The 110856-nt window shown below is 58.8% G+C and carries 121 protein-coding genes, 1 tRNA gene and 2 pseudogenes; 68 read left to right on the forward strand and 56 right to left on the reverse strand.

Annotated elements, in window-relative coordinates; genetic code table 11:
• The first annotated feature begins 307 nt into the window (after window positions 1–307).
• On the forward strand, window positions 308–1723 hold the full coding sequence (locus QD336_RS06070; protein ID WP_333898016.1) for a hypothetical protein: 1416 nt from the start codon (window positions 308–310) through the stop codon (window positions 1721–1723).
• A gap of 197 nt (window positions 1724–1920) precedes the next feature.
• Here QD336_RS06070 and QD336_RS06075 read toward each other — a convergent pair whose 3' ends face one another.
• Window positions 1921–3372, reverse strand: coding sequence for a hypothetical protein (locus QD336_RS06075; RefSeq protein WP_499169825.1), 1452 nt, complete (start codon window positions 3370–3372; stop codon window positions 1921–1923).
• A 709-nt stretch (window positions 3373–4081) separates the two neighbouring features.
• On the opposite strand from QD336_RS06075, the gene QD336_RS06080 reads away from it, so the two are divergent.
• From QD336_RS06080 to QD336_RS06110, 7 genes are all read left to right on the forward strand, one after another.
• Window positions 4082–4321, forward strand: coding sequence for a hypothetical protein (locus QD336_RS06080; protein ID WP_333898018.1), 240 nt, complete (start codon window positions 4082–4084; stop codon window positions 4319–4321).
• 29 nt (window positions 4322–4350) lie between these two features.
• The gene (locus QD336_RS06085) at window positions 4351–4515 is read left to right on the forward strand and encodes a hypothetical protein (RefSeq protein ID WP_499169826.1); all 165 of its coding nucleotides are present in this window, start codon (window positions 4351–4353) and stop codon (window positions 4513–4515) included.
• Window positions 4512–4817, forward strand: coding sequence for a hypothetical protein (locus QD336_RS06090; RefSeq protein WP_499169827.1), 306 nt, complete (start codon window positions 4512–4514; stop codon window positions 4815–4817). Before QD336_RS06085 ends, QD336_RS06090 begins: the two co-directional genes overlap by 4 nt.
• A gap of 62 nt (window positions 4818–4879) precedes the next feature.
• Window positions 4880–5278 (forward strand): hypothetical protein, encoded by a 399-nt coding sequence (locus tag QD336_RS06095; RefSeq protein WP_499169828.1) that lies wholly within the window; start codon window positions 4880–4882, stop codon window positions 5276–5278.
• A 160-nt stretch (window positions 5279–5438) separates the two neighbouring features.
• Window positions 5439–5777 (forward strand): hypothetical protein, encoded by a 339-nt coding sequence (locus tag QD336_RS06100; protein ID WP_499169829.1) that lies wholly within the window; start codon window positions 5439–5441, stop codon window positions 5775–5777.
• 13 nt (window positions 5778–5790) lie between these two features.
• Window positions 5791–6012, forward strand: coding sequence for a hypothetical protein (locus QD336_RS06105; protein ID WP_499169830.1), 222 nt, complete (start codon window positions 5791–5793; stop codon window positions 6010–6012).
• A gap of 168 nt (window positions 6013–6180) precedes the next feature.
• Window positions 6181–7551, forward strand: coding sequence for a DNA cytosine methyltransferase (locus QD336_RS06110; RefSeq protein WP_499169831.1), 1371 nt, complete (start codon window positions 6181–6183; stop codon window positions 7549–7551).
• Between the two features lie 70 nt (window positions 7552–7621).
• Here QD336_RS06110 and QD336_RS06115 read toward each other — a convergent pair whose 3' ends face one another.
• Genes QD336_RS06115 through QD336_RS06155 form a run of 9 tightly spaced genes read right to left on the reverse strand, consistent with a single transcriptional unit; the run spans window position 7622 to window position 13259 of the window.
• Window positions 7622–7981: a putative Ig domain-containing protein gene (locus QD336_RS06115; RefSeq protein WP_499169833.1), complete on the reverse strand. Its 360-nt coding sequence runs from the start codon at window positions 7979–7981 to the stop codon at window positions 7622–7624.
• A 9-nt stretch (window positions 7982–7990) separates the two neighbouring features.
• The gene (locus QD336_RS06120) at window positions 7991–8335 is read right to left on the reverse strand and encodes a hypothetical protein (RefSeq protein WP_499169835.1); all 345 of its coding nucleotides are present in this window, start codon (window positions 8333–8335) and stop codon (window positions 7991–7993) included.
• Window positions 8332–8565 carry a hypothetical protein gene (locus QD336_RS06125; RefSeq protein ID WP_499169837.1) on the reverse strand — a complete coding sequence of 78 codons (234 nt, stop codon included), beginning with the start codon at window positions 8563–8565 and terminating at the stop codon, window positions 8332–8334. The genes QD336_RS06120 and QD336_RS06125 overlap by 4 nt, the downstream gene beginning before the upstream one ends.
• The gene (locus QD336_RS06130) at window positions 8562–10529 is read right to left on the reverse strand and encodes a DotA/TraY family protein (protein ID WP_499169838.1); all 1968 of its coding nucleotides are present in this window, start codon (window positions 10527–10529) and stop codon (window positions 8562–8564) included. The genes QD336_RS06125 and QD336_RS06130 overlap by 4 nt, the downstream gene beginning before the upstream one ends.
• Window positions 10526–11221 carry a hypothetical protein gene (locus QD336_RS06135; protein WP_499169839.1) on the reverse strand — a complete coding sequence of 232 codons (696 nt, stop codon included), beginning with the start codon at window positions 11219–11221 and terminating at the stop codon, window positions 10526–10528. Before QD336_RS06135 ends, QD336_RS06130 begins: the two co-directional genes overlap by 4 nt.
• Window positions 11218–12369 carry a plasmid recombination protein gene (locus tag QD336_RS06140; protein ID WP_499169841.1) on the reverse strand — a complete coding sequence of 384 codons (1152 nt, stop codon included), beginning with the start codon at window positions 12367–12369 and terminating at the stop codon, window positions 11218–11220. Before QD336_RS06140 ends, QD336_RS06135 begins: the two co-directional genes overlap by 4 nt.
• Before the next feature lie 9 nt (window positions 12370–12378).
• Window positions 12379–12735, reverse strand: coding sequence for a hypothetical protein (locus QD336_RS06145; protein ID WP_333898031.1), 357 nt, complete (start codon window positions 12733–12735; stop codon window positions 12379–12381).
• Complete coding sequence (locus QD336_RS06150) at window positions 12728–12991, reverse strand: hypothetical protein (RefSeq protein WP_499169842.1); 264 nt, start codon at window positions 12989–12991, stop codon at window positions 12728–12730. Before QD336_RS06150 ends, QD336_RS06145 begins: the two co-directional genes overlap by 8 nt.
• Window positions 12978–13259 carry a hypothetical protein gene (locus tag QD336_RS06155; RefSeq protein ID WP_333898033.1) on the reverse strand — a complete coding sequence of 94 codons (282 nt, stop codon included), beginning with the start codon at window positions 13257–13259 and terminating at the stop codon, window positions 12978–12980. The genes QD336_RS06150 and QD336_RS06155 overlap by 14 nt, the downstream gene beginning before the upstream one ends.
• A gap of 393 nt (window positions 13260–13652) precedes the next feature.
• Between QD336_RS06155 and QD336_RS06160 the strand changes: the two genes are divergently transcribed.
• The gene (locus tag QD336_RS06160; protein WP_333898034.1) at window positions 13653–14495 is read left to right on the forward strand and encodes a ParA family protein; all 843 of its coding nucleotides are present in this window, start codon (window positions 13653–13655) and stop codon (window positions 14493–14495) included.
• Window positions 14492–15016: a hypothetical protein gene (locus QD336_RS06165; RefSeq protein WP_499169843.1), complete on the forward strand. Its 525-nt coding sequence runs from the start codon at window positions 14492–14494 to the stop codon at window positions 15014–15016. Before QD336_RS06160 ends, QD336_RS06165 begins: the two co-directional genes overlap by 4 nt.
• Before the next feature lie 195 nt (window positions 15017–15211).
• On the opposite strand, the gene QD336_RS06170 is transcribed toward QD336_RS06165, so the two are convergent.
• The 14 genes and pseudogenes from QD336_RS06170 to rsmI all read right to left on the reverse strand — a co-directional run bounded on the left by QD336_RS06170 (window position 15212) and on the right by rsmI (window position 29682).
• Window positions 15212–16705, reverse strand: a complete 1494-nt coding sequence (locus QD336_RS06170; protein ID WP_499169844.1) for a gamma-glutamylcyclotransferase family protein — start codon at window positions 16703–16705, stop codon at window positions 15212–15214.
• Window positions 16706–16758: 53 nt separating this feature from the next.
• On the reverse strand, window positions 16759–18282 hold the full coding sequence (locus QD336_RS06175) for a DUF8370 family protein (RefSeq protein ID WP_499169845.1): 1524 nt from the start codon (window positions 18280–18282) through the stop codon (window positions 16759–16761).
• A gap of 115 nt (window positions 18283–18397) precedes the next feature.
• Window positions 18398–19351, reverse strand: a complete 954-nt coding sequence (locus QD336_RS06180) for a restriction endonuclease (protein WP_333898039.1) — start codon at window positions 19349–19351, stop codon at window positions 18398–18400.
• A 32-nt stretch (window positions 19352–19383) separates the two neighbouring features.
• Complete coding sequence (locus QD336_RS06185; protein WP_333898040.1) at window positions 19384–20568, reverse strand: RelA/SpoT domain-containing protein; 1185 nt, start codon at window positions 20566–20568, stop codon at window positions 19384–19386.
• Between the two features lie 137 nt (window positions 20569–20705).
• Window positions 20706–21348 (reverse strand): annotated as a pseudogene (locus QD336_RS06190) (magnesium chelatase domain-containing protein); the annotation flags it as partial.
• 183 nt (window positions 21349–21531) lie between these two features.
• Window positions 21532–22491, reverse strand: coding sequence for a glutathione synthase (gshB, locus tag QD336_RS06195; RefSeq protein WP_269341652.1), 960 nt, complete (start codon window positions 22489–22491; stop codon window positions 21532–21534).
• A gap of 245 nt (window positions 22492–22736) precedes the next feature.
• Window positions 22737–23249, reverse strand: coding sequence for a cupin domain-containing protein (locus QD336_RS06200; RefSeq protein WP_269341651.1), 513 nt, complete (start codon window positions 23247–23249; stop codon window positions 22737–22739).
• A gap of 109 nt (window positions 23250–23358) precedes the next feature.
• Entirely contained in the window at window positions 23359–24459 is a 1101-nt protein-coding gene (locus tag QD336_RS06205) for a sn-glycerol-3-phosphate import ATP-binding protein UgpC (RefSeq protein WP_269341649.1), read from the reverse strand.
• Window positions 24460–24469: 10 nt separating this feature from the next.
• The gene (gene ugpE, locus QD336_RS06210) at window positions 24470–25312 is read right to left on the reverse strand and encodes a sn-glycerol-3-phosphate ABC transporter permease UgpE (RefSeq protein ID WP_499169847.1); all 843 of its coding nucleotides are present in this window, start codon (window positions 25310–25312) and stop codon (window positions 24470–24472) included.
• 11 nt (window positions 25313–25323) lie between these two features.
• Entirely contained in the window at window positions 25324–26292 is a 969-nt protein-coding gene (locus QD336_RS06215; RefSeq protein WP_499169848.1) for an ABC transporter permease subunit, read from the reverse strand.
• An 84-nt stretch (window positions 26293–26376) separates the two neighbouring features.
• Window positions 26377–27675 (reverse strand): extracellular solute-binding protein, encoded by a 1299-nt coding sequence (locus QD336_RS06220; RefSeq protein WP_499169850.1) that lies wholly within the window; start codon window positions 27673–27675, stop codon window positions 26377–26379.
• Between the two features lie 132 nt (window positions 27676–27807).
• A complete protein-coding gene (locus QD336_RS06225) occupies window positions 27808–28368 on the reverse strand; it encodes a sugar O-acetyltransferase (protein WP_499169852.1) in 561 nt (186 codons plus the stop codon).
• 14 nt (window positions 28369–28382) lie between these two features.
• On the reverse strand, window positions 28383–28751 hold the full coding sequence (locus tag QD336_RS06230; RefSeq protein WP_269341640.1) for a YraN family protein: 369 nt from the start codon (window positions 28749–28751) through the stop codon (window positions 28383–28385).
• Entirely contained in the window at window positions 28741–29682 is a 942-nt protein-coding gene (rsmI, locus tag QD336_RS06235) for a 16S rRNA (cytidine(1402)-2'-O)-methyltransferase (RefSeq protein ID WP_499169854.1), read from the reverse strand. The genes QD336_RS06230 and rsmI overlap by 11 nt, the downstream gene beginning before the upstream one ends.
• Window positions 29683–29947: 265 nt before the next feature.
• Between rsmI and dnaN the strand changes: the two genes are divergently transcribed.
• The 7 genes from dnaN (at window position 29948) to QD336_RS06270 (ending at window position 35173) form a co-directional block, all read left to right on the forward strand.
• On the forward strand, window positions 29948–31066 hold the full coding sequence (dnaN, locus tag QD336_RS06240; protein ID WP_269341636.1) for a DNA polymerase III subunit beta: 1119 nt from the start codon (window positions 29948–29950) through the stop codon (window positions 31064–31066).
• Window positions 31067–31260: 194 nt separating this feature from the next.
• Window positions 31261–31854, forward strand: a complete 594-nt coding sequence (gene pmtA / locus QD336_RS06245; RefSeq protein ID WP_003503844.1) for a phospholipid N-methyltransferase PmtA — start codon at window positions 31261–31263, stop codon at window positions 31852–31854.
• 95 nt (window positions 31855–31949) lie between these two features.
• On the forward strand, window positions 31950–32546 hold the full coding sequence (locus tag QD336_RS06250) for a histidine phosphatase family protein (RefSeq protein WP_499169855.1): 597 nt from the start codon (window positions 31950–31952) through the stop codon (window positions 32544–32546).
• A 4-nt stretch (window positions 32547–32550) separates the two neighbouring features.
• The gene (gene pyrF / locus QD336_RS06255) at window positions 32551–33258 is read left to right on the forward strand and encodes an orotidine-5'-phosphate decarboxylase (RefSeq protein ID WP_010970804.1); all 708 of its coding nucleotides are present in this window, start codon (window positions 32551–32553) and stop codon (window positions 33256–33258) included.
• Between the two features lie 20 nt (window positions 33259–33278).
• Window positions 33279–33566 (forward strand): DUF1330 domain-containing protein, encoded by a 288-nt coding sequence (locus QD336_RS06260; protein ID WP_499169857.1) that lies wholly within the window; start codon window positions 33279–33281, stop codon window positions 33564–33566.
• A gap of 121 nt (window positions 33567–33687) precedes the next feature.
• The gene (locus tag QD336_RS06265) at window positions 33688–34668 is read left to right on the forward strand and encodes a complex I NDUFA9 subunit family protein (protein WP_269341627.1); all 981 of its coding nucleotides are present in this window, start codon (window positions 33688–33690) and stop codon (window positions 34666–34668) included.
• A 349-nt stretch (window positions 34669–35017) separates the two neighbouring features.
• A complete protein-coding gene (locus QD336_RS06270) occupies window positions 35018–35173 on the forward strand; it encodes a hypothetical protein (RefSeq protein WP_006310141.1) in 156 nt (51 codons plus the stop codon).
• Window positions 35174–35254: 81 nt separating this feature from the next.
• Here the strand turns inward: QD336_RS06270 and QD336_RS06275 are convergent, their stop codons facing one another.
• Window positions 35255–36061, reverse strand: coding sequence for an undecaprenyl-diphosphate phosphatase (locus QD336_RS06275; protein WP_499169859.1), 807 nt, complete (start codon window positions 36059–36061; stop codon window positions 35255–35257).
• Between the two features lie 159 nt (window positions 36062–36220).
• Here QD336_RS06275 and QD336_RS06280 point away from each other — a divergent pair, with 159 nt between their 5' ends.
• From QD336_RS06280 to QD336_RS06350, 15 genes and pseudogenes are all read left to right on the forward strand, one after another.
• A complete protein-coding gene (locus QD336_RS06280; protein ID WP_003520121.1) occupies window positions 36221–36913 on the forward strand; it encodes a glutathione S-transferase family protein in 693 nt (230 codons plus the stop codon).
• Window positions 36914–36992: 79 nt separating this feature from the next.
• Complete coding sequence (queG, locus tag QD336_RS06285; protein ID WP_499170026.1) at window positions 36993–38144, forward strand: tRNA epoxyqueuosine(34) reductase QueG; 1152 nt, start codon at window positions 36993–36995, stop codon at window positions 38142–38144.
• 3 nt (window positions 38145–38147) lie between these two features.
• Complete coding sequence (locus QD336_RS06290; protein ID WP_499169861.1) at window positions 38148–39020, forward strand: SDR family oxidoreductase; 873 nt, start codon at window positions 38148–38150, stop codon at window positions 39018–39020.
• Between the two features lie 428 nt (window positions 39021–39448).
• Entirely contained in the window at window positions 39449–39817 is a 369-nt protein-coding gene (locus tag QD336_RS06295; protein WP_269341622.1) for a septal ring lytic transglycosylase RlpA family protein, read from the forward strand.
• 61 nt (window positions 39818–39878) lie between these two features.
• On the forward strand, window positions 39879–41168 hold the full coding sequence (locus QD336_RS06300) for an RsmB/NOP family class I SAM-dependent RNA methyltransferase (RefSeq protein WP_499169863.1): 1290 nt from the start codon (window positions 39879–39881) through the stop codon (window positions 41166–41168).
• Between the two features lie 155 nt (window positions 41169–41323).
• The gene (locus tag QD336_RS06305; RefSeq protein WP_499169864.1) at window positions 41324–42601 is read left to right on the forward strand and encodes an imelysin family protein; all 1278 of its coding nucleotides are present in this window, start codon (window positions 41324–41326) and stop codon (window positions 42599–42601) included.
• A 41-nt stretch (window positions 42602–42642) separates the two neighbouring features.
• On the forward strand, window positions 42643–44166 hold the full coding sequence (locus tag QD336_RS06310) for a di-heme oxidoreductase family protein (RefSeq protein WP_499169865.1): 1524 nt from the start codon (window positions 42643–42645) through the stop codon (window positions 44164–44166).
• Complete coding sequence (locus QD336_RS06315; RefSeq protein ID WP_499169867.1) at window positions 44166–45287, forward strand: imelysin family protein; 1122 nt, start codon at window positions 44166–44168, stop codon at window positions 45285–45287. The genes QD336_RS06310 and QD336_RS06315 overlap by 1 nt, the downstream gene beginning before the upstream one ends.
• 3 nt (window positions 45288–45290) lie before the next feature.
• Window positions 45291–46385: a DUF1513 domain-containing protein gene (locus QD336_RS06320; RefSeq protein WP_499169868.1), complete on the forward strand. Its 1095-nt coding sequence runs from the start codon at window positions 45291–45293 to the stop codon at window positions 46383–46385.
• Between the two features lie 51 nt (window positions 46386–46436).
• Window positions 46437–46888: pseudogene (locus QD336_RS06325) on the forward strand (TspO/MBR family protein).
• A 77-nt stretch (window positions 46889–46965) separates the two neighbouring features.
• A complete protein-coding gene (locus tag QD336_RS06330) occupies window positions 46966–47415 on the forward strand; it encodes a PaaI family thioesterase (RefSeq protein ID WP_003520131.1) in 450 nt (149 codons plus the stop codon).
• Window positions 47412–48050 carry a 5'-methylthioadenosine/S-adenosylhomocysteine nucleosidase gene (locus QD336_RS06335; protein ID WP_499169869.1) on the forward strand — a complete coding sequence of 213 codons (639 nt, stop codon included), beginning with the start codon at window positions 47412–47414 and terminating at the stop codon, window positions 48048–48050. The genes QD336_RS06330 and QD336_RS06335 overlap by 4 nt, the downstream gene beginning before the upstream one ends.
• Window positions 48051–48133: 83 nt before the next feature.
• A complete protein-coding gene (gene guaA, locus QD336_RS06340; protein ID WP_499169870.1) occupies window positions 48134–49711 on the forward strand; it encodes a glutamine-hydrolyzing GMP synthase in 1578 nt (525 codons plus the stop codon).
• A 203-nt stretch (window positions 49712–49914) separates the two neighbouring features.
• Window positions 49915–50616, forward strand: coding sequence for a methyltransferase family protein (locus tag QD336_RS06345; protein WP_499169871.1), 702 nt, complete (start codon window positions 49915–49917; stop codon window positions 50614–50616).
• A 90-nt stretch (window positions 50617–50706) separates the two neighbouring features.
• Window positions 50707–51423, forward strand: a complete 717-nt coding sequence (locus QD336_RS06350; protein WP_499169872.1) for a 2'-5' RNA ligase family protein — start codon at window positions 50707–50709, stop codon at window positions 51421–51423.
• A gap of 183 nt (window positions 51424–51606) precedes the next feature.
• Here the strand turns inward: QD336_RS06350 and QD336_RS06355 are convergent, their stop codons facing one another.
• Complete coding sequence (locus QD336_RS06355; protein ID WP_003503889.1) at window positions 51607–51774, reverse strand: hypothetical protein; 168 nt, start codon at window positions 51772–51774, stop codon at window positions 51607–51609.
• Between the two features lie 233 nt (window positions 51775–52007).
• On the opposite strand from QD336_RS06355, the gene QD336_RS06360 reads away from it, so the two are divergent.
• From QD336_RS06360 to QD336_RS06370, 3 genes are all read left to right on the forward strand, one after another.
• Complete coding sequence (locus tag QD336_RS06360) at window positions 52008–52355, forward strand: ArsC family reductase (RefSeq protein WP_499169873.1); 348 nt, start codon at window positions 52008–52010, stop codon at window positions 52353–52355.
• Between the two features lie 12 nt (window positions 52356–52367).
• The gene (gene ybaK / locus QD336_RS06365; RefSeq protein WP_269341600.1) at window positions 52368–52844 is read left to right on the forward strand and encodes a Cys-tRNA(Pro) deacylase; all 477 of its coding nucleotides are present in this window, start codon (window positions 52368–52370) and stop codon (window positions 52842–52844) included.
• Between the two features lie 88 nt (window positions 52845–52932).
• The gene (locus QD336_RS06370; RefSeq protein ID WP_499169874.1) at window positions 52933–54171 is read left to right on the forward strand and encodes an aminopeptidase; all 1239 of its coding nucleotides are present in this window, start codon (window positions 52933–52935) and stop codon (window positions 54169–54171) included.
• 4 nt (window positions 54172–54175) lie between these two features.
• Here QD336_RS06370 and pecM read toward each other — a convergent pair whose 3' ends face one another.
• Window positions 54176–55039 carry a 4-hydroxybenzaldehyde efflux transporter PecM gene (gene pecM / locus QD336_RS06375; protein WP_499169876.1) on the reverse strand — a complete coding sequence of 288 codons (864 nt, stop codon included), beginning with the start codon at window positions 55037–55039 and terminating at the stop codon, window positions 54176–54178.
• Window positions 55040–55120: 81 nt separating this feature from the next.
• Between pecM and QD336_RS06380 the strand changes: the two genes are divergently transcribed.
• From QD336_RS06380 to QD336_RS06390, 3 genes are all read left to right on the forward strand, one after another.
• Window positions 55121–55621, forward strand: coding sequence for a MarR family winged helix-turn-helix transcriptional regulator (locus QD336_RS06380; protein ID WP_269341596.1), 501 nt, complete (start codon window positions 55121–55123; stop codon window positions 55619–55621).
• A gap of 108 nt (window positions 55622–55729) precedes the next feature.
• The gene (locus QD336_RS06385) at window positions 55730–56437 is read left to right on the forward strand and encodes a FadR/GntR family transcriptional regulator (RefSeq protein ID WP_269341594.1); all 708 of its coding nucleotides are present in this window, start codon (window positions 55730–55732) and stop codon (window positions 56435–56437) included.
• A gap of 52 nt (window positions 56438–56489) precedes the next feature.
• Window positions 56490–57692, forward strand: a complete 1203-nt coding sequence (locus QD336_RS06390) for a mandelate racemase/muconate lactonizing enzyme family protein (protein ID WP_499169877.1) — start codon at window positions 56490–56492, stop codon at window positions 57690–57692.
• On the opposite strand, the gene xseA is transcribed toward QD336_RS06390, so the two are convergent.
• The gene (gene xseA, locus QD336_RS06395) at window positions 57693–59291 is read right to left on the reverse strand and encodes an exodeoxyribonuclease VII large subunit (RefSeq protein WP_499169878.1); all 1599 of its coding nucleotides are present in this window, start codon (window positions 59289–59291) and stop codon (window positions 57693–57695) included.
• 188 nt (window positions 59292–59479) lie between these two features.
• Between xseA and QD336_RS06400 the strand changes: the two genes are divergently transcribed.
• Window positions 59480–59722, forward strand: a complete 243-nt coding sequence (locus QD336_RS06400) for a hypothetical protein (protein ID WP_010970778.1) — start codon at window positions 59480–59482, stop codon at window positions 59720–59722.
• Window positions 59723–59734: 12 nt separating this feature from the next.
• The gene (locus tag QD336_RS06405) at window positions 59735–60106 is read left to right on the forward strand and encodes a GtrA domain-containing protein (RefSeq protein ID WP_269341587.1); all 372 of its coding nucleotides are present in this window, start codon (window positions 59735–59737) and stop codon (window positions 60104–60106) included.
• Here QD336_RS06405 and QD336_RS06410 read toward each other — a convergent pair.
• Window positions 60103–61086, reverse strand: coding sequence for a Gfo/Idh/MocA family protein (locus QD336_RS06410; protein WP_499169879.1), 984 nt, complete (start codon window positions 61084–61086; stop codon window positions 60103–60105). The genes QD336_RS06405 and QD336_RS06410 overlap by 4 nt on opposite strands.
• Before the next feature lie 179 nt (window positions 61087–61265).
• Between QD336_RS06410 and QD336_RS06415 the strand changes: the two genes are divergently transcribed.
• From QD336_RS06415 to QD336_RS06430, 4 genes are all read left to right on the forward strand, one after another.
• On the forward strand, window positions 61266–61826 hold the full coding sequence (locus QD336_RS06415; RefSeq protein ID WP_499170028.1) for an isochorismatase family protein: 561 nt from the start codon (window positions 61266–61268) through the stop codon (window positions 61824–61826).
• Window positions 61826–62809 (forward strand): GlxA family transcriptional regulator, encoded by a 984-nt coding sequence (locus QD336_RS06420; protein ID WP_499169880.1) that lies wholly within the window; start codon window positions 61826–61828, stop codon window positions 62807–62809. Before QD336_RS06415 ends, QD336_RS06420 begins: the two co-directional genes overlap by 1 nt.
• Before the next feature lie 108 nt (window positions 62810–62917).
• Complete coding sequence (locus tag QD336_RS06425) at window positions 62918–63868, forward strand: aldo/keto reductase (protein WP_269341582.1); 951 nt, start codon at window positions 62918–62920, stop codon at window positions 63866–63868.
• Between the two features lies 1 nt (window position 63869).
• The gene (locus QD336_RS06430) at window positions 63870–64313 is read left to right on the forward strand and encodes a GNAT family N-acetyltransferase (RefSeq protein WP_269341580.1); all 444 of its coding nucleotides are present in this window, start codon (window positions 63870–63872) and stop codon (window positions 64311–64313) included.
• Here the strand turns inward: QD336_RS06430 and QD336_RS06435 are convergent, their stop codons facing one another.
• A complete protein-coding gene (locus QD336_RS06435) occupies window positions 64314–65204 on the reverse strand; it encodes a LysR family transcriptional regulator (protein ID WP_499169881.1) in 891 nt (296 codons plus the stop codon).
• Between the two features lie 172 nt (window positions 65205–65376).
• Between QD336_RS06435 and QD336_RS06440 the strand changes: the two genes are divergently transcribed.
• Complete coding sequence (locus tag QD336_RS06440; protein ID WP_269341576.1) at window positions 65377–66378, forward strand: aldo/keto reductase; 1002 nt, start codon at window positions 65377–65379, stop codon at window positions 66376–66378.
• A gap of 54 nt (window positions 66379–66432) precedes the next feature.
• On the opposite strand, the gene pheT is transcribed toward QD336_RS06440, so the two are convergent.
• The 6 genes from pheT to infC all read right to left on the reverse strand — a co-directional run bounded on the left by pheT (window position 66433) and on the right by infC (window position 72380).
• Entirely contained in the window at window positions 66433–68856 is a 2424-nt protein-coding gene (pheT, locus tag QD336_RS06445; protein ID WP_499169883.1) for a phenylalanine--tRNA ligase subunit beta, read from the reverse strand.
• 24 nt (window positions 68857–68880) lie between these two features.
• Window positions 68881–69963, reverse strand: a complete 1083-nt coding sequence (gene pheS / locus QD336_RS06450) for a phenylalanine--tRNA ligase subunit alpha (RefSeq protein ID WP_499169885.1) — start codon at window positions 69961–69963, stop codon at window positions 68881–68883.
• On the reverse strand, window positions 69956–70834 hold the full coding sequence (locus tag QD336_RS06455) for a phosphotransferase (RefSeq protein WP_499169887.1): 879 nt from the start codon (window positions 70832–70834) through the stop codon (window positions 69956–69958). The genes pheS and QD336_RS06455 overlap by 8 nt, the downstream gene beginning before the upstream one ends.
• 173 nt (window positions 70835–71007) lie before the next feature.
• Window positions 71008–71412, reverse strand: a complete 405-nt coding sequence (rplT, locus tag QD336_RS06460) for a 50S ribosomal protein L20 (RefSeq protein ID WP_003493358.1) — start codon at window positions 71410–71412, stop codon at window positions 71008–71010.
• A 40-nt stretch (window positions 71413–71452) separates the two neighbouring features.
• The gene (gene rpmI / locus QD336_RS06465) at window positions 71453–71656 is read right to left on the reverse strand and encodes a 50S ribosomal protein L35 (protein ID WP_003493355.1); all 204 of its coding nucleotides are present in this window, start codon (window positions 71654–71656) and stop codon (window positions 71453–71455) included.
• A 187-nt stretch (window positions 71657–71843) separates the two neighbouring features.
• Window positions 71844–72380, reverse strand: coding sequence for a translation initiation factor IF-3 (infC, locus tag QD336_RS06470; protein WP_078051391.1), 537 nt, complete (start codon window positions 72378–72380; stop codon window positions 71844–71846).
• Window positions 72381–72567: 187 nt separating this feature from the next.
• On the opposite strand from infC, the gene QD336_RS06475 reads away from it, so the two are divergent.
• On the forward strand, window positions 72568–73356 hold the full coding sequence (locus QD336_RS06475; RefSeq protein WP_499169888.1) for an alpha/beta hydrolase: 789 nt from the start codon (window positions 72568–72570) through the stop codon (window positions 73354–73356).
• A 118-nt stretch (window positions 73357–73474) separates the two neighbouring features.
• Window positions 73475–74089, forward strand: coding sequence for a transglutaminase-like cysteine peptidase (locus tag QD336_RS06480; protein WP_269341568.1), 615 nt, complete (start codon window positions 73475–73477; stop codon window positions 74087–74089).
• 60 nt (window positions 74090–74149) lie between these two features.
• Here the strand turns inward: QD336_RS06480 and mbfA are convergent, their stop codons facing one another.
• Complete coding sequence (mbfA, locus tag QD336_RS06485; RefSeq protein ID WP_269341567.1) at window positions 74150–75133, reverse strand: iron exporter MbfA; 984 nt, start codon at window positions 75131–75133, stop codon at window positions 74150–74152.
• A gap of 140 nt (window positions 75134–75273) precedes the next feature.
• Between mbfA and QD336_RS06490 the strand changes: the two genes are divergently transcribed.
• Both QD336_RS06490 and QD336_RS06495 read left to right on the forward strand, forming a co-directional pair.
• Window positions 75274–75747 (forward strand): group III truncated hemoglobin, encoded by a 474-nt coding sequence (locus QD336_RS06490; protein ID WP_499169890.1) that lies wholly within the window; start codon window positions 75274–75276, stop codon window positions 75745–75747.
• A 173-nt stretch (window positions 75748–75920) separates the two neighbouring features.
• Window positions 75921–77024: a TRAP transporter substrate-binding protein gene (locus QD336_RS06495; protein ID WP_269341565.1), complete on the forward strand. Its 1104-nt coding sequence runs from the start codon at window positions 75921–75923 to the stop codon at window positions 77022–77024.
• A gap of 7 nt (window positions 77025–77031) precedes the next feature.
• Here QD336_RS06495 and QD336_RS06500 read toward each other — a convergent pair whose 3' ends face one another.
• The gene (locus QD336_RS06500; RefSeq protein ID WP_499170029.1) at window positions 77032–78144 is read right to left on the reverse strand and encodes a helix-turn-helix domain-containing protein; all 1113 of its coding nucleotides are present in this window, start codon (window positions 78142–78144) and stop codon (window positions 77032–77034) included.
• A gap of 142 nt (window positions 78145–78286) precedes the next feature.
• Here QD336_RS06500 and QD336_RS06505 point away from each other — a divergent pair, with 142 nt between their 5' ends.
• Window positions 78287–79360: an alpha/beta hydrolase family protein gene (locus tag QD336_RS06505; protein WP_499169891.1), complete on the forward strand. Its 1074-nt coding sequence runs from the start codon at window positions 78287–78289 to the stop codon at window positions 79358–79360.
• 13 nt (window positions 79361–79373) lie between these two features.
• Here the strand turns inward: QD336_RS06505 and QD336_RS06510 are convergent, their stop codons facing one another.
• The 3 genes from QD336_RS06510 to QD336_RS06520 all read right to left on the reverse strand — a co-directional run bounded on the left by QD336_RS06510 (window position 79374) and on the right by QD336_RS06520 (window position 80989).
• Window positions 79374–79892 carry a GNAT family N-acetyltransferase gene (locus tag QD336_RS06510; RefSeq protein ID WP_499169893.1) on the reverse strand — a complete coding sequence of 173 codons (519 nt, stop codon included), beginning with the start codon at window positions 79890–79892 and terminating at the stop codon, window positions 79374–79376.
• A 19-nt stretch (window positions 79893–79911) separates the two neighbouring features.
• On the reverse strand, window positions 79912–80493 hold the full coding sequence (locus tag QD336_RS06515) for a helix-turn-helix domain-containing protein (RefSeq protein WP_499169894.1): 582 nt from the start codon (window positions 80491–80493) through the stop codon (window positions 79912–79914).
• A gap of 94 nt (window positions 80494–80587) precedes the next feature.
• Window positions 80588–80989 carry a ketosteroid isomerase-related protein gene (locus tag QD336_RS06520; protein ID WP_499169896.1) on the reverse strand — a complete coding sequence of 134 codons (402 nt, stop codon included), beginning with the start codon at window positions 80987–80989 and terminating at the stop codon, window positions 80588–80590.
• A 72-nt stretch (window positions 80990–81061) separates the two neighbouring features.
• Here QD336_RS06520 and QD336_RS06525 point away from each other — a divergent pair, with 72 nt between their 5' ends.
• From QD336_RS06525 to lepA, 3 genes are all read left to right on the forward strand, one after another.
• Entirely contained in the window at window positions 81062–81667 is a 606-nt protein-coding gene (locus QD336_RS06525) for a GNAT family N-acetyltransferase (protein WP_499169897.1), read from the forward strand.
• A complete protein-coding gene (locus QD336_RS06530) occupies window positions 81664–82533 on the forward strand; it encodes a carbon-nitrogen hydrolase family protein (RefSeq protein WP_499169898.1) in 870 nt (289 codons plus the stop codon). Before QD336_RS06525 ends, QD336_RS06530 begins: the two co-directional genes overlap by 4 nt.
• A gap of 72 nt (window positions 82534–82605) precedes the next feature.
• Entirely contained in the window at window positions 82606–84432 is a 1827-nt protein-coding gene (lepA, locus tag QD336_RS06535) for a translation elongation factor 4 (protein WP_442864875.1), read from the forward strand.
• Between the two features lie 69 nt (window positions 84433–84501).
• Here lepA and QD336_RS06540 read toward each other — a convergent pair whose 3' ends face one another.
• The gene (locus QD336_RS06540; protein WP_269341555.1) at window positions 84502–84909 is read right to left on the reverse strand and encodes a DUF2000 family protein; all 408 of its coding nucleotides are present in this window, start codon (window positions 84907–84909) and stop codon (window positions 84502–84504) included.
• 94 nt (window positions 84910–85003) lie between these two features.
• Here QD336_RS06540 and QD336_RS06545 point away from each other — a divergent pair, with 94 nt between their 5' ends.
• A complete protein-coding gene (locus QD336_RS06545; RefSeq protein ID WP_269341554.1) occupies window positions 85004–85780 on the forward strand; it encodes an AraC family transcriptional regulator in 777 nt (258 codons plus the stop codon).
• On the opposite strand, the gene QD336_RS06550 is transcribed toward QD336_RS06545, so the two are convergent.
• Window positions 85781–86668 carry an NAD(P)/FAD-dependent oxidoreductase gene (locus QD336_RS06550; protein WP_499169899.1) on the reverse strand — a complete coding sequence of 296 codons (888 nt, stop codon included), beginning with the start codon at window positions 86666–86668 and terminating at the stop codon, window positions 85781–85783. It abuts the gene before it with no gap.
• A 152-nt stretch (window positions 86669–86820) separates the two neighbouring features.
• Between QD336_RS06550 and QD336_RS06555 the strand changes: the two genes are divergently transcribed.
• Window positions 86821–87279, forward strand: a complete 459-nt coding sequence (locus QD336_RS06555) for an Rrf2 family transcriptional regulator (protein ID WP_269341550.1) — start codon at window positions 86821–86823, stop codon at window positions 87277–87279.
• 75 nt (window positions 87280–87354) lie between these two features.
• Here QD336_RS06555 and QD336_RS06560 read toward each other — a convergent pair whose 3' ends face one another.
• Window positions 87355–87672 (reverse strand): hypothetical protein, encoded by a 318-nt coding sequence (locus QD336_RS06560; RefSeq protein WP_269341548.1) that lies wholly within the window; start codon window positions 87670–87672, stop codon window positions 87355–87357.
• Window positions 87673–87743: 71 nt separating this feature from the next.
• A complete protein-coding gene (locus QD336_RS06565) occupies window positions 87744–89156 on the reverse strand; it encodes an aminotransferase-like domain-containing protein (RefSeq protein WP_499169901.1) in 1413 nt (470 codons plus the stop codon).
• 116 nt (window positions 89157–89272) lie between these two features.
• Here QD336_RS06565 and QD336_RS06570 point away from each other — a divergent pair, with 116 nt between their 5' ends.
• Window positions 89273–90148 (forward strand): DMT family transporter, encoded by an 876-nt coding sequence (locus QD336_RS06570; RefSeq protein ID WP_499169903.1) that lies wholly within the window; start codon window positions 89273–89275, stop codon window positions 90146–90148.
• A 13-nt stretch (window positions 90149–90161) separates the two neighbouring features.
• Here the strand turns inward: QD336_RS06570 and QD336_RS06575 are convergent, their stop codons facing one another.
• From QD336_RS06575 to QD336_RS06590, 4 genes are all read right to left on the reverse strand, one after another.
• Window positions 90162–91268 (reverse strand): glycoside hydrolase family 25 protein, encoded by a 1107-nt coding sequence (locus tag QD336_RS06575; RefSeq protein ID WP_499169905.1) that lies wholly within the window; start codon window positions 91266–91268, stop codon window positions 90162–90164.
• Between the two features lie 178 nt (window positions 91269–91446).
• Window positions 91447–91635, reverse strand: a complete 189-nt coding sequence (locus QD336_RS06580; protein ID WP_269341543.1) for a YegP family protein — start codon at window positions 91633–91635, stop codon at window positions 91447–91449.
• An 87-nt stretch (window positions 91636–91722) separates the two neighbouring features.
• Window positions 91723–92421, reverse strand: coding sequence for a type 1 glutamine amidotransferase (locus tag QD336_RS06585; protein WP_499169906.1), 699 nt, complete (start codon window positions 92419–92421; stop codon window positions 91723–91725).
• 126 nt (window positions 92422–92547) lie between these two features.
• Window positions 92548–92997 carry a DoxX family protein gene (locus QD336_RS06590; protein ID WP_499169907.1) on the reverse strand — a complete coding sequence of 150 codons (450 nt, stop codon included), beginning with the start codon at window positions 92995–92997 and terminating at the stop codon, window positions 92548–92550.
• Window positions 92998–93142: 145 nt separating this feature from the next.
• Between QD336_RS06590 and QD336_RS06595 the strand changes: the two genes are divergently transcribed.
• Together QD336_RS06595 and QD336_RS06600 are read left to right on the forward strand one after the other, a co-directional pair.
• On the forward strand, window positions 93143–93448 hold the full coding sequence (locus QD336_RS06595) for an Rdx family protein (protein ID WP_269341540.1): 306 nt from the start codon (window positions 93143–93145) through the stop codon (window positions 93446–93448).
• A gap of 119 nt (window positions 93449–93567) precedes the next feature.
• Window positions 93568–93654 (forward strand) — tRNA-Leu (locus QD336_RS06600).
• A gap of 231 nt (window positions 93655–93885) precedes the next feature.
• On the opposite strand, the gene QD336_RS06605 is transcribed toward QD336_RS06600, so the two are convergent.
• Complete coding sequence (locus QD336_RS06605; RefSeq protein ID WP_269342402.1) at window positions 93886–94269, reverse strand: pilus assembly protein N-terminal domain-containing protein; 384 nt, start codon at window positions 94267–94269, stop codon at window positions 93886–93888.
• Between the two features lie 441 nt (window positions 94270–94710).
• Between QD336_RS06605 and QD336_RS06610 the strand changes: the two genes are divergently transcribed.
• The 9 genes from QD336_RS06610 (at window position 94711) to QD336_RS06650 (ending at window position 103611) form a co-directional block, all read left to right on the forward strand.
• The gene (locus tag QD336_RS06610) at window positions 94711–94902 is read left to right on the forward strand and encodes a Flp family type IVb pilin (RefSeq protein ID WP_269341538.1); all 192 of its coding nucleotides are present in this window, start codon (window positions 94711–94713) and stop codon (window positions 94900–94902) included.
• A gap of 97 nt (window positions 94903–94999) precedes the next feature.
• Window positions 95000–95512, forward strand: coding sequence for an A24 family peptidase (locus QD336_RS06615; protein ID WP_269341537.1), 513 nt, complete (start codon window positions 95000–95002; stop codon window positions 95510–95512).
• Window positions 95513–95638: 126 nt separating this feature from the next.
• Window positions 95639–96445 carry a Flp pilus assembly protein CpaB gene (cpaB, locus tag QD336_RS06620; protein ID WP_499169909.1) on the forward strand — a complete coding sequence of 269 codons (807 nt, stop codon included), beginning with the start codon at window positions 95639–95641 and terminating at the stop codon, window positions 96443–96445.
• Window positions 96442–98025 (forward strand): type II and III secretion system protein family protein, encoded by a 1584-nt coding sequence (locus QD336_RS06625; RefSeq protein ID WP_499169910.1) that lies wholly within the window; start codon window positions 96442–96444, stop codon window positions 98023–98025. The genes cpaB and QD336_RS06625 overlap by 4 nt, the downstream gene beginning before the upstream one ends.
• Before the next feature lie 56 nt (window positions 98026–98081).
• Window positions 98082–98774, forward strand: a complete 693-nt coding sequence (locus QD336_RS06630) for a CpaD family pilus assembly protein (RefSeq protein WP_269341534.1) — start codon at window positions 98082–98084, stop codon at window positions 98772–98774.
• A gap of 34 nt (window positions 98775–98808) precedes the next feature.
• Window positions 98809–100092, forward strand: coding sequence for a CpaE/TadZ family protein (locus QD336_RS06635; protein ID WP_499169912.1), 1284 nt, complete (start codon window positions 98809–98811; stop codon window positions 100090–100092).
• 33 nt (window positions 100093–100125) lie between these two features.
• Complete coding sequence (locus QD336_RS06640; protein WP_269341532.1) at window positions 100126–101595, forward strand: TadA family conjugal transfer-associated ATPase; 1470 nt, start codon at window positions 100126–100128, stop codon at window positions 101593–101595.
• 14 nt (window positions 101596–101609) lie between these two features.
• Complete coding sequence (locus QD336_RS06645) at window positions 101610–102614, forward strand: type II secretion system F family protein (protein WP_499169913.1); 1005 nt, start codon at window positions 101610–101612, stop codon at window positions 102612–102614.
• A gap of 10 nt (window positions 102615–102624) precedes the next feature.
• On the forward strand, window positions 102625–103611 hold the full coding sequence (locus tag QD336_RS06650) for a type II secretion system F family protein (protein ID WP_499169914.1): 987 nt from the start codon (window positions 102625–102627) through the stop codon (window positions 103609–103611).
• 85 nt (window positions 103612–103696) lie between these two features.
• Here the strand turns inward: QD336_RS06650 and QD336_RS06655 are convergent, their stop codons facing one another.
• Window positions 103697–104407 carry a tetratricopeptide repeat protein gene (locus QD336_RS06655; RefSeq protein ID WP_499169915.1) on the reverse strand — a complete coding sequence of 237 codons (711 nt, stop codon included), beginning with the start codon at window positions 104405–104407 and terminating at the stop codon, window positions 103697–103699.
• A 256-nt stretch (window positions 104408–104663) separates the two neighbouring features.
• On the opposite strand from QD336_RS06655, the gene QD336_RS06660 reads away from it, so the two are divergent.
• On the forward strand, window positions 104664–106058 hold the full coding sequence (locus tag QD336_RS06660; protein ID WP_269341528.1) for a leucyl aminopeptidase family protein: 1395 nt from the start codon (window positions 104664–104666) through the stop codon (window positions 106056–106058).
• A 53-nt stretch (window positions 106059–106111) separates the two neighbouring features.
• On the opposite strand, the gene pncB is transcribed toward QD336_RS06660, so the two are convergent.
• From pncB to QD336_RS06685, 5 genes are all read right to left on the reverse strand, one after another.
• Complete coding sequence (pncB, locus tag QD336_RS06665; protein ID WP_003507389.1) at window positions 106112–107416, reverse strand: nicotinate phosphoribosyltransferase; 1305 nt, start codon at window positions 107414–107416, stop codon at window positions 106112–106114.
• A gap of 213 nt (window positions 107417–107629) precedes the next feature.
• A complete protein-coding gene (locus QD336_RS06670; protein WP_269341527.1) occupies window positions 107630–107989 on the reverse strand; it encodes a hypothetical protein in 360 nt (119 codons plus the stop codon).
• A gap of 95 nt (window positions 107990–108084) precedes the next feature.
• Window positions 108085–108936: a C40 family peptidase gene (locus QD336_RS06675; protein WP_499169917.1), complete on the reverse strand. Its 852-nt coding sequence runs from the start codon at window positions 108934–108936 to the stop codon at window positions 108085–108087.
• A gap of 18 nt (window positions 108937–108954) precedes the next feature.
• A complete protein-coding gene (locus QD336_RS06680; RefSeq protein ID WP_010970731.1) occupies window positions 108955–109299 on the reverse strand; it encodes a MarR family transcriptional regulator in 345 nt (114 codons plus the stop codon).
• Window positions 109300–109663: 364 nt separating this feature from the next.
• Window positions 109664–110770 carry a DUF475 domain-containing protein gene (locus QD336_RS06685; RefSeq protein WP_499169919.1) on the reverse strand — a complete coding sequence of 369 codons (1107 nt, stop codon included), beginning with the start codon at window positions 110768–110770 and terminating at the stop codon, window positions 109664–109666.
• Window positions 110771–110856: the final 86 nt, after the last annotated feature.

Here is a 110856-nt window from a genome sequence, read left to right on the forward strand (position 1 = left end):
AGCACCGCCCTCGGGCGGGGTGGGGCATGAAAAGCATCACGCATTTGTACATGATAGCACCGCGAAATCGTTACGGTTGCGAAAGGTATTTTCGGCGCTTGACCTGTGCGCCATCGCACATGACCATAAAAAACACCGCATCAACGGGCTGGAACCCTCCGCGGTGTTTTTTCAAGGACAGGTTCATGATTGCCAACGGCGCGATTCTTGTAAAGCCCCCCATTTTTGAAGGTTGAGCCCGAGGCTGGGACATATCCCAGCCGATCCGGAGCCCCATCATAAAATTTTCAGTGTTGACAATTCGGACGTGCGCCTAAGTTCGGACGGTCCCGCAAAATTCCAGTACGATATTTTCGGCCCCGGCCAACATCTCAGGGTTCTTCACCCAGAAAACCAGAACCGCAACGGTGTTCGTAAAGGCGTCGTATCCTTCGCCCAGCGCGTGGCTGACGGCGGCAAGAACTGGAAAGAATGGACCGTCCCGATCGGCGGAGACGCGGTTCTCCATGCGGAAGACGTTCTACGCCGCACCGGCGGCGAGGATGTCTATGTCAGTCAGCAAGCTTTCGGGCGCTGGCGCGGCATCGCCGACCTAACCGCCATCGGTTCAAACTACGTCGATCTGGATTATCATAACCGGAAGCGCTGGGCAGGACGTCCCGCAACGGATGTCGCCGCTGCCGCACTCTACGAGCTTGAACAGGAGGGCTTGCCGCTACCATCCTACATTCTGTCAACCGGCCGCGGGCTGGTATGCGTCTGGTTGACCGAACTGTTGCCATTCGCCGTACTCCCGCGCTGGAACCTCGTGCAGAAAACCTTGGCCATCGCGTTGACGAAGTTCGGCGCGGACAAACGCGCCTTAGACGCCGCCCGGGTATTCAGGCTCTCTGGAAGCACTAACTCCCGGGCAGAGTGGGATCGCCGACACGTGGGAATGGTTTGGTGTCAAGGATCGCCTGAAGCACCGACACGCCATCAGTTTGGGACGCTGGCCGACGAAGTACTGCCCTTCACACAAGCCGAACTCATATCGCTTCGCGCCGCCCGTGCCACCCGGAAAGCCGAGGGGCTCGACCGTGACGTCAAGCCTGCCCAGCGTCTTTCTCGGGCCAGCCTATGGGGAACGGTGTTTGAAGACCTTCAGCGCCTCCGTAAGCATCGGAGTCCAGAGACCGGTGCACTTCCGCCAGGACAACGCGACGTCTGGATATTCCTCGCCGCTAACGCCCTCTCCTGGACGGACGTTCCCGACGTCATGGGTCGCGAGATCACGATCCTGGCGAGGCAGGCAACCAACTGGACACAAGCAGAGACTGATGCCCGTTTGAGCGCAGTCATCAAGCGAGCGAAACAAGCCGCCAGCGGCCTCAAGGTCCCGTACTCCGGGCGTGAAATCGATCCCCGGTACAAGTTTAGAGCCTCAACAATGATTGAATGGCTCGGCATCGAGCCGGCCGAGCAGCGTGCGGCTGGACTTCGCGCGCTCGTGGACGAGGATCGCCGTAGGGAGCTTAACACAGAAAGAACCCGCCAGAGCCGGCACCGTCGCGGCGCTGGCGATCGATCCGCCCAACAGACTGCCCGCCTCGAACTCGGACAAAAGTGCGTGTATCTGGCCGCAAAGAACGGCATGAACCGCGCCGAACTCGCCGCGCACTTCGGCGTGTCGACAGGCCATATTTCGAACGCGATGAGGGAAGCCAAGGCATCCGCAGAGTAAACAGAACCCCTTGGAAATCAGCACCCGTCACGATTCGTCGCGGTGTATGGTGTTTACCAACGCCTGGGGGAGGCCGAAGGCCTGGGGGTGCTTGCACCCCCGCCCGTTCATATTATTAATCCTGATCTGGTTGATCTCTACGAGCCCAGTTTCCACGGAACCCGAAAGCTGACCATGGCAAATGTGGTCGCGTGTCATCAGGCAACAGCGGCTTGCTCGTCATTTTCAAACCGAAATACTGCCGTAAAGGACGCGATCACGGCTCGATCTGGCGTAATCGTATGGAGGTCGCCGTCCTTGAAGAAATACTGCGTGATCCCTCCGAACGTATCCGGGGAAATCGGATTGCGGGCGTTCGGATTATGAAACACCTGCAACTCATCAGACCAGTATTCTTCATACTCTGGAGATAGGACGTCCTCTTGGAACGGTATCCCGACGTAGGCTTCTGGCGATGGATCGTAGCGGAAGCCTTGACGTATATACATGTGGTTCTCTGGCACGAAACCAGCACGTAGTCCCATTCGGTTAAACTTCGGCAAAGTGCCAGCATTGGAAAAGAGTACAGCCGAGACGTTCTCAGCGCCTGGAAGATCGAAGAAGCCCGTCGGAATCTTCTTTCCACCGTAGATGTGCTCGTCTCCCTTCACCATTCGCCAATAGCCGCCGCCTTCCTTGGCCTCAAACACGACGCGCTTCCCATAGAGATACGGCCATAGAGCCGAATGGCTGTACGTCATTGAACCCAGGTTCTCCAAGTCCGCTGGTTTGTGGAAGTCAGCCACCGCAAGAATGAACGGTTTTCCCTTGGTTTCCGCGCGGTCCCAGTATGGTTCCCCAGCGGCATTTTTCTTGTTTAATTTACTGGTCAGGCTGGAACCGAACTTCATCGGCATATAGTGCTTCAGGAATTCGGCTTGCTCCTCTGGGGTTTTGGGCTCGGGATGAATAGCGAGAGGCCCCGCAGTGGAAGGAGAAACCGTTGTGGCCTCGACAGTGAACGCGATGCCCGGTGCACGGCATGAAAAGTCTGGTGCCTCGGGCTGGGTAACGTCGAACCCGAGTTCTCTGAACGCTGCCCATAAGTAAAGCTCCCAAATTCTCTGATCGAATGCCGTCGTTTGGAACTCTTTGACAAAGTGAGGGTCCGACGGAGCGAGCCATGGACCAATCTCTTTCAACGCGGCCCGGGCTGGCATATGTCCAGCATCATTAAGTACCTCGAAGTATGGGTGCAGCTTCTCATTATGGGTAATGCTGAGTAGATCGAACGGCGCATTTGGCTCATCACCTTGCCAGCCGAAGTCCCCTGGAATTCCATTCCTAACTAGCTTGGCCATTTCGCCAAGCAGGATTTCCGTGGCCAGTGGTTCACTCTTGATACTGGCATCGACCTGACAGCACCGGAAACGTCCAATTCGGTCCCGCGCGAGGATCATCCAGGCAAAATCCTCATCAGTAAAGTCGAAGCTGATCAGGCCGAGAATGCGCTCCTCATTGTCCGCCCAGTATGATACTTCACCCGAGATCAAGCGACTGACAGCCATCCGAACGCCGATGGAAAGCAAGTGGAAACGGGCTGGATTAAGTTGCTTTACTAGCTTCTCATTTTCCGCCCGTGCGATCGCCCGTCTTTTTGCTTCGCCCATACCAACCTCCCATTCGCCAAATGCGGGAGTAGTATCACCTTGTTACAATCACCAACAAGGTGGTCTCAACCGCAAACAGGGAATGTGACGTCGGGGACAGTCGATCCGGTTCCCGCCAAGTCGGCGGCGCAAGTGCTGAATCTCCCGCGGCTACCCCGAGATCGTCACATACGCGAATTCCCCCGCCATCTCCGTTGCCGGGACCGCTATGCTTGGCGCTCCGATGCGCTCTTCTTCGTCGCAGACGCGGTTCCCGCGCCCAAATGGTCCACGGGACCATTTTGTAGTCAAACGCGTTCTATGGGCGCGTATAGAGCCCGTACAACACGTTTGTACGTTCGGATGGGCCAAGAACCCTTGAATCCATTTCCCCACCCTCACCGCCGTGCCTGCCAGCATGCTCGCTATGTCAACGGCGCTGCCGTCCTCCGCGGTGCTGCGTCCCTCCGGGTGACTGCCGCTGTGCGTGCCGGCCGTCCTGGATGCATCGGGACGGGGAGCATCAAAAGACCGCGCTGCGCGCGGGTTCGACCCGCCTCCGGCAGGATCGAACAGGGAGCACAGGTTTCAAACAAGAATCCTTAGAATTCTACCGATCCCGTTAACTTCGCCTCCGGCACAACTCAACCATGCCGCGTTAATCCCTGGGCTCGATTCTCATGACATGTTATAAATAGGCCAATGAAAACAGCCGCTTTCGAGGTGCATAATGGCCGTAAAGACCACACTCATTCCGGGTCTGACCTTCAATCTCATGATCGAGGAGGTTAACGAGCGGGCACCGTGCGGGGGTCTCCTCTGCTACGTGGCATCCATCTACGCGGTAGAGAAGGCGACATCCGTGCGCCGCCTCGTCGGGAAGTCACGTCTGCCCGGTGCCGCTGACGAGATGAAACGGGAAATCCAGCGTGACGGCATCCAAGCATTTCGACGCTTTTCGCGCACCTGAACCCACATTCCCACATGAAGGAACACGACATGCTTGTTTTACGAGTCCTCTGCCTGCCGATCGCCATGGCAGCCTTTGCAATCCTGTACACCGCCGCCATCAAAGCGCCGGAAGTGATCGAGGCGGGCAGCCTCGCTCTTTGGATCGTGTTACCGTTGCTGATCGTCGGTAAGCTCATCAGGAGGTGCGTATGACGGCAATCGCGATAGACTGGTACAATGCCGAACACGAATTCGCGGTTCATGACGCCGCCGAAGTCGATCACCCTTCATATCCGTACCCGCTGTGCGCTTGGATGGAAGAACTCCGGAAATGCCCCAATGCTCGATGGGCTTATTCCGTCGACATTCCAGACATGCAGTCTCGCGATGAGAACGGATTTCCGAAACGCCTCCGCTCCCTTGCCAACGGCATCGTCCATACCCGGGAAGAAGCCGTCGCGGCTGTCGAGGAAGCTATCCACCGCATCGTCAGCGGCCCTGTTCTGGTGTCGTAAAAAACTTCACCGTCGGCGCATTTTCCATCTTGCACAGCGATTCGAATGGACGAACACTGTGTATGTGGACAGTCACAAACGCACTTCTCCACACCACATGTACTCCTGAAAATGGAAACAAATCAACGAATAACGTGCCTTTGCGCGGCGGCGAAGCTTTGCCCGAAGGCCAAAGAAAAGGGAATGGAATGAACAAGGCCAGACGGAAAAGTCTTCGGAAACTGCTGGATCAAATTCGGCCGATCGAAGCTGTTATCGAAGAACTGAAATACGACATCGAGGTGCTGAGGGACGAAGAGGAAGAATACCTCGCTGCGATGCCGTCCAGCATTGGCGAAAGTGCACGAGGTGAGGCGGCTAATGCGGCGATCGGAGCCTTGGAGGACGCAATCGGTCTCCTTGAGGCAATCCAATCGGATGTCGTTGAGGCAGTAGAGAAAGTCGAGGAGGCAATGGCGTGACCAAAAACCGGAAGAATAGACATCCGCGAGAGCGGCTAAGCGTGGACCTTCCCTCCGGAACGCTGACAGCGCTGAAGGTTCACGCCGCGCAACATGAAATGACGATCCGGGAGGTTGTCACCATCCTCGTTCAAAAGGCCATCCAACAAGGACAACGTGCATGAACACGAAATTCAAATTCGACGACTTCGGCTTCGGCGGCAAACTGGCGATTGTCGATCCGTTGGGCAACTATGAATGGGTCGAGCCCATCGTCGTGGACATCCCAAGCGAAGGGTGCGTCCGGTTCGATCTCGTTGGGAGCGATGGTGAAGGCGATGAGCACGCCCGTCACGTGCTGCGCCAGCATCTTGGAAGCTATACGATAGAGTTTGATTGCGACTTCCGCGACATGGAAGAAGTCATCCGGGCGTGGGAGGCAGCCGAGGCGGCACGGGATCGCTTTCTGGTGGCGGTGCTCGGGCCGGCCCATGAAGAACCCCTTAAAACAGAAGCGTGATGGGGAGAATTATATGATGGCGAAAATCTCCGACTTTCCAATCGCCAAATTCGCCATGAACCACGATACGTACTGTCGTCTCCGCAACGAGATCGGTTCTATCGCAGCCCGCTTTTCCGATTTCGGAACACGTGACGGGGCGGCGGTCGCGAAACGGATGGAGAAAGTCCACGCCGCCCTTGGCGATGCATGGGAACTGATCCGCGAGATCGAACAACGTGAAGACACACATTGAAATGCGGAAATCATCCGCCTCACCATCATGTAGAAATACGTGATGGTTGTTTAGTTTTCATATCTGAAAATTTACACCTTCGCTAAACCTTTAACGGTTTTTTCGGGCTTCCATTAACGCGCCACCACTACACAGCGGGTGACACGGGCGTCGTGAAAGGAAGATCGAATGAAGGTTGTTGAACTTTTCTGTGGCGCGGGCGGTATGTCGCTTGGTCTCAAGCGCGCTGGCTTTGATGTCGTCGCTGCTTATGACAGCATGCCGGACGCGGTCGAGACCTACCGCACGAACATCGGCGACCACGTTCATCAGCGTGACCTGTCCGATCTTCTCAGCATTATCCCGGATATCGTGGACCTGAAACCCGACCTGATCGCGGGTGGCCCTCCATGTCAGGACTTCTCCGTGGCAGGCAAGCGTGCTGAGGGCAAGAATGCCCGACTGACCCTGGCATACGCGATCACCATCGCGGCGGTGCGTCCTGAATGGTTCATCATGGAAAACGTCGTTCAGGCCGCACGCTCTCAATCGTGGGCCGAGGCACGAGCCATGCTCAAGAAAGCTGGCTACGGCATCTCAGAGTGCCGGGTCGATTTCTCCTACTACAATACGCCAGAGGCGCGACGTCGTCTGATCGTGGTCGGACGTCTCGGCGAACGTGATGGGTTCATTGAAGGCGCGATCGCGGATGCCGCCACCGACGTACCGAAATCCGTGCGGCGGGAATTCACCAAAGCGATGGGAGAAATGCCGACTGCGGAGAACCAGTGGCGACCGGAATACAATCTCGATATCGTCGTGAAAGGACACATCTACACGCGACCTCTGCGCGCCGGCCGTGCCGTCCGTAGCGTTAATGAGCCCTATGCGACGATTACCAGAACCTCKGGCGAGCCTCCGTCGGCAGCGCTGAAGGCAAAGTACGAGGCACACCCAAACGACAGCGCTCCGCTGGAGGAGGCAGCTATTGGCCACCAGAAATTCCTGTCCCGTATCCAGGGGTTTCCCGAGGGCTGGACATGGTGTTCGAAGAACAAGCGCCGCATCATGGTGATGATCGCAAACGCAGTCCCGCCCACAGCCGCCGAAATCATCGGAAAGGTCATCCTCGACCGTCAGACGGGAAAGATTTCCCCGAAGACCGAGGAACGCTTCATGCAGTGGCTTGTTCGTGGCAACCAGCGCTCACGCGCAACCGCCCGCAACATCAAGTCGAGCCTTGGGCGTGCCCGCTATATGCTCTTTGGCCGCACCTTCGAGAATGAGGCCTTGGAGCTCGCGGCCTTGGAAAGCGCGTCCGGTTTCGAAGCCCTGTCCAATGGCACCAAGTCCGAGCTTCGTCAGGCATTGCGCCATTACCGGGCCTTTGAGAACGCCCGCAACGGCAATAACCCAGAACCCTTGCAGGGTGGAGTAGAGCGCCGCCGTCCGCGCCCTATCGATCTCAAGGAGTTGATGCAGGGGGTCACTTCAAGTTGGAACCAGCCGGAACAGGGCGATGCATCCGATGACGTCATGGATTTTCACATGACGCGTTGAACGTTGATGAGTTATGATCCACAAGGCAAAAGGGGTGGCTAAAGCGCCACCCCTTTTTGCATTCGCTTACTCACCTCGACTCGACATTGAAGGACAGGATGCCCGTTGCCGTCTGCCCCGTTTCAGCGTCTGTCACGCGGACTGCGAGTTCATACTCACCCTCGACGGGAACCCCCGAAAACTGACGGTTGGCGGCATTGTAGGTCATCCAGTCCGGTGTTGCCGTTGGCACGATCTGGACAGCCCCCGTCGACCTCGTGACGACGACACCCACAGTCAGGGGCTGACCCGCCTTGAGGCGTTCGGTCGGCGACGTGTCGGGACTTGTGAACTCCACGCGCAGCGCGTCGGCGGGCGGCTGCAGGAGCGATCCTGCGTTAGCCGAGAGGGTCGCCAGAGCGATGAAAATGGTGGTCAGGGTCGTTTTCACAGGGTCTCCTTAATAGACAACAACTTTGTGCCAGGTCGTGCGCGGCGGATCGACGTAATCGGAATCTCGCGACGGACAGGCATCTGTTTTTATGGCGACGTCATACGAACCCTTGCCAGGGTTGCCGTAGAGGTTCCCCCCATTCGGTCCCCCACGTCGAAACGCGAAGCCTGCCGGGTATTCGACGGACCAGCGGCCCGCACAATCAGGGTGCATGTACACGGACATGGCAATGTCCACCTGCGGGACGCCATAAGCCGCCCGTGCCGCAACGGGAAACCGGAAGGTTTCGGCGCTCACGTTTCCCGTCGAGATTGCCGCAACGATGACGGTAGCGATCACCAGAAACTTCATTTCTCGCACTCCCGATTTCCGCCGATTGTAATTGAGCTAGGAAGTTCTGCCCATGCCTCGATACGATCAGGCAGAGACCACACAAAACCAAAGAACCAGACAGCGAGGACCTGTAATGCGCAAAACACTGTCAGTGTGAAGACCGTGGCCGACAGGTGCGGCAACCCCACCAAGCCGCAGGCCAGCGCCAGACCAAATCCTGCAGACGCCCAGATCAAGAGTTTCTTCATTTTAGTTTTCCTCTCTTTTTCGAAAGCCCTGGAAGAATATTCTTGGGCATCATCCCGCGTCCGGCAACCGCCATCATTCCGCCGAACGCACCAGAAACGAGTCCGGATTCGCCGTAGGACGTGCTTTGGCCGGACCAGGCCAGAACGCGGTCAGGAAGAGCCCATATCTGCCCGTAGGTCTTGAGAACGACGTACCAGATCATGTAAGTCTGCCCGAAGGTCATCACGATGTAACCGGGAAGGCCGACAATGTGCCCGCCCGATTGCGCGAGGAAAGCGGTTGCCCACAGACGGTCCAGCATTCCGAGGACAGGATTAAAAACCCCATAGGCAGCGAAGACCGCGAGCATGGCCAATGCCGGCCGTAGGAAGATATTGACGAGAAACAGAAGACCGAGCTTGACGCTGTCTCCCGCGAAATCATCGTTGCCGTCCATCTTGAGCCAGCGAAGGCACCAGATCGTTAGGGCAACCATCGCCTCCATCACCGAAACGAGCAGGGCAACGCCGGACACGATCATGAAAACATGCGGCATAATGGGGATTACGTAGGCCCTGAGCGCACCCATGATCCACACGGGAATGATGGCAAACCTCGACCAGTCAAGGAAGTAGTCAATTGCCGCCGCTCCGAAGAACTCAGCGACCTTGTTGCCTGCAACTCCCGCAATTATACCACCCGCGGCGATGGCGGCCGAGACACCCGCCATCATTGCATGACCCGATGAAACCAAGATGCCCATTTCATCACGAGGTTGCCCGTCGTCAGCAGACGTCGCGGCCCACTCAATGATCGAGCGCGATATCGGCGCGAGGATTTTCGTAGCTGGATCAGCAGTTTCGTCGCCAGCCGCCGCGAAATCGTTGGCGCTCAATGCTTGCCGTTCCGCTTCGCCCGACACCTGCAAGCGAAGCGCGTCGAACGCTTTCTGGATCGCTTCACCGAAGTCTCCATCGATACGGGGCGGGGTATCTTCGGGCCGCTCATTTGTCATCGCAGTCGTGATTTCCGAAACCTGCGCCAGAGTGCTCCAATACATACCCGTCGTCAGGAATCCCTGTTCACGGGCATCCCTTACAAGAGCGTCACGGGATGCGGTCGCGACTGTCTTGGCCTCTTCTTTTGCGGCTGCCGTCGTCGCGCGATCATAGGCGGCTCCCATTAATCGGATGCGCTGGACGAGATCGGGCGACAGTACATTGGACGTTACCGCCTTCGCCGCCGCATCTGCGGACGATAGCCCGGAGGTTTCGGCGGCAAGCTGGGCATATCTGCCGGACTCCGCCCGGAAGGCGTTTACGAACGCCTTTATGGCTTCCCGCCTCGCATTCGAGAATGTGGCGCGATCCTCGAGCGCGCTGACGGAGAAATGTCCACAGGTCGGACCATATGCCCAGGTGATCCGCTTGTCGTATCCCAGAATGCCAAGACCGGATACGTTTCCGTCGGGATCGGGCAGTCGCGCATTCCAACCCCAAAGATTGCCCGCCTGGTTGTAGACCGCCGCACATACTTCGTGCCGCAGCACCATCATCGCGATGCTCGATCCGTTCGAGGACGCGGGCGTGATGGTGACGCCCTCCTTCACGACGGTGGTGATGCCCGTATTCGACAGGGCATTGCCGAGATTGATACCGGGACGGGCAACAAAATCTCGAAGGAGGTAATGAACAGAGGAAAAGCCAGTCTGCGGCGTTGGGATGAGCAGGCCGAGGCCAACGACAACGCGCAGCGGTGTCCATATGATATGCCACCGTTCGCCGAGCGCCTGTCCGGTGCGGGCCGAGGCGACGATGCCCTGTGTAGATTGGTAAGCGACGAAGAGGCCGCCGAGGAAAAACAGGACCGACGTGAAGACCTGAAGGACGCGACCGTACATCGTCGTCGCCTCGCTCGGCAGCACCGCGTTGACAATCTGCCATGCGATATCGGTGGACGGCGGTTCAGCCAGCAGATCAATCATTTGAAACCTCCCGGCATCTTTGGACCCGATAGGCGGTTCGTCCCGTCTGGATCGTCAGGCGTGAGTTCCTCCCTGGCGTCGGCGTCCGAGGCGGGCTTGTCGAGGCCGAGCACCTTCTTTTCGGCTTCGGTCAGGATAATCGGAACGACCGGCAGAGCCAGCCGTGACGACGGTTTCGGTTTCGCCGTCGTTCCAGCCGATCCAGCTGATCCGGTTTTCCCCGAGCTGCCTTTCTCGTCTCCACCGTTCCCCGACGCCGAGTCTGTATCCGCCGGCCCAGGCGTGACTTCGAAATCGGCCACACTCTTGGGGGTTGATGGCTTGCCGAGTATCGACTGACCTATCGCAGCCAACTCGGGGAGCGTCTGCCAGATTGCCGCCAGCCATGGCCGACGACATGGCTGCATGTCGCTATCTCGAAGAGTATCAGCGTGGACCTGAATACGATCCCGAAGCGTCCGCCACCCGACGCTATCGCCCGACGACGCCAGCTTTTCGAGGTACGCCAGAAGGGCTGGAGATTCTGCCTCCAGCAACGCCTGTTGATGGTAGGTCGGACGATGCCTTGTGTTCAAACACTGCCGCACGATGTTCACGGCGGCACCGTGCGCCCAATCAAGGTGTGGCATGCCAATGTCGCGCAGGATCGCGCGGGCGTTTGTCCGGGAGATTTCTTCGCCTGTCGTCATCATGGTGCTGGCACTCCCGGTGTTGGCTGCGGTTCGTCCAGCGCGGCAGCGAGCGCGGTGGACAGGTTCCGGATTTCCTGCTGCGCGGCCACAAGCCGTTCCCGCTGTTGCCGGAATGCGTGACGCTGCTCGGCAGCCTGCTTCTCGGCATTGCGCTGGGACGTTTTTGCTTTCGTTGCCTCCGCTTGCGCTTTTTCCACCGCAGCCTTTGCGGCGGCAAGGTCGCGGGTAAACTCCTTGCGGATTTGGTCGCGGATTCGGGATTCCTGAATACCGTCCACGACGGCACGGACAGCGCCGCCGATCCCGGTCAGACGGTCGGTTGATGCTTTGACCTGGGCGGCATCCGCCTTGATTGCCGCCGCGTCCGCTCTTGTCTGGTCGATGTAGGCTTGCCCCTGCCGCTTCACGGCTTTCGCCCTGTCAACGGCGTTCTGGAGCGCCCGTGCCTGGGCTTGCTCGGCTTTCCATTCTTCCCGTGTAAGACGGCGGCGGGCCGGACCGAGGCGCGTCAGGCCACAAGGAACGGCAACGGTCTCATGGTAGGAATCTTGCCAGTCCCGCATCGCAGCCTTGTAAGCGACGTCGGCGCGCTTGTTGAGCGCCTTGCCATCCTCGCCGTCTCGTCTGCCGGCAGCCTTCACCGCTTTCTTGGCGATAGCGCCGGGATGATAGACGCCCGCCCGCATCTGTGGATCATTCGTCGGCAACACGTAGGCATGGACATGCCATTGCTTCTCGTCCGTATGGCGGATGACGCATTTGAGCGCAGGCCCATATTGCTGCTTGAGCCATGCAACCGTCCTCCGCTCCCAGTCCCTTACTTCCGCCGCCTTTTTTTTATCGGCGCGGACTTCCTCGACGGTATATGGATGCGAGGCGACGACCGTGTGCAGGGTCTTCTGTTTGGAATCGAGTTTCCGAAGCTTGCCCCGAGCGCCAGGTGTCATTGCCGCCGCAGCCGCCTTGTCGTGCATCTGGCGCACTTCATCGACGCCAAGGCCGTAAATAACGGTTGGGGGCTTGGGGTCGGCGACGTGGACGGACGCGATGGGTTTGCGGGATGCCTCGTCGAAGATAAAATCCGTAGACCTGCCCTTGGCGTCAGGCTTCCGAGACCACGATTCCAGGTGGATGAACTGATAGGCCATGACCGTACCTCATCGCTTCACAGGCACGATCATGCAGTGAGAGATTTCGCCGTCGCGCTCTATGAGCCCGAAGCGCGGATCGTGGGCCTTCTCCTCCATCGCATCCAGCCAGTCGGCGCGGCTCATCCCGTCGGGAATGATGTAGGTGAACGGCCGATCCCGGGAGACGCTGAAGACATACGCCACAGTGTCCAGAAATGCGCCCGTTGACATTTCCGCCAGTGCCGGAGACGACGCGCCCGAGTGTTCCGTGAATCCATAGGAGCGCAATTGCGCGAAGAACTGCGTCGGTTCGCGAATGATGGTCAATGACGCCAGATCGCCATCATCAAGGCGAACAAGCATGAAGTAGATGGGACTACGCATCCAGGGCCTCCTCGAAATCGAAGTCGATCCCTTGGTTGAAGCTGGCGACAAGCTGGACACGATCGAGGAAATTGCGGTCGGACATGTGCTCGAAACCGCCGTTTCGCGGCGATGCGTTCTGGCTGAAGCTCGCGTAACGCTCCGGGTTTTCCCAGATTACTGCGTACCAGCTTTCGGGGAGCCTGATGACTTTGAGGGTCGCGGAAGTCGGCTCCCCCTGATTGGTGATGACGATCTGGCGCTCATACTCCTTCATGGTGGCCTCCCTTGCGACGAATGTTCTCCGCCGCAAACAGCGCGTCCACATCATCAGGGTCGGCGTCCAGCATGGCCGCATAGGCATCCTGGCGGCACTGGCGCTCATGCTTCATCGCATGAAGTATTGCCCACCCAGCAGGAAGAAGAGGATCATCAGGGCGGGTCTGCTCGGCATGGAGAAGACCTGCTTCCATGCTCTGTATGTGGTCATCGAGGATGAGGTCTTGGATTATCGGCGGTAGGGACTGATCATCAGTCTGGGGCATCGGATGCACTCGGAGGAATAACCCAAGCGTGCCCCCAAAACTCGCCGGCTAAAAGGGAAAAATTGACTGTAGTGACCGACTACAGTCATTCGCAAGCTCATGACATCAGCTCTCCGAGGGCCGCACTGCGGAGCCATTTCATGGAGACCTGGCAGGGGCCATGTCGTCGCCACAGACGACAAGAAAACCTCGTGGACGCCATCGGTGACGTCGCCTTTCAGGGAGGCTAAGGTTGTTGGCCTCATTCGATGGCTTTCACGAGCTCCAGCTTTAAAAAGAACACCGCGGAGCCGCTACTTGACAAGCAATCTTGTTGAAGTTTCAACGATTGGTTGACGCCGCTGGATATGTCGAACGAACCAGCGTAGAAGTGACTCGGCAAAGGGGAGACACATGGCGAAAAAGATTTCAGTAATCAACATGAAGGGCGGCGTCGGCAAGAGCACCTTGTGTACAAATCTGGCATGGCATTTCTCAGCTATGACACGATGGAAAAAACGAGTTCTCTTGATTGATCTCGATCCACAATTCAACGCCAGCCAGTACATGCTTGGAGTTGATCGATACCAGAAAGAGGTCATCGAGGACAATGCTCCGACAGTGTGGGACATCTTCGAGCAACAATCCCGAGCACCCGGATTGAGAGCTGCCAATAGAAGTTTGAGAGACTCTATACGAACTATCGCTAGGTTTCAGGGAGGACAGTATATTCATCTCGTTCCCTCGCAGCTTGAACTTAGCTTTACACTAAAGAACCCGAGCCAAAAGGAACATCTTCTGGCGAATTTCGTTGCCGACGTTGAAGATGACTATGACCTGATCATAATAGACTGCGCCCCAACGGAGTCTGTTCTCACCACTGCGGCATATCTGTCAACCGATGAGATTCTTGTGCCTGTGAAGCCCGAATTTCTTTCCACCATTGGTTTGCCGCTTATAAGGCAGTCTCTATCCGACTTCGAGCGCTCCTATCGAAAGAGTGTCAAAGTGGCTGGAGTAATATTTAACATGTGCTCCGACTACTCACCCGAGGAGAACAAGTCAAAGACCGAAGTTAGAGAGTTGTCAGATTCGTTCGATTGGCATGTTTTCGACAAAGAGGTGCCTTATTCGCGGTCATTTCCGAAGGGCGCGCGCGAGGGAAGGCCCATTTTTCAAACGTCTTACGCAAGGTCGAATGTGGCATCTGAAGTTGCAGAGTTCTGCAATGCATTTGCTGGACGGGTAAGTATATGATGAAGAAGTCAGAGAAGCTCGCGAGAGAGCTAGTTGCACTCACAGAGACGTATTCTGAGAAGGATTTTGCGGAAGCAATCGCACTTCTGAGGAGTGGAAAGCTCTTTCGTCAGGCGACATCTGGCGCGGCGACCGCTATCAACCTAAAGAAACGTGCGGAGAAGCGAACGCAAGCTCGCACAACGAAAAATGATGATTCCAATGATGGAATGGAGGCGTTGCTAGGCCATTTCCCCGAGGGCGAAAGAAACGAGATTCGTAGTTTCTCAGATAAGCTGCAGCGAGGGGATTTATTTCCATCGAACGTCCATCTCAGGGCATTTGCCGAGGAAATTGGTGTCAATATTCCTCAAAAGACCCCTAACCGCCGCGACCTTGTAGCAAGGATATTGTCGCGGTTTCTGATACTGGGTGAAGTTGATAGAGAGCAGATCGTTAACGAGGCTTCTAAGCGTTCGACTACCGAATCGTCTTTAAAACGGTGGAGCAGTCTGATCGTAAAGAAAGACGGTTCAAACTAAGTCCGCGCATGCGGTTACCCTTGGTGACGTCGCCCTCGGTAAAGGCGCGGGTCGTTGGCCTCACGGGGTCAAGCAACCGCCACTCAATCGTGCCTACGGTGACACCATTTAATTGCGATCCCCAGCGTCGGAACTACCACGACCAACGTTTCCGCCACGACAGCTCGACTGAGAATTCACGCCGACACTGTTGTCTTACCGCCCAGGGCCTCCCAGTGTAGCCCGCTGCTTCTTGTCACGTGCCTCATTGGGATCGTCGATTGCCTCTACCGACTCGATGTATTCGGCCATGTAACCTCGCGGCAGGTCGTGCTCCCTACCACCTGCTAGGACAAAGTCCTTGTACCAAGCATAAGGTTTGAGGTTGTCGTCGATGTAGTTGGGAGTAGCGAGATAGGTGAGGACCTTCCGCCTACGACCTTTGTCGTTGATGACCGTTACCGTCGCGTGCTCGTAGCCGCTGCCGACGCCTTCAGCCTTATCTAGCTTTGCGCGTTCGGCGGGATCGAAGCTGAATAGAACTCCGATCACGCTATTCTCGTCCCCAGTGGCAACTGCATTGCATTTCCCGGACCCATCCGTACTGCGCTTATGAAAACGAAGCGCATGACCCGGTAAGGTCGCGATGCCGAGCGGCTTGCAACTCGGCATTCGTTCGCGCAGCCGGGGGGTCGACATGTTCGACCCATAGGCAAAATATACAACATGCTCTAGGGGGCCGGTCTCTGTATTCTTCAACGGCTCGATTGTCTGGTCTCCCGGCTTCAGGATCGCGCGTAGCGGTACTGTCATTATGCTGCACTCGTCAGTCTCTACGCCTTCGCGAGTAATGATCGGCTGTCCGTCCTCAAGGTCGAAGATAGGTATGGGCCTGCCGGACCATCCGCAGTCGGCACAGCGTGGTCGCTCCCAAAGCACGCCAGGCGCGGCGGTATTTTCGCCATGCTCAGGTTCGAGATGCGGCGACCCGCAAATCGGGCATTCCTCAGGCACACCACGCAACTCGCGAAGGATCAATGAGGTCGCCATCCCGATGGCATGCTGAGTTAGCGAGTGCGCCATGTCGGCATCAATCCAGGTCGCCGACTTTGAATGCGTCAGCCAGTTGGAGAATGTCCATGCGGAGTCGAGCACGCCCTTGAGGGCTCCACGACGCTCCTTGTTGGTGTCACTCGGCAGGAGATCGTTGCAGATGATTTCTGTCCATGCGCGGAAGTTGGCGCGCTGTGGCGGAGCGTCGGTCTTCCACACTGCTGCGTCCTGCGCTACGGCGATCAGTTCAAGCAGCACTTCACGACAGCGGACGCCGACGGCTTGATAGTCAGAAAGCTTGTGCGCCTGCGTCACGGCTGTCCCAGCGTCTTCCATCCTTTCGAATACGGGTCCGAATGGGAGGAGGCGAAGATCACCCTCTTGTTGTTTCTCCGTTCGCGGGATGCGGAGCATCAGACCGATATGGAATGTCAGAGCAAGGTCCATATTTGGGAACTGCTCCTGGGAATAGAGGTTTGTACCGCCCGTGATGACCCACCAACGATCCTTATTGGTGTGGATGTCCCACACGTCGTGACGGGTGTTCAGGACGGTCTCCGAGTAGACCTTCTGCATGAAGGTCACTTCGAGGTCGGGGGCCTGCCATTCAAAGTATTCCCGGACTTCCTCGATTTCTGCTTCAGTAGATTTCAACATGATCTGGACAAGCCCGGACGTCAGTTTCTAGCAAATGTTGGGTATGGCATTCGTCACGCGGCCTTGGAAGCCGACGGCTTATTGTCACGCCGTGCGTCGATCAAGATCACGTCCTTGTTGTTTTCCAAGTGGAGCCTTTTCAGGATGGCCTTCACCCGCACTAGCTCCGACGCGGTGAAGTAGATGATAGCCTTGATCGCATGCTTCGCATCGCTCGCCGCTTGGTAAATCTCCGCCTGTTTAGCGAGGTTCTGCTCAAGCTTGGTATTTTTGGCGAGCTTCATTTCGACCAAGGTCTTATCCCGCCCACGGCTGATCTTGAAGTCAACCGGTCCGCGTCCATCATTAGCCTCAGCGCCAGCGTCGGAAGGCGTACCAAACCACACCAAGCGATAGAGGACGTGCAAGTCCTTTTCGCGCTCGATCGGTTCGCCCTTGTCGTCGTAAAAAAACCGATGGCCGCCCTTATTTTCAATTACATCCTTTAGGTACGCGAGGCGGGCGTGTGCTTCGTCATAGGTAGTCTTGCCGACCTTATAAAAATCTGTTTCCGCCAACAGGACCGACTGAAGAGCTTGCAATTGCTCGATGAACAAATACTCGATCGCGAGGACCTTTTCCTCACTGAAGTCTTTCGCCTCGTCGCCGCGCATCTCTTTTAAGCGGATGTAGTAGTCAATGATCTCAGGGAATTTCTGCATGGTTGCGACAACCGCGGCCGACCGCTCTTTCCGCGTGGGTTTTTTCCCCTTTTCGCGTCTTCGCCGCTTCCCTTTTACAGCGCCTGGAGATTCGGCTTCTGTCCTACGATGCAACTCCAGTTCAAAGTAGTTGAATACCGAGGCCCTAAGCTGAGCGTCAGGTATCGCCTCCGGTATATCTTCGAACCCGCTAATCAGGTCGCCGCGATTGATCCAATTCTCGTCACGGGTCAACATGTCCTTCGGCGTGAGGATTACATAGTCGCCATTGACCCAAGGTAGCTTGTAGCGGCCCCTCGACCAACTCTGCGTCTCGTAACTGAATTTCGCGCGATCTACCCATACTTCTCGCACGGCTCCGACTGGCAAATGGTCTGCGGCAAATTTCTCGGTGTAACGGCATAGAAAATCTTTGATCAGATTAGTGGTGAAGTCGCTAATGTTGTCGCGGCCAACTCCGTCTGACACCAAGCAGACCTTTTCGAGATGGCTGCTTTCGGTGATTCTCTCTGCTCCGAAATCGGAAAAGATGACATGCAGATTGGCATGCAGGTTTCTAGCGAAATCGATGCCCAGGCCAGCACCATCATTGCCCGTCTCCGAGAAGCCCAACCAATTCTGCTTTACCTCCGGAAAGCAGTACCAATTCCGCAACTGTCCCTCGTTCACACGCCCTTCGGCAGCACGGTCCCGCAGGAATACGAGATATTCGATAATCTTCTCGTGAAGAGCTACGTACTCAGGCTTTTCGCTATGGAAGAGTAAGAATGGATCAATAAACAACGGAAGGTCATTAACCACCGATATGTTCACCGCGCCATAATCCTCGAACACAGCCTGATCAATAGCAAAATAGTCGCTGATAAATGTCGCCACGTTGCCCCCCGTCGATGCAAGCAAAGATTACAGAAGGCCTGCAGCTTCTCAACTGGATATTTGCATCTTTGTTGAAGACAATACGTGAGCAAACAGATGGTTTCGCCCATGAGCGTCAGCTCCAGGGAAGCATGTCCTCGGGAATCATTGCGGCACCGTCAAACACGCAGACCTCCTCGTGAAGTTTTTGAAGGTTTGCGGGCTTCCAACGGTCTTCAAGCTTGGCATTCGAGATTGCCAGCATGTCTAGGATTCGATGATAGTCATATAGTTCTAGCTTGAGTTGGCCGAAACCATCAACAGTCCTACTCGACACCAGGCTTGCCTCCTGCTTCGCGTCTGTCGAGAACCTCTCACGCGTCGAAACGATGATCCCGCTGGGAACGCCGCGAGCGAGCAGGGTTCCGGCGACTTCGCGAACCGTGCGTACGCTTTCAGCTCCCTTTTTAGTCTCTCGCCACTTAATTTGAACAATTGTACGAATCTGATCATTGGCCAGCACAAACGCGTCGACCCCACCGTCCTTTCGACCACCGAGCGCGTGGACCTCGCAATCCAAATAGTCTTTGAGCAAGTCGGCTACGAACTTCTCCGCGCGGAACGGCGTCACCTGAGTCATGGCCTCGGGAAAGCGGCGAAGATGGCTGACCAAATATGAGGTAGATGCATCGTCGAGATTGGCGATGGCCTTGTATCGACCGATCACTCCCCGCAGAGGCACGTTATGCAGGTGACTATTCCAGTCCCGGAAGCCCCGTCCACCCCAATACCCACACTCCGTGCAAAGGAGCAAGACCTCGTCTTCGACCCATGATACTTGCGTCATGGACTTTCGACAGATTGCGCATGTTTGGAATTGCGTGAGACGATGCACCTCTCGGTTGGCGCGATCGTCCGAGATGCGGAAATACCGTTCTCCCTGAGAATCCCATTGAAGCTCAAAGGCGGGGTTGCCGAGTTGGGTTGCCCAGGCGTCGGGCTCGTCTCTATCTAGGGTGAGCTTCTCAGCACCGATATGAATGGGCCACCATTTGTCGAAAATTGCGATCCTTGCGCTGACGCTATTCATGCGTTGTCAACTCCGCCCTTCGCGTACGAATTTTAGCTTGGGTACCAGCGCGTATAGCGCCGGTTCAGATTGCGAATATCCCCCAGCGGCTGTGGTTTCGGCACTTTCACCCGGGCCTGCTGAATCAGAGTGAATTCTAGGGCGTCTTTGCCTTGAACAATCCTTCGAAGATTATTCAAAAAGACCCCGACGTCGCCAAAGTAGTTTGGGTATGTCCGGACCAGATTTTCGACACGTGAGACTTCGACAGTCACGACCTTCGAGCGCGTAAGGCCCTCCTCGATTTGCCGCTCGATGGTTGCGAGGCGAGCCTGAAGCTGCAAAATTTCTGAATACCTCTCGACTGCGACGGTGTGATCATCGTTGTTGTAGACGATCAAGAAGAACTTCCCATCCCGATAGAGATACGTCTCGGCATAGGTGGTCGCTGTCCGAATATTTTCTAACGTAGAGATCGCGTCAAGCTTCGCTTCCAGTGCTTTGATCTCTGCAATTCTCAGTGGCCGATTGGGCACGCCGGGGCCAATCGGGCAACCCTCGACATGGGCGAATTCTCCCGACATAAGTTTGAAGAGACGAAGCCAGTCGGCATTACCGTGGTGATGTTTCAAATCCTCGCCGTTGAACAAGCTTACTGCTTCGATTGCAGTCGCCCAAGAGTGTTGGAGGCGGGTGCGGATTTGGAACTCTATCCGACGCCCCTCGTAGACTGACTGTTCCTTAATTCGAGGGCAAAACTCGAACGAGATATGATGGCTACGATATCCATCCTCTTTGGGCTCATCAATATAGGGCCACTGCCTCCGGTCTCGATGAGGAAACCCCTCATTGATTTCACCAATCAAGGATCGAACTCCTGCGATGTCGTCAAGAATGGCGCGACAGCCTCCGATATCCTGCATACGGTCGAGGTGAATGTCAGATTCGCGCAGCTTCCGCCGAATGCTGGCCATGCGCTTGGGCCGAGCCGCCATGTCGCCCTTGATGCCTATTTTACGCATGCGGTACGCGGCCGACAGATAGACTGAACGCATTGGGAAATAATGGCTGTCGCGCCAAGAATTTGCGACAGCGAAAACATGATGCGTATCCCGCCAGTTAACCTCTGAATCTAGGCTAAGGTCGTCTTTAAGCCTTTTGCCTGCGGCTCGTACTTCTTGCAGGCTGAATTGAAGCTCGGGGTAATGCGGCATCGCGAATCGGGTCCAATTGTCCACTCAGGCATTTTCTAACATTTCTTAATGGGGCTATCATCAAAACTGAAACCGCAAATAGGCGGGTTTTCTCCCCAGAATGTCGTCCAAATTTGATGGAGCCAATGGCAGCACCGCTTCGAATTAATGTATCACAACGTCAGCAGATTATGACCGCCGGCAGCCGCCACCTCCAGAGCACGCCTGGCGCTTTCCTGTCCCTTGATATCCGCCAGATCCGGCAGATTGACCGGATTGGCGCGGATGGCGGGCGTGGGGCGCGACAGAAGCTGGGTGCCGCGAAAATGATTGGCGAGCGCGATGAGGCTGCGCGGGGCGAGAATATCGATACCAGCGCCGGCCCAGGCCGCTTCCGGCCCGCTTTCAGCCGGGCAGATCAGCCCTCTGCCCAGCGCATTGGCGCCGATGGCCGCCGGCAACGCACCCGAAACCATGCCTATCGTGCCATCGAGATTGAGTTCACCGAGAACCACATATTGGCTGAGCGCTTCCGCCGGTATGGCGCCCAGAGCGGCCATGAGACCGAGAGCGATGGGAAGATCGAAATGCGAGCCTTCCTTGGGCAGATCGGCAGGCGCGAGATTGACGGTGACTTTTTTTTGCCGGCAAGGCCAGACCCGAGGCATGCAGGGCGGCCTGCACCCGCTCCCGGCTTTCGGCCACCGCCTTGTCCGGCAGGCCGACAATCTGGATGCCGACCTTTCCGGGTGCGACCATGACCTGCACCTCGACGGGCACGCCCTCTATGCCCTGAAATGCAACCGTATTGACCCGTGCCACCATGGCCTGCCCCCGCAAACCGGCCGCGTCATCGGAACTTCATGTTCCATGGCAGCCACCCGCAAGCAACGTGCCACAGAGCAAAGAATAAAACAAGAACACCTAGAGAACAATTTCTCGCTGGCGATGTATTTTAGTTGTATCGAGTTGTACGCACGGAACAAACCGGGAGCGATTAAAACCGCTTCAGAAATCCTGAGCGTCGCGCTTTTTCTCGATCGCATCCCACAGCAGGCTTGCCACATCGGCGCCGCCGAATTTGCGCACTTCGCGAATACCGGTCGGCGAGGTGACGTTGATTTCCGTGAGGTAATCGCCGATCACATCGATACCGACGAAAAGAAAACCGCGCTCGCGCAGGGCAGGACCGATGCGGCGGCAGATTTCCTTCTCCCGCGCCGTCAGTTCCGTCGGCTCCGGTCGGCCACCGGCGTGCATGTTGGAGCGGGCATCGTTTTCCGCCGGCACGCGGTTGATCGCACCCACCGGCTCGCCATCCACCAAGAGGATACGCTTATCGCCCTTGCGGACATCCGGCAGGTATTCCTGGGCGATATAGGGTTCGCGGAACATCTGGCCGAACATTTCCAGCAGGGAGGAGAAATTGCGGTCGTCACGCGCCGAATGGAAGACGCCCGCGCCGCCATTGCCGTAAAGCGGCTTGAGGATGATATCGCCCATCTCATTGCGGAAGCGGGCGATCTCGGCCACATCCTTGGTGATCAGCGTCTTCGGCATCAGATCGGCGAATTCCGTGACGAAAATCTTCTCCGGCGAATTGCGCACCCAGGCGGGATCATTGACCACCAGCGTCTTGGGATGAATACGCTCCAGCAGGTGTGTGGAGGTAATATAGGCCATGTCGAAGGGCGGGTCCTGGCGCAGATGGATGACATCCATGGTCGATAGATCGACCCGCTCCGGTTCCGACAGGGAGAAATGGTCGCCCTTGATGTCACGCAGTTCCATTTGCTCGACGGTGGCGTAAATCTTGCCATCGCGCATGGAAAGGCGCTCGGGCGTATAGTGGAACAGCCGATATCCGCGCGCCTGCGCCTCGAGGCTCATGGCGAAGGTGGAATCACCGGCGATGTTGATGCCGGAGACATGATCCATCTGGATCGCGACGTTCTTGATCTTCGCCATGCGCATGTTCCTCTTGCAGCATGCGGACGCTTCGCCGGCCCGCCGTGCCCATTGCCTCGTCTTTTCACAGTTCCCGGCAGGACCGGGAGAGACCCCGGAAATGCTTCAGAAAACCCGAAAGATGTAGGGCAGCGACCATTCTAACGCAACTGCTGCAAGCGGTGGTTCGTGTGAGTTTTATTGAACCTTCACAATTCCGCCGGCGGAGCAGCACAGGCCCGCCGGCCGGGAGGTGAAAACAGGGTTCAGGCCGCGAGCTTGTAGGAGCGACCGGCAAACAGCTTATTCTTGACGCGATAGGCAAAAGCCAGCGCGGTGGGGAACGGACGGCGCATGAAGGCGACCTTGCGGACATAGTCATCCACCCGCCAGGTGGCCCATGTTCCCGCAGGAAAATAAGCGACATCGCCGACCCTGAGGATGCTGACCGAGCCGTCTTCGGCCGTCACATGCACCTCGCCTTCCAGAATATAAACGGTCTCATCCCAGCCGAAGAACCAGCGGAATTCACCCGCCGTGCAATCCCACATGGCCGTGCTGGAAGCGCGGTCACCGCTTCGGGAATGATCCGCCGCGCGTGCCTGAGGGTTGCCGGAAATGATCCAGTCCGGATTGATGGGGGCCGGCTGAAGCCGCAGATCGGTGCAGGAGGCGCTGACGACCGCTTCGTCTTTTCGTTTGCGCAGATAGGCCGGCAATATCGGCACCGTGCGGATTGCCATGGTTGCGGCTGCCGCGAACATCATTTTGAACGACATATGAGAAAACCCCCGTGAAATATTGGAGGTCTTCTATCATCGGGATCGTAACAAAGCGGTTTTGACAATCGGCGCAATTTTAGTCATCGCGCCGATTTCTGCGCTGCGCTCAGGCCGTCGCCAGCTGAGCGGACTGCACACCCAGCTGCTCCGCCTTGCCGGCAATGCGCTTGCCGGTTTCGCTAGAGAAGAAATGCAGCTTTTCCGGCGCGATCGTAACCGACAGCGCGGCGGGAACCTCGACATCCGGCGGGAAAGCGATTGTCAGGTTCTGGTCGCCGACCGCGCCGTGGATAAGGCGCTGCGAACCCAGCTCTTCGATATAATCGACGCGAAGCGCAAAACCCTGCTCGCCTGCCGCAGCGAGACGGAAATCCTCCGCCCGCATGCCGACCGTCACCGGCCCGGAGGTGGGCGCGAAACCATTGAGCGCAAACAACGATGGACCGATGGCGAGGCTGTCACCATGCAATTCGGCATTCAGCAGGTTCATGGCGGGGGAGCCGATGAAGCTTGCGACGAAGGTGGAAGCCGGCGTGTGATAGACATCCAGCGGCGCGCCGATCTGTTCGATGCGCCCGCCATTCAGCACCACCAGACGATCGGCCAGCGTCATGGCCTCCAGCTGGTCGTGGGTGACATAGATGGAGGTGGTGCCGAGACGCTTTTGCAGCCGCTTGATCTCACCGCGCATGGAAACACGCAGCTTGGCATCGAGGTTGGAGAGGGGTTCGTCGAACAGGAAGGCCGCCGGCTTGCGCACGATGGCGCGCCCCATGGCGACACGCTGCCGCTGGCCGCCGGAAAGGGCGCGCGGCTTGCGGTCCAGATAGGGTTCAAGCTGCAGCATGCGCGCGGCTTCGGCCACACGCGCATCGATTTCCGTCTTCGCTGTCTTGCGGTTCTTCAACCCGTATTCGAGGTTCTCGCGCACCGACATATGCGGGTAAAGCGCGTAGTTCTGGAAGACCATGGCGATATCGCGATCGGCCGGATCGGTCTGGTTGACGACCCGGTCGCCGATCTTCACCGTACCCTCGGAAATATCCTCGAGGCCGGCGACCATGCGCAGAAGCGTGGACTTGCCGCAGCCGGAGGGGCCGACGAGAACGATGAACTCGCCATCGCGGATGTCGATATCGACATGATGTACGGCGCGCACGCCGCCGTGGTAATCCTTGCAGACCTGACTGATTTCTATCGCGGCCATTTCGGTCTCCTTATTTATCGCTTTCGGTCAGGCCCTTGATGAACCAGCGCTGGAAAATGACGACGATCAGCACCGGCGGCAGCATGGCCAGAACGGCGAGTGCGAAAGCTTCGTTGTAATCGGGAATTTGCGAACCGACCCAGACCTGCAGGATCGACTTGATGCCGCGCATCAGGGTGAAGAACTTCTCGTCCGTCGTCATCAGCATGGGCCAGAGATACTGGTTCCAGCCATAAACGAACATGATGATGAAGATCGCCGCCATCATGGTGCGCGACAACGGAATGAGCACGTCGATGAAGAATTTCACCGGCCCTGCACCATCGATGCGGGCAGCTTCCAGCAGCTCTTCCGGAACCGATTTGAAGAATTGCCGGAAATAAAAGGTGCCGGTTGCCGAGGCGAGAAGCGGCACGATGAGGCCGGTATAGGAATTCAGCAGGCCGAGTTTGCTCATCACCTCATAGGAGGGCATGATGCGCACTTCGAGCGGCAAGAGCAGCGTGGTGAAAATGATCCAGAAGGCGAGCGTCGCGAAACGGAAGCGGAAATAGACGATCGCATAGGCCGCCGTCATCGACAGGACGATCTTGCCGACGGCAAAACCGATGCCGAGGATCAGCGAATTGATCACCATGTTGAGACCCGTGATCTGCCCGGTGAAGCCACCCTTCTGCGTCAGCACCTTTTCATAGGTCTCGATGAAATTGTCGCCCGGGACGATCGTCAGACCGCTGCGGTGGATTTCCGCCGCTGTGTGGGTGGATGTCATGAAGGCCACGACGACGGGCAATATCAGAAACAGCGCGCCGAGGATCAATACCAGATGATCGAGAGGTCTCGTCTTATACATGGTCTTCTCCCTCAATTGTAGTGGACGCGCTTTTCGATGAAGCGGAACTGGATGACGGTGAGAACGAAGACGACCAGCATCAGAATGACGGACTGGGCCGAGGAACCACCGATGTCATTGCCGCGGAAACCATCGAGAAACACCTTGTAGACCAGCGTGATGGGATTATCCGCCGCCTTATCCTTCACCATCACGTCGATGACGCCGAAGGTATCGAACAGCGCGTAGGTGATGTTGATGATGAGCAGGAAGAAAGCCGTGGGCGCGAGAAGCGGCATGATGACGGTCCAGAACCGTCGGAAACCGGAGCGGCAATCGATTGCCGCGGCTTCGCGCACGGAAACCGACACGCCCTGAAGGCCGGACAGGAAAAAGATGAAATTGTATGGGATCTGCTTCCAGACCGCGACGACGATCATGGCTGTAGCGGTATCGAAGTAGTTGAGACCGACCTTCATGTCCCAGCCGAAGACCGCGGCCAATTTGACGAAAGGCCCGATATGCTGGTCGAAAAGCATCATGCCGATGAGGCCGGCGACCGGCGGCGCGATGGCATAAACGGAAATCAGCAGCGTCTTGTATGTCGAACTGCCGCGAATGACCGCGTCGGCCTTGACGGCGAGCAGCAGGCCGAGCGCCAGCGAAAAGAAGGTAACCAGCACGGTGAAGACAACCGTGAATTTGGCGATGCTGAGATATTCCGGGTTGAATATCGCGTCCGAATAATTGGCGAAGCCCACAAAGGATGCGCCGAAGCCGAAGGGATCTTCGATATAAAACGAGGATTGCACGGCCTGAACGGACGGCCAGTAGAAGAAGATGAAAATCACCGCAAGCTGCGGTGCAAGAAACAGATGGGGCACGTAGGACGAGGAGAACTGCACGCGCTTCATGCCGGCTTCTGCGGGCTTGGCGGGTTTTCCAGCCTTTGCGGACCGACCGGACAAAAACCGGCGCGGTTGAGACGATGTATAGGCCACGCTTGCGCCTCCTTCATCCGGAAGCGAGCCTCCCTTCCATCGGAAAGGAGGCTCGACAACGATCATTGGTTTCGAAAAGATCGATCAGCCAGCCGTCTTGGCGAAGCGGGCCAGAAGGTCGTTGCCTTCCTTCTCGATGATCTCGAAAGCAGCCTTCGGCGTCACTTCGCCCGAGAAGATGCGGTTATATTCACGTTCCATGACGGCGCGGATCTGCGGGTAGAAACCGAGACGGTAACCCTTGGACCACTCGCCACCCGGCAGCGACAGCTGCTGGATACCAATTTCTGCGACCGGCTTTTCCTTGTAGTAGCCTTCAGCCTTGGCCTTTTCGTAAGCGGCCTTGGTGATGGCGACGTAACCGGTTGCCTTGTGGTAGAAGACCTGGATTTCCGGCGAGGTCAGGAACTGGAAGAAGTCGGCCACGCACTTGTTTTCGGCTTCAGACTTGCCCGACATTGCGAAGAGGGCAGCACCGCCGATGAAGGAGTTGGTGCCGGCACCCTTGATGGAGCCCCAGTAGGGAAGGAAGGTTGCCGAGAACGGCATGGTCGCCGTCTTCTGCAGACCGCCGAAGGAACCCGAAGAACCGACCCAGAGAGCAACCTTGCCTTCTTCGAAGGGCTTCTGGTTGTCGTTCCAGCCGGCGCCGTAATAGGCGAACAGGCCCTTGTCCTTCCAGTCTTTCAGCTTTTCGAACATCATGACGAGGTTCGGGTCGGTGACCTTGAGCTTGGTGTCGCTCACGCTGTCGTAACCGTTATTGTTGCTGGCGAACTGGATGTTGTTGCGGGAGAAGAAGTTCTCCGTGAACTGCCAGGTCAGCTGCGACTGGACGAGCGGGATATAACCGGCTTCCTTCAGCTTCGGCGCGACCTTTTCGAACTCTTCCCAGGTCTTCGGTGCCTCGACGCCAGCCTTTTTCAGGGCTTCGTCGTTGATGTACATGATCGGAGCGGAGGAGTTGAACGGCATGCCGACGAACTTACCGTCAGCGGCAGCGTAGAAATAACGCACGCCGTTGATGAAGGCGTCACGGTCGAACTTGTAACCGGCCTTGTTGATGAGGTCTTCCGCAGGAATGACCGCGCCCTTGGCGTTGATGATGGTGGCGGCGCCGGCATCAAAAACCTGGAGGATGTTCGGCTGTTCGCCCGAACGGAAAGCAGCGATGCCGCTGGCCAGCGCTTCTTCGTAGGAGCCCTTGGAAACCGGCGTCAGAGCGCATTCCTTCTGGGCTTCATTGAACTTCTGGGAAACTTCGTTGATGACTTCGCCGTTACGGCCACCCATGCCGTGCCACCAGGTGATGTTGGTCGCAGCCATGGAAGACGTCGCCGAAATGCTGACCGCCACTGCGGCCATGGAAATCTTCTTCAACATTACTAATTCCTCTCCACCATTTATTGGGATGAGGATGCGAATAGAGACGTTCCATGACGCCTCTTTAACAGTTTCATGTCAGATTTGTTACAGCGCCCGCTAATAGACTGCGTTGCCTCAAAAACGCATATCTCAGACGTCGCTGCGTTTTATCGGGCGGACCGGATTTCCCACCACCGTCGCACCCGGCGGAACGTCGCGCGTCACCACCGAACCGGCGCCGACAATCGCCCCATCACCAATGGTGACACCCGCGAGAAGGATCGCCCCGCCGCCGATCCAGACATCTCGGCCAATCGTGACCGGCCTTGCGATTTCAATGCCTTGCGAACGCGGTACGGGATCCAGATGGTGTTCGGCGCAATAGATCTGCACGGCGGGGCCCAGCATCGCACCGTCGCCTATCCGCACAGGTGCGGAATCGAGAATGACGCAGCCGGCATTGAGATAGACATTCGTGCCGAGGGTGATGTTGAGGCCGTACGCACAATGAAACGGCGCTTCGATAAATGCCCCTTCTCCGGCCGAGGCAAAAAGTGTCCGCAAGGCTGGCGCCATGGAACCGCGCTCGTCCGGCGGCATGGTATTGTGCTGGTGGACGGCCCGGCGCGCCTGCCGGCGCAGCACATCCAGCTCGGCATCCATGCAGCTATACCATTCGCCCGCGGCCATTTTTTCCCGCTCGGTGGACATGGCCTTCCCTCTCCTCAAAAGGCGTCGATGAAATGTTGCGGCAGGCGTCGCGGCAGAACGGCGACGATATCAAAGCGTAGCGAAAACCGCCCGGCATCGTTGCGGCGGGCAAGCCAGAGATCGGCGGCCGCGCGAATACGCTGCTGCGAACGGAAGCCAACGGCATCGACCGCGCTAAGGCCAGAGCGCCGTGCCTTGACCTCGATGATGGCGATAACATCCCTCTTGCGAGCGATGAGGTCGATTTCCCCCAGCCGGGTGCGATAACGAATGGCGAGGATACGATATCCCTTCGCCAGCAGATAGAGTGCGGCCCAATATTCGGCAGCATGGCCGCGCCGCTCGGCTTCTCGTCTTTTATCGCTTCGTCCGTCAGCGGCCATCCGTTTCCTTCATATCCAGCAGCCGCTGATAAAGCTCCTTGCGCGGCAGGCCTGTCAGCTTCGCCGCTTCGCCGGCAGCCTTGGCGGCAGACATGGTGGCGACGAGATCCTTCAGGAGCTTCTCGACATCCTCGATATCGGGAATTTCGTCATAAGAGGGCGGCTCCACCAGAAGCACGATCTCGCCCTTCACCACACGGTCGCCATCATAATAATCCGCAAGCTCGCCCAGCGTACCGCGCCGGAACTCCTCGAAGGTCTTGGTCAGTTCGCGGCAGACCACCGCGCGGCGATCGCGGCCGAGCACCTCCGATGCCACCTTGACGGAGGCGCTGATGCGATGCGGCGATTCAAAAAAGATCAGGGTCGCGGGGATTTTCGCCAGCTCGGCAAAACGGTCGCGCTTGCCGCGATCCTTCACCGGCAGGAAGCCCGCAAACAGGAAGGCATCGCTCGGCATGCCCGAACCGACAAGGGCGGCGAGCGGCGCGGATGCGCCCGGCACCGGCACCACGCGATGCCCGGCCTCGAGTGCCAGCTGGCCGAGGCGATAACCGGGATCGGACACGAGCGGCGTTCCGGCATCCGATACCAGCGCCACGGATTTTCCGGCCTCCAGCGCGGCGATGAGCTTCGGTCCCGCTTCATTGGCATTGTGTTCGTGATAGGCGAGCGGGCGGGTGCGAATGCCGTAACGTTCAAGCAGGATACGGGTGACGCGGGTATCCTCGCACGCGAGAACATCGGCCGAGGCCAGCGTTTCCAGCGCGCGGATGGTGATATCGCCGAGATTGCCAATGGGGGTGGCCACAAGATAAAGCGCCGGCTCCAGCGGCCGGGCCGGAATGGTGGCCGTGCCGATCCTGAATTCCTTCGCTGCCTGTCTGGCATCGCTGCTCGATATTTCCTGCGTCACACGGCTTCCAATCATTCTGGCCGATCCTTGCCGGCCGGTCGCTCCAGTTTTCCCCTTTATGGGCAATAGAAAACCGGCGAACAAGGTCCATCGGCGGTCCCAACCTGTGGATCATGTTGTATAGCAGCAAAATGAGCCGTGGCAGATGCACTCGGCTCTTGCATTTTCTGCAATAACTCTGCCATTTTGCCCGTCCACATTGTCCGGCTTTTGGCCGGTGAAGACTCTTCTTGCCGATCCGGCGGTGGCCGGTTCGCAACGGTTGAAAGCGGTAGCGTCCATGCGTATTACTCTTGAGCGGTCGAACCTTCTGAAATCGCTGAACCACGTCCACCGGGTCGTCGAGCGTCGCAACACGATCCCGATCCTGTCCAACGTCCTCCTGCGCGCCTCCGGTGCCAATCTGGACATGAAGGCGACCGACCTCGATCTCGAAATCACCGAAGCGACCCCGGCCATGGTGGAGCAGGCGGGCGCCACCACCGTGCCGGCGCATCTGCTTTATGAAATCGTGCGCAAGCTGCCAGATGGTTCGGAAGTGCTTCTGGCGACCAACCCGGACGGGTCCTCCATGACCGTTGCCTCCGGCCGCTCGAAATTCTCGCTGCAATGCCTGCCGGAAGGGGATTTCCCCGATCTGACCGCCGGCACCTTCAGCCACACCTTCAAGCTGAAGGCGACGGATCTGAAGATGCTAATCGACCGGACACAGTTTGCGATTTCGACCGAAGAGACACGTTATTACCTGAACGGCATTTTCTTCCACACCATCGAAAGCAATGGCGAACTGAAGCTGCGCGCCGTCGCCACCGACGGTCACCGCCTGGCGCGCGCCGATGTGGATGCGCCTTCCGGCTCCGAAGGCATGCCGGGCATCATCATTCCGCGCAAGACCGTCGGTGAATTGCAGAAGCTGATGGACAATCCGGAACTGGAAGTCACGGTCGAAGTCTCGGATGCGAAGATCCGCCTGACCATTGGCTCGGTCGTTCTGACCTCGAAGCTGATCGACGGCACCTTCCCCGATTACCAGCGCGTGATCCCGACCGGCAACGACAAGGAAATGCGTGTCGATTGCCAGACCTTCGCGCAGGCTGTCGACCGCGTCTCGACCATTTCTTCCGAGCGCGGCCGCGCCGTGAAGCTGGCCTTGACCAATGGCCAGCTGACGCTGACCGTCAACAACCCGGATTCGGGCAGTGCGACGGAAGAAGTGGCTGTCGGTTATGACAATGATTCGATGGAAATCGGCTTCAACGCCAAATATCTGCTCGACATCACCTCACAGCTTTCCGGCGACGATGCGATTTTCCTGCTGGCCGATGCCGGCTCGCCGACGCTCGTTCGCGACACCGCCGGTGACGATGCGCTCTATGTTCTGATGCCGATGCGCGTTTAAAACCGGCCGTTTTCTTCAATTTTTACCAGAAACGCCGGTGGATCATTTCATCGGCGTTTTTTGATTCGGCGGACAGGCATTTCGATCCGTAACCGAATTTTCTCAGTTACGACATTTTGCCTTGTTTTTGCGCCAAATGGGATCAACATTGCGTAACAGTTTTTTGACAATGACCAATATATCCGAGGGGAATCATGGCACTCAACCTGAAGCAACGCCTTGAACAGAAGTTCGAGGAAGAAATCCGCTTTTTCAAGGGCATGGTCAGCCAGCCGAAAAAAGTGGGCGCCATCGTCCCGACATCGTCCATCACCGCGAAAAAAATGGCGAGTGTCATCAATCCCCATTCCGGCCTGCCGGTTCTGGAGCTTGGTCCCGGCACCGGCGTCATAACCAAGGCCATTCTGGCGCGCGGCATCAAGCCGGAGAACCTGACCGCCATCGAATATTCGACCGATTTCTACAATCAGCTGCTCCGGAGCTATCCGGGCGTTAATTTCATCAATGGCGACGCCTTCGATCTTGATGCGACGCTTGGTGAGCACAAGGGCCAGATGTTCGACAGCGTCGTCTCCGCCGTGCCGATGCTGAATTTTCCGATGGCCGCCCGCATCAAGCTTCTCGACGAATTGCTGAAGCGCGTGCCGCATGGCCGCCCCGTGGTGCAGATATCCTACGGTCCGATTTCCCCGATCGTCGCGCAGCCGCATCTCTACCACATCCGCCATTTCGATTTCATCGTGCGCAATATTCCGCCGGCGCAATTGTGGACCTATACGCGGGCCTGATACTCGGCAAACTGCCGGAACCCGTCATTTCCCGGTCGTGACGAATGGTTAGGGTGTCGATTTACCCTTTCCATCGCCCTTGAGGACCGAACCCCATGCATGCGCTCTATATCACTCACCCCCAGGTCAAGATCGATCCGGCTGTTCCCGTCCCCGAATGGGGGCTTTCGGACAGGGGTGTCGAACGGACGCGGGAGGCAAGCCGCCTCCCCTGGGCGAAGGCATTGCGGCGCATCGTTTCCAGCGCCGAAACCAAGGCGATCGAAACCGCCCGTGTCCTTGCCGAGACATCGGGCGCAGAAATGGAGATCGTCGAGGCGATGCATGAAAACGACCGGTCCGCCACCGGTTTCCTGCCGCCGCCGGAATTCGAGAAGGCCGCGGACTGGTTCTTCGCCCATCCCGAGGAGAGTTTTCACGGTTGGGAGCGTGCAATCGACGCGCAGGCGCGGATCGTCGGGGCCATCAAAGCCGTTCTTGACCGGCACGACCCGCAGCAGCCTATTGCCTTTGTCGGCCATGGTGGCGTGGGCACACTTCTGAAATGCCATATCGAGGGCCGAGGCATCAGCCGCAGCAAGGACCAGCCGGCGGGTGGCGGCAATCTTTTCCGCTTCTCCATCGCCGAGTTTTCACTTGCAGCCGCGTCCCCCACATGCGACTGGACGGCAATGGAAACATGGCAGGGATAAGACAATGACCGCGCGCGAAAAACTCATCGTCGGGCTGGATGTTCCGACTGTGCAGCAGGCAGAAGACATCGTCTCGAAAATCGGCGACGAGGTTCTCTTCTACAAGATCGGTTATCAGCTGGTATTTGCAGGCGGCCTCGAATTCGCGCGTGACCTTGTGCAGAGCGGCAAGAAGGTCTTTCTCGACATGAAGCTGCTCGATATCGACAATACCGTCGCCTCCGGCGTCGAAAACATCGCCCGCATGGGCATGTCGATGCTGACGTTGCATGCCTACCCGAAAGCCATGCGTGCTGCCGTCAAGGCGGCGGAAGGTTCCGGGCTTTGCCTGCTGGGCGTCACCGTGCTGACCTCCATGGATGACAGCGATCTGGTCGAAGCCGGTTACGCATCCGACGCCCGTTCACTGGTGCTGCGCCGGGCGGAACAGGCACGCGAGGCAGGCATGGGCGGCATCGTCTGTTCGGCGGAGGAATCAACCGCCGTGCGGGAAATCCTCGGTCCGGACCTTGCCGTGGTCACCCCCGGCATTCGCCCCGCCGGTGCCGATCTCGGCGATCAGAAGCGGGTGATGACGCCTTATGACGCCATCAAGGCCGGTTCCAGCCATCTGGTTGTCGCCCGCCCCATCGTCAGAGCGGAAGACCCGAAAGCGGCGGCCCGCGCCATTCTGGACGACATGCTGCGCGCCAGTTTTCCGGCCAATCAGTAACGACAATCGGAGGAGACGACATGCCCAAGGGATATTGGATCGCCCGCGTCGATGTGCGCGACAGCGAACGCTACAAGGACTATGTGACGACGGCGAAACCCGCTTTCGAGCGCTTTGGCGCCAATTTTCTGGCCCGTGGCGGTGCTTTGACCGAGCTGGAAGGCAAGGCGCGTGCGCGCAACGTCGTCATCGAGTTCCCTTCGGTGCAGCACGCCATCGATTGCTATAATTCTCCCGAATACCAGGCGGCCGCCAAAATCCGCCAGGAAGTCGCAGATGCGGAAATGGTGATCATCGAAGGAATTTGACGGCCGTCAACCGCATTTCCAAAACTAGCCTCGGGCCTTGCGACAACCTCTCTTCACGCGCGCGCGGCTTTGGGCTAAGAGACTGAAAAACGCTTTATCGACAGCTTCTGAGGAGCCTCCCATGACCTTGGCCAACCTTCCACCCCTCGTCACCGTTTTCGGCGGTTCGGGTTTTGTCGGGCGGCATGTCGTGAGAATGCTCGCCAAGCGCGGTTACCGTATCCGCGTCGCCGTACGCCGCCCCGATCTTGCCGGCTTCCTGCAGCCGCTCGGCAATGTCGGTCAGATTTCCTTCGCCCAGGCGAACCTGCGTTATCGCGACTCCATCGTCAAAGCCGTGGAAGACGCCGACCATGTGGTCAATTGCGTCGGCATCCTGACGGAAAGCGGCCGCAATACCTTTGACGCCGTACAGGAATTCGGTGCGAAAGCCATTGCCGAAGCGGCCCGCGACGCCGGCGCCACGCTGACGCATATTTCCGCCATCGGTGCAGACGCCAGTTCGCCGACCGGTTATGGCCGCACCAAGGGCCGCGCCGAAGCCGCCATTCATTCCATCCTTCCTGGCGCCGTGATCCTGCGCCCGTCGATCATTTTCGGACCGGAAGACGATTTCTTCAACAAATTTGCCAAGATGGCCCGCAGCATGCCGTTCCTGCCGCTGATTGGCGGTGGAAAAACCAGGTTCCAGCCGGTCTATGTCGAGGATGTGGCGGAAGCCGTCGCGCGCGGCGTCGATGGCAAGCTGAAGCCCGGCGCGATTTATGAACTCGGCGGCCAGGACGTGATGACCTTCCGTGACTGTCTCGAGGCGGTTCTTGCCGCGACCTATCGCGAGCGTTCCTTCGTCAACCTGCCCTTCGGCGTGGCCTCGATGATCGGCAAGGTCGCATCGCTGGTTCCGCTGATTGCACCGCCCCTGACTCCCGATCAGGTGACCATGCTGAAAAAGGACAATGTCGTTTCCGCCGAGGCTGAAAAGAACGGCCTGACACTGGAAGGCATCGGTATCACGCCTGTTCGCGTCGCTTCGGTTCTGCCGTCCTACATGGTGCAGTATCGCCCGCACGGCCAGTTCTCAAACGCGGGCAAGGCTGCCTGAAACCCGTCCTCGGACCTTGACGATTTAAACGGAAGCGGGAGCCATTCCCGCTTTTTGTTTTGGTGCAATTCAATTGCAACCAAACCGCTATTCGTGCATTTTCCCCTCAACTGCGGGGGAGGTGCAGAATGGGCGAAGGCGGGCTTGGAGAGCCGGGTAAAAGTTAACGGCCGTGCGGTCTCGACACGCAAGCGTGGCACAAGCGCAACTGTGGAAAAGACTTCGTATTAACCCGGTATTCAGCAAGCTCGTTTATTGATATTCGCCACATTCCAAACATATCCCGAACCCTCACTTCACACACGGCGGCATGATCCGCGCGAACGAACGTCTGAAAGGCAATCATAAAATGGGCAGATCTATCGCACTCTTTTTTGCGTGTGCGGCTTTGGTGGTGCTGGCGGGTTCTTTCATGGCGCCGGGAACGGTTGCAGCAGGCAAGAGCGGCTGTGCTCCCGCCTATGGCGTCGACCCCTGCGCAACGGCTTCGATCAGCGCCAACTGATCGGCCTTTACAGGTTTCAAAGAAAAAGCGCCGCCGGTTCTCCGGGGCGCTTTTTTGTTTTGGTCCGGATAAAAGGCTGGATCAGCCGATGACCAGAAGTGCGATCAGGCCCAGCGAACCGATGACGATGCGCCACCAGGCGAAAGGCGCAAAACCGCGCCGCGAGACGAAATCCAGCAGCGAGCGCACGACGAACAGGCCGGAGACAAAAGCGGCGATGAAACCGATGGCGATCAGCGCGCTATCATCGAAACTCAGCGCATCACGGTTCTTGTAGAGATCGAGGGTGAAAGCGCCGAGCATGGTTGGCATGGCCAGGAAGAACGAAAATTCCGCGGCGGAGCGCTTGTCCGTGCCCATCAGCAGCGAGCCGACAATGGTGGCGCCGGAGCGCGAGGTGCCGGGAATCATCGCCAGGCACTGGAAAAGGCCGATCTTGAAGGCAAGCGACGGCGGATAATCCATGATGTCGGTATATTTCGGTTTGAGCGGCATGCGGTCGACCGCCAGCAGAATGACACCGCCAATGATGAGAACGACGCAGATGAGCATCGGCGTTTCGAACAGCACCGTCTTGATGAAGTCATGCGCCAAAGCGCCTATTATCGCCGCCGGCAGGAAGGCAAGAAGGACAGCCAGCACGAAACGCCGCGCCCTGGCGCTTGTCGGCAGAGCCAGCGCAATCGACACAAGCTTTTGAAAATAAACAAGAAGAATCGCAAGGATCGCGCCAAGCTGGATGAGAACGGCAAAGGTGTTGCCGGGTGATTTGAAGCCGAGGAAGTGCCCGGCCAGCAGCACATGCGCCGTGGAGGAAACGGGAATGAACTCCGTCAGACCCTCGATAATGCCCAGCAGAAGTGCGCTGATGATCGATTGGTCACCCATGAGGTATCCTTCTTTTCAGGGGGAAAGTGGCAATGGAAGGCAATTGCGTTAAACTTGTTTTAAAGTAGCCAAGCTCTTATAGCGTCTTGATGAAGCGAAACTGAAAAAGTTTTCCGGCAAATGCCGATCATAACAACCAATCGTAAAAATTGAGTACCGATGCCAACTCTCTATCACTCCCCGATGTCGACCGCATCCCGGTTCGTTCGTCTGATCCTTGCGGAATACGGCTTTCAGACCGATCTCGTGGAGGAACAGCCGTGGGAAAGACGGCGGGAGTTTCTGGCGCTCAATCCGGCCGGCACCCTGCCGGTCTATCTCGATGACAATATGCGCTCCCTGAGCGGACCTTATGTGCTGGCCGAATTTCTTGACGAAACGCATGGGGTTTTGAAGCGCGACCGGCGGCTTCTGGCGGAAGACCCGTTTCAGCGTGCGGAAATCCGCCGCCTGACGGAATGGTTTCTGCAGAAGATGGAAAATGACGTGACCCGCCCGCTGGTGCGCGAAAGGGTCTATAAATTGCAGATGACGGCGGCACAGGGTGGCGGACCGCCGGATTCCAAGCTGTTGCGCACCGCCCGCAACAATATCCGCCAGCACATCAAATATCTGGAATGGCTGGCCGGATCCCGCACATGGCTCGCCGGCGACCGGCTAAGCTATGCCGATCTTGCCGCCGCGGCCGCTGTTTCCGTGCTGGACTATCTTGGCGAGATCAACTGGCTTGAAGCACCGATTGCCAAGGAATGGTATCAGCGGGTGAAATCCCGCCCCTCCTTCCGACCGTTCCTCAGTGAGCGCATTCCGCGCCTTGCCCCCTCCTCCCACTACGCCGATCTGGATTTCTAAGGTCCGGCCTTCCGGTTATTTGCGGCGACCTGCGGCTCAGCCTATATAAGTCGCAGATTAACCCGCAGGAGAAACGGCCATCGACGTTGCCAGCGACAAGCAGCGGATACGCGCACGCAAACTGACGGATTTCGTCCGTCAGGAGGCGCTTTCGCTCGGCTTCGATCTGTGTCGCATCACGGCGCCCGACAGCATTCCGCTCGCACCGGAGCGGCTGCGGCAGTTTCTCGACAATGGCTACCACGGCACCATGGCGTGGATGGAGGAAACCGAGGCTCGCCGGGCGGAGCCGAAGACACTCTGGGGAGACGTGCGCTCCATCGTCATGTTCGGTCTCAACTACGGCCCGGAGGAGGACCCGCGCGACCTGCTTTCGAAACCGGACAAGGCGGCCATTTCGGTCTATGCCCGCAACCGCGATTATCACGACATCATCAAGGGACGGCTGAAGGAAATCGCCACCCGTTTTGCCGCCCGCGCCGGTGAGGATGTGAAGGTCTTCGTCGACACCGCCCCGGTGATGGAAAAGCCACTCGCCGCCGCCGCCGGTCTCGGCTGGCAGGGCAAGCACACCAATCTGGTCAGCCGCACCCATGGCTCATGGCTGTTTCTGGGCAGCATGTTCACCACCGCCGAGCTCTGTCTGGATGAGGCGGAGAAGGATCATTGCGGTTCCTGCCGCGCCTGCCTCGATGCCTGTCCGACGGCGGCCTTCCCCGCTCCCTATCAGCTGGATGCGCGCCGCTGCATCTCCTATCTCACCATCGAGCACAAGGGACCGATCCCGCACGAATTCCGGCCGATGATCGGCAACCGCATCTATGGCTGCGACGATTGCCTTGCCGCCTGTCCGTGGAACAAGTTCGCGGCCAGCGCCTCCGAGATGAAGCTGCAGGCGCGCGAGGATTTGAAGGAACCGTCCATCGCCTTCCTGCTGACGCTGGACGATGCCGCCTTTCGCAGCTTTTTCAGCGGCTCCCCCGTCAAGCGCATCGGCCGCAATCGCTTCATCCGCAACGTGCTGATCGCTGCGGGAAACTCTGCCGACCGGCAATTTGTGGAACAATGCAAGGCGCTTGCGGAGACCGATCCTTCTGCAGAAGTACGCGGCATGGCCGCATGGGCTTTGTCGCGGCTTATGGACAGGGACGAATTCCGTACATACTCTGCCACACGCGCGCCGGAGACTGATCCGGAAGCGGAAATGGAATGGCAACTGGCAGAGGCATGAACCATGCATGTGATGATTTTCGGCGCGGGATATTCAGGGAAAGCCATTGCCAACGCGCTGAAAACCGAGGCCGCAAGTGTCTGCGGCACCACACGCAGCCAGGATAAGCTCCCAAACCTCGCAGCCGCCGGCATGACGCCGTTGCTCTTCGACGGCGCCCATCTCAGTGGCGATCTCATTGCCGCCATGGGCAATGTCACCCATCTCGTGCAATCCATCGCACCGGGTAAGGATAGCGATCCGCTGCTAGCGCTTGTGGGCGGCGATCTGAAAAAGCTCCTGCCCAATCTGAAATGGGTGGCCTACCTTTCCACCGTCGGCGTTTATGGCGACCATCACGGCGCCTGGGTGGACGAGACGACACCTTGCCGCCCGGTTTCCGCACGCTCCGTGGAACGGGTAACCGCCGAGGCTGCCTGGACCGAGGCAGCCCAGAAAGCAGATGTGCCGCTTTCCATCCTGCGTCTTTCCGGAATTTATGGCCCGGGGCGCAATGCCTTTATGAATTTCGAGAAGGGAACCGCTAGGCGGTTGGTGAAGAAGGACCAGGTGTTCAATCGCATCCGTGTCGAGGATATTGGTGCGGCACTTGCTTTTCTGGCGTTGAGAAACGAACGCGGCATCTTCAACGTGACGGACGGCGAACCCTGCCCGCCGCAGGATGTGGTGAGCTTCGCAGCAACCCTGATGGGCGTGGAGCCACCACCCGAGCAGGCCTTCGAGACCGCCGATCTGACGCCGATGGCGCGTTCCTTTTATGGCGAGAACAAGCGCGTTTCCAACGCCAAAATACGCGCCCTCGGCTTCGATTTTCGTTTTCCGGAATACAGGTTGTCCCTGAAACAATTATGGGAAAATGATCTCTGGCGGGGCTGAAAACCGCCCCCGGCGAAAGCGATGAAAAATCCTTCCAAAGCCGTTTTTGCGGATGGTTTTCGTGCCATTTCAGCCGATTAGGATTTTATTAACTACCCAAGAATCGCTAAAATCATAGTCATTAGAAAAATATTTCACTCACATTTCGTGAAGTGGATTCACGAAGCCGTGACTAGCAACGGCATTTCCATTGACCATTGATTCTGCGTTATTTTTTCCACTTCTGCGCCGCAAGGTCCCATGGACGGCTTTCCGGCTAACGATCACAAATGTTACAGCCTGTAACAGTTCGTGATTTGAGATCAGCTTTTTTTCGCCATTTTTCCCTCGCCCTACAATCTCGCATCAAAAGGCGTTCAGGCCAGTTCTTGGCCGTTTAGCAAGGGCACAATCAATCGGCGCGGGGCCGATTTTCAGGGAAGCACAGTTTGTTGAATATCCGTCGTATAACTTTCACCGCTGCAACTATCGCCGCCTGTTCCATCATTGCGCCTCTTCAGGCGAATGCGGCAAATGGTTGTGGAGGCGCATCGTGGTATGCGTTGACCTCTAAGACTGCTTCGGGCGAGCGCATGAACGCCGCCAACCTGACCGCCGCTCACCGCTCGCTGCGGTTCGGCACCAAGGTCAAGGTAACGAATGCCCGCAACGGCAAGGCCGTTGTGGTGCGCATCAACGACCGTGGCCCGTTCATCAAGGGCCGCGTTCTCGATCTTTCCAAGGCTGCAGCCAAGAACATCGGCATGATCAGCTCCGGCACTGCCAAGGTCTGCTATGAGGTCGTCAAGGCCGATTGAGCCTTGCCCTCGCCGCCATTCGCGTCTACCAACCGGGCTTATCAGCAAGAAGAGGTAGACAATGCGTTTGGGCGGGCGTTTGGCCGGAGCAATCGAAGTATTGGCGGATATTGAGGGACGCAGGCGTCCCGTCGCCGATGCTCTGAAGGATTGGGGCCTTGCCCACCGTTTTGCCGGTTCCGGCGACAGGGCCGCCATCGGCAATATCGTTTATGACGCGTTGCGCATGAAACTGTCGCACGCCTGGCTGATGGATGACGATAGCGCCGCCTCCCTTGCCTATGCTGTCCTGCTGCGGCAATGGGGCAAAAGCTTTGCGGAACTGGCGGCGGAATTCGACGGCGACAAATTCGCCCCCGCCGCGCCTGACGCGGAAAGGCAGCAGGCCTTTCTCTCCCGTTCACTTTCCGACGCACCGGCCTATATTCAGGGCGATATTCCCGAATGGGTGCAATCTTCCTTCGAAACGGCCTTCGGGGAGCACTGGCTCGCCGAGGCGCAGGCGCTCAACGAGCGACCGACGCTTGATCTGCGCGCCAACACGCTGAAGGCAAACCGGGACAAGGTTCTGAAAGCGCTCGAGGAAAGCGACGCGGGAGCCACCCGAATCGCCCGGCAGGGTGTGCGCATTCCAGCCGGCGAAGGCCCTTCCCGCCTGCCGAATGTCACCGCCGAACTCTCCTTCCAGAAGGGCTGGTTCGAGGTGCAGGACGAGGGCTCGCAGATTGTTGCCGATCTTGCCGGCGCGCATGAAGGTGAACAGATCCTCGATTATTGCGCCGGCGGTGGCGGCAAGACGCTGGCCATGGCTGCCAGCATGAACAACAAGGGTCAGGTCCACGCCTTCGATGCCGACCGCAAACGGCTCGCGCCGATCATCGAGCGGCTGAAGCGTGCCGGCACGCGCAATGTGCAGGTTCATGACCGCGCATCGGGTCTTACGCCGTTCCACGAAAAATTCGACCGCGTTCTGGTCGACGCACCCTGCACCGGCACCGGAACATGGCGCCGCCGCCCCGACACCAAATGGCGGCTGACGGCGCGCAATCTGGAAGAGCGCGTGCAACAGCAGGGCGAGGCGCTTTCGCAGGCGAAAGGCTTCGTGCGCCCGGGCGGCGAGCTGCTTTATGTCACCTGTTCGGTTCTGCCCGAGGAAAACGAGCAGCAGGTCAGGCGCTTCTGCGCGGAAAACCCGGAATTTTCGATCGGTTCGGCTCTGGAGCGCTGGCAGTCGATTTTCGGCGGCAATGCGAATAAACCGCATTCTTCCGATGGCAAGACAGTGACCCTCACGCCTGCAACCACAGATACGGACGGTTTCTTCTTCTGCTTGATGAAACGCAAAGCATAAAAGCCGATTTGCACGCAGCGATTTTACTTGGAAAATACCACGCGGGCTTGTTTCAAAGCATTCTAAACTAGAATGTTTGACACAAGTTTGTGATTGGGTCAGAACTCGCTGGCCGCAGCGTGAAGTCTTTTCATGCCTGCCCAAGGAGAGGGATCATGATCCGCAAAACCATTCTCAGCGCCTCTTTCGCGCTTCTTGCCGCATCGGCGGCTTTCACCGCGCTTCCTGCACAGGCCGCCACTGACGCGGCTGCCGTCGTCAAGCATTACGCCGATGTCGCGCATGCGAAATACGAGGATTCGCTGACCACGGCGAAGGCGCTGGACAAGGCGATCGATGCGTTGATTGCAACGCCGAGCGAAGCGACTCTGAAGGCCGCCCGCGAAGCCTGGATCAAGGCGCGTGTTCCCTACCAGCAGTCGGAAGTCTACCGTTTCGGCAATCCGCTTGTCGATGCATGGGAAGGCAAGGTGAATGCCTGGCCGCTGGATGAAGGCCTGATCGACTATGTCGATGGCTCCTACGGCACGGAAAGCGACGAGAACGAACTTTACGTCGCAAACATCATCGCCAATCCGAAGATCAAGATCAGCGGTGAAGAGGTGGATGCCTCCAAAATCACCCCGGAACTGATCGAAAGCCTGCACGAGGCGGGCGATGTCGAAGCCAATGTGACGACCGGGTACCACGCCATCGAATTCCTGCTCTGGGGCCAGGATCTGAACGGCACCGGGCCGGGCGCGGGCAACCGCCCCTATACCGACTATGACAAGGCAAAATGCACCAACGGCAATTGCGACCGCCGCGCCGATTACCTGAAATCCGCCTCCACCCTGCTGATCAAGGATCTTCAGGAGATGGTGGATGCCTGGGCTCCCGAGGGCGAAGCGACGAAAACCGTGGAAGCCGATCCGAAAGCGGGCCTTACCGCCATTCTGACCGGCATGGGCTCCCTTTCTTATGGTGAGCTGGCCGGTGAGCGCATGAAGCTCGGCCTGCTGCTTCACGATCCGGAAGAGGAGCATGATTGCTTCTCCGACAATACCTATAATTCGCACCTCTACGACGCCATTGGCATCGCCTCGGCCTATACCGGCGACTATACCCGCGCAGACGGCACGAAGATGACCGGTGCCTCGCTGTCGGAACTCGTCGGCGCCAAGGACAAGGCGCTGAACGACGAGATGCTGGCGAAGCTGAACAAGACGCTCGATGCCATGCATGCCATGGAAAAGCGCGCCCAGACCGTCGAGGCCTATGACCAGATGATCGGCGAAGGCAACAAGGAAGGCAATGCCGTGGTTCAGGCGGCCATCGACGGCCTTCTCGACCAGACGAAGTCTGTCGAACGTGTCATCGCGGCGCTCGATCTCGGCAAGATCGAGCTTGAAGGCTCCGACAGCCTCGACAATCCGAACGCCGTCTTCAAATAAGCGGCAAAGCGGGCCGCAGATCGCTGCGGCCCGTTGCTCCCATGCGATTTTTGCTGTCATCGATCCGCAAGCCGTTCTTTTTCGCCGGGGCAGCCTGCCTTGCGGCGTCGATAGCGCATGCCGAACAGCAGCGGAACGATCTGACGGAGAAAGATCGAAGCCGCGTGCTGGCCGTCACTGCGCCAACAACCGATTTTACGAAGCCGGAGCCCTTCGAGGCCATGTCAGGCGGCGCTACCACCAGCACCGGCAAAGCTGATGGCGGCGCATTTTCCCATCCTTCCGCTACCATGCCTTTCGAGCGGAAGCAGGATTTCAAGCTCGGCAACGCGCTGTTCCAGAAGCTCTGGGTCTCCTCCCCCTCCTCCACACAGGCCTCGGACGGGCTCGGGCCGCTGTTTAATGCCAGATCCTGCCAGACCTGCCATGTCAAGGATGGCAGGGGCCGCCCGCCCCTTTCCGGGGAAGAGGCTGTTTCCCTGTTTCTGCGGCTGGCGCGACCGGCCCGGAATGAAGCCGAACGACAGGCCATTGCCCGCCACGAGGTACTGAATTTTCCTGACGAGACCTATGGCCGGCAGTTGCAGAATCTTGCCATTCCCGGCCTCGCCGCTGAAGGCAAACCGATCATCACCTATACGGAAAGACCGATTACGCTTGCAGATGGCGAACTGGTGATGCTGCGCAAGCCCGCCTATGGCGTGATGGGCCTTCATGACGGCCCACTTGGTGCCGATACGACGCTCTCGGCCCGTATCGCCATGCCCACGCTCGGGCTTGGCCTGATCGAGGCCATTGCCGATGCCGATATTCTCGCCAGCGCAGACCCCGATGACAAAAACGGCGGTGGCATCGCCGGGCGTCCGGCATGGGTCAGGGACCATCGCACCGGCGAGATAAAACTCGGGCGGTTTGGCTGGAAAGCCCAAAATGCAAGTGTACGCGACCAGAGCGCCAGCGCCTTTTCTCACGATATCGGCATTTCCACACCGGATGCGCCGAATGCCTATGGCGATTGCACCGAAGCCCAGAAGGACTGTCTGGCCATGCCGACCGGCGTGCAGCCACGGTTGGGGCCGGTGGAAGCGCCGGACCCGGTTCTTGATCTCGTGACCTTCTACACCGAAAACCTGGCCGTGCCGCAGCGACGCAATGTCGATGATCCGACCGTTCTTGAGGGCAAACAGCTATTTTACACCTCCGGCTGCACGGCCTGCCATACACCGAAATTCGTCACCCGCCGCGATGCCGCCGACCCGATGCATTCTTTCCAGCTGATCTGGCCCTATTCGGACTTCCTCCTGCATGACATGGGAGAGGAGCTTGCCGATGGCCAGCAGGTGGGCGAAGCGAGCGGGCGGCACTGGCGCACCCAGCCGCTCTGGGGCATCGGCCTGACGCAAAAGGTGAATGGCAACGGTTTTTACCTGCATGACGGGCGCGCGCGCAGCCTGACGGAAGCCATATTGTGGCATGGCGGCGAAGGGCAAAAAGCGCGCGACGCCTTTGCCGCCTTGCAAAAATCCGACCGGCAGGCTTTGCTGGCCTTTCTGGAGTCCCTTTGATGAACTTTGCCATGCGAAAAATTTCCGGCGTCATCTCCGTGCTGCTGCTTCTCACCACGCTGCCGGCCAAGGCGCAGGATGTGGAACTGTTGCCGCCGCCACCGCTCGACCCTGCGCAAGTGCGGGGCGTGATGGAAAAAGCGGTGAACGGCTTCATCCGGCCCGGTTATGACCATTTCCGGCAATCTGCGGAGATGCTGGAAGGCAGCATGAAGGCCTTCTGCGCGGCACCCTCCAAAACGACGGAAACGGCAGCACAGGCGGCTTTTACTGAAACGGTCTTGAGCTGGTCGACAATCGAGATCGTGCGTATCGGCCCTGTGATCGAGAAGAACCGCTTCGAACGCGTGCTTTATTACCCCGACAAAAAGGGGCTCGGACTGAAGCAGGTGCAGCGTTACCTTGCCGACAAGGATGAAAGCGTCACCAGCGCCGACGGCCTGAAAGGCAAGAGCGTCGCGGCACAGGGGCTCGGCGCGCTGGAGTTCGTGCTTTATGGCACCGGCGCGGATGAACTTCTCGACAAGAAGGGCGATTTCCGCTGCCGTTTCGGCGCGGCCATCGCCGGCAATATCGCCAATGTGGCGGCGGAGCTTTCCGACAGCTGGAACGCACCTGACGGCGCCCAGAAAAACTGGACACAGCCCGGACCGGACAATCCCGTCTTTCGTGATGAGCGCGAGGCGCTGGTTGCCCTGCTCGGTATTCTCGTGCACGGTGCAGAGGCGATCCGCGACCAGCGGATCGAGACTTTCTACAAGGGGCCAGACAAGGCAAGATTTCCCCGCACCGCCATCTACTGGCGCTCCGACCTGACCTGGAAGAGCATCTCCACCAACATCAAGGCGGTGCAGACACTCCTGCATACCGCCGACATGGTCGAACTCGTACCGCCCGATCAGCGCTCCATCGTCAACTCCATCGACTTCATCGCCAAATCGATGATCCGCGTTGCCGGAACGATCGATACGGATGTGCAAAAGGCGTTGGATCAGGACGATCAGCGTGCCAAGGTGGATTACCTGCTGCTCAATGGCAAAGACCTGATCTACCGCCTCAACGACCAGTATGGCGGCGCCATCGGCCTCAGTTCCGGCTTTTCCTTTGCTGACGGAGACTGAGTGATGACCTCCGGCAGCAAGCGGATGCTGATCGACCGGCGCAGCTTCATCAAGGCGGCGGGTATTCCCTTCCTTGCCGCTCTCGCCCCGCGGTCGCTCCATGCGCTGGAACGCACAGACGCCGTCTTTGCCTCCGCCTTCCGCGCCCGTGATGGATCCTACGGCATTGCGACGGTGAGCGAGCGCGGCGAGATCATCGACCGCGTTGCGCTTCCCGCCCGCGCCCATGGAATGGCGACGAGCCATGCAACCGGTATGACGGTGGCCTTCGCGCGCCGTCCCGGCACTTTCTTCATGGCGTTTGATCCCGTGCAGCGTCGGGAGCCTGTCGTGATGCACACGCCGGACAACCGCCATTTCTATGGCCACGGGCAATTCTCACCCGACGGCGCAATCCTCTATGCCAGTGAAAACGACTTCGACGGCAATCGCGGTGTCATCGGCCTTTACGACGCCCGCAACGGCTTTGCCCGCATCGGCGAATATGACGCGCATGGTGTCGGTACCCATGACATGACGGTGAGCGATGACGGACGGCTGATCGTGATCGCCAATGGCGGCATCGAGACCCACCCGGATTTCGGCCGCACAAAGCTCAATATCGACAGCATGGAACCGTCCCTCGTGCTTCTGGATACCGCCACCGGCCAGCTGATCCAGAAGCACGCAATGCCGGAGCAGCTGCGGCAGCTCTCCACCCGCCACGTCGATCTCGGCGACGACGGCCGCATCTGGTTCGCCTGCCAATATGAAGGGCCGCGCAACGATCTTCCGCCGCTAGTCGGCCATTTCTCGAAGGGCGAGGATCTTGCCTTCGTCGATCTGCCGCACGAAACGACGGTGCGGCTTGCCAATTATGTCGGGGCCATCGCCGTCAACCGGCACGAAGGGCTGGTGGGCCTGACCTCGCCGAACGGCAATGCCGCCGTAACGCTCGATGCAAAGACCGGACGTGTGGTGTCCGAGGTCACCGTACGGGAAGCGGCAGGTGTTGCGGCCGCCGCCGGCGGTATTGCGGTTTCCTCCTATGACGGATTTTTCGAAGCCCTTCGCAGCGATGTGGCCTGGGACCAGCATATCGTGCGCCTTTCCGGCTAAAATACTGAAAAGGCTGGGGAACAAAAGCTTGGCCGGCGCATTGGATGCGTCATGAAAAACCTTGCCGTGTATATTGTTTTTGTCGTTGCTGTTGTTGCCATCGGGCGCTGATCGGTGTCAACAATGTGCCGGGCGAATGGTATCAATCGCTGCAGAAACCATTCTTCAATCCCCCCAACTGGATTTTCGGACCGGTCTGGACCACGCTCTACGTGCTGATCGGCATGGCCGGCGCGCGGACATGGATCCGGCAACCGATGGGCACGCGCATGCGCCTCTGGTTCACCCAGATGGCGCTGAATTTCCTGTGGTCACCGATCTTTTTCGGCATGCGGAGCCCGGCCGGTGCGCTCGTCATCATCATTCCCATGCTGATCTGCATCATCGCCTTCATGGCGCTGGCCTATCGCCGTGATCGCATATCCATGTGGCTTTTCGCGCCCTATGCCTTGTGGGTCGCCTTTGCCACGGTGCTCAACGCAAGCATCGGCATGCTGAACTAATTCACCGCAGGCCCTTGCCTTGCCCGGCGCCACGCGCCATGTCAGTCTGCGACAGGGCAGAAGCAGGCAGGTAGGCCATGGAGATCACGGATCCCGGCGATTTTCGCCAGCGGATAGAAAGAAGCTTTGCGCGGCAGGGCGTGGTGCAGGCCATCAATGCCGAGATAAGCCGCATCGAACACCGGCTGGTGGAAATAGAGCTGCCCTTCCATGAAAAGCTGACACAGCAGCATGGCATATTGCATGCGGGCGTCATCGCCGCCGGCCTGGATACCGCCTGCACTTATGCGGCCTATACGATCATCGAACCGGAAGCCTCGCTGCTGACCATCGAATTCAAGGTCAACCTCATGTCGCCGGGACGTGGTGAGCGGTTTCTGTTTCGCGGCGAGATCATCAAGCCCGGCAACAATCTGATCGTGGCGGATGGTCGTGCCTATGCGCTGTCCGATGGGCCGGCGAAGCTGATCGCCTCGATGACGGGCACAATGATGGTGGTGAAGGGGCGCGAGGATATTACCGGATGAGCTATCGGCTTTCGCATGTCGCGAATAAATCCATTCTTTTCGTCATGGCGGCTTCCGCCGAATACGGCCCCCACCTTCAGGCGCGCATTACGCCCCTGATGACCGGCGTCGGCCCGGTCGAGGCGGCCATTTCGGTGACGGCCATTCTTGCCGGTCTCGATGCGGCCGATCATCTGCCCGATCTCGTCGTTTCGCTCGGCTCCGCCGGTTCCCGGACACTGGAACAGACGGGCATCTATCAGGTGGTTTCGGTTTCCTATCGCGATATGGATGCCTCCGCCTTCGGTTTCGAGAAAGGGCGCACGCCGTTTCTCGATCTGCCCGCCGAAGTGGCGCTGCCTTTGCGGATACCCGATATTGCCGAGGCAAGGCTTTCCACCGGCGGCAACGTCGTTTCCGGAGAAGCCTATGGGTTGATCGATGCCGATATGGTGGAAATGGAGACCTTTGCTGTCTTGCGAGCCTGCCAGCGCTTCGGTGTACCCCTCATCGGCCTGCGTGGTATTTCCGACGGCAAGGCCGATGTGAACCATGTGGACGACTGGACGGAGTATCTGCACATCATCGACGAAAAGCTCGCCGATGCCGTCGACCGGCTCTGCCGCGTCATCGAGGATGGTGTGATTGCCCTTTGAAACCTTGCGATTTTCGCAAATTTCCGCCGTTTGACACCCGCTTCCGGGTTGCCTAAAGCCCCGCTTTTCTTTAAAGGCTCGCCATGACCCAGATAGCCCATCCCGACAGCATTCTCATCATCGATTTCGGCAGCCAGGTGACGCAGCTGATTGCGCGCCGCATCCGCGAAGCCGGGGTCTATTGCGAAATCCACCCGTTCCAGAATGCCGCAGAGGCGTTCGAGAAGCTTCAGCCCAAGGGCGTGATCTTCTCCGGCGGCCCCGCATCCGTGACGGCCGAAGGTAGCCCGCGTGCGCCGCAGGCGGTGTTCGACAGCAAGGTTCCGATCCTCGGCATCTGCTACGGCCAGCAGACACTCTGCACGCAGCTTGGCGGCGTGGTCGAAGGTGGCCATGCGGCGGAATTCGGCCGCGCCGATATCGACATCAAGAAGGCTAGCCCGCTGTTCGAAGGTTTCTGGGAACAGGGCAAGAGCTATCCGGTGTGGATGAGCCATGGCGACCGCGTGACGAAGCTGCCGGAAGGTTTCGAGGTCATCGCGACCTCCGAGAATGCTCCCTTCGCCATCGCGGCTGACGAGAAGCGCCACTATTACACCACCATGTTCCACCCGGAAGTGGTGCATACGCCTGACGGCGGCAAGCTGCTCTCCAACTTCGTGCACAAAATCGTCGGCCTCAAATCCGACTGGACGATGGCCGCCTATCGCGCCGAAATGATCCGCAAGATCCGCGAGCAGGTCGGCACCGGCCGCGTGCTCTGCGCACTTTCCGGCGGCGTCGACTCCTCGGTTGCTGCCATCCTCATTCACGAGGCAATCGGTGACCAGCTGACCTGCGTTTACGTCGACCATGGCCTGATGCGGCTTGGCGAAAGCGAGCAGGTCGTCGGCATGTTCCGCGACCATTACAATATTCCGCTCGTTCACGTTGACGCCGCCGATCTGTTCCTCGGCGAATTGTCTGGCGTTTCCGATCCGGAAGCGAAGCGCAAGACCATCGGCCGCCTGTTCATCGAGGTCTTCGAAGCCGAAGCGGCCAAGATCGCCGCCGATGGCAAGGGCGCACCGAACTTCCTGGCACAGGGTACGCTTTATCCTGACGTCATCGAAAGCGTTTCCTTTTCCGGCGGACCTTCCGTCACCATCAAGAGCCACCACAATGTCGGCGGTCTTCCCGAGCGCATGAACATGCAGCTCGTCGAGCCGTTGCGTGAGCTCTTCAAGGATGAAGTGCGCGCGCTTGGCCGCGAACTCGGCCTGCCGGACAGCTTCATCGGCCGCCATCCCTTCCCCGGACCGGGTCTCGCGATCCGCTGCCCCGGTGCCATTACGCGAGAGAAGCTCGATATCCTGCGCAAGGCGGATGCGATCTATCTCGACGAAATCCGCAAGGCTGGTCTTTACGACACCATCTGGCAGGCTTTTGCCGTGCTGTTGCCGGTGCAGACCGTGGGCGTGATGGGCGACTACCGCACCTATGACTTCGTCTGCGCGCTGCGCGCCGTGACGTCAGTGGACGGCATGACGGCGGATTTCTATCCCTACGACATGAACTTCCTCGGCCGTGCGGCAACCCGCATCATCAACGAAGTGCGCGGCATCAACCGCGTCGTCTACGACGTGACGAGCAAGCCGCCCGGCACGATCGAGTGGGAATAGGAATATCTCGATCATTGTAGCGTGGCTGCGGCGGCGCTACCATGATCGAAGAGCCATGGGATATGCGCCCGGGATCGCCAGCCGGCGCCGTTCACATGCTTGAATTTTTGTCCTCTTTCGTGAGGATTTCGGCTATCCTTCACGAAGCACCGCCAGTGTGCGGCCAGCGTTCACCCTGATGAGAACGCTGAGAGGAGGCATTGATGGCATCCGATGCTGATCCGAAACCCCTGACGCATACCGCCGCGATCCTCTACGCCATTGGTTTTCCGCTCAGCCTGATCGCACTTGTCTTTCTGCCTGCCGGGCGGATCGGCTGGCTTCCGGGCTGGATATTTATCGCAACCCTCATCGCAGCTTTCGGCCTTTCCGCTCTGGTCCTTGCGCGCGTGAACCCGGTCATTTTCCGCGCCCGCAGCCGGTTCCAGCCCGGCACCAAAAAATGGGACCTGATCCTCGTCACCGCGATCCTTCTGGCTTTTGCCGCTGAAATTCCGGTTGCAGCATTTGATGCGGGCCGGATGGGTTGGTCCGTGGTACCGCCCCTGGTCATCACAATCGGTTATCTCCTGCTCGCCGGCGGCATCGCCCTCACGGCCTGGGCTCAGGCGGTCAATCCGTTCTTTGAGCCGGGTGTTCGCATTCAGGCCGAGCGCGGACAACACGTGATCACCTCCGGACCCTATGGCATCGTGCGCCACCCCGGCTACACCGCAGCGATCGCCATGTTCGTCGGCATACCGCTCGCATTGGGTTCATGGGTGGCTCTGCTTCCGGCCGTCCTGGCTGTCGCCCTGCTGATCCTGCGCACCTACTGGGAAGATCGCCTGCTCCAGACCGAATTGCCGGGCTATTCGGACTACGCCCTTGAAAGGCGCTATCGACTGTTTCCTGGCCTCTGGTGAGTGTGAACGGCCAATGTTCTCTTTTTGTTCTTTTAATTTTTCCCGGTGATGCTAATATCGCGGCCTTGGCACAGGCCGTGGAGCATCGTCATGGGTTTCGAGTTGACGGATAAAGGAGGGTTAAGGCAGCTTTTCCTTGAAGGGTTTAAGCCGGAGAAACAACGCCGGATCAATCCGCGATTTAGCAGCAAGGTCCTTGTCGTGGTGAAACCGCCGGCGGCCTTGGCGGAGAGAATTTTCGCCGATGCATCGCACCACGCCACAGGGCGGACGAAGCGTGAGGCCCATCCGGCAGAGCTTCTGCATATCACCCTGTTCTGTATCGGATGTTTCGACACCGTGCCTCACGGCCTTGTAAACCGGCTGAAGGCGGCACTGGGGGAGATAAGGGCGCGGCCCGTTCCGATCACATTCGATGGGAGTTCGCTTTTCGGCAACCGCAACTGTCTGGTGCTAGGCAGCAGCCGAGAGATGCTGGAGCTCAGGGCCCTGGCGAAGATGGTGCAGCGCGCCCTCTGGCGGGCAAATCTCCCCTATATCGCCGCATCATCGTTTACGCCGCACCTCACCATGATCTATGGCTGCGGGAAAATCGATCCTATGCCGGTTGAAAAACCCTATAGCTGGCTGGCTGGCAGCTTCGAGCTCATCTTCAGCCACAATGGGGAAACACGGCACGAATCTCTAGGACGCTTCGCGCTTTCGGCGAAGGCGGACCGCTACGAGCAGCCAGAGAGCCAATTATATCTGCCGGAAAAAATATTCAGCCTGCCGAAGCGGCCAACCCGTAAGATAGCGGCGCGATAACGTGGGCCTGAAAAAGCACGGCATCCATGCCTAAAACTATCTGCTGCTGAGTAGCTGCAGGGACGCGCCTTCTATACGACAAAGGCGCAGTTCAAATCATCGAAGGCACCTGCCGAAAACCGAAGGAATTCCGGTGCCAAGCGCAAGCGAGGCGATTTCGCCTCGCTACCAACGATAAGCAGCTTAGAGCTGGACCTTGTCGAAAGCCTTGCCGTCGATGCCGAGAGCTTCGAGATCGGCGCGGGCGGGCTTGCGATGTGCGCGAACAGCGGCCGAAACCGAGAGCGCTGCACCGAGAACGGCGAAAGTTTCACCGAAGAAGTTACGCGATGTCTTTGCAACCTGACGCATTTTTCTCTCCATCTTTGATGCCCAGATAATGGGCATTTCCGGCCCGTTCTACAACTCATGATGCAGCAGGGAAGCCATGCAGCTTTGCTCGCGCTCGTTTGGATATCAGCCACATCGATTTTGCATGGCTCAGACGTCAGGCTCCCCAAAATGGCGCAAGGCAAATTGGGCGCGGCTTGAATAAGATGGATATTTCGTTATGCCGGAGGGCCTAAAGATGGAGAGACGCCAGCATGACGGTCACGATTTACGGCATCAAGAACTGCGACACGATGAAGAAGGCCAGAAGCTGGCTGGAATTGAACAGCGTTGATTATTCTTTCCATGACTACAAGGCGACCGGTATCGACCGCGCCCATCTGGAAACATGGTGTGATGCCGCGGGCTGGGAGACGGTTCTCAACCGGGCCGGCACCACCTTCAAGAAACTCGATGACAGCCAGAAGGCCGATCTTACGCGCGAAAAGGCCATCGGCCTGATGCTGGAGCAGCCCTCGATGATCAAGCGTCCGGTGCTGGAGGCAAAGGGCAAGGTAACCGTCGGCTTCAAGCCGGAAATCTACCAGACCCTTTTTGCCTGAGCACAGCCCGCCATGTCCAAAACGACCCGCGCCACCCAGATGCTGACGAAGGCCGGCGTCGCCTTCACCACCGTCACCTATGATTATGACCCTAATGCCGACCGCATCGGCCTGCAGGCGGCCGAGGCGATCGGTGAGGCGCCGCATCTGGTGCTGAAGACGCTGATGGCGGAACTGGACGGCAAGCCGGTCTGCGTCGTTGTCCCCTCCGACCGCGAGGTGAGCATGAAGAAACTTGCCACCGCCTTTGGCGGCAAATCCGCCAGCATGATGAAACCCGCCGATGCGGAGCGGGCGACCGGTTACCATGTCGGCGGCATCAGCCCCTTCGGGCAGAAGAAACAGGTGCCGACAGCCATTGAAGCCGATGCCATGGCGCATGACTACGTCTACATGAATGGCGGGCAGCGTGGTTTGCAGGTGAGGCTTTCGCCCCGTGATGCCCAGAAAGCGCTGAATGCCATTATCGCCCCTCTGGTCGCGGAATGACGTGCAACGGCCGCTCCTGAAAGCGTTTGGCTTTCGGAAGGAATGGGCTATGGTCGGCGCCTCCTATTGAAATAGACGAAGGCAGATCATGACCGTTTCCCCCATCGATCCCGTCAAACTCGAAAAACTCGCGGAAGTCGCCGTCAAGGTCGGCCTGCAATTGCAGAAGGATCAGGATCTGGTGATCACTGCGCCGCTGGCAGCCCTGCCGCTGGTGCGGTTTCTGACCAAGCATGCCTATATGGCGGGCGGCGGACTGGTCACCACTTTCTATTCCGACGAGGAAACCACGCTTTCACGCTATCGCCACGCCAGCGACGCGAATTTCGACCGGGCTTCCGGCTGGCTCTATGAGGGCATGGCGAAGGCCTATGCCAATGGCGCAGCTCGGCTGGCGATTGCCGGCGACAACCCCATGCTGCTGGCCGAGCAGGACCCCGCAAAGGTGGCGCGCGCCAACAAGGCCAATTCCACGGCCTATAAGCCGGCGCTGGAGAAGATTTCCAACTTCGACATCAACTGGAACATCATTTCTTATCCCAACCCCTCCTGGGCAAAGCAGGTCTTCCCCGGCCTCACCGAGGATGAAGCGGTGCGCAAGCTCGCGGATGCCATCTTCGCCGCCTCGCGGGTGGATGTGGCCGATCCCGTCGCCGCGTGGGCGCAGCACAATGCCAATCTTGCCAAGCGCTCCGCATGGCTGAATGGCGAACGCTTCTCTGCGCTGCATTTCACCGGCCCCGGCACCGACGTAAAGATCGGCCTGGCGGATGGCCACGAATGGCATGGCGGCGCCTCCACGGCCAAGAACGGCGTGACCTGTAACCCGAATATTCCGACCGAAGAAGTCTTCACCACACCGCATGCGCTGCGCGTCGATGGTTACGTCTCCAGCACCAAGCCGCTGTCGCATCAGGGAACCCTGATCGATGATATTCAGGTGAAGTTCGAAGCCGGTCGCATCGTAGACGCCAGGGCTTCGAAGGGCGAAGCCGTGCTGAACAAGGTGCTCGACACCGATGAAGGCGCGCGGCGTCTCGGCGAAGTGGCGCTTGTGCCGCATTCCTCACCGATTTCAGCAAGCGGCATCCTGTTTTATAACACGCTGTTCGATGAAAACGCCTCGTGCCACATCGCGCTCGGCCAGTGCTATTCGAAATGCTTCCTCGACGGCGCCTCGCTGTCGCAGGATCAGATCAAGGCGCAGGGCGGCAATTCCAGCCTCATCCATATCGACTGGATGATCGGCTCCAACAAGGTGGATATCGATGGCGTGAAGCCGGATGGCTCCACGGTTCCTGTCATGCGCAAGGGTGAATGGGCCTGACGGGCTACCTCGGCAACTGGCTGCGCTGACTGAGCCAGATGCTGAAAAGCACGGCAACAAACCCGGCGATCTGCGCTGGCGCGAGGCTTTGGCCAAGCGCCAGCCAGCCCAGCAGGGTCGCCACGACAGGACTTAAAAAACCGAGCGATGCCGCCGCGGAAGGTTCGATGCGGGCGAGCCCACGAAACCATAGAAGATAAGTGAGTGCCGCACCGATAAGGCCGAGATAGGCCATGCCGAGAATATTGGCGGCCGTTGGCGCCGGCAAGGCCGGCTCCAGAACATAGGCGATCGGCAAAAGAAGAATGCCGCCCGCCGTCAATTGCCAGGCTGTGAAGGTGAGGTTCGAGACCGGCGGGCGCCATTTGCGGGTCAGCACCGTTCCGAAGGCCATGGAGACGGCACCGGCAAGGCCTGCGGCAACGCCGATACCATCCAGCGCCGCACCCGGCGTCAGCACCAGAAGCGCAACGCCGGCAATGCCGAGGAAACCGGCGACGATGGCAAGCGGCCGCACCGGTGTTGAGAGAAACAGCCGCGACAGACCAATGACGATGAGCGGTTGCACCGCGCCCACTGTTGCCGCGACACCGCCCGGCAACCGATAGGCCGACACGAAAAGCATCGCCCAGAAAAACGAGAAATTCAGTGCGCCGAGAATGAAGCTGCGCGGCCACCAGATGCCCTGCGGCAGCTTTCGGACGAGAAGTAGCAGCAGGACACCGGCCGGCAAGGCGCGCAGCATGGCGACATGCAGCGGATATCCCTGCGGCAAAAATTCCGTCGTGACGAAATAGGTGGTTCCCCAGATGGCGGGGGCAAGCGCGGTCACCAGCACATCGGCGGCATAGGTCGTATTTTTCTTCATTTCAAGAATCTCTACATCAAGATAAATCCAGCTTAGTCGATTTTATCTTGACGTCAAGATATCAATTGTTATGCCTTGGTGATGAGCAAGGAACCCATGGACCACGTCGACCATATTCTCGCACAATGGCGCAGCGAGCGACCCGATCTCGATGTCGCCCCCATGGGGCTGCTCGGGCGGCTGCACCGGCTCAGCACACATCTTGGCCGCGAGGTGGAGGCGGTGCTGTTGAAACACGGCCTCTCCTCCTCGGCTTTCGACGTACTGGCGACATTGCGTCGCGCGGGCTCACCCTATCGGCTCTCACCCGGCGATCTGCTTGCCATGACCATGGTCAGTTCCGGCACCATGACAAACCGGATCGACCAGCTGGAAAAAGCCGGGCTGGTGGAACGCATTCACAATCCGCAGGACCGGCGCAGCGTCTTGATATCGCTGACAGAACAGGGCTTTGCCATCGTCGAGGAAGCAGTCGGCGCACACGTCGAAAACCAGCATCGCCTGGTCGCCCATCTCAGCGAAGAGGAGCGCGTGGCGCTGAACGGATTGCTGAAGCGATTTTTGCAGGGTTTCAAGGATTAGGCCTTGGCCGCACGGAAAGAAGCGCAATCGCCGGCAAGGGCGCTTGTTTTGTCACATATAATCCTGTAAGCAATTTTCCATAAACCTGTACTACAGGTTGGAGGAAAAATGTATAACGCCATTTCGCATGAGTCCGGCCTCGTCAGCAGCACGATCGGCGCGATCACCCGCCATATCCGCGAAAATGAACTTGCCCCCGGCGCCAAGCTGCCGAGCGAACTTTCGCTTTCGCAACAGCTCGGCGTCTCGCGCACTGTCGTTCGCGAGGCTTTCCGGTCGCTTTCCGCCATGCGGCTGATCGATGTCAGCGCCGGCAAGCGCGCCACCGTGGCGACGCTGGATCATGGCGCGATGTCGCTGATGTTCGAACATGGCATTCACACCGAGCAGATCAACATCCAGCAGATTTACGACGTGCGCCGCACCATCGAAGTCAGAACCGTGACACTCGCGGCGCTGAGGCGCGCGGATGCGGAAGCGCTCACCATCCTCGACCACGCGAACAATATGGAGCGGGATTTCAGCGACAATGACAAGGTGATGGAACACGACCTTGCCTTTCACCTTGCTGTTGCCAGAGCCTCCAAGAACCCGGTTTTCGAACTCATTCTCGGTGCTTTCCAGAATGTGACACGCCAGACCTGGCCGATCGGCTGGAAAAGCCGCACCTCCGATGCGCAGCGCCTTGCCGCGTGTGAACTGCACATCGCCATCGGACAGGCCATTGCTGCAGGCGACCCGCAAACCGCCTCAACGCTGATGGCGCGCCACTTCGATGAAAGCGTGCACGCGCTTCTGGCAGCTGGCATCGCCTGATTTTTTCAACGCAGTCCCAGATGGAAAACTGACTGCCTCTGGAGGAGATACCATGAAAATCACGAAACTCGAGACCGTCCGTGTGGCGGAACGGACGAACTTGCTCTGGGTTCTGGTCCATACGGATGAAGGCATTACCGGGCTCGGCGAAACCTTCTTCGGAGCGGAGACGGTGGAGACCTATGTGCACGAATATATCGCCCCTCGCGTGATCGGCCGCGATCCACTGCAGATCGATCTTCTGGCGCAGGACCTCGTCGGTTATCTCGGTTTCCGCTCGTCGGGCGCGGAAGTGCGCGGCAATTCCGCCTTCGATATCGCGCTGTGGGATATTTTCGGCAAGGCCACCAACCAGCCCATAGCCCAGCTTCTCGGCGGCTTCAGCCGCAAGGAAATTCGCACCTACAACACCTGCGCCGGCACCGAATATATCAAGAAGGCGACCGGCCAGCAGACGGCCAATTATGGCCTCTCCGACGGCAAGGACTATGACGATCTGAACGGCTTCCTGCATCGGGCCGACGAGCTTGCCCATTCGCTGCTCGAAGACGGCATCACCGCCATGAAGATATGGCCTTTCGATGCGGCGGCGGAAAAGACGCGCGGTCAATATATCTCGATGCCGGACCTGAAAAGCGCGCTCGAGCCTTTCGAAAAGATCCGCAAGGCGGTGGGCGACAAGATGGATATCATGGTGGAGTTTCACTCCATGTGGCAGCTTCTGCCCGCCATGCAGATTGCCAATGCGCTCACCCCTTACCAGACCTTCTGGCATGAAGACCCGATCAAGATGGACAGCCTTTCCAGCCTGACGCGTTATGCCGCCGTGTCGCCCGCTCCGATTTCCGCATCGGAGACGCTCGGCTCACGCTGGGCCTTCCGCGATCTGCTGGAAACGGGTGCGGCCGGCGTGGTGATGCTCGACATCAGCTGGTGCGGCGGCCTTTCGGAAGCACGCAAGATCGCCTCCATGGCGGAAGCCTGGCATCTGCCGGTCGCGCCGCATGATTGCACCGGCCCCGTGGTGCTCTGCGCCTCCACGCATCTGTCGCTCAACGCGCCGAATGCTCTGGTGCAGGAAAGCGTGCGCGCCTTCTACAAGACCTGGTATCGCGATCTCGTCACCGCCTTGCCCGAGGTGAAAAACGGTATGATCACCGTGCCACCGGGCGCCGGCCTTGGCATGGAGCTGCATCCCGATATCGAAAAGAGCTTCACCGTCAGCCGCCGTTTTTCGGATGCGGCGTCGATCTGATCAGAACAGGCTGCCCTGGTTGCCAGGGCCGGAGGAAGCCGGTTTTGCCGGCTTCTTTTTCGGCGCGGCGGCGGCATCCGCAGAAGGTGTCCCTTCTCCCGTCGTGATGGCGGAAACACGGCCATCGGCAAACTCCATCGACACCACAGCACCGGAGGCGATGGCGGCAGCGCGGGTCAGCGGCCGGCTCTCTTCGTCACGGATCACGGCATAACCGCGATTCAGCACGTTCTTGTAGGACAGGGATTGCAGGATGCGATCATGGGCGGCGAGACCGGAACGGTTCTGGGCCATGCGGTGCAACACGGCGGTATCGGCCCGGCGCGACGCGGTGACGACCCGTTCCTTCTGCCGTTCCAGCTGGCCAAGCAGGCGCGCGGGGAGCGAACGCAGGGCGGAATCGAAGGAATCAACCCGGCCTTTGCCCTGCAGCAGACGGCGCTCCACCAGGGTCTCGGCCCGGTGCATGCGTTCGGTGATGCGCTGCCTATGGTGTTTGAGACCGTTCAGCAGGGTTTCCGGCCTCAGCCCAGAGGCGGAACGCTCGAAGGCACGGCGCTTGTTCAGCGTCGTCAATTCCAATCCACGGCCAAGACCGCTCGCAGCCTCATCGAAACGTCGGCGCGGCAGGGCGAGAAGCTGATCAAGTGACGGCAGGGCACGCACCAGCGCCCGCACGCCCTGTCGGCGGTTATCCATCTGCCGCGAGACCGAACCGGAAAGGCGGGCAGCAAGACCTGAAAGCTGTGCTTCGAGTTCCGCCCGCACCGGCACCGCCATTTCGGCAGCGCCTGTCGGCGTCGGCGCGCGCACATCGGCGGCATAATCGATCAATGTCGTATCGGTCTCGTGCCCGACGGCGGAAATCAGCGGGATTTCGCTTTCGGCTGCGGCGCGCACGACGATCTCGTCGTTGAAGCTCCAGAGGTCTTCGAGGCTGCCGCCGCCGCGCGCGACGATCAGCACATCTGGACGCGCGATTTCACCGCCGGGCTTGAGCGCGTTGAAACCCCGGATGGCGTTCGCCACCTCCTCGCCCGAGCCTTCGCCCTGCACCTTGACTGGCCAGACGACGACGTGGACCGGAAACCGATCCGAGATACGGTGAAGAATATCGCGAATGACCGCACCCGTGGGCGAGGTGACGACGCCGATGACACGCGGCATGAATGGCAGGGGGCGCTTGCGGGCCGCATCAAACAGCCCTTCCGCCGCCAGCCGCCGGCGACGGTCTTCCAGAAGCGCCATCAGCGCGCCGGCACCGGCAGGCTCAAGGCTTTCGATGACGATCTGGTATTTCGAGGAACCGGGAAAAGTGGTGATCTTGCCCGTCGCGATCACTTCCATGCCCTCTTCCGGGCGGAACTTCAGGCGAGAGAAGGTGCCTTTCCAAATCACCGCGTCGATACGGGCGCGATCATCCTTCAGCGAGAAATAGGCGTGGCCGGAAGAATGCGGGCCACGATAGCCGGAAATCTCGCCGCGCACCCGCACCTGCTCGAAAGCCGTCTCCACCGTGCGCTTAATGGAACCCGACAGTTCGGACACCGAAAATTCGGCAAGATTGCTCAATGCGGCGTGGGAGAAGATATCGCTCATGCCCGTTTGTAACCAAAAGCCGTCGATTCGGAAATGCCGGCACCGGCTCACCGATTTTAACGACGATGAAACCATAACCTCAACTAACGAGTTAGGAAAACAGGGATTGGAGGAGAAAACAAGGGTTCGTTAGGGAAGGAGACGCTAGGTCTTGTTCCAGACCCGGCAACCAAAGAGGAGGCGGCATCATGATCTTTCTTACCGCCACGGTGCTCGGCGTAACCGCCGTTGCGTTGCGTTCTGTCTTCAGCATCGTTTTCATCTGCATGATGATTATCGGCGCCTATGGTGTCGCAATGGTGCTTTCTTCCACCGCCGTGCCGCTGATGTCGCTGCTTTTGGCGCTTGCCGGTTATAATTTCGGCGTCGTGGGTGTCGTTATCGGCCTTCTGGTGCTGCAGCGCCCGCGCTCCACGCAGCCGACACTTTAAAAGCCCACACCCTTGAGACTTCCGCACTTCGCGCTGACCGAGATCTGCGGATTGGCCGTCGATCTTGCCGTCACCTGCCTTCTTATCTTCTATCTCGGCGTCGATCCGCTGGCAGCCCGTTTGCCCGGCGCGGCGGCGGGACTTGCTACGAGCTGGCGGCTGAACCGTTCCAATGGAAATGCACCGGACGCGTTGAACGGCTTTCTCATGAATGCCGTCACGCTCATCTCCCGCTTCGTCGGCGTCGGACTTTTTGCCCTGCTGCTATGGCGCAACCCGCTGGTGCAGCCGCTTGTCCCGCTTGCCCTTTCAGCGCTCGCGGCACTGGCGCTGGCCCTCTACGGCTATTGGCGGCTGCAAAGACAGCGACGGGATCCGGATTAAACCTTCTCCCAGCCATCCTTTTCGGCCGCGTGGTAGATGGCGTCGATGAAAAGCTGGTTCTTCCTTGAGCTTTCCAGGGTGACAACCTCTCCCTCGCCCTTCACTGCACGGGCAAAGGCCTCCGCCTCCAGCTTGTACTGGCGGCTATCCTGAAACCGGAAGACCTGCGACTGGTTATGGGCCTGATTGGTCAGTTCGATCTCTTCCGCACCCCAGCGATTGGCGTTGAAGGGGGATTTGACCTCGATGTAACCATCCGTACCGTGGAAGACCATGAGCTGGCGGGCGGCAAGCTGGGTTGCGAGATAAAAGCTCAGCTCGAAACCGCCGAAATCGGCCCGGACACTGGAATAGATATCGGTGCCGAATTCCCGGTCACGCTCGACTGTCGCCTGCACGCGCTTCGGCTCGGCGCCAGTGGCAAAGCGGGTGACGATGGTCGGGTAGACGCCAATATCCGGCAGTGCTCCGCCACCCAGTTCGGGAATATTGCGCATATTGCCGGGATCGCGATTAAAATAGCTGAAAGCGCCCTGCACGTGCTTCAGCGTGCCGATAGCACCCGAAGCCAGCAATTCCTTCACTTTCGCCCAGACCGGCGCATAGGTAACCATGAAAGCCTCGGACACGATGACACCATTGCGGTCACGCGCCGCGATAAGTGTATCGATCTCTTCTGCTTTCAACGCGATCGGCTTTTCGCAGAGAACGTGCTTGCCGGCATCGGCGGCCTTGATGGTCCATTCCACATGCTGGGATGTGGGAAGCGGGATATAGACCGCATCGATCACATCCGATGCCAGCATCTCCTCATAGGAACCAAAGGCATGCGGCACGGAAAAACGGTCGGCAACCGCGCGCGCCCTGGCGTGATCGCGGCTGGCGATGGCGCTGACGACGCAATTTTCCGCATCCTGTATCGCCGGAATGACGTGATCCTGAGCGATCTTCGCCGTCGAGATTATTCCGAAGCGCAGCATTTCATTCTCCCGCTCTGCAATCCAGCGGCAACTTACCACCATCACACGTTCTGACAAGCCGCAGACACGCGACGAATAAAAGTTGGCCGGATTTGTCCTGCCTTTGTCGGTCTGGTTGCTTTTATCCGCGTGATTAAAGGAGAATTATGCTATTCATGAACTCACTGGAGAACCATGAAATGTCCTCTTCCAATACCGCGCTTCTCGTTATCGATGTTCAGGAATCCTTCCGGCATGCTCCTTATTTCGAGGAGAGCGGGTTCGCCGCTTATCTCGAGAAGCAACAGACGCTGATCGATGGCGCCAGGGCCGCAGGAATCCCCGTCGTGCAGATTTTCCATGTCGATGGCGACCGCGCCTTTTCGAAAGACAGCGGCTATATCCGCGCTCTGGAGGGTGTGCAGATCACCCCGGATGTCACCTTTCACAAGAACCGGCACTCGGCTTTCGCCGGCACCGGCCTTGAAATCTGGCTGACGCAGAGAGGCATCAACCGGCTGATCGTCTCCGGCATCCGCACCGAGCAATGCTGCGAAACGACCACCCGGCACGCTTCCGATCTCGGTTACAGCGTCGATTACGTGACCGAGGCGACGCTGACCTTTCCGATGACACATGCCTCCGGCACGGTGTTCAGCGCGGACGATATCCGCAAGCGGACCGAGCTTGTACTGGCCGGTCGCTTCGCGCGCGTCGCCACTGTGAGTGACGCGCTTGCCCCGCTGAAGGCGGCAGCCTGATGGATAGAGGCGGCACACGCATCATTCCCTTTTATACGCTTGTGCCGCCGCACGCGCTGTTGCTCGATATTGCCGGCCCGTTGCAGGTGATCCGCTATGCCAATGACGAGCAGAACGATATCTCCTTCGAATGCCGCTACATCGCGGCACGGGAAATACAGCAATCCTCGATCGGCCTTGGCATTTGCGGGCTGGAGACCTTGCCTGCCGCCCTGCCGGACGATGCCTTCCTGCTAATATCCGGCAGCACGTCACGCTCCGAAAACGAGCCGGAAACACGGCGGGAACGGCAGGCGCTGGCGGCCTGGTTGCGTCATGCCGTGCAGCCCGACACAACAGTCATTTCCATTTGCTCCGGCGCGCTGCTGGCGGGCGAAGCCGGGCTTTTCGACGGACGGAGCTGCACCACGCACAGCGACTGTATCGATGCACTGCGCCGCATCGCGCCACTATCGCAGGTGGCCGAAAACCGCCTTTTCGTGGAGGATGGCAACCGCTTCTCCAGCGCCGGCATCTCCACCGGCATTGACCTGATGCTGCATGTGGTTTCGCGGCTGACATCACCGGCGGTCGCCGCGCACATTGCCCAAACCATGGTCATCTATCTCAGGCGCAACGGCAACGACCCACAGGTCTCTCCCTGGCTGACCGGCCGCAACCACATGCATCCCGCCATTCACCGCGTGCAGGATCGTGTGATGGCGGAACCGGCGCGGGACTGGTCGCTGGAACGGCTGGCCGATATCGCAGCACTCAGCGAAAGGCACCTGTCGCGCCTGTTTCGCGAGCATACCGGCATCAGTGTCATCGACTACGTCAATCTGATGCGGGTCAATCTCGCCCGCGACATTCTCGCAAATAGCCGCCTCGATATGGAGGCCATCGCCGAGCGGGCGGGCTTTGCCTCCGCCCGGCATTTGCGGCGCGTCTGGCAACAGCATAATCGTTACCCGCCCAGCCATTATCGCGGTTTTCAGGCCTGATTTTCCCGGCCATCGCCCGCTGGCTGATGAGTGCCATCAAAGGAATTGAATGGTTATGCCGACGGGCAGTTGCTAACCTGCCGCAAAGTCAGCAACAGGAGCATTCCCGTGGAAAAACGAAGCCTTGGCCGGACCGGCCTCTCCATCGCGCCGATCGTCTTCGGTGGCAACGTGTTCGGCTGGACAGCGGATGAAAAGACTTCCTTTGCCCTGCTCGATGCCTTTTTCGACGCCGGGTTCAACGCCATCGACACGGCGGATGTCTATTCCGCCTGGGTGGACGGGCATGTGGGTGGCGAATCCGAAGCGATCATCGGCAAATGGTTGAAACAGTCGAGCGTGAAGCGCGAAGACGCGGTGATTGTCACGAAAGTCGGTTTCGACAATCGCGGCCAGAAGACCGGCCTTGGCGCCAAATGGATCGCAGAGGCTGTCGAGGCTTCGCTGAAGCGGCTGCAAACCGACTATATCGACCTCTATCTCGCCCACAAACCGGATGCGGAGGTACCGGTGGAAGAGACGCTTGCCGCCTTCGCAAAGTTGAAGGAACAGGGAAAAATCCGCGCCATCGGTTGCTCCAACTATTCCGCGATTGAGCTTCAGAACGCGCTCGACACAGCTGCGAAAAACAATCTTCCGCGTTACGACGTGCTGCAGCCGGAATATAATCTCTATAACCGCGCGGATTTCGAAGGTCCGCTTGCTGATCTTTGTGTGAAAGAAGAGATTGGCGTCATCAACTACTATAGCCTCGCCGCCGGCTTCCTGACCGGGAAATACCGCGCCAAGGCCGATACGGAAGGCGTCGCCCGCAGCTATCGTGTGGGCGAATATGTCAACACGCGTGGCCTTGCCGTTCTGGGTGCCATGGATGCTGTGGCTGTACAGACCGGGGCCAAGCTCGCCGATATCGCGCTCGCCTGGCTGTTACGGAAAAAGGCGGTAACCGCACCGATCGCCAGCGCCACCAGCCTGTCGCAGCTTGAAAGCTTCAAACGCGCCGTCAACCTGAAACTGACCGATGAGATGATGACCCTTCTCGACAAGGCAGGTGCATAAGATGGAACTTGCAATTCGTAACGCTGAGCCGGCTGACAGGGCAGAATGGCTGCGCCTCTGGAACGACTATCTCGCCTTTTATGATGTCGATCTTGCCGATGACGTCACCGAGCATACCTGGGCGCGCATCCTCGATCCCGCATCCCGCGTTTCGATGCGTGTGGCCCTGCTGGGCGACCGCATGGCCGGTTTCGCCATCCACCACTTCCACGACTCCACCTGGGTGAAAAATCCCGATTGCTATCTGGAGGATTTATTCGTCGATGGCGAAATCCGGGGCAAAGGGACGGGCCGGGCGCTGATGGACGATCTTATCGCCATCTGCAAGGAGAAGGGCTGGTCGCGGCTGTACTGGAACACCGGCGAAGACAACCACCGGGCCCAGAAGCTTTACGACAGCTACGTGAAGAGCGACGGCCATATCCGCTATCGCATAACGTTCTGATCATCCCCGGAAACGGAAGAAATCCACGAAAGCCCTCAGCGCCGGGCGCATCTGCCGGCGCGAGGGATAATAGATGTAGAAGCCGTCGAAGGGCGCACACCAGTCGTCCAGCACGCGGATGAGCCTGCCTTCGCTGATATCGTCCTCGACCCGCTGCTCGAAAACAAAGGCAAGCCCTGCCCCGTCAATCGCCGCCCGGCGAATGAGGCTCTGGTCCGAGAGGATCAAGGGTCCCTGCACATCGACCACCAGCGGCTTGCCGTTTTTCTCCAGTTCCCAGCGATAAACCAGACCGCTCGCGAAACGCCGACGGATGCAGCGATGCCGGATGAGGTCCCTTGGATCGCGCGGCGGCGGATTTTCTGCGAAGTAAGCGGGGGAGCCGACAATAGCCCCACGCCATGCACCGCTCGCTTTTACCGCAATCATATCCGCATCGAGATGTTCTCCGAGCCGCAGACCGGCATCGAACCCTTTCGCGACAATGTCTTCGAAGCGATCATCCGTCGAGATTTCGAGTGAGATATCGGGATAGAGCCGCAGGAATTCACCCAGCCGGGGCACGATCAGATCCTCGGCCGCGAGCCGCGGCAGGGTGATGCGCAGGGGACCGGCCGGTCTTCCACCATGTTCGGCAAGGGTCTCGATGACCGCGTCGATATCGGCAAGCGCCGGCCCCAGCGTCTCGAGAAGCCGCCTGCCCTCCTCCGTCGGCGAAACGCTGCGGGTTGTGCGGTGAAGCAGGCGCAGGCCAAGGCTCGCCTCCAGCGACGACACCGCATGGCTGACGGCCGACGGCGCAATGGCGAGTTCAGCCGCGGCCTTGCGGAAGCTGCGGCCTTCGGCGACAGCGGCGAGAACGGCCAGTTGGGAGAGTTGCACACGGTTCATTGTTCTAAATAATAGAACAAGCCGAGCGGATTTGCAGCGATTATCTTTGCCACCACCGGACGTTATGTTTTGCCCATACCCACTCCCCAAGGGTATATTCAGCGTCTTGGATACACGCTCCGCGCAAACCACGGGACAGTTTTCAAGGCGTGCTCTGACAAAGGACAGGCAGATGAAACATAGAATTCTCGGAAAAGACCTCTCCGTCTCCGCGCTCGGACTTGGCTGCATGGGCATGAGCCATGCCTATGGCCCTTCGAACGATGAAAGTGGCTCCATCGCGACGCTGCATCGCGCCGTCGAGCTTGGCGTTACATTCTTCGATACGGCGGAAGTCTACGGCCCGTTCAAAAACGAAATCCTCGTCGGCAAGGCTTTGAAGCCCTATCGCGACCAGGTGACCATCGCCACCAAATTCGGTTTCCGCATCGATGGCAGCAAACCTTCGGCGGAAATGATCCAGGGTGTTGACGGTTCGCCCGCAAATGTCCGTGCCGTCGCCGAAGCCTCGCTGAAAAGGCTCGGTGTCGATGTCATCGACCTCTATTACCAGCACCGCGTCGATCCGGACGTGGCGATTGAAGAGACGGTCGGCGCAATGGCCGATCTGGTGCGGGAAGGCAAGGTGAAGGCACTCGGCCTTTCAGAGGCGAGCGCGGCGACCCTTCGCAAGGCGCATGCCGTTCACCCGATTGCGGCCATTCAAAGCGAATATTCGCTGTGGACCCGCGATCCCGAAGAAAATGGCGTGCTGGAAACCTGCCGCGAACTCGGCATCGGTTTCGTGCCCTTCAGCCCGCTCGGCCGCGGCGCTTTGACGGGCGCATTGAAGACACTCGACGGACTTGCGTCCGACGATTTCCGCCGCAGCCTGCCGCGCTTCCAAAGCGAAAACTTCGATGCCAATCTGGCGCTCATCCAGCTGCTGGAAGACATGGCGGCTGAAAAAGGCGTTACTGCGGGGCAGCTGGCGCTCGCCTGGGTCATGGCGCAGGGTGACTTCATCGTACCGATCCCCGGCACCACGAAAATCGCCAATCTGGAGAAAAACGTGGCGGCGGCGGATGTATCGCTGACGGCTGACGAAGTCGCCAGCCTCGGCGCGTTGCTCTCCCCGGCAAAGGTTGCGGGCGAACGTTATCCGGAACGAATGACACGGCTGGCCAACCGGTAAAAACAAAAAGCCGCGGCAATCACCGCGGCTTTTTTATTCCGTCAGCTGTCTGGCTCAGGCGCGCAGAACGCCGCCCGTCGATTTCTCGACATTGCCGACGATCTTTGCGGTCAGCGCCTCGAAATCCTCATCCGTCAGCGTCTTGTCGACCGGCTGGATCTGGACTTCGATAGCCACCGACTTGCGATCCTCGCCGAGCGATGCGCCCTCGAAAATATCAAAGACATTGACGCCGGTGATCAGCTTGCGGTCAGCGCTGGTTGCGGCCTTGATGATGGCGCCCGCCTCCACCGACTTGTCGACCACGAAGGCGAAGTCGCGCTTGACGGCCTGGAAGGGCGAAAGCTCAAGTGCAGGCTTGGTGCGGGTCGCCTTCTTCTTTGGTTCCTGCATGGCGTCGAGATAGATTTCGAAGCCGCAATAGGCGCCGGAAACATCCAATTCAGACAGTGTCTTCGGGTGGAATTCACCGAAATAACCGAGCACGACCTTGGGGCCCATCTTGATGGTGCCGGAACGGCCGGGGTGATACCAGGCGGGGCCGCCGGCTTCGATCTGCACATTGGCCATGGGCAAACCGCAGGCTTCGAGCACTGCCAGCGCGTCGGCCTTGGCGTCATAGACGTCTACCGGCTTGCCGCCACCCTTCACCGCATTGGACCACATGCGGCCGCTGCCCGCGAGCGAGGCCGTGCCACGGCGGACACCACCGGCGACGCGGCGCTGCGTATCAGGCGTATCGCCCTCATAGGTGCCGGAAACCTCGAAGATCGCCACATCGCCGTAACCCTTGTCGGCATTGCGCTGAGCAGCTGTCAGAAGGCCCGGCAGCAGCGACGGCCGCATGTCCGACATATCGGCCGCAATCGGGTTGGCAAGCTTCAACGCGGGCGAACCGCCGCCGAAGAGTTTCGCCTGCGCTTCCGGGATGAAGGACCATGTGACGGCCTCAAGCATTCCACGGCTTGCAAGCGCACGGCGCGCGGTGCGGGTGCGGATCTGCAGCGTGGTCAGGATGCGGCCATTGGCGGCGCTGAGGCTTTCCAGCGGCTCCGGCTTGATGTTGTCGACGCCGTGGATGCGCATGACTTCTTCCACAAGATCGGCCTTGCCATCGACGTCAGGACGCCAGGACGGGACAGTCGCGGACACGCGTTCGCCCGTTCCCTCGACACCAAAACCGAGGCCCTTGAGAATGGTGAGGCTCTCTTCCGCCGAAACTTCCAGACCTGTCAGACGCTTCACTTCCGCAAGCGGGAAATCCACGACTTTGGGCTGATGGCCCTTGTAACCGACAACGCGGGCTTCGCCAGCCACGCCGCCGCACAGTTCCAGAACCAGTTCGGTGGTGCGTTCCAGACCCGGAACCATATATTCCGGATCGACGCCACGCTCGAAACGATAACGCGCATCGGTGATGATGCCGAGCGAACGGCCGGTCTTGGCGATGTTGATCGGATCCCAGAGAGCGGCCTCAATCAGCACGTCGACGGTGTTTTCGTCGCAGCCGGAATGTTCGCCACCCATGATGCCGCCGATGGACTCGAGGCCCTTTTCATCGGCGATGACGACATTGTTCGGGCCGAGCTTGTATTCGCGCTGGTCGAGCGCGAGGATGGTCTCACCCTCTTTCGCACGGCGAACCGTAAGATCGCCCTTGACCTTGGCGGCGTCGAAGACGTGCATCGGCCGGCCCTGATCGAAGGTCATGTAGTTGGTGATATCGACCAGCGCATTGATGGGACGCAGGCCGATCGCCATCAGGCGCTGCTGCATCCACTTCGGGCTCGGGCCGTTCTTTACGCCACGCACGATGCGCAGGGAAAAGCCGGGGCAGAGCGCCGCATCATCGAGTTCCAGCTTCACATCGACAGGGGTAGCACCTTCCACCGTGAAGGACGGCGCAGGCCTCGTCTTCAGCTTGCCGAGACCGGAAGCCGCGAGATCGCGGGCGATGCCGTAGATCGAGGTGCAATCCGGACGGTTTGGCGTCAGGTTGATCTCGATGACCGGATCGTCGAGACCGGCATAGGCGGCGAAGGAGGTGCCGACCGGCGCGTCCTGCGGCAGATCGATGATGCCGTCGTGATCGTCGGAAATGTTGAGCTCCTTTTCGGAGCACATCATGCCGTGGCTTTCGACACCGCGAATCTTGCCGACGGCAAGCGTCACATCGATGCCCGGAACATACATGCCGGGGCGCGCCAGCGCGCCGACAAGGCCGGCGCGGGCATTCGGAGCGCCGCAGACGATCTGCACCGGCTTGCCGTCACCGGCATCCACCATCAGCACCTTCAGACGGTCGGCCTCAGGGTGTTTTTCAGCGGAAACGACCTTGGCGATGACGAAAGGCTTGTAGGCCGCCTTGTCGTCAACATCCTCGACCTCAAGACCGATCGCCGTCAGACGTTCGCAAATCTCGTCCAGCGTCGCATCCGTATCGAGATGCTCTTTCAGCCAGGAAAGAGTGAATTTCATGTCTTTGCTCCTTGGCTAACCGGATTAAACGCTCAGACCGCCGAACAGCGTCGGCATGTCGAGCGGGCGGAAGCCGTAATGGTTCATCCAGCGGACATCGGCGTTGAAGAAATCGCGCAGGTCCGGCATGCCGTATTTCAGCATGGCGATGCGGTCGAGGCCCATGCCCCAGGCAAAACCCTGATATTCATCCGGATCCAGCCCGCCGGCGCGCAGCACGTTCGGGTGCACCATGCCGCAGCCGAGGATTTCCATCCAGTCCTTCCCTTCGCCAAACTTCACGATGGGGCCGGAACGGTCGCACTGGATATCCACCTCGAAGCTCGGCTCCGTGAAGGGGAAGAAGGACGGGCGGAAGCGCATGACGACGCTGTCGACCTCGAAGAAGGTCTTGCAGAACTCCTCGAGCACCCAGCGCAGATTGCCGACATGTGCCTTCTTGTCGATGACAAGACCTTCGACCTGATGGAACATCGGCGAATGGGTGGCGTCGGAATCCTGACGATAGGTCTTGCCGGGAATGACGATGCGGATCGGCGGCTTCTGGTTTTCCATGGTGCGGATCTGCACCGGCGAGGTGTGCGTGCGCAGCACCTTTCGCTCGCCCTTTTCATCCGGCTGGAAGAAGAAGGTGTCGTGCATTTCGCGGGCCGGATGGCCTTCCGGGAAATTCAGCGCCGTGAAGTTGTAATAATCGGTCTCGATATCCGGACCTTCGGCGATCGAGAAACCCATATCCGCGAAGATGGCGGTGATTTCATCGACGATCTGGCTGATCGGATGAATGCGGCCACGCTCGGCTGGCGACTGTCGAACCGGCAGGCTGACATCCACCGTTTCCGCCTTCAACCGGGTGGCGATGGCTGCATCCTTCAGCGCATTCTTGCGCTCGCCGATGAGGTCGGTGATCTCAGTCTTCAGCTGGTTGATGGCGGCGCCGCGGGTCTGGCGCTCTTCCGGCGTCATGCTGCCAAGCGTCTTCAGAAGCTCCGAAACCGAGCCCTTCTTGCCGAGCGCGGAAACGCGCACGGCTTCGATGGCCGGCTCATCGGCAGCGGCAGTGATCTCCGACATCAATTGCGATTTCAAGGTATCAAGTTCAGTCATCTTTTCCTGCCTTGCCGGTTTTTTTGAGAGCGGCTTCGGGGTTCACAGCATTCATCAGATAGTCGGTCGCCATGATAAAGCGTCGCAGATCACTACCCATCCGCACGCGCCCGATCAACCGGGCAAGCGGTAAAAATCGCCCGAGAATGCCGGTCAGGCGGCACAATTCTTCCAGCGCCCGCGGCGGGGCGTTTTCGCGCCAGCGGGCGAAGGCGGCATCGCAGGTTTTTGGCGCATCGCAGGCGCGCGTCGCGACCTGTAAAAACAGCAGCCAGATATCGCGCGCCTGCGCGGTCTCAAGCGGCATGACCTCCTGCGGGCGCTCCTCGAAATCCATGAAGCCTATGCGCCCGTCCTGGAGGAAGAAATCGCGCACATGCGGACGCCCATGGCAAAGGCCTGCCGCATGCAACTCGCCGAGCGCCTCGGCAGATTTCACGAGCAGGGCGTCGTGCTCCACAGGCGCGGCCGCCCTTATCATATCCATCCGCTCCATGATGGTGGGGCCTACATCGCCCAGCACAACCGCTGTCCGTGAGGAATAGATGACGGGTGGGACGGGGAAACCGCGGGCCTTGAATACCTGCAGCGTTTCGAGTTCGCGGCGCATCAGGCCGGCGCCATCAAGAGGGGGTGATGGGCGCATGAAGGTATAGGGCAGCAGCTTTGCGAGAAAAGTCTGCAGCTTTATCCACCAGGACGGCGTTTCCGTGCCCTGGCGTTTTATCCAGACGGTCGTTGTGGAAAGCTCGAGTTTCTGCACGCGGCGCTCGCTTTTAAGCAGAACCCGCATCAAGGCTGCGATATCGCCATCTTCGAGATGGACGTGGAAACCCTTCGCCTTTTCCGCCTCACTTGCGGCAACCAGCATTCTTGCCCCCAATGGAACGTGCCGACCGAAAGCCGGATGCCCCACCCATTGGCAACCCCGGCGTAAAGCGTTGCACGCCCTTGCCCAAACTGCCGTGAATTTCAGAAAACGAAAACCCGCGCCGGAGAACCGGCGCGGGTTTCAAATGAACAACAGATTTGTCCGCGCCGTAATTACTTTACAGCGGTTTCAAACTCGTTGGCCGTACCAGCATCCTTGAGGTACTCAAGCGCCTTCTTCGCTGCTTCGACGAGCGCGCCGAATGCTGCCGGCTCATGGATAGCCATGTCGGACAGAACCTTGCGGTCGACTTCGATGCCAGCCTTGTTCAGGCCGTCGATGAAGCGGCCATAGGTCAGGCCGAATTCGCGAACAGCAGCGTTGATACGCTGGATCCACAGAGCGCGGAAGTTGCGCTTGTTGACCTTGCGGTCGCGGTAAGCGTACTGCTTGGAACGATCCACGGCAGCCTTTGCTGCGCGGATGGTGTTCTTGCGGCGGCCGTAGAAGCCCTTGGCTGCCTTGAGTGTCTTGGTGTGCTTGGCGCGGGAAGTTACGCCACGTTTTACGCGTGCCATGTCATGATCTCCTTAAAGTGTCCAAATGTGCGGAAAAGTCTCAGAGACCGTTCGGCAGGTAGTTCTTGACGACCTTCTTGCCGTCAGCTTCGGCGAGAACCATGGTTCCGCGCGCGTCGCGAATGAACTTGTTGGTACGCTTGATCATGCCGTGGCGCTTACCGGCGGCGGCTGCAACAACCTTGCCGGTCGCAGTGATCTTGAACCGCTTCTTTGCAGCGGACTTCGTCTTCATCTTGGGCATTTTGCTACTCCGTTTTTGTATCGAAACAGGCAGACGAGGCCTATTTCAAGCTATTCAGGAACGGCCACGGCATGCCCTGCCGGACCGTTCGGACGCGCGCTTATAACCGCAGTCGGCTAAAAGCGCAACGGGGAAAGCAAACTTCCCCTTGCGATGGTGATTATGCGACCTCAAAGGCCGGCGCAAATTATTTCGGGGCGAGAACCATCATCATCTGACGGCCTTCGAGCTTCGGCTCGGCCTCCACCTTGGCAATCGCCTGGGTGTCTTCCTTCACCTGGAGGAGAAGCTTCATGCCGAGTTCCTGGTGGGCCATTTCGCGGCCGCGGAACTTCAGCGTTACCTTCACCTTGTCGCCATCATCAAAGAAACGGCCCATAGCCTTCATCTTCACGTCATAGTCATGCGTGTCGATGTTGGGGCGCATCTTGATTTCTTTAACTTCGACGATCTTCTGTTTCTTGCGCGCTTCAGCGGCCTTTTTCTGGGTCGAGTACTTCAGCTTGCCGAGATCGAGGATCTTGCACACCGGCGGTTCAGCGTTCGGCGAAATCTCAACGAGATCGAGACCGGCCTCCTCCGCCAGTTTCAAAGCCTGATCCGTCGGCATGCTACCGAGGTTCTGGCCCTCTTCATCAATAAGCTGAACTCTGGGAACCCGAATTTCCCGGTTGGAGCGCGGCCCCTCCTTGACGGGGGCATCGGCTTTGAAAGGTCTGCGAATGGTCGTATTCTCCTGATCTGTTTCTGGATCACGTCAGCAAAAAACAGCTTGTTTGGTACAAGCGGCGGAAATGTCGTTATTGCCGTGGCGAAGTCAATAGCATATCTGCCCGAAAAGATCACCTGTTGCCACGGTTTTTGCAAATACGCGCCGTTGTTGCGCGAAAAATCAGGAGAATTGCATATAGATGACCGAACAAGCCGCTGAATTCCTGCGTGTAGGCCCCGACAACGACAGCCGCGACATCGCTTTCCTCCATCGCCCGGCCACTTCGCAGGGGAACGCGCCCATGCTGGTATGGCTCGGTGGTTATCGTTCCGACATGACCGGAACCAAGGCGATCGAGCTTGATCGCTTCGCAGCGGAAAACGGTCTTGCCTGCCTGCGCCTCGATTATTCCGGCCACGGCGCTTCCGGCGGCGATTTCAAAAAAGGCACCATTTCAAGATGGCTGGAAGAGGCGCTCGCCGTGGTACGCGCAAAGGCGCCATCGCGCGTTGTCCTCGTCGGCTCATCAATGGGCGGCTGGATTGCCCTGCGCATGGTCGAGGAGCTGCGGAAAGCGGGCGGCGCGCCCTCCGTCGCCGGTCTTGTTCTCATTGCGCCTGCACCGGATTTCACGGCAGAACTGATAGAGCCCAGCCTGTCGGATGCGGAAAAGACTTCTCTGGCGGAAAAGGGTTATTTCGAGGAACATTCGGAATATAGTCCCGAGCCCAACATCTTCACCCGCGCACTGATGGAAGACGGAAAACGGAACCGTGTGCTCACGGGCATCATCACCACCGGCTGCCCCGTCCATATATTGCAGGGCATGCGCGATCCCGACGTTCCCTATCAGCATGCCCTGAAGCTCGTCGAACATCTTCCCGCCGACGACGTGGTGCTGACGCTGATCCGCGATGGCGACCACCGGCTTTCCCGGCCGCAGGATATCGAGCGCATGCTCGCGGCGGTCAAAGCCCTTGCAATATAGGTATTTGCGCAACGCTCTTAACCATATTCAACGAGTCTTGCGCATCGCCGATTGCTAACGATTGACTCAAACCCCCTATCCCTCTTAACTTTTCGTTAAGAATTAAGGGACGGGTTTCATGATGAACGCACCGCTGGCGCGTGCTCTGCTGTTTGCAGTTGCTGCCGGGCTAATGACTGCTGCCTCCGCCATGGCGGAAATCAAGGGAAGCCCCTCCATGGTGACGGGCGGGATCACGTCCCAGCCGATCGGCCATTATGAGTTCTGTCAGAAATATGCCGACGAGTGCAACATCCGCAGCAAGGTGACGCCGCCGCCGCGCGTTACCGATTATGGCTGGGGTGTCGTTCGCGAAATCAATACTTCCGTCAACACGACCATCGTGGCGATGACCGACCAGGAAATCTACGGCAAGGACGAAGTCTGGGAATATCCGACGACCGCTGGCGACTGCGAGGATTTCGTGCTGCTGAAGCGCAAGAAGCTGATCGAGCGTGGTTTCTCCGTGGCCGACCTCCTGATCACCGTCGTGCGCAAGCCGGATGGTGAAGGCCATGCCGTGCTGACGCTTCGCACCACCGACGGCGACTATATTCTCGACAACCTGACTGACGACGTGAAGCTCTGGACCGACACCAACTACACCTATCTGAAGCGGCAGGCGTCCTTCAATACGGGCCGCTGGGTCTCCATCGAGGATGGCCGCGACGTGCTGGTTGGCGCATTGCGCTGATCACGGGATATAGTCTCGACGCAAAAAGCCCGCAGCGAACGCCGCGGGCTTTTTCGTTCATTAGCCATTGCCGATGATGATACCGGCAGCCAGCACCAGCGAACCGCCAAGCACCACCTGAAACACCGCCCGCAGGAACGGCGTTTCCATGAAGCGGTTCTGGATAAAGGCGATGGCCCAGAGTTCCACGAAAACGACGATGGCGGCAATGGCCGTCGCCGTCCAGAAATGCGGGATGAGATAGGGCAGCGCATGGCCGAGGCCGCCGATGGCCGTCATGATGCCCGAGGCGAAGCCCCGTTTGACCGGAGAGCCGCGGCCCGACAATTTGCCATCATCATGAGCGGCTTCAGTGAAACCCATGGAAATACCCGCGCCGACGGAGGCCGAAAGACCGATCAGGAAGGTCTGCCAGGTATCCTGCGTGGCGAAGGCCGCCGCGAAGATCGGCGCGAGCGTCGAAACGGAGCCGTCCATCAGACCCGCAAGGCCCGGCTGCACATAAGTCAGAAGAAATTGCCGTTTAGCGGTTTCGGCCTCATCGGTCCGGTCGTTTTCATCGAGATGTTTTTCTTCCAGCCGTTGCGCGATGTCTTCATGGCCCCGCTCTGCCTCGGCCAGATCACCGAGCAGCTTGCGCGTCGAGGCGTCGGTGGTGCGCTTGACGGCCTCATCGTAGAAACGGATCGCCTGGGCTTCCATCAGTTCCGCCTGGGCGCGGATCTTCTCAAGCGACAGGTTTTTTACCAGCCAGTCCGGCGTGCGCTCGTAAAAGCCGCGCACATGTTCGCGGCGGATCAGCGGAATAGTTTCACCGAAACGGCGGCGATGCATGTCGATCAGGACATTTCGATGCTGCTGCTCAACCTCGGCCATATCGTCGAAGACTTTGGCCGATTGCGGATATTGCCCACGCAGATGGTCGGCATAGGAGCGGTAGATGCGGGAATCGTCTTCTTCGGACGAGATGGCGAGTGCCAGGATTTCCTGTTCACCGAGGGAGGAAAACGGGCGCTTGGACAGGGAAAAAAGACTGCGAAACATGGCTGAAACCTTTTTTAGAATAATTCTAAATACATCCGGACCACATCGGGATCAAGCCGCTTTAGAATAATTCTAACAAGGCAAAGGGTCGCATTGCGGACCATGGCGCGGCGGGGTAAATTTACCAAAAAGGAAACACGATGCAGGACCAAGTCGCAGCAAGAGCCGCCCACAATGCGGAAATTCAGGACAGGGCGGAAAAGGCCATGGCGGAGATCGGCGTCGATGCCGGTTTCATCGATCTGCTGGTGGAAACTTTCTACGGCCGCGTTCTCAACCACCCGACGCTTGGCCCAGTCTTTGACGCGCGGCTTGCCGGGCGCTGGCCGGAACATATGGCCAGGATGAAACAGTTCTGGACGGCCGTCGCCTTCAAGAATGGCGGTTATGGCGGCAAGCCGGTGCAGGCCCATCTCGGGGTGAAGGGCATGGCGGCAGAGCTTTTCCCGCAATGGCTCGCGCTTTTCTCCGCCACGCTCGATGACATCGCGCCGAGCAGGGAGGCCCATCATTGGTTCATGGAAACGGCGGAACGCATCGCCAGAAGCCTGACGCTTTCGCTGTTTTATAATCCCGCAATGGACGACCCGGCGTTAAGAAACAGCGCGCCGTAACCCGCACCGGAAGCGGGAAGAGCGGACCAAGCAACAATCGGCAAGCACTGCGGAAGATCACGCAAGTTTCGAACATTCCCTCTTGATGGCCGCAAGGATAAATGTTTAGTAGCCAGCGGGAGGCGTACCGTGCGGTTCGCCTGTATTATGCAGACATATCAAGGCTTATCGACATGGATCGCAGATCATTTATCCGCAAGGCAGGCGCTGTCGGCGCCGGCGTAACCGCAACGGCGCTTGCCGCCCCGGCCATCGCACAGGAAAACCCCAAGATCACCTGGCGCATGACGTCGTCCTTTACCAAGGGCCTCGACATTTTGTTCGGTGCTGGCCAGATCGTTGCCGACCATGTCAAGGAAGCCTCCGGCGGCAACTTCGTCATCCAGCATTTCGCCGGCGGTGAAATCGTGCCGGCGCTGCAGGCAGCGGATGCGGTGACGGCCGGAACCGTCGAAATGGCGCATACCTGCTCCTATTATTATGTCGGCAAGGACCCGACCTTCGCGCTCGGAACCTCCGTCCCCTTCGGTCTCAACGCACGCCAGACCAATGCCTGGTTCAACCAGGCCGGCGGCAACGAGCTGCTCAATGAATTCCTTGCCCAGCACAATATCTATTCGATCCTGCTCGGCAATACCGGTGCCCAGATGGGTGGCTGGTTCCGCAAGGAAATCAACACCATCGATGATCTCAAGGGCCTGAAGATGCGTATTGCCGGCCTCACTGGCCAGGTGATGCAGAAGGTTGGCGTGACACCGCAGCAGATCGCCGGCGGCGATGTTTATGCCGCGCTGGAAAAGGGCACGATCGACGCCACCGAATTCGTCGGCCCCTATGACGACCAGAAGCTCGGCTTCTACAAGGTCGCGAAGTACTACTACTATCCGGCATGGTGGGAAGGCGGCCCGGCCGTGCATGCTTTCGTGAACCTGCAGAAGTTCAACGATCTGCCTGAGAACTACAAGCGCATTCTGAAAGACGCCTGCGCCGCCGGCAGCGCCAGCATGCTGGAGCGTTACGATGCCCGCAACCCGAAGGCGCTGAAGGAACTGGTGGCGCAGGGCGCCATCCTGCGCCCCTTCAGCCAGGAAATCCTCGACGTCTGCCACAAGGCAGCACTGGAGACCTATGCGGAGATTTCGGCCAAGAACGAAAACTTCAAGAAGATCTATGAAAGCCAGCAGGCCTTCAAGAAGGACGCCTATCTCTGGGCCCAGATCGCCGAATATACTTATGATACCTACATGATGATCCAGCAGCGTAACGGCACGCTCTGATCCCTCGTCATTTTCCGACGATCTTTAGAGGTTCATCGGGTTTCGAACGGTCATCCGGCATCTGCCGGGTGGTCGTTTTGTTTGGCGAGACCAGTTTCCACACTTCCCTTTCGCGCCAGTCCACCGGGCTCATGCCGGTGACACGGCGGAATTCCCGGTTGAAATTGGACTTGGTCTGAAAGCCGGCGGACAACATGATCGCCGTCACCGATTGCTCCGTTTCCTCCAGCAACCGGCAGGCTTCGCGGATGCGGAGCTGGTTGACATATTGCGAGACATTAACGCCGAGCAGGCGATTGATCGCGCCCGAAATCTGCCGGCTTGGCAGGCCGAGGCGTCTTGCAAGCCGCGACAGATTGAGGTTCTCATCGCGGTAGAGCGCCTGTGTCTCCATCAGCCGATCGACCCTTGCGACGATGTCCCGGTCCTGTTCGGAAGGCTCCGCCGGCGGTGAAACCTCCGTAACCGGCTCCGCGGCCGTTTCAGGCGCTTTGCTTTTACCGGCCAGTGTGACCATGAGGCCAATCAACAACAAGCCGAGCAGATTGGCATTGCTGATGAGGGCTGCAACATTCTGCCCCTGCGCCCATTCGAAATCGAAAACCACCAGCAGGTCAAAAAGAGCGGAAACACACAGTGCAACGGCGGCGATGATGAGCGCCCGGTGCGCCGAGGCGACGCTGGCGAACTGCGCCTCGTCCAGCCCGTCCGGCCCCTTTCTCCCCAGAAGAAGCAGGGCGATGGCGTGGCCGACAAAAATGACGATCAGCGCGAGGTCGATCGCAGCCGGGAACGCAAATTCCAGCACGACGATCAACAGGGGCGACAGGGCCAGACTGGCGAGCATCGCTCTGCGGCTCTCGGCCCCCACCCCCATCAATCCGCGAAAGGCGATGTAGACGAGCGGCGGCAGGCAGGCGGCAAGGATCGGCACAACATAACGCATTTCGCTGATACCGTACCCCCAGCGCAGGCCGACAAGGACGGATTGCACGGCGCAAAGGGCAATGGACGCCAGAAAGGCCCGGTTGGTCCGCACATCGTCTCCACTTCGAAGGAAGACGATGAACATGACGACCAGCAGAAGCGCCACGACAAAAGGCAGCGGAATGAACAGCACGAAGGATATCCCCTGAACGAGACTTATATTGCGCATTCATGGACCAGATCGCGTTTCGGTACGACCTCAAACGCGATCAAGGACGCGGAAAACCGGTGATGGCGCAGACTGCACCTCGTTCCTTTCACCGCACGAGGTTTTCATGCACACCTTCACCACCATCACGACCTTACTGTTTTCCGCTCTCGCCACCCAACCGCTTTTTGCGGGCGAGGCTGTCGGCGTCAGCGACATCGCCATTCACTCGCCTGAACGGGGCAAGGATCTTGCCGTGACGATCTGGTATCCAACGGACGGCAAGGGCGCGCAGGTGTTTTCAGGCGAGGACCGCATTTTTCAGGGCACACCCGCCTTCCAGGACGCTGCGGTGCAGCCTGGCCGTCTTCCGCTGGTGCTTCTCTCCCATGGCTCGGGTGCCAGCGTGCGCAGCATGGCTTGGATCGCCTCGAAACTTGCGAGTGAGGGTTTCATCGTCGCCGGCACCAACCATCCAGGCACGACCAGCGGCGATTCCACGCCGGCCAATACGCCGAAAATCTGGGAGCGGACCGGCGATCTTTCCACGATCGCCACAGCGCTCACGACACAAGGTAAATGGTTGGCTTCGATCGATACGGGCAGGATCGGCGTCCTCGGCTTTTCGCTGGGCGGCAGCGCGGCAATGGAGATATCCGGCGCCCGCGCCAATCTCGACGCCTATGCGCGCTATTGCGAAGACTATATAACAATGCCAGATTGCCAGTGGTTCGCTGGCGGACGGGCTTATGTCAATAACGAGCCGGCCAGCGTGCCGAAGCTCGATCTCAGAACCCTCGACAAGGCCCGTTTCGAGCAGCAGAACCGCGATCCTCGCATCCGTTCCGCCGTGCTGGTCGATCCCGGTCTCGCACTCGCCTTCCAGCCGGACAGCCTGAGACAGATCGATATTCCGCTCACCTTCATCAATCTCGGCAGCAAGGGTAAAATTCCGCCCGCCGTGCTGGCGGACAAGCTGGCGACCGAGGTACCGGGTGCCGCCTATCAGCAGGTGAACGAGGCCGACCATTTCAGCTTCCTGCCCCTCTGCAAAGAGGGCGCCAGCGCGTTTCTCAAATCCGTCGACGAACGCGATCCGATCTGCGAACCGGCCGGGCCGCGCGATCGTTCCGATATTCACGCCGAGCTCGAAAAAATGATCGTTGCCGCATTCAACAGGACGCTGAAGCCCGGACAATAGGCAACCGGGAGGTCTAGCCAATCCGCTTGTAAAACAGGGTCGTGCCGCAATAACGCCCATCGGGAAACAGGGCATAATCGGGAATGACGCCGACCCTCTCCCAGCCGAGGCGGGGATAGATCGCCTCGGCATCACTGCCGGTGGCCGTATCCAGCACCAGAAGGGTACGGCCACGAGCCGCCGCTTCCTGCTCCACCTTTTCCATAAGCCTGCGGGCAAGACCGAGGCCCCGCGCCGAGGGATGCACGAGAAGCTTCATCAGATCGCCGCGATGCGGCTGGTTGGGTTTGGAGGCAAGTCCAACCTGAACGGTGCCCACCACCCTGCCATCCACTTCCGCCACCACATGAATGGTACCGCCCTCGCCCACATTTTCTGCGACGGCCTGCCAGAAGGGTTCCGCATCCTGCAGGGAAAAGGGCAACATGAGGCCGACGGATGCGCCGCCATTCACGCAGGCAGCAAGAACGTCGCAGAGTTCGGGCAGGACATCGATGGTCTCTTGCCCGTTCAATACACGGATGGTGGCCATATAAACTCCTCTTGGAAAATCAGCGCTGCCGTTGATCCAGCACGACGGCGTAACGGGCGGTTTTTTCGGAAGGGTTGTGAAAAACGTGCCCCTCGCCCACCGGCATGAACAGGCAATCTCCAGGCTCCAGCCGGTGCACCACACCGCCGCTCGTCATTTCCAGCACACCTTCGAAAAGCCAGACATATTGCGTCATGCCCCGGCTTGCCGCATGCGGCGGAAATCCGACACGCGCGCCTGCTGGAAACTCGACTTCGACAATATCGACATCGGAACCGACACGGGGCGGGGAAATGGCGCGGCGGACATAACCGGTCTCCGGGTCTTTCCAGAGCTGCTGGTCGCGCTTCTTCACCAGCGGGGAAACCGCCTCTTGATCTTCGGCAAAGAAACCGGAGAGTGAAAGGCCAAGGGCTGCGCAGATGCGGGCGAGCAGCGACGCGGTGGGGCTCGCCTCACCACGCTCAATGCGCGAGATCATGGCGCGGCTGACGCCGGATTGGGAGGCGAGCCCGTCCAGCGTCAGGCCGTTTTCAGCCCGCAGCGCCTTGATCCGCCCGCCGATAGAGCGTTCGAGAATATGATCTTCGTTTTCCATCATATGAGACTAGAATTCTCATATGATGGAGTCAATATCCATGATGATGGAAATCATGGCCGTGTGTTGCGGCTGGCTCGGCGCGGCAAATGACGGCTCAGGCGCCGACCTGGGCGATCCAGTCGTTCAGGTTATAGTAGTTTGTTACTCGGCTAACCTTCCCGTCCTTCAGGTCGAAGAAGGCACCGGCCGGCAGAACGTATTTCTGGCCATTCGCCTCCGGCAAGCCCTCGTCGGTTACCAGATATTCGCCGTTCACGATGAATTCGGCAGAGGCGCGCTTGCCATCTGCGCTTGCCATGATCACCATCTCTGTGAGGTTTTCCCGGTAGCAGCGGTTCATATGGTCCATGAAGGAGGCGAAGGCGGCTTTGCCGGTCTGGCGCTCGCCCTGATTGATGTCATGCACCACCTCATCGTGAAGCAACGCCAGGAAGACGTCCATGTCCTGACGGTTGAAGGCATCGTAATAGGCGCGGATGGTCTCGGCAGCGGTCATCGTCTTCTCCGTTCATGCTTGCGCGGGTGTTCCATGACGGTATAACCAGTGCAACCGAGAGTGAAAATGCCCATGACCGTCGAAATCAAGTCTCTTTCCGGCATCGACGCCGCACCCTATTTCGATGATCTCGCGCGCCTGCGGATCACGGTCTTCCGTGCCTTCCCCTATCTCTATGACGGTTCACTGGATTACGAGCGCAAATATCTCGCGACCTATGCCAATACGGACGGTGCGGTCTTCGTCCTGGCGCTTGATGATGGGCGCGTCGTCGGCATGTCCACCGGCATGCCGATGGTGGCGGAGACCGATGAGGTAAAGGCACCCTTCGTCAAGGCGGGTTACGATCCGTCGCAGTTCTTCTATTTCGGCGAAAGCGTGCTGCTGTCCGGCTATCGCGGCCACGGCCTTGGCATCAGGTTTTTCGAGGAGCGGGAGGCTCACGCAAAACGCCTGAACTTTGACTGGTGCACCTTCTGCGCGGTCGAGCGGCCCGCCGACCATCCGCGCCGCCCGGCCGATTACGTGCCGCTCAATGCTTTCTGGGAAAAGCGCGGTTATCGTCACCATCCCGAATTGCGCACCAGCTTCACATGGCAGGATCTGGACGAGAGCAGCGAAAGTGCAAAACCGCTGTCTTTCTGGATGAAGAACATCGCCGGAGATGGAAACGCATGACACGGTTAGCCGCCAGCCAATATGCCATCGAACTGATCGAGACATGGGAGGCCTATGCCGCGCATCTTTCCGCCATCGTCCGCGAGGCCAAGGAAAAGGGCGCGGAACTGCTGCTTCTGCCGGAATATTCGGCGATGGCGCTGACCGGGCAGCTGCCGCACGACGCCCGCTCCGATCTGAACCGTTCCATCGAAGATATACAGCCGCTCATCCCCTCCTGGGTGGAGCTTTGCGAAGAGCTGGCGCGACAGCACCAGATTCTGTTCCAGCCCGGCAGCGCGCCGGTGAAGGACCCGGACGGCAAGTTTCGTAACCGGGCATGGCTCTTTGGCCCGGATGGACTGATCGGTTATCAGGACAAGCAGATCATGACCCGCTTCGAGCGGGAGCAATGGAACATCCATGCGGGAGTGGAGGGTTTGAAGGCCTTCGAGACGAGCATCGGCAGGCTCGGCATCATGATCTGTTATGACAACGAATTCCCGATGCTAGGCCGCAAGCTTGCAGAGCTCGGTGTGGAACTGGTGCTGGCCCCAAGCTGCACCGACACTTTGGCCGGCGCTTACCGGGTACGCATCGGCGCGCAGGCACGGGCGCTGGAAAATCAATATGCCGTCCTCTCCTCCCCCACCGCGGGCGAGGCTCCATGGTCTCCCGCCGTCGATGAAAATCGCGGCCGGGCGGCCCTTTACGTGCCGTCCGATTACGGCATGCCGGCATCCGGCATCCTTGCAGAAAGCGAAAGCGATGCGGTAACGGAGAGCACGCTGCTGATAGCAGATATCGATCTTGCCGCCGTGGCAAGGCTCCGTACCGAAGGACAGGTTGCCACTCGCCGCGACTGGCCGGAGCAATTTGCGGTCTGAAAGCCCATTTTAAAGGGCTTTTAACCAAATTCCCGCTTTGCGGCATGACAAGCCCCTGCTATAGCGCGGAACATGAGCACAAATTCGACCCGCACGCCCCTGGACCATATCCGCAACTTCTCGATCGTTGCCCACATCGATCACGGCAAATCGACGCTGGCCGACCGGCTGATCCAGTCGACGGGCGGCCTTGCAGAACGCGACATGTCGGAACAGGTTCTCGATTCGATGGATATCGAGCGCGAACGCGGCATCACCATCAAGGCACAGACCGTGCGCCTGCACTACAAGGCGAATAACGGCGAGACCTATGTGCTGAACCTCATCGACACGCCCGGCCACGTCGACTTTGCCTACGAAGTGTCCCGTTCGCTTTCGGCCTGCGAAGGCTCTCTGCTGGTGGTTGACGCGTCGCAGGGCGTGGAAGCCCAGACGCTCGCCAACGTCTATCAGGCGATCGACAATAATCACGAGCTGGTCACGGTGCTCAACAAGATCGACCTACCGGCGGCCGAACCCGACCGCATCAAGGAACAGATCGAGGAAGTGATCGGCATCGACGCCTCCGACGCGGTGATGATCTCGGCCAAGACCGGTCTTGGCATTCCCGATGTTCTGGAAGCCATCGTCCACCGCCTGCCGCCGCCGAAGAGCGAAGTTGGCGAAAACGGGCCGCTGAAGGCGCTGCTGGTCGACAGCTGGTACGACACCTATCTCGGCGTCATGGTTCTGGTGCGCGTCATCGACGGCGTGCTGAGCAAGGGCCAGCAGATCCGCATGATGGGCTCGGGCGCGAAATACGGCATCGAGCGCGTCGGTGTACTGACGCCGAAGATGGTCAATGTCGACAGCCTCGGCCCCGGCGAAATCGGTTTCATCACCGCCTCGATCAAGGAAGTGGCCGATACCCGCGTTGGCGATACCATCACCGACGACAAGCGCCCGACGGCGCAGGCCCTGCCCGGCTTCAAGCCGGCACAGCCTGTGGTGTTCTGCGGCCTCTTCCCGGTCGATGCGGCCGATTTCGAAGACCTGCGTGCAGCTGTCGGCAAGCTTCGCCTCAACGACGCCTCCTTCTCCTTCGAAATGGAATCGTCTGCCGCCCTCGGCTTCGGTTTCCGCTGCGGCTTCCTCGGCCTGCTGCATCTCGAAATCATTCAGGAACGCCTCGAGCGCGAGTTCAATCTCGATCTCGTCGCCACTGCCCCTTCGGTTGTCTATGAAATGACGCTGACGGACGGCACGGAAAAGGAACTTCACAACCCGGCCGATATGCCTGACGTGGTGAAGATCAAGGAAATCCGCGAGCCGTGGATCAGGGCGACGATCATGACGCCGGACGAATATCTCGGCGGCATCCTGAAACTGTGTCAGGACCGGCGCGGCCTGCAGACGGAGCTGACCTATGTCGGCAACCGTGCGATGATTACCTATGAACTGCCACTCAACGAAGTGGTGTTCGATTTCTACGACCGCCTGAAATCCATCTCCAAGGGTTATGCCTCGTTCGACTACAACATCATCGACTATCGCGAAGGCGATCTCGTCAAGATGTCGATCCTTGTGAACGGCGACCCCGTTGATGCTCTCTCCATGCTGGTACACCGCTCTGCAGCCGACCGGCGCGGGCGTGGCATGTGCGAAAAGCTGAAGGAACTCATTCCGCCGCACATGTTCCAGATCCCGATCCAGGCCGCCATCGGCGGCAAGGTCATTGCCCGCGAAACCGTGCGCGCCCTGCGCAAGGACGTGACGGCGAAGTGTTACGGCGGCGACGCAACGCGTAAACGCAAGCTTCTGGACAAGCAGAAGGAAGGCAAGAAGCGCATGCGCCAGTTCGGCAAGGTGGAAATTCCGCAGGAAGCCTTCATCGCCGCTCTGAAGATGAACGACGAATAAGCGGCAATCATTTGTCATCGCTATCGGAGGGAGGCTCACAGCCTCCCTTTTGCGTTTGAAGGCACATCCTCAGGCGTGCAGCTTCGCACCCTTGGTGATCTTGTCGACGATCTTCCTGTCGGCCCTGAGCGCCATGCCGACCACCCTGGCAGTTTCGGGAGAAAACTCCGAAAACACCTGACGATTGGCGACATCATGCCCGGTGGCGAACATCTCCTCGATATAGAGCGATGTCGTAACATCGCGCTCTAGGGAACGCTGGTGGATTTTGCGCAACGCCTCCTGATCCGTGGCCATGACCACGATCGGCTGGATGGACAGCGGATTGTAGACGTTGCCTGCCCCATCGCGATATGGTTCCCCGATGATCTCTCCGGTCTGGGCGACGATACCGGACATGAGAAATGCGGTGACGTTCAGTTTTTGCCACACGGCAAGGTCATCGCGAAGGATGACGGCGATCTTGGTATCAAACATGCGAACTCAATCCGGCTGTGGTTACGAAAGAGAAGATATTCTAACGCCTCGGGGCGTCAGCGATCTTGAACGTTCGTGCAAATTCGAAGGGATCGTGCAGGCCCGCTCCAGCGAGGGCATAGAGCGCATCGAAGCGCGCTTTCACGGCAATGCCTATGCGCCGCATCGCCATGATACCTATGCGCTCGGCGTCACGCTTTCCGGCGTCCAGACCTTTTCCTATCGCGGCACATCGCATTTCAGCATGCCGGGAAATGTCATCGTTCTGCATCCCGATGAAGTTCACGATGGCGGCGCAGGCACAGAGGAAGGCCTGCATTATCGCATGCTCTACCTTCCACCGGAGAAAACGACAGAGGCGGGATATAACACGCTGCCCTTTGCCCAAAGTGCCGTCATCGAAGACGAAGAATTCCGCCAATGCCTGACCGAGGCACTCGGCAATCTCGACGGTGAACCTGGCAGTCTGCTTCTCACCGACTGGCAATCGCGGCTTTCGGATCTGCTCTGGAAACATTCGAACGGAAGCGCCAGACCCATCAAGTGGATCGACCGTGCCGCCGTTCTGCGGTGCCGGGACTATCTGCTGGAGAACAGCGCCGACACCGTTGGGTCACAGGAGCTGGAGCAGATAAGCGGGCTCGACCGCTTCACGCTCTTCCGGCACTTCCGTTGCCTGTTCGGCACCAGCCCGCACCGTTATCTCATCATGCGCCGGCTGCAAAAATGCAAGGACATGATGCGCGCGGGTGCGAGCCTTGCCGAAACGGCCTTTGCCTGCGGCTTTGCGGATCAGGCGCATTTTACCCGGCATTTCAAAAATGCCTTCGGCATGCCGCCGGGCCGATGGTTGCGCCTTATCTCGCATTAGTCATTCCGGAAACAGGATCGACCGATGTGCCGCAGCCCCTGCCATGGCGCCGTCCCCCACCGAAAGGGCGACCGAGCCGGCGGGTCGCGCCACATCACCGCAGGCGAAGATGCCGCGGGCGGTGGTCTGTTTCATCGGGTCCGTCACGATGCTCGCCCCCATCGGCCTCTCCTCCACCGCGCAGCCGAGTTTTTCGATCCAGCCGGCAGCGATCCGCAATTTCGGCTGGGTGAAAAGACCAGCCAAAGCAATGCTGCGCCCATCCGAAAGAACCACATCCGCGTGCCCGGCAATTTCCCTGATGCGGGCTTTTTCCACCTGCACACCCCGGGCCGACAATTGCGCGTTCTGGTTCGCATCCGGCTCGAATATGCCGTTGGTGAAAAAGGTCGTCTCACCCCAGTCCGGAAGCATCAGCGCATGGTGAATGGCCAGGGGCGAAGCCGCAATGACGCCGATTTTGCCCTGGTTGAGTTCGTAACCATGACAATAGGGGCAATGGAAAACCGAAGAGCCCCAGCGCTCCTTCAGCCCGGCAATATCCGGCAATTCATCGGTGACACCCATGGCAAGGATGAGCCGATCCGCCCTTTCGCGGCGAGTACCGTCGATCTCGACCACGAAATCGCCAAAAGACCCGGAGGCATCCGTCACCCTGCCCTCAACCCGATCTATCGTCTGGTAGCGTTCGATCTGGCGGCGCGCCTCGGCGATAATGTCGCCCGGCGCCTTGCCGTCCTGCCCGAGAAATCCGTGCGAATGGCTGGCGAAACGGTTCCTGCGCTCGCCTGCATCCACGATCAAAATGTTTTTTCTGGCACGGCCAAGCTGCAGGGCGGCCGAGAGGCCGGCATAGCTGCCGCCGATGATAATGACGTCGAATTTCATGATGCACCCATCGTTTAGGGACCAAGACGGAACCGCCTCCGTTTCACGATACTTATATTGTTACATGAAATGAGGAGTCAATAGTCACGCAACTTATATTGTTACGTCATCGGGAAGATGGTAGCGTTGATTAAGAGAAACGGGCCTGAACGATGAGACACGATACGCGCCTTTCGAGGGTGCTTCACATTCTGATCCATATGGAAAAACACGAGGGCGCGGCGACGTCCGAGAGCATCGCCGCCATGCTGCAAACCAACCCGGTGGTGGTGCGCAGGACCATGGCCGGGTTGCGGGAGCATGGTTATGTATCCTCGGAAAAAGGCCATGGCGGCGGCTGGGTGCTGGCGCGGCCACTCAGCGAAATCACGCTGCTCGATATCTACCGGGCGCTCGGAACACCGGAACTCTTCTCGATAGGGCTGGCGGGCGACAATCCGAACTGCGTCATCGAGCAGGCCGTCAACGCAGCACTTTTCGACGCCATGAACGAGGCGGAAAATATTCTGTTGTCGCGCTTCGGAAGCATCAGGCTTTCGGCGCTCGCGGAAGAATCGATTGCCCGCTGGTCCCACGTTTCCAACCACCCCTCCGCCATGGAGCAGCTTTAGAGACCGTAGACGGATTGCGCGCACGAAAAAACCGCCTGCCCGAAGGCAGGTGGTTTTTTCATATCAGCAGGCCCGTTAAGGCTGGGTCTGCGTGCCGCCGGTATTCGGGCTTGCCGGTGCGGTATTGTTCACAGGCGGCGTTGCCGGAGTAGTCGGAGCCATGGGTGCCGGTGCCTGATCCGTTGCCGCAGGCGGCGTGGTGGAGGACGTCGTTGCCGGATCGGTGGTCGGGCCGCTCATCTGCGACCAGGCGAAAATGCCCACCAGTACGACAGCGATGATCGCCAGCCACGGCACCCAGGACGATGACGTGCGGGCACGTGGTTCATTGCTGATATTCACTTCCGGACGAAGATCGCGGTCCGGACGCGGGTTGTTGGGATCGAATGTCATGGTGTTTCCTCCTCTTCATTCTGGGGAGAAAACGGTCTTCACGCGATTTTGTTCCGATTCCGGCCACCCATTCAGGACAGGTGGCGATCCGGCGTCTGCCGAAGGGCCTCTGCCAGCACCGTCATGACCTGCAGACCAGCCATTTGCGAGACGTTGAAACGCATGAAACCGGAGGCGCTCTGCGAGGAACTGAACACATTGCCCGGTGCCAGAACCACCTGCCGGGAAAGCGCCCTGCGCGCCACGTCGGCGGCATCCACCCCATCCGGCAGGCGGCACCACAAAAACATGCCCGCCTGCGGCTCGATCCACGGGATACACCCAACCGATTTCAGACGCGCCGCCGCCTCCGGCACCGCTGCCGCGAGACGCTGCCTGAGAGCCTCGACGTGCTTGCGGTAACTGCCGTCCGTCAGAAGCGAGAGAATCAATGCCGCCGAAAAATGGGATCCGCCAAAAGCAGTGGCGATCTTGAGGTCAGTCAGGGCTTCCACCCATGCCTGGGGCGCCGCGATGAAACCGCACCGCACGGAAGCCGACAGTGTTTTGGAAAAACTGCCGATCTGGACGACGCGGTTCAGACCATCGAAGGCCGCCAGCCGGGGAGCCGCCTGGGTTTCGAAATCGGCAAAAATATCATCCTCGATGATGGTCAGGCCCGCCTGTTCGGCCAGCATCAGCAGACGATGCGCGGAAACGGCGGAAAGCCTTGCGCCCGTGGGATTATGGATGGCGGAATTGGTGATATATAGCCGTGGCTGATGCTCTTTCAGCGCCTGTTCGAAAAGCGGCAGGTCCGGTCCGGTTGGCGTATAGGGCACACCGACGATCTTCACCCGATGCGCCCGCAAGAGGGCATGGAAATTGAAATAACAGGGATCGTCGACAATCACCGTATCCCCCGGCTGCAGCAGGAAACGGCAGAGAAGATCGATCGCCTGCGTGCCGGAATCGGTGAGCATGATCTGGCTTGTACCTGCCTGCACACCGTGTTCGGCGAGCCTGCGCGACAGAAGCTGGCGCAGCGGCAACAGCCCCATCGGGCTGCCATAATCCGTCAGCAAGGCGGCATCGCCGCGGGCGAGCCCCCGCATCGCCCGCCTCAATGCCTCCTGCGGCATCCATGATGCGGGAAGCCAGCCACAACCGGGCTTGGCAAGGGTAACACCATCATCCAGCGCCTGGCGTGAAACCCATAAGGGATCCACCGCCCTGTCGAACCGCGGCTCGATATCGGCCAGCGACAGGGGTGCAAGCGGACCCGAGACAAAAAAACCGGAACCGGGCCGTGAGCTTATCGTCCCATCCGCCACGAGCCGGTCGTAAGCCTCGACGACGGTGGAGGTGGAAACCTGCATGGTCTTTGCCAATGCCCGCACGGAGGGCAGGCGCGCTCCCGGAACGAGGCTGCGTGCGGCGATGCGCTGGCGAATGCTGGCCATCACCTTGTCTATGCGTGTGCCTGCCGCGACTTGTCCGTCCACATCCATTCCCAACCGTACCGCTCTCACAACCATAACAGTTTCTTGAAATTGTATCGGATTGTCGCTGTTCGCGCCAGCCGTTCGGGATCAAGAAAAGCAAAACGCAGGAGATGAGAATGGACAAGACGACAAGCGGGTGGCTGAACGGCCTGACGGGCGTGATGATATTCAGCGGCTCGCTGCCCGCGACACGCATTGCGGTGACGGGTTTCGATCCGGTATTCCTGACCGTTGCCCGCGCCAGCATTGCCGGGCTATTGGCGCTCGCTTTGCTTTTCCTGTTCCGGCAGAGGCGCCCGGCACGCGACGATCTGACATCGCTTTTTATCGTCTCGCTCGGTGTCGTCGTCGGTTTCCCGCTCCTGACCGCCCTGGCCCTGCGGCATGTCACCTCGGCACATTCCATTGTTTTCGTGGGGCTGCTGCCGCTCGCAACCGCAATCTTCGCCGTGCTGCGTGGCGGGGAACGCCCGCGCCCCGTCTTCTGGCTGTTTTCCTGCCTGGGCAGTGCGCTGGTTGCGGGCTTCTCCCTGTCGAATTCCTTTTCCGCCGGGATCGAGGCCTCGCTTGCCGGCGACCTTCTGATGCTGGGCGCTATCATCGTCTGCGGGTTGGGCTATGCGGAGGGAGCAGCCCTTTCCCGCAAGCTGGGCGGCTGGCAGGTCATCTCCTGGGCGCTGGTTCTTTCCCTGCCGGTGATGCTGCCACTTGCCTTTTTCACGGGGCCGGAAACACTTGCCGGCATAGACCCGCAGGCCTGGGGTGGCCTTGCCTATGTCTCCCTGTTCAGCATGCTGATCGGCTTCGTCTTCTGGTATCGCGGGCTGGCACAGGGCGGCATCGCAGCGGTGGGGCAGTTGCAGCTGCTCCAGCCCTTCTTCGGGCTCGCGCTGGCTGCAACCCTGCTGCACGAGGAGGTAAGCCCGGCCATGATCGGCGTTACGCTGGTGGTGGTTCTGTGTGTTGCGGGCGCCAGAAAATTCGCGCGCTGATGCCCGCTATTCGTCAGCTCGAACGGCGATCCACCCAGCGATGCCAGGCATCCTCGCTACCGTTGAAGACGTTGAGATCGATACGGCCGTCGACACCATGCGACAGGCCGGAACCGGAATATTGCCAGAACAGCCACTTGCGGCCGGGATAAACCACCGACGGGTGCTGCGCGACGGCGCGCAGCCAGAAGGGGTAATCCTGGAATTCGCCCTGGAGGTTGTCCTTGTAAAAATCGGGCGCCGTATAGATGATCGGCCGCTGGCCATAATAACGCTCGAGCTTGTCCATGAAGACGCGCATCTTTTCCAGCACGCGTTCGCGGGAATGGCGCATCTTGCAGCTCGATTCGCCGTTATATTCCACGTCGATGACAGGCGGCAGCGCATCCGGATCGCGCGGGACGTTGCGAATGAACCAGTCCGCCTGTTCGCTGGCGTTGCGGCACCAATAGAAGAAATGATAGGCGCCACGGCGGATGCCGGCTTCCTTTGCACGCTGCCAGTTTGTGCGGAACATCGGGTCGAGATGATCACCGCCATCGGTCGCCTTGATGAAGGCGAAATTGGCTCCGCGCGTGCGCAGCTGCGGCCAGTTTATATTCGCCTGCCAGCGGGACACATCCACCCCGTGGACCTGAAAATGGCGCGGCTGAACCCTGCCGAAATTGATTGGCTTGGCGTCGCTGAAGCTGGAGCGGAAAATGCGTGAGCGGATCTGGGCGCCGGCGCTCGCAGCTGGCGCCGCTGCCATGGCCAATTGCACCGGACGGTCCATCTGGTTGATCGTGGGACGCTCCGCCGGCCGCACCATTCCGGTCTGTGACGGAACCGGCAAGCGGATTTCAGGCGCATTTTGCGGCAGGGATGCCTGCGGGGTAACAGCCGAAAAGGCCTTGGGTTCCTGGGGCACGGGCCCGCCCCATGCCAGGACTTCCTGGCGTGGCTGGGCCGCGATGGCCTGAGTGCCGACACTTGCCTGCGGCACCGGGGCCGGCGTGACCGAACTCGTCGTTTCCTTCGAGGGCAAGCCCGCCATCAGGCTTTCCGGCCCGGAACTGGACGTGCAGCCACCAAGCAGAAGGCAACCGAAAAGAAGTGCTGGTACAGCCGATGAACGCATGAGAACCCGTACGCAAAACAAATCGGGGGGCACTCTGACGCCGCCCGGAAACCTCGAAATACAAATGCTAACGGAAGATTATCAAAAAAGACTGAATCTTATCTTTACGCGGGCGCCTGCCAAAATGCCCGTCATTTCTGGCAGGCCAATATTCCAGCCCTCGCACAAATGGCGGGGCTCAGGCGGTCATGGAGCTCAGATCAACCGTATCTGCGCCGGGAGAATTTCTCTTGATCGATTCGATCGCATGAATGGCCGATGCCTTCGCCTTGTATCCTTCGGATGAAAACATCGTTTCTCCGTTGGATGCCTTGAAGCGGAAACGATATTCGCCAGCCTTGTCCTGGTAGATTTCGAATTTGTACATGATCCTTGCGCCTCGTTTGCAAATCAGGATGAACCGACGGCAATTTTGCGCAGCCTCGGTTCAATTCGCAACCGATAATCGCGCCAGTCAGACCAACCGCACCCAGGCACGGGCAATTTCCAGACCGGCCATGTCGGCCATCTGCGCGCGAATACCGCGGTGGTCGCGGTAATTGTCGAGCCAGCCGGGTGACATTTTTTCAACGGAAGCAGGGAAGGTCCGGCACCAGCCGTCGACCACCGTGGTGGAAGCCTCGAAATGAAACTGCGTGCCATAGGCCGCGCGACCAATACGAAAGGCCTGGTTCCGGGTCGCGCCGTTTGTCGCAAGGCGCGTGGCACCTTGCGGAAGCGTAAATGTATCGCAATGCCACTGAAAAACGGGAAAGGTCATTTCCTGCCCGGCCAAGAGCGGATCGGACGCGCCCTCTTCCGTCAGGGATACATCTTCCCAGCCAAATTCCGGCGGGCCGGAGAGAATATTGTCTCCTCCATAGGCGCGTGCCAGCAATTGGCTGCCGAGGCACACGCCCATGACCGCCTTGCCCGCATCGCCAAACCTTTTCATCAAAAGCGCCAGATCCGGAAGATAGGGATAAAGTGCATCGTCAAGCGCGTTCTGCTCGCCGCCCAGAACCACAAGCGCATCGTGATCGCTCGCATCTGCCGGAAGTGGCTCACCCGCATAGGCACGAATGACATGCACATCCGCCGCCGCCTCTTCCAGCGCGATGCCGATTTGACCATGCGGCGTGCCCGCCATGTTTTCGATGATTGCAACGCGCATGGGGCCTCTTGGTAACGAAAAAGGATTCGATCGGCCACGATTGCCGATCGAATCCAGCTTCACCACGGGAAAAGTCGATTTTCAAGAGCCGCAACATCGCCAGAGCGGCAATAGACCCGATGTGCCTTAGAATTCACGCGCCAGCCTGGCATCCGCGGAATGCCGATTACCGCCGCGAATGGCGAAGAACAGGAAAATCGCCGCCCACAGGATCGATTTTTCCGCACCACCCAGACCTTCCGCCTTTACGATGCCGTGAAAATAGACCGTGACCAGGAGGACAATCATGGCGGCGAAGGATGCCGGCCGCGTGAAGAGCCCGATGGCCACCAGAATGCCGCCGAAAAATTCCGTGGCGGCAAGGAGCGGCGACCAGAAGACGCCGGGATAAAAGCCAAGACTCTCCACCATGCCGACAGCCCCGAAAGGATTGACGATCTTGCCGAAACCATGGGTAACGAGAAGAAGCCCGGCCGTGACGCGCAGAACGGTCTCCACCAGATCATGCGTCGCACCATAAAGCGGAGCGACCGCCGGAACGAAAAGACGCTGACGATTATTCTCGAACTGGGCCATAGGATCTCCACGTTTCAGCCTTCGACAGCTTCTCTGTTCGCAAAGCCGCATGATAAGAACAAGCAGGCGCCCGGTAAAAACATGAGTATTCTGGTTGACATTGTCGTGAGCATGATTGCCCCTGACCGCTGAAGGAGACGTGAGGATGACCGAGACCAAACCCCGCATAACCATCCGTTATTGCACGCAATGCAACTGGCTGCTTCGCGCAGGCTGGATGGCGCAGGAAATCTTGCAGACCTTCGCTTCGGACATCGGCGAAGTCAGTCTCGCTCCCGCGACCGGCGGCGTGTTCGAGATCACCGTAGATGGCACGACCATCTGGGAACGCAAACGCGACGGCGGTTTTCCCGGTCCAAAAGAACTCAAACAGAGAATCCGTGACATCATCGACCCGGAGCGCGACCTCGGTCATGTCGACAGAACGAAGCATGAAGGCCTCGACACCTGACCCGGCGACATGTTTCAACAGTGTCAAACAAGTTTTTTCCCTTTAAAATCAATGATCGTCATAAAAGTTCAAAAAGTCTGTTGACACCGGGCGGCTGCCCTCGTACATCGCTCTCCGTCGCCCAGATGGCGGAATTGGTAGACGCGCCAGCTTCAGGTGCTGGTACTCGAAAGGGTGTGGAGGTTCGAGTCCTCTTCTGGGCACCATTCCATTTTTGATCTTAGCCAGATCAAGAAATCAAACGAAAAAACAGCAACATACAAGCCGACCGGTAATACCGGGAAGCATGTTGCAGTTTTTTCGTTTTATTCGTTCTTCTCAGGAAAAACCACCGTACTGATATCGTACCGATAGATGCGAGACCTTTGCCCCTCATGCAAAGGCGTCCGCTCGTGAGGCGGTAACGTGGCGTGTTCCGGCCTCGCTGAGACCGGCAGTTACGGCTGGGCGTCTTTGTCGCCACTGTTTTGGGAATGCTGCTCACAATTCGGCGTGCAGGAAAGCACGGTGCGCTCCGTCTGGCGGAAGACACGAACCGTATTGCCCTCGTCGATGGAGACGAGAATGCGTTCATCCACGATCGGATTGCCTTCGGCATCAAGAAGCACAAGGTTGGTGGTGCCGAAACTGCGACCTGTCAGAACGATGGTGGTCGCATCGGCAACCGTGGCATCGGCAACTTTGGAGTTCCCGACGATAACCTTGCTTACGGGCCGGTCGAGACGGAGGACGCGGGCGTGATTCATCGAAACGCGCAATATATCTTCCTGGGCAAAAACAGGCTGCGACGCGGCCCCTAGAAAGACGGACAAGCCGACCACAATTTTCGCCAGTTTTCCGGATGACACGCGTTTGGCCCTTGCTCTACCCGCACTTTATTGCGCCACAGAATGCGCGGTTTTAGTGAATGAAGCGTTAAATGGCGGAAATCTGCAACGCGGATGGTAACCATGCCTGAGGTGGTGGTATTTTTCGCTTCCGGTTGTCCCGCATCAAAATTGAACATTCGCGGCTTTCAAAGACGATGCTTCTCCAGAAATGAGAAATTGCCGGCCCCGGAATATATTTGTTTATCAGCAAATATAAAAATGAGCGGAATACTTTTTTCTTTTATTTACCAAGAGAAACTCATCCTGTCGTTTACTTTGAGTTAATCGTTTTTTTTAAGCGCTTGGAAATCGCTCGACTGTAATTTGAACGCAACCGAACAACGGAGAACAGTTGTCGGCGTGCTGAACCAACACAGAGTTAGGAGAGACCCTATGACCAAGATTTTTGCTCGTTTCCTTAAAGACGAATCCGGCGCCACGGCGATTGAATATGGCCTGATTGCCGCGCTTGTTTCCGTAGCCATCATTGGCGGCACGACCGCGCTCGGCGGCAAGCTCAAGGAGACCTTCAACTTCATCAACACGTCGTTTACGAACTCCAAGGCTTCCACCGGCGGCGTCTGATTATTGAAAAACATAATGCAGGTGATACCCCAAAACGTGGGCATCACCTGCATTTTTTGGCGTTCGCCGGATTCAGGCCGGCAAAGGTAGGCTAATCATGATCGTCGCAGCGATTTTTCTTATTCTTCCGCTCTGCCTCAGTTTTGCTGCCTTGAACGATCTTTTCAGCATGACGATCCCTAACGTGATAGCCGTCGTGCTTTTGTTGTCTTTCGCCTTCGTCGCGCCCTTTACGGGAATGGACTTGCAGACCTTTGGCCTGAGCTTGGCTGCCGGTCTGGCCGTCTTTCTCGGTTGTTTCGCGCTCTTCGCCGCAAATGTCATGGGCGGCGGCGACGCCAAGCTGCTGACGGGAGCGGCGGTGTGGTACGGCTTCAACATTTCTCTCGTAGAATTTCTAATGGCCGTGACACTGATCGGCGGCATATTGACGGTCGGCATCCTGGTTTTGCGATCACGCTCACAGGAAATCATGGCCTTCGGCATCCCAATTCCCGATTCCCTGATGGTTGCGCAGAAAATTCCCTACGGTATCGGCATCGCCGCGGCAGGGCTCTTGACCTACGGGGAAAGCCCTCTCGTGAAGGCAGCAATCGCAAGCCTTTACTAGGTGATTATTTCAGTCGCCTAGTTTCACGAACCGTTAACCACAATTCAAAGAACAATATTAACCATAATTATACCAATCACGCGCCATCCTGACGGGAGAAGAATCTGATTCCCCCAAGGATCGAGCATGAAACCGTCGCGTATCGTTATTCTATCCGTTGCTTTGGTGGCCGCCGGTCTTGCCGGTATCGTCGCCATGCAGATTTCCGGCACGAAGCAGGTCATCGAAAAAGCGGAAACGATCGTCCAGAAAGAGCCGACGGTCAATGTTCTCGTTTCTTCGGTTAACCTGCCCGTCGGCAGCCGACTGAACGATAGCTCGGTGCGCTGGGCGCCATGGCCGCAGGGCAATGTCGTCGACAGCTTCATAACCGAAACGAAAAGCCCTGACGCCATCACCGAACTCACGGGCGCGGTCGTGCGCCTGCCCCTCTTTGAAGGCGAACCGATCCGCCCGGAAAAAGTGGTCGATTCCAGCACACGCATCATGTCTTCGCTTTTGCCCGCCGGCAAACGCGCCGTCGCCACGGAAATTTCCGTTTCCACCGGCGCGGGCGGTTTCGTGCTGCCGAACGACCGGGTCGATGTGATCATGGTTCGCAAGGGCGACAACGGTAATTTTCTGACCGAAAATGTTCTGAACAACGTCCGCGTTCTGGCGATCGACCAGCAGATCAAGGAGGGCGAAGACGGTGTGTCGGCCGTGGTTGGCGCAACCGCCACACTGGAACTGACACCCGAACAGGCCAAGATCATAACCGTGGCGCAACAAATGGCGGATCGCCTCACGCTGGCTTTGCGCTCGGTCGCCGACGCCCAGGAAAACGACACGCTTTCGGCTGGTTATCTTCTCAATGGCGGGTCCGGCCAGCCGGAAATTCAGGTGATCAAATCCGGCTCAATTGTGAAGAGCGGCCAGGGAGCATCGCAATGACCGGAGGGCTCATGGCAAAACGTCTCAAACAACACCTGCGTTCATCCATGGCGGGCGGATTAGCATTCTGCATGGCTTTTTCAGGGATCCCGGGCCAGTACTCGCCAGCGTTTCTGCGTATCACCGAAGCAATGGCGCAAAGCGCAAGCATCGTGCGGATCACCGAAAGCGGCACAGGCATTCGCAAACGTCTGAAACTGGGCTTGAACAAGGCGCTGGTCATCGACCTGCCGGAAGACGCCCATGACATTCTTGTTGCCGATCCGAGCCTTGCCGACGCTGTGACCCGGACGTCGAAACGCATCTACCTCTTTGGGAAAACGGTGGGACAGACCAACATCTTCATTTTTGGTGAAGGCGGCCGGGAAATCGTCAGCCTCGACCTGGAAGTGGAGCGCGACATCTCGGGGCTCGAGACCAATATCCGCCGCTTTATTCCCGACTCGGACATCAAGGTGGAAATCGTTTCGGACAACATCGTTCTTACGGGATCCGTGCGCACACCGCAGGACTCCGCGCGCGCCGTGCAGCTCGCCGAAGCCTTCCTGAAGGGTGGTGAGGCCACCACCCGCAATATATCGCTGACTGGTGGCGACAATGGCGGTGATGCGGCGATTTTTGCCGAGCGACGGCAGGTATCGCAAATCGTCAACATGCTGACGATCGAAGGTGAAGATCAGGTAACGCTGAAGGTCACCGTCGCCGAAGTAAGCCGGCAGGTTCTGAAGCAGCTCGGCTTCAACGGCTCGATCAGCAGTTCGACAAGCGGCAATGGTTTCGAATTCGCAAATCCGTCCAATCTTGGCAATGCCATCAGCGGCGCTTCGCGAATTGCCAGCGGAGCAATCGGTTCCGGGTCGCTGAGTTTTGCAACATATCTCAATGCGATGGAACAGGCGGGCGTGGTACGCACTCTCGCCGAGCCAAGTCTGACCGCCATATCCGGGGAGCAGGCCAAATTCTACGTCGGTGGAGATTTCCGCTTGCCTGCCGAACAGGAAGTCGACATCGACGCGAGTACCGGACGGCCGACGATTACGCGTACAACCAATACCGTCGATTACGGCATCACATTGAACTTCAAGCCGGTGGTGCTTTCGCCCGGCCGTATCAGTCTTAAAATTGAAACCAATGTGTCCGAGCCGACCTATGAAGGCAACGTTGTGACCGGCAATGCGGGCCGCACGATTCCGGGCTCGACCTACATGTCGGTGCGCAAGCGCGAAACCTCCACGACGGTCGAGCTTCCCTCCGGCGGATCGATCGTGATTGCGGGTCTCGTTCAGGACAATGTCCGACAGGCCATGTCCGGGCTCCCCGGCATCTCGAAAATCCCGATCTTCGGCACGCTCTTCCGCAGCAAGGACTTTCTGCGCAATGAGACGGAACTGGTCATCATCGCAACGCCCTATCTGGTGCGCCCCGTTGCCCGCAACCAGATCGCCCGGCCGGATGACAACTTCAACCCGGAAAACGATGCCGCCATGTATTTCATGAACCGCGTCAACAAGGTCTATGGCCGCAAGGACCAGGTTCAGGCCGCTCCCTATCAGGGATCAGTGGGGTTCATCTACAAATGACGATACGTGCACGAAATCCCCTCTTCACAGCGCGCCCGATCCGGGCAGGAAACGTCATGCAGGAAACTTCTTCCTCCCTTCCCCTTCATGTGTCCGGAAGAAGGGCCGGTCTCGTCGCCGTTGCCGCGCTCGCCGCCGGCCTGTTGCAGGGCTGTGCACGCGATCCGATGACCACCAACGCCATTCCCGACGATTATCGCACACGCCATCCGATTACCCTGTCGGAAGCAGAACATTCACTGGATATTCCGGTTTCGGCCAGCGACAGCCGGTTGACCACGGCCATGGCGGACAATGTCCGTGGTTTTGCCCAGAATTATGCGTCGATGTCGACCGGTATCATCAATATTCAGACACCGTCGGGATCGGCCAATTCGGCGGCCGCGTCACGAATGGCGAAACAGATCCGCACGACGCTTTCCGGTGCGGGTGTAGCGCCGGGCAAGATCATGGAGACGCGCTATGCCGCTTCTCCAAATGGCGATTCCGCCCCCATCCGCCTGAGCTATGTCGCGGTTACCGCCATGACCGGCCAATGCGGCCAGTGGCCCGAGGACCTTTCGGATAATACCTTCGCAAACAAGAACTGGTACAATTTCGGATGCGCTTCCCAGAGCAATCTCGCGGCGCAGATTGCCAATCCCATGGATCTGGTCGGTCCACGTGGCATGAGCCCGATCGATGCCGAGCGCCGAGCGGTCGTCATCGAAAACTATCGCGGCAAGCCTTCGACATCGGCGACAGATTGATGCGGTTTTCACATTTGTCACGGCAGGAAAGACGATGAGCGCTGTAGAATACGATATCAAACCAAACGGCGGTGACGAACCCGAGCAGCCGGTGCGCGCTTCGGATATGGACCACCTGCGGCCCCTGCCCCGCATTTCCGTTCACGCCTTCTGCGTCAGCGACAACATGCAGGGTGTCATGGACGCCTTGTCCGGTGATCGGCGCATGAGCAAGGTTACGCTGCGCGTGACCAAGGGTGATATCAATGCGGCAGCCACGATGTTTGCCGCATCGCCCACGCCCAATCTCATCATTCTCGAAACGGCAAGTGTCCCCGCCTCGCTACTGGACGATCTCACTCCCCTCGCAGCGGTTTGTGACCCCTCCACCCGTGTCATCATCGTCGGCCGGCACAACGACATCTCGCTTTATCGCGATCTCATTCGCAACGGCATTTCCGAATATCTCGTCGCGCCCGTCAATATGGCCGATCTGCTGGCCTCGATCGCAGCGATCTTCGTCGATCCGGAAGCGGAGCCGCTGGGCCGCAACATCGCCTTCATCGGCGCCAAGGGTGGAGTGGGTTCCTCGACCGTGGCGCATAATTGCGCCTTCGGTATTTCCAACCTCTTTTCCACCGAGACCATTCTGGCGGATATGGATCTTGCCTATGGAACGGCCAATATCGATTTCGATCAGGATCCCGCCCAGGGCATGGCTGAAGCGGTCTTTTCACCGGAGCGGCTGGATGAGGTGTTCCTCGACCGCCTTCTGACGAAATGTTCCGACCATCTGTCGCTTCTGGCGGCGCCATCTCTTCTCGACAGAACCTACGATCTCGACCGTCAGGCATTTCTGCCGATCCTGGAAGTTCTGCAGCGCAGCGCACCGGTCGCGGTTCTGGATCTTCCCCACCAATGGTCCGACTGGACGCGGGCTGTCCTTGCGGAAGCCGACGAGGTGGTCATTACCGCGGTTCCCGATCTCGCAAATCTGCGCAATACAAAGAACCTCTTCGACGCGCTGGTTAAACTGAGACCCAACGACAAGCCGCCGCATCTCATTCTCAACCAGGTCGGCATGCCGAAACGTCCGGAAATCGCCCCCGCGGATTTCCTCGAGCCGCTGGAAATCGAGCCGATTGCCATCATTCCGTTCGACGCGCAGCTGTTCGGAAACGCCGCCAATAGCGGACGCATGATCAGCGAGATGGATGAAAAATCCCAGACCGCGGAAACCTTCTCGCAAATCGCCCATACCATTACGGGCCGCACCGTACTGCGCAAAAGCCGACGCGGTGGTCTGGACAAATTGAAAAGCATTCTCAAGCGCAAGTAGGGCTTCCCTCTGCGCCTTTAGACGGAAACGCCGATGTTCGGAAAACGCGGGTCTGAAGGCCCAGCCAGAAGCACGAAGCCGGATCTTGCCGCACCTGTTCCAATGCAGGTGGCGACGGCGCCCGAGCCGCGCCCTCTCGCGATCGACACCCTTGAGCCGGGCCAATCGCCCGCAACACGGCAGGCGGCGACGGCACAGCCGGTGCAGAAAAAACGAGCCCGCACGGAAGATTATTACAATACAAAAAGCCAGGTATTTTCCGCACTCATCGATACGATCGACCTTTCACAACTCGCCAAGCTCGATGCGGAAAGCGCGCGCGAGGAAATTCGTGATATCGTCAACGATATCATCACGATCAAGAATTTCGCCATGTCGATTGCCGAGCAGGAAGAACTGCTCGAAGACATCTGTAACGACGTCCTGGGTTACGGACCGCTGGAGCCGCTTCTCGCCCGCGACGACATTGCCGATATCATGGTCAACGGTTCCGGCCAGACTTTCATCGAAGTCGGCGGCAAGACCATCGAATCCGACATTCGCTTTCGCGACAATAACCAGCTGCTTTCCATCTGCCAGCGCATCGTCAGCCAGGTCGGTCGACGTGTGGATGAATCGAGCCCCATATGTGACGCCCGCCTGCCGGATGGATCGCGCGTCAACGTCATCGCGCCGCCGCTCGCCATCGACGGCCCGGCGCTGACGATCCGAAAATTCAAGAGGGACAAGCTGACTCTCGACCAGCTCGTGCGTTTCGGAGCGATCACGCCCGAAGGCGCGACATTGCTCAAGATCATCGGCCGCGTGCGCTGCAATGTCGTCATCTCGGGCGGCACCGGCTCCGGCAAGACCACGCTTCTCAATTGCCTGACGAGCTTCATCGACAGGGATGAACGCATCATCACCTGCGAGGACACCGCCGAACTGCAACTTCAGCAGCCGCATGTGGTGAGGCTCGAAACACGGCCGCCGAATATCGAAGGCGAAGGCGAGATCACCATGCGCGATCTCGTCAGGAACTGCCTTCGCATGCGGCCCGAACGCATCATCGTCGGCGAAGTGCGCGGACCGGAAGTTTTTGACCTTTTGCAGGCCATGAATACCGGCCACGATGGTTCAATGGGAACGCTGCACGCCAATACGCCGCGTGAATGCCTCAGCCGTATCGAATCGATGATCGCCATGGGCGGGTTCACGCTGCCGGCCAAGACCGTGCGCGAAATCATCTCGGGCTCGATCGATGTCGTCATCCAGGCCGCGCGCCTGCGCGACGGTTCCCGCCGGATAACGCAGATCACCGAAGTGATCGGCATGGAAGGTGACGTCATCGTTACCCAGGATCTGATGCGATACGAAATCGAAGGCGAGGACGCACAGGGCAGGCTGATCGGCAGGCACGTATCGACCGGCATCAGCAAGCCCAATTTCTGGGATCGTGCACGCTATTACGGTGAAGAGAAGCGTCTGGCGGCCGCGCTCGATGAGATGGAAAAGACATCCTAAGGAAAGCGACTGCCATGGACCCGACAATAGTGTTATTGGCCGTACTTGTCGCCATCTCGGCAGGAGCGCTCGCCTATGCTTTTCTCTTCCAGCAGATAGAGGTCGAGAAAAAGACCACCAGCCGCTTCAAGCGGGTCCAGGCCGCCGAGACGGATCACACAAATATCAAGGCTGCGCGGGATCGCGTCCAGGAACTCAGCAAACGCCGCAAATCCATGCAGGACAACCTGCGGGAAATGGAAAAGAAACAGACCGAGAAGGCGAAGAAAGCAAAGAATGTCAGCCTGCGCGACAAGCTGGTGCAGGCCGGACTGGCAATTTCCGTTCGGCGGTTTCATGTCCTGAGTGCCGGCGCTTCGGTTTTAGCCGTTCTCGTCGCACTTCTTTATGGTCTGTCGTTAATCTTCGCCCTGCTCATCGGAGCGGTCGCGGCTTTGGGCATGCCACGCTGGGTGCTGGCATTTCTTCTCAAGCGCCGGCAGAAAAAATTCCTTGAGGAATTTCCCAATGCGCTGGACGTCATGTGCCGGTCGATCAAATCCGGATTGCCGCTGAACGATGCCGTGCGACTGATCGCATCGGATGGTCAGGAACCGGTGAAATCGGAATTCCAGCGGGTCGTCGACGCACAGCAGGTCGGTATCGGCATCCCGCAGGGGATCGAGCGCATGATGCTGACCATGCCACTTTTCGAAGTGAGTTTCTTCAGTATCGTCATCAATATCCAGGCACAGGCAGGCGGCAATCTTTCGGAAGCATTGTCCAACCTTTCCAAGGTATTGCGTGACCGCAGAAAAATGCGCGCCAAGGTGAACGCCCTGTCCATGGAGGCGAAAGCATCCGCCGTGATTATCGGCGCATTGCCCTTCATCGTGATGATGCTGGTATATTTCACCTCGCCCGACTATCTCACGGTGCTTTTCACCGATCTGCGCGGACACATTATTCTGGGAGCATCCGGAATATGGATGCTCATCGGAATTTTCATCATGCGCCAAATGATCAATTTCGATATTTGAGGGGGCAACCATGACAGGAAATCTGCTTTCCCGCCTGACGGATCCGCAAACGATCATCGCCATTCTCGTCACGCTGGCGGTTTTCGCGACCCTCTATACGCTGATCATGCCTTTCCTGGAGCGGAAAGATCTCGCCAAGCGCATGAAAGCCGTCTCGTCGGAACGGGAACTCATCCGCAGCCGCGAGCGCGAGCGACTGGCGACCGTGACCAGAGAGAGCAGGTCCTCCCTGCGTGGCAACAACAACAAATCCGCGCGGCGCATCGTGGAGAAATTCAATCTTCAGGAAGCCCTTGTCGACAAGAACACGATGAACAAGCTGCGCGCGGCCGGTTTTCGGTCGCAAAATGCGCTCAATACATTTCTTGCCGCCCGGTTCGTATTGCCATTCGTTTTTCTCGCGGTGGCGTTCACCTGGGTCTTCGTTCTTGGAAACCTCGCCAATCAGACCTTTATCGTTCAGCTGATGGCGGTGCTTCTTTTTGGCTATGTCGGCTTTTACGCTCCCAATATCTACGTTTCGAACCGCATGACCAAGCGGCAGGCCTCCATCAAGCGAGCCTGGCCGGATGCGCTTGATCTCATGCTGATCTGCATCGAGTCCGGCGTCTCCATGGAAGCAGCCATGCGCCGCGTTGCCGAGGAGATGGGCGAGCAGTCGCCTGAACTGGCGGAGGAAATGATCCTGACGACAGCGGAACTCTCATTCCTTCAGGACAGGCGCACGGCGCTTGAGAATTTTGGGATGCGCACCCAGCTGGACGGCGTCAGAAGCGTGGTGCAGGCCCTTATCCAGGCGGAACGATATGGTACGCCGCTGGCTCAGGCGCTGCGCGTTCTCGCGCAGGAAGGCCGCGACGAGCGGATGAATGAAGCGGAGAAAAAAGCCGCCGCACTGCCGCCGAAACTCACCGTGCCGATGATCGTGTTTTTCCTGCCGGTCCTCATCGCCGTCATTCTCGGGCCGGCTGGCATTCGGGTGGCCGATTCGTTCTGAGGCATGAAACGCGCCGAAAATTTGCGCGCAGGGGGCAGTAGTGATTTGCCTGCCGGACCACACCACCAATGTTTCTGAAAATACCTCAGCCAGCCGGCTTGCTGTCTTTTTTCGCCAGCTGCTGCCAAGAATTCTGCTGCGACAGCATTGCACGCAGATAGGTCAAGTTAGCCTGCGCCTGCTGCGGAGAAAGTTCCTGAACGGCGATGCGCTCGGCTTCGGCAAAGCGGCCCTGGAGACCGACCACGAGCGCAAGGTTCTGGCGGACGCGGCTGTCGGCGCCCGGCTGGGCGATCGCCGATTGCAGATAGGTTTCGGCGGTGCGCGGATCGCTCGACAGGACATAGGACATGCCGAGATTGGACAACACGCTCGGATCGTTCGGTTTGAGGTCGAGCGCCTGCCGGTATCTGGAACGTGCCTCGTTCGAGCGGCCAAGCTGGTCGAGCACGGCGCCCTCGGCGGAGTAGAGCCGCCAGTCGGGACGATCAGGCGTCTGCGCCCGCTGGATGGTCGAAAGCGCCTGTTCCAGCTGGCCGGCGGCCGCCTGCGACTTGCCATAGGCGGCAAGCACATCACGGTCGGCTGGATTGGCGATGGCGATCTGCTGCATGACGGCGAGCGCCTGCGTATTCTTGCCGGTCATCATCAGCACGCTGGCGTAATTCATACCGGCGGACTTGTCCTTGGGGTTGCGTTCATAGGTTTTGCCGGCAGCCTCTTCCGCCTGCCGAAGCTGCTCCATGTTCAGATGGTCGTAGGAGCGCGTGGCTGCGGGAATAGAGCCGGTGGACATGCGATCTGGCTTGTTGGTGCTCGCACATCCTGAAACCGCAAGAACCAGCGCCGCGAGACATGTGCCCCGCAGCAACCCTGTCCGGCCTGTCTTAGCCAAAGAAAATGCAGTCATGGCAGCGCCCCCGCCCGAGAATGATCGATCTTGCGCCCGACACACGACAGACTCACATGACGCAACTTTCGCTTAAGCAATAATCTGTTAACCCTAACAGAGCGTTAATCGCACCGATTCTCGATATTTACGGAAGCATACCATGGCGCCCTATCAGTTCATCGAACGCCCCACCCCTTTCAGCTCGAAGGCAGGCAGCACATTGCCGGTTTTCGCCGTCACGCCAGCCCATATCGAACAGGGTGCCATAGACCCGGTCGCTCTGGACTGGGCAAAAAAGGCGGGGTTCAAGGCGGAAGCTGGCGCCGTCCTGCTCGTTCCTTCCGCTGACGGATCGCTGGGCGGCGTGCTTCTCGGCCTCGGTGGCAATCCTTCCGAAATTCCCTTCATCACCGGCAAACTCGCCCGTGAGCTGCCGGAGGGTGAGTGGCACATCGAAACCGCGCCCCTGACGGCCAATCGCCTCGCGCTCGGTTTCGGCCTCGGCAGCTATCGCTTCGACAAATACAAGACCACCAAGACCAACGGGGCAAAGCTTCTCATTCCGCAGGATGCCGAAGACGGCGAGATCAAGCGCATTCTGGCAGGTGTCTTCCTTGCCCGCGACCTCATCAACGTCCCGGCCAATGACATGGGACCGGACGAGCTCGAGATTGCCTTTCGTGCGCTTGCCGCCCATTACAAGGCGAAGGTGAACGTTACGACCGGCGACGATCTGCTCAAAGAAAACTTCCCGCTGATCCATGCCGTTGGCCGCGCCAGTGAAAGCGCACCGCGCCTTCTGGAAATGAACTGGGGCAAGAAGGGCAATCCGCGCCTCACTCTCGTCGGCAAGGGGGTCTGCTTCGATACCGGCGGTCTCGATATCAAGCCCGCCGCGTCCATGGCGCTGATGAAGAAGGATATGGGTGGCGCCGCCAATGTTCTCGGCCTTGCGCTGATGATCATGGATGCCAAGCTGCCGGTCGATCTGCGCGTTCTCGTGCCGGCGGTCGAAAACTCCATCTCCGCCAATGCCTTCCGTCCCGGCGATATCTATAGGAGCCGCAAGGGGTTGACGGTACAGATCGACAATACCGATGCGGAGGGCCGTCTCGTTCTGGCCGATACGCTGGCCTATGCCGACGAGGACGCGCCGGACCTGATGATCGACATGGCGACGCTGACGGGTGCCGCACGCGTGGCGCTGGGTCCCGATCTGCCGCCCTTCTACACCGATGACGAGGATCTGGCCCATGATATCGCGGAAGCCAGCATCGATACGGATGACCCGCTGTGGCGCATGCCGCTCTATATGGGATATGACAAGGATATCCGCTCAAGGGCAGCCGATATCACCAATGCGCCGTCTGGCGGCATGGGCGGATCTATCACCGCTGCCCTGTTCCTGAAGCGCTTCGTCACCAATACCAAGCGCTGGGCGCATTTCGATATTTACGGCTGGTCGCTCAGCGAGCGTCACCATTCATCGATCGGCGGGGAAGCGCAGGGTATCCGCGCGCTCTTCCATTACATCGCACATCAATTCGCGAAATAATCGGCCTAATCAGGATTCGACGGGCGCTTCCTCAACCGGAGCGCCCGGTTGCCTTAAACAAGAACCTTCTGTTCCTTGTGGTCTTCCTCGCCGAAGAACTTCAGGTAACGCTCCACTTCGGCCGGATCGCCGGTGGCTTTTTGCGGATTATCCGAGAGCTTCACCGCCGGACGGCCATTGGCGTCGCTGACCTTGCAGACGATGGAGATCGGCTTGAGGCTGGCAATGGTTTTCGGCGCACAGCCGGCAAAATCATTGGTCAGATTGGTGCCCCAGCCGAAGCTCATGCGCACCCGACCCTCGAAATGCCTGTAGGTGTCGATGATGGCGTCGACATCGAGACCATCAGAGAAGATCAGCATCTTCTTGCGCGGGTCGCGGCCCATCTTCTGCCACCACTCGATGATCTTTTCCCCGCCTTCGATCGGCGGCGCGCTGTCCGGACGGAAACCCGTCCAGTCCGCCACCCATTCCGGCGCATTGCGCAGGAACGCTGCCGTGCCGAAGGCGTCCGGCAGCACGATCAGCAGGTTGCCGCCATAAAGCCGGTTCCAGTCCTTCAGAACCTGATAGGGCGCGGCGGCCAGCTCCTCATTGGTCTGCGCCAGCGCCGCAACCACCATCGGCAGTTCATGCGCGTTGGTGCCCACGGCTTCGAGATCGGAATCCATGGCGAGGAGCACGTTGCTCGTACCGGTAAAGGCTGGACCGATGCCTTCCTTCAGCGCCTCGACGCACCAGCGCTGCCAAAGGAAGCTGTGGCGGCGGCGGGTGCCGAAATCGGAGATGCGCAGGCCCGGCAGTTCCCGCAACCGCTCGACCTTCTCCCACATCTTGGCCTTGGCGCGGGCATAAAGCACATCAAGCGTGAAATAACCGAGCGAGCGCATGGCGCTGCGTGAACGCAATTCATTGATGATCGCCAGCGCCGGGATCTCCCAGAGCGTCGTATCCATCCAGCGGCCATGGAAGTTCAGCTCATATTGCCCGTCGCGCTTGAAAAGTTCGTATTCCGGCAATTGATAACTCGAAAGCCAGGAGAGGAATTCCGGTTCGAAAATCTGCGAGCGGCCGTAAAACGTGTTACCCGCAAGCCAGATATTTTCCTTCTTGGAGAGACGTAGGGTGCGCGCATGATCGAGCTGTTCGCGCAACTCCATCTCGTCGATTTCTTCCGCAAGCCGCACCGTCTTGGTGCGGTTGATCAGCGAAAACGTCGCATCGACTTCCGGATAAAGTTTCCAGATCATCTGCAACATCAACAGCTTGTAGAAATCCGTATCGATCAGGCTGCGGACAATCGGGTCTAGCTTCCAGGTATGATTATGGACACGGGTGGCAATATCGGTCTTCGTCATACTTGCATTCCCCAATATCGGCTAAAGGTCAAAAAACAGCCGATCTCACTCCGCACCCCGGCAGGTTTCAACCTGTCACGCGGAAGATTTATCTGAAAAAGCGACAACAAGTCCAGAGCGCTGGCCGGGCAAATGCCTCTGGTGCCCGCCTGCGCATCGATTTTCCGAGAGAGCCGCATTGCCGTTTTGGTTCGGGGCCGAAGTCACGCCGCTTCAGAAGGTCGGGTCAACCGGATTGATGCCGGGATACCAGTCCTTGGAAACCGGATTTCTGCCGCCGAAACTGGAAATGCCGTTTTCGTCGGTACAGCGGTAACCCTGAACCGGAAGTCCACGGCTGCCGAAAACATTCCTGTAGGAACCTCGGGAATATCCCGTCCTGCCGAGTTCGCTATGGCAATTGTAACGGACCTTTGGCTGCAGCGTGCGCGGGTCCTTGACGCCGGGCAGGTTCGCGTAGGCATCCGGGGCAGGAGCAAAACCATTCTGGAAAACGGTCTGCGCCTGCGCCGAGGCGCTCAGCAAAGCCGCCGTGAGGATCACTGCCAGTCGTGTTGCCGTTCTTGTCTTCATCGATGCCGGTCCCGTACCATCATCCAATGGATGTAGGCCGTCAGTGGCTTTCGCACAAAGGGCCGGGCAGGCACAATTTCGTGAAAGCCGCCGTCTCAGCCTTCCAGACGGCGGAAAGCCGTCGGCTTTTCATAAAGCCAGCCGATGCGCTCGATCGCCGCATCGAGATTTTCGCGCGCGACATTCATCGTATGGCCATTGGCATGCAACAACGTTTCCTCGTTTTCCATGAGGCCGACATGGCCCTTCCAGAAGACGAGATCGCCGCGGCGCAATTCATCACGCTCGATTTCCACGCCGAGCGACTTCACCTGCATATCCGTGTCGCGCAGAACCCGTCGACCAGTCATCGCCATGGAAAGCTGCACGAGGCCGGAACAATCGATACCGAAGCCGGAGCGGCCGCCCCAGAGATAGGGGGTTTCGATAAATCGCAGAGCCACCGCCACATAATCTTCTTCAAGCGAAGCATCGACGGTCCGGCAATGGGCGGCGATGATGCCTTCGCCCTTTTCTGTCATCAGGTAGCGGGTGCCGCGCGTCTCCGCCTCACCGACAATGCGGATCAGGCTGCCCATGGACAGCGCCGCGACCGGAGGCTTGCGCAACTCGGCCGAGGGATAGAGGAACGTGCGCGGCGCGATGATCTGATGCGTGGCGGCGACAACATCGCCGATAGCCGTTTCCGGCACATAACCAGCATAACCATCCACATCCGCCTGCACCCAGGCCCAGCCATTCGCCCGGTCGAAAACGCGCACTGTTTCGCCGCAGAGAAGTTCTGTGTCTATGCCTGTGGCGAGATCGGGGGTAGGCCGCAGGCCAATGACCGGTGCGGTGACCTGCGCGGGCGAACCGCTGACGAAACGTTCGGCCTGCACCACGCCCTGCAGTTTCGCATCGGCGAGATCTGGGCGGAAGACATTCAGGCGGCGGTCGAGCATCATGGTTTTCACTTCCAGAAATTAAATCTTGCGTGCCTGATCAATAATCAGATCGCCGAATTTTTCCAGATAAAGCGCACCGGCGACGGTACGTTTTATCACAACATTGCGCCTGTCCCGTTCATCCCGCACCCGGTCGACCAATCCCAGCGCACCGAGACTGTCGAGTGCACGGGTGATGACCGGTTTGGTGACCCCCAGCATGGCGGCGAGGCCCCGAACGGTATGCGGCGGTGGCACGAGATAAATCTGCAGCAGGATGGCCGTCTGACGCAAGGTCAAATCCGGCTGATCGTCAATGACCTGCGCCGTGGATACACGGTGCCAGAGCCCCAAGGCCTCCGTGGGCGACAATTGTGCAGGCAAGCCAGTGACCCTTCCAGTCGTTGTTCCACTGTTTTCATTCAACGGAGGGGAAAACTCAAGAACCAACCCGCATAAACGAAACCGCCGTGCGGCGCAGATCCGGAAGATCGCGCGGCACGGCGGTATTTATCGACCCGTTTTCGGGTTTTCACGTCCCCTCTGGACTTGCAAGATGAGATGCAGGAAGCGTGCCAGTTTTGTTGCGCCGCACAAATACAAGCAAAAGCAGGTACTTGGAGTATATGTCCGGCTCTATGGCCAAATTTTCCACAAAGAGCAAATAGCAATAAAAACAGGCAACGGGTGACGTAATGCTTAAAAACTGCCTTCCGCCGGCACGGCGGAAGGCAAGGATGATCGCGGATCAGATTTCCGCGCCGCGTGCGGCTTCGACCGCATCGGCATTTTGCTGCCGGTTATAGCGGATCGACGACCAGAGCGAGATGCCGATCAGGCCCGCGCCGCCAAGGCCGGTGATGACCTCCGGTATATGCACCATGGTCTGCACATACATGATGACCGACAGGATCAGGATCGCATAAAAGGCGCCGTGCTCCAGATAACGATATTCGGCCAGCGTTCCCTTTTCGACCAGCATGATGGTCATCGAGCGCACATACATGGCGCCGATGCCAAGACCGATGGCGATGATGAAGAGGTTCTGCGTCAGCGCGAAAGCACCGATCACACCATCGAAGGAGAAGCTGGCATCCAGCACTTCGAGGTAGAGGAACGCACCGAAACCGCCCTTTGCAGCGCCTTCCAGCATTTCCTGGCTGCGATCGAGAATGCCGCCGACAACTTCCACCAGGAGGAAGGTCAAAAGACCCCAGATCGCCGAATGGAAGAAGGTGTTGGCCGCAACCGGACCAAGCTCCGGATTGTCGCTTGCGCCGATGATACGGGAAAAGATCAGCATGATGATCAGCACGAAGGCGATCTCGATGCCCTTGACGGAAGAATAGATCGCCGCCTTTTCCTCGATCCAGCGCACCCAATGCACGTCCTTTTCATGGTCGAAGAAGAAATTGAGACCGACCATCATCAGGAAGGTGCCGCCGAAAGCCGCAATCGGCAAATGGGCGTCCTGCATGATTTCAGCATAACGTTCCGGCTGCGTGGCCGCCATGACGAGCGCCGTCCAGGGGCCGACATTGGCCGCAACGACGACGATGAGCAGCGGGAAGACGATACGCATGCCGAAAACGGCAATCAGGATACCCCAGGTCAGGAAGCGGTGCTGCCAGACCGGTGTCATGTCCTTCAGCTTGTTGGCATTGACGATGGCGTTGTCGAAGGAGAGCGAGATTTCCAGCACCGCGAGGACGACGCAGATGAAGAAGATCGTCGCCGTGCCGCCGACCGTTCCGGTCATTTCCCAACCGAGATAGCCACCGAGAATCAAGCCGAGAACGGTGACGATAAAAGCCCACTTGAAGTAGGAAAGCGTGGTTTTCTGGGCAGAGCTCATGTCCGGTCGCCTCCGATAACGAGGACATTCACGGACCGACGCGGGGCGTCAGGCCGCACGCAGAAAGCACGCGCGCGAAGCACATT

Origin of the sequence: Rhizobium sp. BR 250 (assembly GCF_047445855.1) — a bacterium.
In the GTDB taxonomy this organism is placed as follows: Bacteria; Pseudomonadota; Alphaproteobacteria; order Rhizobiales; family Rhizobiaceae; genus Agrobacterium; species Agrobacterium tumefaciens_I.

What these genes read in the sequence shown, in the direction of transcription:
- QD336_RS06525 (WP_499169897.1), top strand. Translation starts at nt 81,062, where the DNA reads ATGACCGTCGAAATCAAGTCTCTTTCCGGCATCGACGCCGCACCCTAT.
- guaA (WP_499169870.1), top strand. Translation starts at nt 48,134, where the DNA reads ATGACCCAGATAGCCCATCCCGACAGCATTCTCATCATCGATTTCGGC.
- QD336_RS06125 (WP_499169837.1), bottom strand. Translation starts at nt 8,565, where the DNA reads ATGAAGAAACTCTTGATCTGGGCGTCTGCAGGATTTGGTCTGGCGCTG.
- QD336_RS06290 (WP_499169861.1), top strand. Translation starts at nt 38,148, where the DNA reads ATGCATGTGATGATTTTCGGCGCGGGATATTCAGGGAAAGCCATTGCC.
- QD336_RS06230 (WP_269341640.1), bottom strand. Translation starts at nt 28,751, where the DNA reads ATGGCCGCTGACGGACGAAGCGATAAAAGACGAGAAGCCGAGCGGCGC.
- QD336_RS06675 (WP_499169917.1), bottom strand. Translation starts at nt 108,936, where the DNA reads ATGATGCTCGACCGCCGCCTGAATGTCTTCCGCCCAGATCTCGCCGAT.
- QD336_RS06400 (WP_010970778.1), top strand. Translation starts at nt 59,480, where the DNA reads ATGATCTTTCTTACCGCCACGGTGCTCGGCGTAACCGCCGTTGCGTTG.
- QD336_RS06490 (WP_499169890.1), top strand. Translation starts at nt 75,274, where the DNA reads ATGCAGGACCAAGTCGCAGCAAGAGCCGCCCACAATGCGGAAATTCAG.
- QD336_RS06420 (WP_499169880.1), top strand. Translation starts at nt 61,826, where the DNA reads ATGGATAGAGGCGGCACACGCATCATTCCCTTTTATACGCTTGTGCCG.
- QD336_RS06625 (WP_499169910.1), top strand. Translation starts at nt 96,442, where the DNA reads ATGACCGGAGGGCTCATGGCAAAACGTCTCAAACAACACCTGCGTTCA.
- QD336_RS06140 (WP_499169841.1), bottom strand. Translation starts at nt 12,369, where the DNA reads ATGGCCTATCAGTTCATCCACCTGGAATCGTGGTCTCGGAAGCCTGAC.
- QD336_RS06595 (WP_269341540.1), top strand. Translation starts at nt 93,143, where the DNA reads ATGACCGAGACCAAACCCCGCATAACCATCCGTTATTGCACGCAATGC.
- QD336_RS06480 (WP_269341568.1), top strand. Translation starts at nt 73,475, where the DNA reads ATGATGAACGCACCGCTGGCGCGTGCTCTGCTGTTTGCAGTTGCTGCC.
- QD336_RS06415 (WP_499170028.1), top strand. Translation starts at nt 61,266, where the DNA reads ATGTCCTCTTCCAATACCGCGCTTCTCGTTATCGATGTTCAGGAATCC.
- QD336_RS06360 (WP_499169873.1), top strand. Translation starts at nt 52,008, where the DNA reads ATGACGGTCACGATTTACGGCATCAAGAACTGCGACACGATGAAGAAG.
- QD336_RS06265 (WP_269341627.1), top strand. Translation starts at nt 33,688, where the DNA reads ATGACCTTGGCCAACCTTCCACCCCTCGTCACCGTTTTCGGCGGTTCG.
- QD336_RS06220 (WP_499169850.1), bottom strand. Translation starts at nt 27,675, where the DNA reads ATGTTGAAGAAGATTTCCATGGCCGCAGTGGCGGTCAGCATTTCGGCG.
- QD336_RS06505 (WP_499169891.1), top strand. Translation starts at nt 78,287, where the DNA reads ATGCACACCTTCACCACCATCACGACCTTACTGTTTTCCGCTCTCGCC.
- QD336_RS06570 (WP_499169903.1), top strand. Translation starts at nt 89,273, where the DNA reads ATGGACAAGACGACAAGCGGGTGGCTGAACGGCCTGACGGGCGTGATG.
- QD336_RS06275 (WP_499169859.1), bottom strand. Translation starts at nt 36,061, where the DNA reads ATGGGTGACCAATCGATCATCAGCGCACTTCTGCTGGGCATTATCGAG.
- cpaB (WP_499169909.1), top strand. Translation starts at nt 95,639, where the DNA reads ATGAAACCGTCGCGTATCGTTATTCTATCCGTTGCTTTGGTGGCCGCC.
- QD336_RS06150 (WP_499169842.1), bottom strand. Translation starts at nt 12,991, where the DNA reads ATGAAGGAGTATGAGCGCCAGATCGTCATCACCAATCAGGGGGAGCCG.
- QD336_RS06685 (WP_499169919.1), bottom strand. Translation starts at nt 110,770, where the DNA reads ATGAGCTCTGCCCAGAAAACCACGCTTTCCTACTTCAAGTGGGCTTTT.
- QD336_RS06580 (WP_269341543.1), bottom strand. Translation starts at nt 91,635, where the DNA reads ATGTACAAATTCGAAATCTACCAGGACAAGGCTGGCGAATATCGTTTC.
- QD336_RS06310 (WP_499169865.1), top strand. Translation starts at nt 42,643, where the DNA reads ATGCGATTTTTGCTGTCATCGATCCGCAAGCCGTTCTTTTTCGCCGGG.
- rplT (WP_003493358.1), bottom strand. Translation starts at nt 71,412, where the DNA reads ATGGCACGCGTAAAACGTGGCGTAACTTCCCGCGCCAAGCACACCAAG.
- QD336_RS06435 (WP_499169881.1), bottom strand. Translation starts at nt 65,204, where the DNA reads ATGAACCGTGTGCAACTCTCCCAACTGGCCGTTCTCGCCGCTGTCGCC.
- QD336_RS06520 (WP_499169896.1), bottom strand. Translation starts at nt 80,989, where the DNA reads ATGACCGCTGCCGAGACCATCCGCGCCTATTACGATGCCTTCAACCGT.
- QD336_RS06270 (WP_006310141.1), top strand. Translation starts at nt 35,018, where the DNA reads ATGGGCAGATCTATCGCACTCTTTTTTGCGTGTGCGGCTTTGGTGGTG.
- QD336_RS06575 (WP_499169905.1), bottom strand. Translation starts at nt 91,268, where the DNA reads ATGCGTTCATCGGCTGTACCAGCACTTCTTTTCGGTTGCCTTCTGCTT.
- QD336_RS06315 (WP_499169867.1), top strand. Translation starts at nt 44,166, where the DNA reads ATGAACTTTGCCATGCGAAAAATTTCCGGCGTCATCTCCGTGCTGCTG.
- QD336_RS06390 (WP_499169877.1), top strand. Translation starts at nt 56,490, where the DNA reads ATGAAAATCACGAAACTCGAGACCGTCCGTGTGGCGGAACGGACGAAC.
- QD336_RS06305 (WP_499169864.1), top strand. Translation starts at nt 41,324, where the DNA reads ATGATCCGCAAAACCATTCTCAGCGCCTCTTTCGCGCTTCTTGCCGCA.
- QD336_RS06630 (WP_269341534.1), top strand. Translation starts at nt 98,082, where the DNA reads ATGCAGGAAACTTCTTCCTCCCTTCCCCTTCATGTGTCCGGAAGAAGG.
- QD336_RS06555 (WP_269341550.1), top strand. Translation starts at nt 86,821, where the DNA reads ATGAGACACGATACGCGCCTTTCGAGGGTGCTTCACATTCTGATCCAT.
- gshB (WP_269341652.1), bottom strand. Translation starts at nt 22,491, where the DNA reads ATGGCGAAGATCAAGAACGTCGCGATCCAGATGGATCATGTCTCCGGC.
- QD336_RS06160 (WP_333898034.1), top strand. Translation starts at nt 13,653, where the DNA reads ATGGCGAAAAAGATTTCAGTAATCAACATGAAGGGCGGCGTCGGCAAG.
- QD336_RS06540 (WP_269341555.1), bottom strand. Translation starts at nt 84,909, where the DNA reads ATGTTTGATACCAAGATCGCCGTCATCCTTCGCGATGACCTTGCCGTG.
- QD336_RS06350 (WP_499169872.1), top strand. Translation starts at nt 50,707, where the DNA reads ATGGGTTTCGAGTTGACGGATAAAGGAGGGTTAAGGCAGCTTTTCCTT.
- QD336_RS06585 (WP_499169906.1), bottom strand. Translation starts at nt 92,421, where the DNA reads ATGCGCGTTGCAATCATCGAAAACATGGCGGGCACGCCGCATGGTCAA.
- QD336_RS06170 (WP_499169844.1), bottom strand. Translation starts at nt 16,705, where the DNA reads ATGTTGAAATCTACTGAAGCAGAAATCGAGGAAGTCCGGGAATACTTT.
- pheS (WP_499169885.1), bottom strand. Translation starts at nt 69,963, where the DNA reads ATGACTGAACTTGATACCTTGAAATCGCAATTGATGTCGGAGATCACT.
- QD336_RS06530 (WP_499169898.1), top strand. Translation starts at nt 81,664, where the DNA reads ATGACACGGTTAGCCGCCAGCCAATATGCCATCGAACTGATCGAGACA.
- QD336_RS06550 (WP_499169899.1), bottom strand. Translation starts at nt 86,668, where the DNA reads ATGAAATTCGACGTCATTATCATCGGCGGCAGCTATGCCGGCCTCTCG.
- QD336_RS06635 (WP_499169912.1), top strand. Translation starts at nt 98,809, where the DNA reads ATGAGCGCTGTAGAATACGATATCAAACCAAACGGCGGTGACGAACCC.
- rpmI (WP_003493355.1), bottom strand. Translation starts at nt 71,656, where the DNA reads ATGCCCAAGATGAAGACGAAGTCCGCTGCAAAGAAGCGGTTCAAGATC.
- ugpE (WP_499169847.1), bottom strand. Translation starts at nt 25,312, where the DNA reads ATGTATAAGACGAGACCTCTCGATCATCTGGTATTGATCCTCGGCGCG.
- QD336_RS06130 (WP_499169838.1), bottom strand. Translation starts at nt 10,529, where the DNA reads ATGATTGATCTGCTGGCTGAACCGCCGTCCACCGATATCGCATGGCAG.
- QD336_RS06440 (WP_269341576.1), top strand. Translation starts at nt 65,377, where the DNA reads ATGAAACATAGAATTCTCGGAAAAGACCTCTCCGTCTCCGCGCTCGGA.
- QD336_RS06260 (WP_499169857.1), top strand. Translation starts at nt 33,279, where the DNA reads ATGCCCAAGGGATATTGGATCGCCCGCGTCGATGTGCGCGACAGCGAA.
- QD336_RS06660 (WP_269341528.1), top strand. Translation starts at nt 104,664, where the DNA reads ATGGCGCCCTATCAGTTCATCGAACGCCCCACCCCTTTCAGCTCGAAG.
- pecM (WP_499169876.1), bottom strand. Translation starts at nt 55,039, where the DNA reads ATGAAGAAAAATACGACCTATGCCGCCGATGTGCTGGTGACCGCGCTT.
- QD336_RS06155 (WP_333898033.1), bottom strand. Translation starts at nt 13,259, where the DNA reads ATGCCCCAGACTGATGATCAGTCCCTACCGCCGATAATCCAAGACCTC.
- QD336_RS06095 (WP_499169828.1), top strand. Translation starts at nt 4,880, where the DNA reads ATGTGGACAGTCACAAACGCACTTCTCCACACCACATGTACTCCTGAA.
- ybaK (WP_269341600.1), top strand. Translation starts at nt 52,368, where the DNA reads ATGTCCAAAACGACCCGCGCCACCCAGATGCTGACGAAGGCCGGCGTC.
- QD336_RS06090 (WP_499169827.1), top strand. Translation starts at nt 4,512, where the DNA reads ATGACGGCAATCGCGATAGACTGGTACAATGCCGAACACGAATTCGCG.
- QD336_RS06370 (WP_499169874.1), top strand. Translation starts at nt 52,933, where the DNA reads ATGACCGTTTCCCCCATCGATCCCGTCAAACTCGAAAAACTCGCGGAA.
- QD336_RS06610 (WP_269341538.1), top strand. Translation starts at nt 94,711, where the DNA reads ATGACCAAGATTTTTGCTCGTTTCCTTAAAGACGAATCCGGCGCCACG.
- QD336_RS06410 (WP_499169879.1), bottom strand. Translation starts at nt 61,086, where the DNA reads ATGCTGCGCTTCGGAATAATCTCGACGGCGAAGATCGCTCAGGATCAC.
- rsmI (WP_499169854.1), bottom strand. Translation starts at nt 29,682, where the DNA reads ATGATTGGAAGCCGTGTGACGCAGGAAATATCGAGCAGCGATGCCAGA.
- QD336_RS06105 (WP_499169830.1), top strand. Translation starts at nt 5,791, where the DNA reads ATGATGGCGAAAATCTCCGACTTTCCAATCGCCAAATTCGCCATGAAC.
- dnaN (WP_269341636.1), top strand. Translation starts at nt 29,948, where the DNA reads ATGCGTATTACTCTTGAGCGGTCGAACCTTCTGAAATCGCTGAACCAC.
- QD336_RS06200 (WP_269341651.1), bottom strand. Translation starts at nt 23,249, where the DNA reads ATGTCGTTCAAAATGATGTTCGCGGCAGCCGCAACCATGGCAATCCGC.
- pheT (WP_499169883.1), bottom strand. Translation starts at nt 68,856, where the DNA reads ATGAAATTCACTCTTTCCTGGCTGAAAGAGCATCTCGATACGGATGCG.
- mbfA (WP_269341567.1), bottom strand. Translation starts at nt 75,133, where the DNA reads ATGTTTCGCAGTCTTTTTTCCCTGTCCAAGCGCCCGTTTTCCTCCCTC.
- QD336_RS06380 (WP_269341596.1), top strand. Translation starts at nt 55,121, where the DNA reads ATGAGCAAGGAACCCATGGACCACGTCGACCATATTCTCGCACAATGG.
- QD336_RS06225 (WP_499169852.1), bottom strand. Translation starts at nt 28,368, where the DNA reads ATGTCCACCGAGCGGGAAAAAATGGCCGCGGGCGAATGGTATAGCTGC.
- QD336_RS06075 (WP_499169825.1), bottom strand. Translation starts at nt 3,372, where the DNA reads ATGGGCGAAGCAAAAAGACGGGCGATCGCACGGGCGGAAAATGAGAAG.
- QD336_RS06495 (WP_269341565.1), top strand. Translation starts at nt 75,921, where the DNA reads ATGGATCGCAGATCATTTATCCGCAAGGCAGGCGCTGTCGGCGCCGGC.
- QD336_RS06345 (WP_499169871.1), top strand. Translation starts at nt 49,915, where the DNA reads ATGGCATCCGATGCTGATCCGAAACCCCTGACGCATACCGCCGCGATC.
- QD336_RS06515 (WP_499169894.1), bottom strand. Translation starts at nt 80,493, where the DNA reads ATGATGGAAAACGAAGATCATATTCTCGAACGCTCTATCGGCGGGCGG.
- QD336_RS06475 (WP_499169888.1), top strand. Translation starts at nt 72,568, where the DNA reads ATGACCGAACAAGCCGCTGAATTCCTGCGTGTAGGCCCCGACAACGAC.
- QD336_RS06650 (WP_499169914.1), top strand. Translation starts at nt 102,625, where the DNA reads ATGACAGGAAATCTGCTTTCCCGCCTGACGGATCCGCAAACGATCATC.
- QD336_RS06355 (WP_003503889.1), bottom strand. Translation starts at nt 51,774, where the DNA reads ATGCGTCAGGTTGCAAAGACATCGCGTAACTTCTTCGGTGAAACTTTC.
- pncB (WP_003507389.1), bottom strand. Translation starts at nt 107,416, where the DNA reads ATGACGAAGACCGATATTGCCACCCGTGTCCATAATCATACCTGGAAG.
- QD336_RS06335 (WP_499169869.1), top strand. Translation starts at nt 47,412, where the DNA reads ATGAGCTATCGGCTTTCGCATGTCGCGAATAAATCCATTCTTTTCGTC.
- QD336_RS06085 (WP_499169826.1), top strand. Translation starts at nt 4,351, where the DNA reads ATGCTTGTTTTACGAGTCCTCTGCCTGCCGATCGCCATGGCAGCCTTT.
- QD336_RS06165 (WP_499169843.1), top strand. Translation starts at nt 14,492, where the DNA reads ATGATGAAGAAGTCAGAGAAGCTCGCGAGAGAGCTAGTTGCACTCACA.
- QD336_RS06280 (WP_003520121.1), top strand. Translation starts at nt 36,221, where the DNA reads ATGCCAACTCTCTATCACTCCCCGATGTCGACCGCATCCCGGTTCGTT.
- QD336_RS06330 (WP_003520131.1), top strand. Translation starts at nt 46,966, where the DNA reads ATGGAGATCACGGATCCCGGCGATTTTCGCCAGCGGATAGAAAGAAGC.
- QD336_RS06145 (WP_333898031.1), bottom strand. Translation starts at nt 12,735, where the DNA reads ATGCGTAGTCCCATCTACTTCATGCTTGTTCGCCTTGATGATGGCGAT.
- QD336_RS06655 (WP_499169915.1), bottom strand. Translation starts at nt 104,407, where the DNA reads ATGTCCACCGGCTCTATTCCCGCAGCCACGCGCTCCTACGACCATCTG.
- xseA (WP_499169878.1), bottom strand. Translation starts at nt 59,291, where the DNA reads ATGAGCGATATCTTCTCCCACGCCGCATTGAGCAATCTTGCCGAATTT.
- QD336_RS06455 (WP_499169887.1), bottom strand. Translation starts at nt 70,834, where the DNA reads ATGCTGGTTGCCGCAAGTGAGGCGGAAAAGGCGAAGGGTTTCCACGTC.
- lepA (WP_442864875.1), top strand. Translation starts at nt 82,606, where the DNA reads ATGAGCACAAATTCGACCCGCACGCCCCTGGACCATATCCGCAACTTC.
- pyrF (WP_010970804.1), top strand. Translation starts at nt 32,551, where the DNA reads ATGACCGCGCGCGAAAAACTCATCGTCGGGCTGGATGTTCCGACTGTG.
- QD336_RS06590 (WP_499169907.1), bottom strand. Translation starts at nt 92,997, where the DNA reads ATGGCCCAGTTCGAGAATAATCGTCAGCGTCTTTTCGTTCCGGCGGTC.
- pmtA (WP_003503844.1), top strand. Translation starts at nt 31,261, where the DNA reads ATGGCACTCAACCTGAAGCAACGCCTTGAACAGAAGTTCGAGGAAGAA.
- QD336_RS06080 (WP_333898018.1), top strand. Translation starts at nt 4,082, where the DNA reads ATGGCCGTAAAGACCACACTCATTCCGGGTCTGACCTTCAATCTCATG.
- QD336_RS06180 (WP_333898039.1), bottom strand. Translation starts at nt 19,351, where the DNA reads ATGAATAGCGTCAGCGCAAGGATCGCAATTTTCGACAAATGGTGGCCC.
- QD336_RS06670 (WP_269341527.1), bottom strand. Translation starts at nt 107,989, where the DNA reads ATGAAGACAAGAACGGCAACACGACTGGCAGTGATCCTCACGGCGGCT.
- QD336_RS06135 (WP_499169839.1), bottom strand. Translation starts at nt 11,221, where the DNA reads ATGATGACGACAGGCGAAGAAATCTCCCGGACAAACGCCCGCGCGATC.
- QD336_RS06645 (WP_499169913.1), top strand. Translation starts at nt 101,610, where the DNA reads ATGGACCCGACAATAGTGTTATTGGCCGTACTTGTCGCCATCTCGGCA.
- QD336_RS06385 (WP_269341594.1), top strand. Translation starts at nt 55,730, where the DNA reads ATGTATAACGCCATTTCGCATGAGTCCGGCCTCGTCAGCAGCACGATC.
- QD336_RS06430 (WP_269341580.1), top strand. Translation starts at nt 63,870, where the DNA reads ATGGAACTTGCAATTCGTAACGCTGAGCCGGCTGACAGGGCAGAATGG.
- QD336_RS06560 (WP_269341548.1), bottom strand. Translation starts at nt 87,672, where the DNA reads ATGACATTCGATCCCAACAACCCGCGTCCGGACCGCGATCTTCGTCCG.
- QD336_RS06320 (WP_499169868.1), top strand. Translation starts at nt 45,291, where the DNA reads ATGACCTCCGGCAGCAAGCGGATGCTGATCGACCGGCGCAGCTTCATC.
- QD336_RS06100 (WP_499169829.1), top strand. Translation starts at nt 5,439, where the DNA reads ATGAACACGAAATTCAAATTCGACGACTTCGGCTTCGGCGGCAAACTG.
- QD336_RS06615 (WP_269341537.1), top strand. Translation starts at nt 95,000, where the DNA reads ATGATCGTCGCAGCGATTTTTCTTATTCTTCCGCTCTGCCTCAGTTTT.
- QD336_RS06120 (WP_499169835.1), bottom strand. Translation starts at nt 8,335, where the DNA reads ATGAAGTTTCTGGTGATCGCTACCGTCATCGTTGCGGCAATCTCGACG.
- QD336_RS06205 (WP_269341649.1), bottom strand. Translation starts at nt 24,459, where the DNA reads ATGGCCGCGATAGAAATCAGTCAGGTCTGCAAGGATTACCACGGCGGC.
- QD336_RS06640 (WP_269341532.1), top strand. Translation starts at nt 100,126, where the DNA reads ATGTTCGGAAAACGCGGGTCTGAAGGCCCAGCCAGAAGCACGAAGCCG.
- QD336_RS06300 (WP_499169863.1), top strand. Translation starts at nt 39,879, where the DNA reads ATGCGTTTGGGCGGGCGTTTGGCCGGAGCAATCGAAGTATTGGCGGAT.
- QD336_RS06510 (WP_499169893.1), bottom strand. Translation starts at nt 79,892, where the DNA reads ATGGCCACCATCCGTGTATTGAACGGGCAAGAGACCATCGATGTCCTG.
- QD336_RS06250 (WP_499169855.1), top strand. Translation starts at nt 31,950, where the DNA reads ATGCATGCGCTCTATATCACTCACCCCCAGGTCAAGATCGATCCGGCT.